At 62.2% G+C, this 113008-nt stretch carries 105 protein-coding genes, 2 tRNA genes, 2 pseudogenes and 1 riboswitch (1 of these 110 cut by a window edge); of the genes and pseudogenes, 49 read left to right on the plus strand and 60 right to left on the minus strand.

Annotation, left to right across the window (positions count from 1 at the left end; translation table 11 throughout):
• On the minus strand, positions 1-190 hold a 190-nt coding region (locus MESS4_RS20220), incomplete at its 3' end, for a hypothetical protein (RefSeq protein ID WP_198292783.1).
• A gap of 284 nt (positions 191-474) precedes the next feature.
• On the opposite strand from MESS4_RS20220, the gene rpmG reads away from it, so the two are divergent.
• Positions 475-642, plus strand: a complete 168-nt coding sequence (gene rpmG / locus MESS4_RS20225; protein ID WP_006201775.1) for a 50S ribosomal protein L33 — start codon at positions 475-477, stop codon at positions 640-642.
• A gap of 396 nt (positions 643-1038) precedes the next feature.
• Here the strand turns inward: rpmG and MESS4_RS20230 are convergent, their stop codons facing one another.
• Entirely contained in the window at positions 1039-2412 is a 1374-nt protein-coding gene (locus tag MESS4_RS20230; protein ID WP_006334975.1) for a PleD family two-component system response regulator, read from the minus strand.
• Positions 2413-2445: 33 nt separating this feature from the next.
• Positions 2446-2802 carry a response regulator gene (locus tag MESS4_RS20235; RefSeq protein ID WP_280110242.1) on the minus strand — a complete coding sequence of 119 codons (357 nt, stop codon included), beginning with the start codon at positions 2800-2802 and terminating at the stop codon, positions 2446-2448.
• A 243-nt stretch (positions 2803-3045) separates the two neighbouring features.
• Between MESS4_RS20235 and MESS4_RS20240 the strand changes: the two genes are divergently transcribed.
• Both MESS4_RS20240 and MESS4_RS20245 read left to right on the plus strand, forming a co-directional pair.
• Positions 3046-3345: a DUF3572 domain-containing protein gene (locus tag MESS4_RS20240; protein ID WP_006334977.1), complete on the plus strand. Its 300-nt coding sequence runs from the start codon at positions 3046-3048 to the stop codon at positions 3343-3345.
• Entirely contained in the window at positions 3342-3995 is a 654-nt protein-coding gene (locus MESS4_RS20245) for a hypothetical protein (RefSeq protein WP_006334978.1), read from the plus strand. The genes MESS4_RS20240 and MESS4_RS20245 overlap by 4 nt, the downstream gene beginning before the upstream one ends.
• 8 nt (positions 3996-4003) lie before the next feature.
• Here the strand turns inward: MESS4_RS20245 and MESS4_RS20250 are convergent, their stop codons facing one another.
• Both MESS4_RS20250 and MESS4_RS20255 read right to left on the minus strand, forming a co-directional pair.
• A complete protein-coding gene (locus MESS4_RS20250) occupies positions 4004-5521 on the minus strand; it encodes a hypothetical protein (protein WP_006334979.1) in 1518 nt (505 codons plus the stop codon).
• Between the two features lie 83 nt (positions 5522-5604).
• Positions 5605-6180, minus strand: coding sequence for a GNAT family N-acetyltransferase (locus tag MESS4_RS20255; protein ID WP_006334981.1), 576 nt, complete (start codon positions 6178-6180; stop codon positions 5605-5607).
• Positions 6181-6248: 68 nt separating this feature from the next.
• Here MESS4_RS20255 and MESS4_RS20260 point away from each other — a divergent pair, with 68 nt between their 5' ends.
• Positions 6249-7577, plus strand: a complete 1329-nt coding sequence (locus tag MESS4_RS20260) for a DNA polymerase IV (RefSeq protein ID WP_006334989.1) — start codon at positions 6249-6251, stop codon at positions 7575-7577.
• Between the two features lie 32 nt (positions 7578-7609).
• Here MESS4_RS20260 and MESS4_RS20265 read toward each other — a convergent pair whose 3' ends face one another.
• Positions 7610-8116 (minus strand): hypothetical protein, encoded by a 507-nt coding sequence (locus MESS4_RS20265; protein WP_006334990.1) that lies wholly within the window; start codon positions 8114-8116, stop codon positions 7610-7612.
• Between the two features lie 187 nt (positions 8117-8303).
• On the opposite strand from MESS4_RS20265, the gene MESS4_RS20270 reads away from it, so the two are divergent.
• Positions 8304-9185: an EamA family transporter gene (locus MESS4_RS20270; protein ID WP_006334991.1), complete on the plus strand. Its 882-nt coding sequence runs from the start codon at positions 8304-8306 to the stop codon at positions 9183-9185.
• 113 nt (positions 9186-9298) lie between these two features.
• On the opposite strand, the gene MESS4_RS20275 is transcribed toward MESS4_RS20270, so the two are convergent.
• The 3 genes from MESS4_RS20275 to dnaE all read right to left on the minus strand — a co-directional run bounded on the left by MESS4_RS20275 (position 9299) and on the right by dnaE (position 14751).
• Positions 9299-10102, minus strand: a complete 804-nt coding sequence (locus MESS4_RS20275; protein WP_006334992.1) for a potassium channel family protein — start codon at positions 10100-10102, stop codon at positions 9299-9301.
• A gap of 103 nt (positions 10103-10205) precedes the next feature.
• A complete protein-coding gene (locus MESS4_RS20280; RefSeq protein WP_006334993.1) occupies positions 10206-11216 on the minus strand; it encodes a methyltransferase in 1011 nt (336 codons plus the stop codon).
• Positions 11217-11256: 40 nt separating this feature from the next.
• The gene (gene dnaE, locus MESS4_RS20285) at positions 11257-14751 is read right to left on the minus strand and encodes a DNA polymerase III subunit alpha (RefSeq protein WP_198292784.1); all 3495 of its coding nucleotides are present in this window, start codon (positions 14749-14751) and stop codon (positions 11257-11259) included.
• 247 nt (positions 14752-14998) lie between these two features.
• On the opposite strand from dnaE, the gene MESS4_RS20290 reads away from it, so the two are divergent.
• Positions 14999-15226 carry a hypothetical protein gene (locus MESS4_RS20290; RefSeq protein ID WP_006334997.1) on the plus strand — a complete coding sequence of 76 codons (228 nt, stop codon included), beginning with the start codon at positions 14999-15001 and terminating at the stop codon, positions 15224-15226.
• A 4-nt stretch (positions 15227-15230) separates the two neighbouring features.
• Positions 15231-15683, plus strand: coding sequence for a hypothetical protein (locus MESS4_RS20295; protein WP_006334999.1), 453 nt, complete (start codon positions 15231-15233; stop codon positions 15681-15683).
• Between the two features lie 51 nt (positions 15684-15734).
• Here MESS4_RS20295 and MESS4_RS20300 read toward each other — a convergent pair whose 3' ends face one another.
• Positions 15735-17747 carry an acetyl/propionyl/methylcrotonyl-CoA carboxylase subunit alpha gene (locus tag MESS4_RS20300; protein ID WP_006335001.1) on the minus strand — a complete coding sequence of 671 codons (2013 nt, stop codon included), beginning with the start codon at positions 17745-17747 and terminating at the stop codon, positions 15735-15737.
• Between the two features lie 181 nt (positions 17748-17928).
• Between MESS4_RS20300 and MESS4_RS20305 the strand changes: the two genes are divergently transcribed.
• From MESS4_RS20305 to MESS4_RS20335, 7 genes and pseudogenes are all read left to right on the plus strand, one after another.
• Positions 17929-19056, plus strand: a complete 1128-nt coding sequence (locus MESS4_RS20305; RefSeq protein WP_006335003.1) for an S-(hydroxymethyl)glutathione dehydrogenase/class III alcohol dehydrogenase — start codon at positions 17929-17931, stop codon at positions 19054-19056.
• Between the two features lie 194 nt (positions 19057-19250).
• Entirely contained in the window at positions 19251-19814 is a 564-nt protein-coding gene (locus MESS4_RS31245) for a hypothetical protein (RefSeq protein WP_157385628.1), read from the plus strand.
• A gap of 53 nt (positions 19815-19867) precedes the next feature.
• Entirely contained in the window at positions 19868-20437 is a 570-nt protein-coding gene (gene gfa / locus MESS4_RS20315) for an S-(hydroxymethyl)glutathione synthase (protein ID WP_006335007.1), read from the plus strand.
• A gap of 65 nt (positions 20438-20502) precedes the next feature.
• Positions 20503-20968, plus strand: a pseudogene (locus MESS4_RS20320) (YaiI/YqxD family protein).
• A 25-nt stretch (positions 20969-20993) separates the two neighbouring features.
• Positions 20994-21671: a DUF1345 domain-containing protein gene (locus tag MESS4_RS20325; RefSeq protein WP_006335009.1), complete on the plus strand. Its 678-nt coding sequence runs from the start codon at positions 20994-20996 to the stop codon at positions 21669-21671.
• 112 nt (positions 21672-21783) lie between these two features.
• The gene (locus MESS4_RS20330) at positions 21784-22665 is read left to right on the plus strand and encodes a cytochrome b/b6 domain-containing protein (protein ID WP_006335014.1); all 882 of its coding nucleotides are present in this window, start codon (positions 21784-21786) and stop codon (positions 22663-22665) included.
• Between the two features lies 1 nt (position 22666).
• Complete coding sequence (locus MESS4_RS20335) at positions 22667-23494, plus strand: molybdopterin-binding protein (protein WP_006335015.1); 828 nt, start codon at positions 22667-22669, stop codon at positions 23492-23494.
• Between the two features lie 105 nt (positions 23495-23599).
• Here the strand turns inward: MESS4_RS20335 and MESS4_RS20340 are convergent, their stop codons facing one another.
• A complete protein-coding gene (locus MESS4_RS20340; protein WP_006335016.1) occupies positions 23600-24598 on the minus strand; it encodes a hypothetical protein in 999 nt (332 codons plus the stop codon).
• Between the two features lie 184 nt (positions 24599-24782).
• A riboswitch (glycine riboswitch) is annotated at positions 24783-24869 on the plus strand.
• 148 nt (positions 24870-25017) lie between these two features.
• Between MESS4_RS20340 and gcvT the strand changes: the two genes are divergently transcribed.
• Genes gcvT through gcvP form a run of 3 tightly spaced genes read left to right on the plus strand, consistent with a single transcriptional unit; the run spans position 25018 to position 29341 of the window.
• Entirely contained in the window at positions 25018-26136 is a 1119-nt protein-coding gene (gene gcvT / locus MESS4_RS20345; RefSeq protein WP_006335018.1) for a glycine cleavage system aminomethyltransferase GcvT, read from the plus strand.
• Positions 26137-26142: 6 nt separating this feature from the next.
• Positions 26143-26511, plus strand: a complete 369-nt coding sequence (gene gcvH / locus MESS4_RS20350; RefSeq protein WP_006335019.1) for a glycine cleavage system protein GcvH — start codon at positions 26143-26145, stop codon at positions 26509-26511.
• A gap of 16 nt (positions 26512-26527) precedes the next feature.
• Positions 26528-29341 (plus strand): aminomethyl-transferring glycine dehydrogenase, encoded by a 2814-nt coding sequence (gene gcvP, locus MESS4_RS20355; RefSeq protein ID WP_006335020.1) that lies wholly within the window; start codon positions 26528-26530, stop codon positions 29339-29341.
• A gap of 71 nt (positions 29342-29412) precedes the next feature.
• Here the strand turns inward: gcvP and MESS4_RS20360 are convergent, their stop codons facing one another.
• The gene (locus MESS4_RS20360; protein ID WP_006335021.1) at positions 29413-29985 is read right to left on the minus strand and encodes a GGDEF domain-containing protein; all 573 of its coding nucleotides are present in this window, start codon (positions 29983-29985) and stop codon (positions 29413-29415) included.
• Positions 29986-30148: 163 nt separating this feature from the next.
• Here MESS4_RS20360 and parE point away from each other — a divergent pair, with 163 nt between their 5' ends.
• Together parE and MESS4_RS20370 are read left to right on the plus strand one after the other, a co-directional pair.
• The gene (parE, locus tag MESS4_RS20365) at positions 30149-32200 is read left to right on the plus strand and encodes a DNA topoisomerase IV subunit B (RefSeq protein WP_006335022.1); all 2052 of its coding nucleotides are present in this window, start codon (positions 30149-30151) and stop codon (positions 32198-32200) included.
• A gap of 35 nt (positions 32201-32235) precedes the next feature.
• The gene (locus MESS4_RS20370; RefSeq protein ID WP_006335023.1) at positions 32236-34302 is read left to right on the plus strand and encodes an FUSC family protein; all 2067 of its coding nucleotides are present in this window, start codon (positions 32236-32238) and stop codon (positions 34300-34302) included.
• Here MESS4_RS20370 and MESS4_RS20375 read toward each other — a convergent pair.
• Entirely contained in the window at positions 34299-35420 is a 1122-nt protein-coding gene (locus MESS4_RS20375) for a DUF2336 domain-containing protein (RefSeq protein WP_006335024.1), read from the minus strand. The genes MESS4_RS20370 and MESS4_RS20375 overlap by 4 nt on opposite strands.
• Before the next feature lie 150 nt (positions 35421-35570).
• Here MESS4_RS20375 and MESS4_RS20380 point away from each other — a divergent pair, with 150 nt between their 5' ends.
• Positions 35571-36023 carry a MaoC family dehydratase gene (locus MESS4_RS20380; protein ID WP_006335025.1) on the plus strand — a complete coding sequence of 151 codons (453 nt, stop codon included), beginning with the start codon at positions 35571-35573 and terminating at the stop codon, positions 36021-36023.
• A 3-nt stretch (positions 36024-36026) separates the two neighbouring features.
• Positions 36027-36908: a CoA ester lyase gene (locus MESS4_RS20385; RefSeq protein WP_006335026.1), complete on the plus strand. Its 882-nt coding sequence runs from the start codon at positions 36027-36029 to the stop codon at positions 36906-36908.
• Positions 36909-36921: 13 nt separating this feature from the next.
• Here MESS4_RS20385 and MESS4_RS20390 read toward each other — a convergent pair whose 3' ends face one another.
• A complete protein-coding gene (locus MESS4_RS20390) occupies positions 36922-37530 on the minus strand; it encodes a flavin reductase family protein (protein ID WP_006335027.1) in 609 nt (202 codons plus the stop codon).
• A gap of 2 nt (positions 37531-37532) precedes the next feature.
• Positions 37533-38117 carry a nitroreductase gene (locus MESS4_RS20395; protein WP_006335029.1) on the minus strand — a complete coding sequence of 195 codons (585 nt, stop codon included), beginning with the start codon at positions 38115-38117 and terminating at the stop codon, positions 37533-37535.
• Positions 38118-38292: 175 nt separating this feature from the next.
• Between MESS4_RS20395 and MESS4_RS20400 the strand changes: the two genes are divergently transcribed.
• A complete protein-coding gene (locus MESS4_RS20400; protein WP_036241749.1) occupies positions 38293-39258 on the plus strand; it encodes a hypothetical protein in 966 nt (321 codons plus the stop codon).
• Between the two features lie 50 nt (positions 39259-39308).
• Here MESS4_RS20400 and MESS4_RS20405 read toward each other — a convergent pair whose 3' ends face one another.
• The 4 genes from MESS4_RS20405 to yidD all read right to left on the minus strand — a co-directional run bounded on the left by MESS4_RS20405 (position 39309) and on the right by yidD (position 43755).
• Positions 39309-40247, minus strand: coding sequence for a GNAT family N-acetyltransferase (locus tag MESS4_RS20405; protein ID WP_006335032.1), 939 nt, complete (start codon positions 40245-40247; stop codon positions 39309-39311).
• A gap of 86 nt (positions 40248-40333) precedes the next feature.
• Entirely contained in the window at positions 40334-42307 is a 1974-nt protein-coding gene (gene thrS, locus MESS4_RS20410) for a threonine--tRNA ligase (protein WP_006335048.1), read from the minus strand.
• Between the two features lie 109 nt (positions 42308-42416).
• A complete protein-coding gene (gene blaOXA, locus MESS4_RS20415) occupies positions 42417-43235 on the minus strand; it encodes a class D beta-lactamase (protein ID WP_006335056.1) in 819 nt (272 codons plus the stop codon).
• Positions 43236-43380: 145 nt separating this feature from the next.
• Positions 43381-43755, minus strand: coding sequence for a membrane protein insertion efficiency factor YidD (gene yidD, locus MESS4_RS20420; RefSeq protein WP_006335057.1), 375 nt, complete (start codon positions 43753-43755; stop codon positions 43381-43383).
• A 354-nt stretch (positions 43756-44109) separates the two neighbouring features.
• Between yidD and MESS4_RS20425 the strand changes: the two genes are divergently transcribed.
• The gene (locus tag MESS4_RS20425; protein ID WP_006335058.1) at positions 44110-45021 is read left to right on the plus strand and encodes a LysR substrate-binding domain-containing protein; all 912 of its coding nucleotides are present in this window, start codon (positions 44110-44112) and stop codon (positions 45019-45021) included.
• 2 nt (positions 45022-45023) lie between these two features.
• Here MESS4_RS20425 and MESS4_RS20430 read toward each other — a convergent pair whose 3' ends face one another.
• On the minus strand, positions 45024-45470 hold the full coding sequence (locus MESS4_RS20430; RefSeq protein ID WP_006335059.1) for an iron-sulfur cluster assembly scaffold protein: 447 nt from the start codon (positions 45468-45470) through the stop codon (positions 45024-45026).
• A gap of 241 nt (positions 45471-45711) precedes the next feature.
• On the opposite strand from MESS4_RS20430, the gene folE reads away from it, so the two are divergent.
• The 3 genes from folE (at position 45712) to MESS4_RS20445 (ending at position 47946) form a co-directional block, all read left to right on the plus strand.
• On the plus strand, positions 45712-46347 hold the full coding sequence (gene folE, locus MESS4_RS20435) for a GTP cyclohydrolase I FolE (RefSeq protein ID WP_006335060.1): 636 nt from the start codon (positions 45712-45714) through the stop codon (positions 46345-46347).
• A gap of 80 nt (positions 46348-46427) precedes the next feature.
• Positions 46428-46886 carry a phosphoribosyl-AMP cyclohydrolase gene (gene hisI, locus MESS4_RS20440; RefSeq protein WP_036241774.1) on the plus strand — a complete coding sequence of 153 codons (459 nt, stop codon included), beginning with the start codon at positions 46428-46430 and terminating at the stop codon, positions 46884-46886.
• A gap of 97 nt (positions 46887-46983) precedes the next feature.
• Complete coding sequence (locus MESS4_RS20445) at positions 46984-47946, plus strand: patatin family protein (RefSeq protein WP_006335064.1); 963 nt, start codon at positions 46984-46986, stop codon at positions 47944-47946.
• Between the two features lie 18 nt (positions 47947-47964).
• Here the strand turns inward: MESS4_RS20445 and recJ are convergent, their stop codons facing one another.
• The 7 genes from recJ to MESS4_RS20475 form a co-directional block, all read right to left on the minus strand.
• Complete coding sequence (gene recJ / locus MESS4_RS20450) at positions 47965-49749, minus strand: single-stranded-DNA-specific exonuclease RecJ (protein ID WP_036241776.1); 1785 nt, start codon at positions 49747-49749, stop codon at positions 47965-47967.
• Between the two features lie 60 nt (positions 49750-49809).
• On the minus strand, positions 49810-50793 hold the full coding sequence (glpX, locus tag MESS4_RS20455) for a class II fructose-bisphosphatase (RefSeq protein WP_006335066.1): 984 nt from the start codon (positions 50791-50793) through the stop codon (positions 49810-49812).
• 234 nt (positions 50794-51027) lie between these two features.
• Positions 51028-51195 carry a Thivi_2564 family membrane protein gene (locus MESS4_RS32480; RefSeq protein ID WP_006335067.1) on the minus strand — a complete coding sequence of 56 codons (168 nt, stop codon included), beginning with the start codon at positions 51193-51195 and terminating at the stop codon, positions 51028-51030.
• Between the two features lie 63 nt (positions 51196-51258).
• Positions 51259-51615, minus strand: a complete 357-nt coding sequence (locus tag MESS4_RS20460) for a hypothetical protein (protein WP_006335069.1) — start codon at positions 51613-51615, stop codon at positions 51259-51261.
• A gap of 90 nt (positions 51616-51705) precedes the next feature.
• Positions 51706-53019: a homoserine dehydrogenase gene (locus MESS4_RS20465; RefSeq protein WP_006335070.1), complete on the minus strand. Its 1314-nt coding sequence runs from the start codon at positions 53017-53019 to the stop codon at positions 51706-51708.
• A gap of 48 nt (positions 53020-53067) precedes the next feature.
• Complete coding sequence (locus MESS4_RS20470; RefSeq protein WP_006335071.1) at positions 53068-54285, minus strand: LL-diaminopimelate aminotransferase; 1218 nt, start codon at positions 54283-54285, stop codon at positions 53068-53070.
• A gap of 50 nt (positions 54286-54335) precedes the next feature.
• Positions 54336-54728: a hypothetical protein gene (locus MESS4_RS20475; RefSeq protein WP_006335072.1), complete on the minus strand. Its 393-nt coding sequence runs from the start codon at positions 54726-54728 to the stop codon at positions 54336-54338.
• A 97-nt stretch (positions 54729-54825) separates the two neighbouring features.
• Here MESS4_RS20475 and phaC point away from each other — a divergent pair, with 97 nt between their 5' ends.
• The 3 genes from phaC to MESS4_RS20490 all read left to right on the plus strand — a co-directional run bounded on the left by phaC (position 54826) and on the right by MESS4_RS20490 (position 58391).
• Complete coding sequence (gene phaC, locus MESS4_RS20480; protein ID WP_006335073.1) at positions 54826-56661, plus strand: class I poly(R)-hydroxyalkanoic acid synthase; 1836 nt, start codon at positions 54826-54828, stop codon at positions 56659-56661.
• Between the two features lie 338 nt (positions 56662-56999).
• A complete protein-coding gene (locus MESS4_RS20485; protein ID WP_244441175.1) occupies positions 57000-58136 on the plus strand; it encodes a YcbK family protein in 1137 nt (378 codons plus the stop codon).
• 180 nt (positions 58137-58316) lie between these two features.
• Positions 58317-58391: transfer RNA gene (locus tag MESS4_RS20490), tRNA-Glu, on the plus strand.
• A gap of 145 nt (positions 58392-58536) precedes the next feature.
• Here MESS4_RS20490 and MESS4_RS20495 read toward each other — a convergent pair.
• The 3 genes from MESS4_RS20495 to MESS4_RS20510 all read right to left on the minus strand — a co-directional run bounded on the left by MESS4_RS20495 (position 58537) and on the right by MESS4_RS20510 (position 60711).
• The gene (locus MESS4_RS20495) at positions 58537-58833 is read right to left on the minus strand and encodes a hypothetical protein (protein ID WP_006335080.1); all 297 of its coding nucleotides are present in this window, start codon (positions 58831-58833) and stop codon (positions 58537-58539) included.
• A gap of 762 nt (positions 58834-59595) precedes the next feature.
• The gene (locus MESS4_RS20505) at positions 59596-59913 is read right to left on the minus strand and encodes a hypothetical protein (protein ID WP_006335082.1); all 318 of its coding nucleotides are present in this window, start codon (positions 59911-59913) and stop codon (positions 59596-59598) included.
• A gap of 138 nt (positions 59914-60051) precedes the next feature.
• Positions 60052-60711, minus strand: coding sequence for a DUF2161 family putative PD-(D/E)XK-type phosphodiesterase (locus MESS4_RS20510; protein WP_006335083.1), 660 nt, complete (start codon positions 60709-60711; stop codon positions 60052-60054).
• Between the two features lie 176 nt (positions 60712-60887).
• On the opposite strand from MESS4_RS20510, the gene MESS4_RS20515 reads away from it, so the two are divergent.
• The gene (locus MESS4_RS20515) at positions 60888-61835 is read left to right on the plus strand and encodes a MurR/RpiR family transcriptional regulator (RefSeq protein WP_006335084.1); all 948 of its coding nucleotides are present in this window, start codon (positions 60888-60890) and stop codon (positions 61833-61835) included.
• Positions 61836-62405: 570 nt separating this feature from the next.
• On the plus strand, positions 62406-63257 hold the full coding sequence (locus MESS4_RS20520; RefSeq protein ID WP_280110243.1) for a M20/M25/M40 family metallo-hydrolase: 852 nt from the start codon (positions 62406-62408) through the stop codon (positions 63255-63257).
• A 12-nt stretch (positions 63258-63269) separates the two neighbouring features.
• Here MESS4_RS20520 and MESS4_RS20525 read toward each other — a convergent pair whose 3' ends face one another.
• The 5 genes from MESS4_RS20525 to MESS4_RS20545 are packed head-to-tail and all read right to left on the minus strand — an operon-like array spanning position 63270 to position 67858.
• Positions 63270-64277, minus strand: a complete 1008-nt coding sequence (locus MESS4_RS20525) for a branched-chain amino acid ABC transporter permease (protein ID WP_006335090.1) — start codon at positions 64275-64277, stop codon at positions 63270-63272.
• Positions 64274-65149 (minus strand): branched-chain amino acid ABC transporter permease, encoded by an 876-nt coding sequence (locus MESS4_RS20530; RefSeq protein WP_006335092.1) that lies wholly within the window; start codon positions 65147-65149, stop codon positions 64274-64276. Before MESS4_RS20530 ends, MESS4_RS20525 begins: the two co-directional genes overlap by 4 nt.
• Before the next feature lie 12 nt (positions 65150-65161).
• Entirely contained in the window at positions 65162-65881 is a 720-nt protein-coding gene (locus tag MESS4_RS20535; RefSeq protein ID WP_006335094.1) for an ABC transporter ATP-binding protein, read from the minus strand.
• Positions 65878-66615, minus strand: coding sequence for an ABC transporter ATP-binding protein (locus MESS4_RS20540; RefSeq protein WP_006335095.1), 738 nt, complete (start codon positions 66613-66615; stop codon positions 65878-65880). Before MESS4_RS20540 ends, MESS4_RS20535 begins: the two co-directional genes overlap by 4 nt.
• Positions 66616-66619: 4 nt before the next feature.
• Positions 66620-67858: an ABC transporter substrate-binding protein gene (locus MESS4_RS20545; protein WP_006335098.1), complete on the minus strand. Its 1239-nt coding sequence runs from the start codon at positions 67856-67858 to the stop codon at positions 66620-66622.
• A 213-nt stretch (positions 67859-68071) separates the two neighbouring features.
• Between MESS4_RS20545 and MESS4_RS20550 the strand changes: the two genes are divergently transcribed.
• Complete coding sequence (locus tag MESS4_RS20550) at positions 68072-68896, plus strand: alpha/beta hydrolase (RefSeq protein ID WP_006335100.1); 825 nt, start codon at positions 68072-68074, stop codon at positions 68894-68896.
• Here the strand turns inward: MESS4_RS20550 and MESS4_RS20555 are convergent.
• The 3 genes from MESS4_RS20555 to MESS4_RS20565 form a co-directional block, all read right to left on the minus strand.
• Positions 68893-69189 (minus strand): DUF982 domain-containing protein, encoded by a 297-nt coding sequence (locus MESS4_RS20555; protein ID WP_006335101.1) that lies wholly within the window; start codon positions 69187-69189, stop codon positions 68893-68895. The two genes, MESS4_RS20550 and MESS4_RS20555, sit on opposite strands and share 4 nt — an antisense overlap.
• A 132-nt stretch (positions 69190-69321) precedes the next feature.
• Complete coding sequence (locus MESS4_RS20560) at positions 69322-69558, minus strand: hypothetical protein (RefSeq protein ID WP_006335105.1); 237 nt, start codon at positions 69556-69558, stop codon at positions 69322-69324.
• A 120-nt stretch (positions 69559-69678) separates the two neighbouring features.
• Entirely contained in the window at positions 69679-70005 is a 327-nt protein-coding gene (locus MESS4_RS20565; RefSeq protein ID WP_006335108.1) for a hypothetical protein, read from the minus strand.
• Positions 70006-70312: 307 nt separating this feature from the next.
• Between MESS4_RS20565 and map the strand changes: the two genes are divergently transcribed.
• Positions 70313-71140 carry a type I methionyl aminopeptidase gene (map, locus tag MESS4_RS20570; protein WP_006335109.1) on the plus strand — a complete coding sequence of 276 codons (828 nt, stop codon included), beginning with the start codon at positions 70313-70315 and terminating at the stop codon, positions 71138-71140.
• A gap of 60 nt (positions 71141-71200) precedes the next feature.
• Positions 71201-71956, plus strand: a complete 756-nt coding sequence (gene radC, locus MESS4_RS20575; protein WP_006335111.1) for a DNA repair protein RadC — start codon at positions 71201-71203, stop codon at positions 71954-71956.
• Positions 71957-72157: 201 nt separating this feature from the next.
• Here radC and MESS4_RS20580 read toward each other — a convergent pair whose 3' ends face one another.
• Genes MESS4_RS20580 through MESS4_RS33645 form a run of 4 tightly spaced genes read right to left on the minus strand, consistent with a single transcriptional unit; the run spans position 72158 to position 76159 of the window.
• Positions 72158-74320, minus strand: a complete 2163-nt coding sequence (locus MESS4_RS20580) for a xanthine dehydrogenase family protein molybdopterin-binding subunit (RefSeq protein WP_006335116.1) — start codon at positions 74318-74320, stop codon at positions 72158-72160.
• Positions 74317-75321 (minus strand): xanthine dehydrogenase family protein subunit M, encoded by a 1005-nt coding sequence (locus MESS4_RS20585; RefSeq protein ID WP_006335117.1) that lies wholly within the window; start codon positions 75319-75321, stop codon positions 74317-74319. The genes MESS4_RS20580 and MESS4_RS20585 overlap by 4 nt, the downstream gene beginning before the upstream one ends.
• Entirely contained in the window at positions 75321-75980 is a 660-nt protein-coding gene (locus MESS4_RS20590; protein WP_036241778.1) for a (2Fe-2S)-binding protein, read from the minus strand. Before MESS4_RS20590 ends, MESS4_RS20585 begins: the two co-directional genes overlap by 1 nt.
• A gap of 14 nt (positions 75981-75994) precedes the next feature.
• A complete protein-coding gene (locus MESS4_RS33645; protein WP_006335119.1) occupies positions 75995-76159 on the minus strand; it encodes a hypothetical protein in 165 nt (54 codons plus the stop codon).
• 393 nt (positions 76160-76552) lie between these two features.
• Between MESS4_RS33645 and MESS4_RS20600 the strand changes: the two genes are divergently transcribed.
• Positions 76553-77512 (plus strand): AraC family transcriptional regulator, encoded by a 960-nt coding sequence (locus MESS4_RS20600; RefSeq protein ID WP_051070904.1) that lies wholly within the window; start codon positions 76553-76555, stop codon positions 77510-77512.
• A 34-nt stretch (positions 77513-77546) separates the two neighbouring features.
• Positions 77547-77720: pseudogene (locus tag MESS4_RS33650) on the plus strand (JAB domain-containing protein); the annotation flags it as partial.
• A gap of 45 nt (positions 77721-77765) precedes the next feature.
• On the opposite strand, the gene MESS4_RS20605 reads toward MESS4_RS33650, so the two are convergent.
• From MESS4_RS20605 to MESS4_RS20615, 3 genes are all read right to left on the minus strand, one after another.
• Entirely contained in the window at positions 77766-78905 is a 1140-nt protein-coding gene (locus tag MESS4_RS20605; protein ID WP_006335128.1) for a GNAT family N-acetyltransferase, read from the minus strand.
• Positions 78902-79897, minus strand: a complete 996-nt coding sequence (locus MESS4_RS20610) for a sterol desaturase family protein (RefSeq protein ID WP_006335130.1) — start codon at positions 79895-79897, stop codon at positions 78902-78904. The genes MESS4_RS20605 and MESS4_RS20610 overlap by 4 nt, the downstream gene beginning before the upstream one ends.
• 243 nt (positions 79898-80140) lie before the next feature.
• A complete protein-coding gene (locus tag MESS4_RS20615) occupies positions 80141-82051 on the minus strand; it encodes a heparinase II/III-family protein (RefSeq protein ID WP_006335132.1) in 1911 nt (636 codons plus the stop codon).
• Between the two features lie 155 nt (positions 82052-82206).
• Here MESS4_RS20615 and MESS4_RS20620 point away from each other — a divergent pair, with 155 nt between their 5' ends.
• Positions 82207-83409, plus strand: coding sequence for a cellulase family glycosylhydrolase (locus MESS4_RS20620; RefSeq protein WP_157385629.1), 1203 nt, complete (start codon positions 82207-82209; stop codon positions 83407-83409).
• A gap of 61 nt (positions 83410-83470) precedes the next feature.
• On the opposite strand, the gene MESS4_RS20625 is transcribed toward MESS4_RS20620, so the two are convergent.
• Positions 83471-84574, minus strand: coding sequence for a glycosyltransferase family 4 protein (locus MESS4_RS20625; protein WP_036241759.1), 1104 nt, complete (start codon positions 84572-84574; stop codon positions 83471-83473).
• A gap of 150 nt (positions 84575-84724) precedes the next feature.
• Here MESS4_RS20625 and MESS4_RS20630 point away from each other — a divergent pair, with 150 nt between their 5' ends.
• Positions 84725-86164 (plus strand): polysaccharide biosynthesis C-terminal domain-containing protein, encoded by a 1440-nt coding sequence (locus MESS4_RS20630; protein WP_006335137.1) that lies wholly within the window; start codon positions 84725-84727, stop codon positions 86162-86164.
• A 50-nt stretch (positions 86165-86214) separates the two neighbouring features.
• On the opposite strand, the gene MESS4_RS20635 is transcribed toward MESS4_RS20630, so the two are convergent.
• Genes MESS4_RS20635 through wecB form a run of 3 tightly spaced genes read right to left on the minus strand, consistent with a single transcriptional unit; the run spans position 86215 to position 89499 of the window.
• Positions 86215-87018, minus strand: a complete 804-nt coding sequence (locus MESS4_RS20635; RefSeq protein WP_006335142.1) for a WecB/TagA/CpsF family glycosyltransferase — start codon at positions 87016-87018, stop codon at positions 86215-86217.
• Positions 87015-88352 carry a UDP-N-acetyl-D-mannosamine dehydrogenase gene (wecC, locus tag MESS4_RS20640; RefSeq protein WP_006335143.1) on the minus strand — a complete coding sequence of 446 codons (1338 nt, stop codon included), beginning with the start codon at positions 88350-88352 and terminating at the stop codon, positions 87015-87017. Before wecC ends, MESS4_RS20635 begins: the two co-directional genes overlap by 4 nt.
• A complete protein-coding gene (gene wecB, locus MESS4_RS20645) occupies positions 88345-89499 on the minus strand; it encodes a UDP-N-acetylglucosamine 2-epimerase (non-hydrolyzing) (RefSeq protein WP_006335144.1) in 1155 nt (384 codons plus the stop codon). The genes wecC and wecB overlap by 8 nt, the downstream gene beginning before the upstream one ends.
• Positions 89500-90002: 503 nt before the next feature.
• Here wecB and MESS4_RS20650 point away from each other — a divergent pair.
• Complete coding sequence (locus MESS4_RS20650) at positions 90003-91115, plus strand: hypothetical protein (RefSeq protein ID WP_244441176.1); 1113 nt, start codon at positions 90003-90005, stop codon at positions 91113-91115.
• A gap of 123 nt (positions 91116-91238) precedes the next feature.
• Here the strand turns inward: MESS4_RS20650 and MESS4_RS20655 are convergent, their stop codons facing one another.
• Positions 91239-92552: a VpsF family polysaccharide biosynthesis protein gene (locus MESS4_RS20655; protein ID WP_006335146.1), complete on the minus strand. Its 1314-nt coding sequence runs from the start codon at positions 92550-92552 to the stop codon at positions 91239-91241.
• A 164-nt stretch (positions 92553-92716) separates the two neighbouring features.
• On the opposite strand from MESS4_RS20655, the gene MESS4_RS20660 reads away from it, so the two are divergent.
• The 3 genes from MESS4_RS20660 to MESS4_RS20670 all read left to right on the plus strand — a co-directional run bounded on the left by MESS4_RS20660 (position 92717) and on the right by MESS4_RS20670 (position 96852).
• Complete coding sequence (locus MESS4_RS20660; RefSeq protein WP_006335147.1) at positions 92717-94279, plus strand: GumC family protein; 1563 nt, start codon at positions 92717-92719, stop codon at positions 94277-94279.
• An 8-nt stretch (positions 94280-94287) separates the two neighbouring features.
• Positions 94288-95388: a glycosyltransferase gene (locus MESS4_RS20665; RefSeq protein WP_006335148.1), complete on the plus strand. Its 1101-nt coding sequence runs from the start codon at positions 94288-94290 to the stop codon at positions 95386-95388.
• 348 nt (positions 95389-95736) lie between these two features.
• Positions 95737-96852, plus strand: coding sequence for a hypothetical protein (locus tag MESS4_RS20670; protein ID WP_006335150.1), 1116 nt, complete (start codon positions 95737-95739; stop codon positions 96850-96852).
• Positions 96853-96887: 35 nt separating this feature from the next.
• On the opposite strand, the gene nadE is transcribed toward MESS4_RS20670, so the two are convergent.
• From nadE to MESS4_RS20700, 6 genes are all read right to left on the minus strand, one after another.
• The gene (gene nadE / locus MESS4_RS20675) at positions 96888-97895 is read right to left on the minus strand and encodes an NAD(+) synthase (protein WP_006335151.1); all 1008 of its coding nucleotides are present in this window, start codon (positions 97893-97895) and stop codon (positions 96888-96890) included.
• Positions 97892-99439, minus strand: a complete 1548-nt coding sequence (locus MESS4_RS20680; RefSeq protein ID WP_006335152.1) for an AMP-binding protein — start codon at positions 99437-99439, stop codon at positions 97892-97894. Before MESS4_RS20680 ends, nadE begins: the two co-directional genes overlap by 4 nt.
• A 23-nt stretch (positions 99440-99462) precedes the next feature.
• On the minus strand, positions 99463-99723 hold the full coding sequence (locus MESS4_RS20685; RefSeq protein ID WP_006335153.1) for an acyl carrier protein: 261 nt from the start codon (positions 99721-99723) through the stop codon (positions 99463-99465).
• 23 nt (positions 99724-99746) lie between these two features.
• Positions 99747-101684, minus strand: a complete 1938-nt coding sequence (gene asnB, locus MESS4_RS20690) for an asparagine synthase (glutamine-hydrolyzing) (protein ID WP_006335154.1) — start codon at positions 101682-101684, stop codon at positions 99747-99749.
• A gap of 194 nt (positions 101685-101878) precedes the next feature.
• A complete protein-coding gene (locus tag MESS4_RS20695; RefSeq protein WP_036241760.1) occupies positions 101879-102148 on the minus strand; it encodes a hypothetical protein in 270 nt (89 codons plus the stop codon).
• A complete protein-coding gene (locus MESS4_RS20700; protein ID WP_036241783.1) occupies positions 102132-102656 on the minus strand; it encodes a hypothetical protein in 525 nt (174 codons plus the stop codon). The genes MESS4_RS20695 and MESS4_RS20700 overlap by 17 nt, the downstream gene beginning before the upstream one ends.
• Before the next feature lie 349 nt (positions 102657-103005).
• Here MESS4_RS20700 and coxB point away from each other — a divergent pair, with 349 nt between their 5' ends.
• The 6 genes from coxB (at position 103006) to MESS4_RS20730 (ending at position 108187) form a co-directional block, all read left to right on the plus strand.
• Positions 103006-103890 carry a cytochrome c oxidase subunit II gene (gene coxB / locus MESS4_RS20705; RefSeq protein ID WP_006335156.1) on the plus strand — a complete coding sequence of 295 codons (885 nt, stop codon included), beginning with the start codon at positions 103006-103008 and terminating at the stop codon, positions 103888-103890.
• Positions 103891-103911: 21 nt separating this feature from the next.
• Entirely contained in the window at positions 103912-105681 is a 1770-nt protein-coding gene (gene ctaD, locus MESS4_RS20710; RefSeq protein ID WP_006335157.1) for a cytochrome c oxidase subunit I, read from the plus strand.
• Positions 105678-106382 (plus strand): cytochrome c oxidase subunit 3, encoded by a 705-nt coding sequence (locus tag MESS4_RS20715; protein ID WP_006335165.1) that lies wholly within the window; start codon positions 105678-105680, stop codon positions 106380-106382. The genes ctaD and MESS4_RS20715 overlap by 4 nt, the downstream gene beginning before the upstream one ends.
• Before the next feature lie 13 nt (positions 106383-106395).
• Positions 106396-107118: a heme-copper oxidase subunit III family protein gene (locus tag MESS4_RS20720; RefSeq protein WP_036241761.1), complete on the plus strand. Its 723-nt coding sequence runs from the start codon at positions 106396-106398 to the stop codon at positions 107116-107118.
• 9 nt (positions 107119-107127) lie between these two features.
• The gene (locus tag MESS4_RS20725) at positions 107128-107526 is read left to right on the plus strand and encodes a cytochrome C oxidase subunit IV family protein (RefSeq protein ID WP_006335172.1); all 399 of its coding nucleotides are present in this window, start codon (positions 107128-107130) and stop codon (positions 107524-107526) included.
• A gap of 187 nt (positions 107527-107713) precedes the next feature.
• Positions 107714-108187 (plus strand): aminoacyl-tRNA deacylase, encoded by a 474-nt coding sequence (locus MESS4_RS20730; RefSeq protein ID WP_006335174.1) that lies wholly within the window; start codon positions 107714-107716, stop codon positions 108185-108187.
• A 57-nt stretch (positions 108188-108244) separates the two neighbouring features.
• Here the strand turns inward: MESS4_RS20730 and MESS4_RS20735 are convergent, their stop codons facing one another.
• From MESS4_RS20735 to tig, 4 genes are all read right to left on the minus strand, one after another.
• On the minus strand, positions 108245-109057 hold the full coding sequence (locus tag MESS4_RS20735; RefSeq protein ID WP_006335176.1) for a DUF2189 domain-containing protein: 813 nt from the start codon (positions 109055-109057) through the stop codon (positions 108245-108247).
• Between the two features lie 314 nt (positions 109058-109371).
• On the minus strand, positions 109372-110307 hold the full coding sequence (locus MESS4_RS20740) for a heme o synthase (protein WP_006335177.1): 936 nt from the start codon (positions 110305-110307) through the stop codon (positions 109372-109374).
• Between the two features lie 59 nt (positions 110308-110366).
• On the minus strand, positions 110367-110747 hold the full coding sequence (locus MESS4_RS20745; protein ID WP_006335178.1) for a cytochrome c family protein: 381 nt from the start codon (positions 110745-110747) through the stop codon (positions 110367-110369).
• 265 nt (positions 110748-111012) lie between these two features.
• On the minus strand, positions 111013-112482 hold the full coding sequence (tig, locus tag MESS4_RS20750; protein ID WP_036241788.1) for a trigger factor: 1470 nt from the start codon (positions 112480-112482) through the stop codon (positions 111013-111015).
• A gap of 450 nt (positions 112483-112932) precedes the next feature.
• On the opposite strand from tig, the gene MESS4_RS20755 reads away from it, so the two are divergent.
• Positions 112933-113008: transfer RNA gene (locus MESS4_RS20755), tRNA-Leu, on the plus strand; it runs 9 nt beyond the window's last position.

A 113008-nucleotide genomic window follows, 5' to 3' on the forward strand; every position in this document is an offset into this window, starting at 1 on the left:
CCCACAAGGGGAGAAGGGAGAGGCAGCGCCGGTGAGCACCGCGCCGCTTGGCTCGTTCCACTAGCCCAGCCGCATGAAGCTGCGTCTTGATGAAGGTGTAGCGCCAGCTGAAGTCGTGATCGCGCAGCAGGTGCTCGTGGAAATGCTTCACGTTCCAGCCAAGGTAGCGGTGGCGATAAAGCTCCAGCATCACCTCAAGCGCCTCCGCGGGCACCCTTAAAAACGTCCCGAAACTTCTGCATTCTCCGGTCCTGTAGCCACGCTGTCCGTCTCATCCCCAGCCTCCGTTCGCTGGAAATCAAACCGGACAACTCGCGTGCTACCTAATCCGGACAACTCATCTGCTTACGACACGCAGCCTCACGGGCTTGACTTTCCGGGCGTGTTCTTTATGTGTCGCGCCAAGTTTCCCGCGTCCGGGCGTTTCCCCCGTGCTCCAGCGGCCAACCCCACGAACATTAACGGACTGATATCATGGCCAAAGCCGCAAACATCAAGATCAAGCTTCTGTCGACCGCCGACACCGGTTTCTTCTACGTGACCAGCAAGAACAGCCGCACCAAGACGGACAAGCTGTCGTTCCGCAAATACGATCCGGTCGCCAAGAAGCATGTCGAGTTCAAGGAAACCAAGATCAAGTAATCGGGTTTCCTCCGCAATACCGGAAACGCCGCCTCATGGGCGGCGTTTTCGTTTTAACCATTCGAAAAATCAAAACTCTTCTGGGGCTTGGCACAGAATCCTGATGTCATTTGGAAAAGGGGGCCGGTCGGCGTTTGGCAGCGGTACGAGGAGGCCACTATGTGCCAGCGCCGGCCGGCCGACCCCACGGACCCAGGAGATGCGGCGGACCTGAGAATCATGGGGTATTTTTCGGATCGACCCGGCGATCTACCCTCGCGCCGGTTCCGTTATTGGCCTGCACATTTGCGCAACACCTCAGGAAAATCAACCGTTTCTTAACCAAGTAACGCGAATCGCTTGGATTAAGGTAAATTCGTAACCCTGTCGCACTGACTGGATAATCGGGCGTCGGTGCTACGCCGCCTTGGCGACGACGCGGTTGCGGCCGCCGCTCTTGGCTTCGTAGAGCGCCAGATCGGCGCGCTTCATCAGTCCCGCCACCGTGTCCACCCCCTTCAGCACCGATGATACACCGACGCTGACGGTGACTTCGATCGTCTTGCCCTCGGAACCGACGGCAAACGGCATCTGGGCGATTTCGGCGCGAATGCGCTCCGCAACCTTCTCGGCGACCGCGCCCTCCGTGTCCGGCATCACCACGACGAACTCCTCGCCGCCAAAACGGCAGGCAAGGTCGATGCCGCGCACATTCTTGCGCAGCCGCCGCGCGAATTCGCGCAGCACGTCGTCACCGCCGTCATGGCCGTGCGCGTCGTTGATGGTCTTGAAACGGTCGAGATCGGTGATCATGACCGACAGCGGCCGTCGCCGCGCCACGGCGCGGTCGAACAGCGTCTGCAGATGGCTGTCGAGGTAACGGCGGTTGTGCAGCCCGGTCAGCCCATCGGTCACCGCCATCTCGATGGTCTGGGTGACGCTGGCGCGGAGCTGGTCGTTGTAACGCTTGCGGCGGATCTGCGTGCGCAGCCGCGCGGTCAGCTCCTGCTGGTCTATCGGCCGCATCAGATAGTCGTTGATGCCGAGTTCAAGGCCGCGCACGAGGCGTCCCTCCTCGCCCTGCTCCGCCAGAAGGATGATTGGCAGGAAACGGGTGCGATCGAGCGAGCGCAATTGCGAACAAAGCCTCAGCGGATCGAAATCGGCAAAGGCCGTCGAGATCATCACGCATTCATAGGGCGTCTCGGCGGCCTGGAAGAAGCCGGCATGTGGGTCGGTGGCAATGTCGAGATCGGCGCTGCCACGCAGCATTTTCTGGATGCGCTCGAAGGAGGATTTGCGCTCGTCGATCAAGAGAACTTTCGGCATCGTGTCTTCGGAGGCGAAATTTCGGCTCAGAAGCTCCTCGATGCCAATGTTGCGGGTGGTCGAGGCGCGCAGGCGCAGCTCGTCGGTCAGCGTCTTCAGCCTGACCAGGCTCTTGACGCGCGTCATCAGTTGCAGATCGTTGACCGGCTTGGTCAGAAAATCGTCGGCGCCGGCATCGAGCCCGCGCACCCGGTCCGAAACCTGATCGAGCGCGGTGATCATGACGACCGGGATATGCGATGTCGCCGGATCGCTCTTCAGCCGCCGGCAAACCTCGAACCCGTCCATGTCGGGCATCATCACGTCGAGCAGCACGACATCGACCTTGCCGTTTTCGCAGGTTTCAATCGCGTCCGGCCCATTGGTGGCGGTCAGCACCTCGAAATATTCTGCAAGCAGCCGGACCTCGAGCAGCCTCACATTGGCAGGGATGTCGTCGACGACGAGAATCCGCGCTGTCATCTCATAAGGCTCCGGCTCGGCTGAAAGGGCGCATCAGGCGTCGCCCAGATAGGATTTGATGGTTTCGATGAAACGCGGCACCGAGATCGGCTTGGAGATATAAGCCTCGCAGCCACCCTGGCGGATACGCTCCTCGTCGCCCTTCATCGCGAAGGCGGTGACGGCAATGACCGGGATGACATGGAGGTCGTCGTCCTCCTTCAGCCATTTGGTCACTTCCAGCCCCGATACTTCGGGCAGCTGGATATCCATCAGGATCAGGTCCGGCCGGTGCTGTCGCGCCAGGTCCAGTGCTTCCAGACCGTTGCGCGTACGCACCGTTTCGTAGCCGCTCGCTTCGATGAGGTCCCGAAAGAGCTTCATATTGAGCTCATTGTCCTCGACGATCATGACCTTCTTTGGCATCAATTTCCCGTTCCGGCTCGGCCTTCCGCTCGAAGGCTGCCGTCATGCGCCCCTGCCGGAACGCACCAAACCCTGCTTCACAATACGGCAATAAGATTGACGAAACGCAAACCGCCAGCCGCAAAAGCCGTTCGGATTCCACTTCGAACGCCACATCGAAGAGCTTGCCGCAGGCGACACTTGCGATTACTGCGAAAAGAGACTCATTCCACCCCGAAGAAGGTAGCGATGGCAAACGCAGCGTCAATGCGTGAGGAGGCCGAAACCATTGCCGTGAAGGCATTGGGCTTCGTCGCCGCGGACCCGGAGCTTCTGCCCCGCTTTCTGGCGATTACCGGTATCGAGGCGCATTCGATCCGCCGGGCGGCCGGTGAGCCGGGATTCCTGGCCGGCGTGCTGCAATTCATCCTCGCCCACGAGCCAACGCTGATGCGGTTTGCGGAGGAAACCGGCACGCCGCCAGCTTCCGTCGGCAAGGCGCTGCGGGCTTTGCCGCTGGGCGACGACAATCACGAGCATTCCATATGAGCGACGATCCTGAGACTGCGCGGCAGATCGAGGAACTTGCCGCGGACGACCGGCCGCTGCTGGTGCTCGATGTCGACGATGTCGTGCTCGAATTCATCCGGCCCTTTCCGCATTTTCTCAAATCGCGCGGCTTCGGCCTGACGCTCGCCTCCTTCCGCCTCACCGGCAACATCGCCGAAACGGCGAGCGGCCGCTTGGTCGAACAGCCCGAGGTGACAGCGCTTCTGGGTGAATTCTTTGACGCCCAGGCCGACTGGCAAAGTATCACCGACGGTGCCGCGGAAGCCCTTGCCGCGCTTGGTGATCGCGCCGAGATCGTCATGCTGACCGCCATGCCACACAAACACCGCGCGGTGCGCCGTGCGCATCTCGACGCGCTCGGGCTGCCCTACCCGCTTCTGACCACCGAGATGGCCAAGGGACCGGCGGTGGCCAAATTGCGCGGCAAAAAGGGCCGCCCGGTCGCCTTCGTCGACGACCAGCCGTCCAATCTGCTGTCGGTGCAGAACTCGGTTGCCGACGCGCACCTCTTCCATCTGATGGCCGACAATTCGCTGCGCGCCTTCCTGCCGCCGGCGCCGGACGACATCGTGGTCTTGCAGGACTGGCCTGAAGCCGCACCGAAGATCGCGGCGGCGCTTGGATTTTGATCAAACGCTTAAGGCTGGAGCTTCGCTCCGGCGCCGCCGTTGTCGCCCGCGGTAGCATCACTCGGGTCAGTGAGGGGATCGTCCTGGACGGGATCGGCCTGCTTCAGCATGGCGCCGTTGACCGTGACCGAACCGTCGGCCTTGGCGTTGATGACCCATTCCAGCCGACCATCCGGCAGTGCCTTGCCAAACCCTTTGACGGCGAGCGCGAAGGAAAAAGCTTGTGCCGCTTGCTGGTCGCTCTTGGCCGCCGTCTGCAGGGTCTGCACGATTTTGTCGTAGCCCGCGACATCGACGATCATGCGCGCTTCCGGTTTCTTGCCGGGGAACGTCATCTCGCCTTCCATCGCGACCTCGATGTTGCCGTTCTTCACCGTGCTGTGCCCGAGGACGACTTTCGGATTGTTGGCCATGAAATCGGCGATCAAGGTCTCGCCAAATTCATCTGACAGCGGAGGATCCCTATTGAGATCAAAGGCTTCAATCGCCTTTCTTAGCATGCTGTCCAAGTCGAGATTGGCGCCGCCAAAGCTCAATTCGATGTCGGTAGGCAACAGCGCGGCACTCCAGCTGGGCAGAAGACGCTGAGGGACGGTCAAGCCGGTCGCCTCGATCCGACAATCGATCTTCCCGTTGTCAGAGATTCCGTCGATACCGGTCGTCGCGCTCAAATCCGCAAGCCCGAAATTGCCCGCTGGACTTGCCACGCTCATGCCATCAAAGCGATAGGAATATTGCAATCGCTCCCACAAGGGCAATGCGCTTGTCAGTAATGATTTGAGTTCAGCCTGATTTGCCTTTAGTGAAGCTTCGTCCTGATTGGCGATGGCAAAACCGAGAAGATCGAGGAACGCCCTCGTATGCACGCCATTCCCGGTAATCTCGGCCGACACCCTCGGTGACTTCATCGTGACTGGCACTTTCAGCCCCGTCTCGCCTTCGTCGACAATGGCCGTTTCGACGAAATCAGCGATCGTCTGCGTCATGGCAAAATCGACGCCGCCGCCTGCGGATTTGCTAGCGTTCAAGCTCGACGTACCGGCGCCGACGCTGAGGTCCATCGGCTCCTTGGGATCTCTGGACGTCACTTGCATGCCGGCCATCGAGCCGGCTCCGCTGGTGAACACCGCCAGTCCCGGATCGTAGATGCCGCTGAATGCGGAGCCGGAGACGGAGAAACGCACCCCGTGTGGTCCCTCGACATCGACGAAGGCGTTGGGCGCTAAATCTGACGATACGCTCCAGCTTCCGTCACTGCGCGGTTTAACCAGCATCGCAAAGGGCGCGAGATTGAATGTCAGAGAGTCCTTGCTGGGATTTGCCCTAATGAGTGCGTTGAAGTCGAAGGCTATCCGATAGGCATCGCCGTCGGCCGAGATCTTCAGAATGCCGCTGTCGAGCGCCTTCTTGCCAATGTAACGTGACAGATCATCCGACAGTTGCTTCGCACCCTGACTGTCGACGGCCTGCCCCCAGGCTGGCGTACCGAATGCAAGCAGCAAAACAAATGGCAAAACAAGCTTCATGTTAACCCCCATTTTCGATCACTGAACTCAAAGCCGCTTCGAGCATTGATAGGAAGATACTGTCACAGCCACAACACGACCAGCTAAAGCACCAGCCGCATCAGCGGCCGGCCCGCTTTGCGTTCCACAAGCCGTTCGAAGCCGGCCTTCTCGAAGACCCGCGACGAGCCGACGAACAGGCCGATCGAGCGCGAGTCTTTCGACAGGTCCATCGGGCAGGCCTCGATCAGCCGCGCGCCATTCTGACGGGCGAACTCTATACCGCCCGTGACCAGCCGGTGCGACACGCCCCTGCCTCGCGCCTTGACCCGGATGAAGAAGCAGGAGATCGCCCAGACGTCTGGATCGAAAGCGTCGGCGGGATCGACCGGCGCGGAACCCCTGCCCTTATTGTTCCACTCCGGCACGTCGGCGCGCGGGCCGATCTGCATCCAGCCGACCGCCTTGCCGTCCTCGAATGCCAGCAGGCCAGGTGGCGGTCCGGCCTCGATCCGGGCCTTTATGTGGTCCTTGTTGCGTTCCTTGTCGCTCGCGCGGCGCGCTGCCGGCGCCAGCCGGAAATGCGTGCACCAGCAGCCGTAACAGGCGCCCTGCTTGCCGAAAAGATCCTCGAAATCCGCCCAAAGCTCGGGCGCCAAGGGCGCTATGGTCGTATTCATGAACTCTCTCCCGGCGAGCCGCCTTGTCGCGGCTTCCGTCCTGACGTACCATTGCATTTGTTCTCTTTATGTTCGCAGCGATGGCGGCTCCTGTCAACAATCCCCATCACGGTTTTTGCCGCGACTGCCTGACCTTCCAGCGCGGCGAGGCGCGACGCTGCGAACGCTGCGGCAGCCCGCGGCTTGCCCGCCATCCCGAACTCTACCGGCTGCATCTTGCCCATATCGACTGCGACGCGTTTTATGCGGCCATCGAAAAGCGCGACAACCCGGCGCTGAAGGACCGGCCGTTGATCATCGGCGGCGGCAAGCGCGGCGTCGTCTCCACCGCATGCTATATCGCCCGCATCCACGGCGTGCGCTCGGCCATGCCGATGTTCAAGGCGCTCGAAGCCTGTCCGGAAGCGGTGGTCATGCCGCCGGACATGGAGAAATATGCGCGCGTCGGCCGCGAGGTGCGAGCGCTGATGCAGGCGCTGACGCCGCTGGTCGAGCCGATCTCCATCGACGAAGCGTTTCTGGACCTTGCCGGCACCGAGCGTCTGCATGGCTTGCCGCCGGCGGTGGTGCTGGCGCGCTTCGCGCTCGGCGTGGAGAAGGAGATCGGCATCACCGTGTCATCGGGCCTTTCCTACTGCAAGTTCCTGGCCAAGGTAGCGTCGGATTTTCGCAAGCCGCGTGGCTTTTCGGTGATCGGCGAGGCCGAGGCGCCAAGCTTTCTGGCAGAGCAGCCGGTGACGCTGATCTGGGGCGTGGGAAAGGCCTTCGAAGCCACGCTCGAGCGGGACGGCATCCGCACCATCGGCCAGTTGCAGCGCATGGAGCGCGGCGACCTGATGCGGCGTTACGGCGTGATGGGCGACCGGCTCTACCGGCTTTCGCGCGGCGAGGACGACCGCCGCGTCCATCCCGACCAAGATGCGAAAAGCGTATCGGCGGAGACCACTTTCGACACCGATATCGCTTCCCTGGATGAATTGGTTTCGGTGCTGAGAGCGCTGTCGGAAAAGGTCTCGGCGAGGCTGAGGAAATCCAGAATTGCCGGGCGCACCGTCGTGCTGAAACTGAAAACCCAGGATTTCAAGACCCGCACGCGCAACCGCCAGCTCGGCGATCCGACCCGGCTGGCCGACCGTATTTTTTCGACCGGTCTCGACCTGTTGCGCCGGGAAGCGGACGGAAAGAAATACCGGCTGCTCGGCATCGGCGTCAGCGACCTCTCGGACGACGACAAGGCCGATCCGCCAGACCTCGTCGACGTCCGGTCGCGCAAGCGCGCCATGGCCGAAGGCGCCATCGACACGCTGCGCGACAAGTTCGGCAAGAAGGCCGTGGAAACAGGCTATACCTTCGGGAAGGGCCGCAATGCCCATCCGCCCGAGCCGATCGAGGACTGAGACCGACCGGCGATAATCGGTCCATCGCGCGATCAGGTGCGTGTGAGATCGATCCGGCTTGTGATCACGGTCTTGCCGGTTTTGGGATCGACATCGGTAACCGTCAGCCGCATGCCGTTGCTGTCGGTTTTCTCAACGGTGAGCCGCGCCCTGCGATCGCCGTTGACCTCCTTCGCCCAGCTTATGCCGAGATTGATGGCATTACCCGAGCGACTGCCGCTGAGTTGTGCCGGCCCGGTGCGGGACCCGACATAGACGCCGGTGTACTTGGCCCCGCTCGACTTCAGATCGGCGCTGATGGCGCGTGTCACCACGACAAGCCCGCGGCATTTGCCGTCCAGCGACAGCGAGGTCGACGTCGCGTCGGAATTAAAGGTGCAGGAAACGTTCACCGTCGGTGCCTCGGTAGTGACCTTGACAATACCTTTGCCGGCAAAATTCCCCTGGAACGAACGGAGGAAATCTGCGTCGTCGGCATGAGCTGCACCCGCCGCTGCCGTCAGGCAACCGGCAAGTAGAAATCGCGCGAATGAATTCATCAAAACTATCCCCCGTGCTGTCAGAGACAAAGAATTCCAAGGAAGTCGGGCAATACCGGGAATCAACGCTTGTCGCCGCCGCAGGTTCCACTTTCAACATGACTGTTTTGCAACGCGCGGCTGCTGGCCCAGTCGAATGCGTAGCCTAGCGATTGCGGTGAAAGGCCCGGCTTGCGACATAGCGCGCATGGCACCCACACCCTCGATCTCCAAGGCCGCGTTCTGGATGGCGCTGTCGGTCGCCTCGTTCCTGGCGATGTCGGTCGCCGGCCGCGCCACGACCGCCGAGCTCAACGTCTTCCAGGTGCTGGAGCTGCGCTCGGTGATCGGCTTCTTCATCCTTCTGCCCCTAGTGCTGATGAGTGGCGGTTTTGCGGCGATGCGCACCGAGCGGCCCATCGCCCATATCGCCCGCAATGTCGTCCACTATGCCGGCCAGGCTGCGTGGCTCTACGCGCTGACGCTGATCCCGCTGGCCGTGCTGATCTCGATCGAATTCACGACACCGATCTGGACGGCCATCCTGGCGGTCGGCTTCCTCGGCGAAAGGCTCTCCAGGCCGAGACTTGCGGCGATCGTGCTCGGGCTGATCGGCGTGGCGATCATCGTGCGTCCAGGCATCGGCGCCGTTAACCCTGGACATGTTGTCGTGCTGGGCGCCGCGGTCTGCTTCGGCATCTCCGTGGTCATGGTCAAATCGCTGACGCGGACGGACAGCGTCGTGCGCATCATCTTCTGGATGCTGGTCATCCAGTCGGTTATCGGTCTCGTGCCGGCGCTCTACGAATGGCGCAACCCGCCGCTCGAGCTATGGCCGTGGATCGTGCTGATCGCCTTCACCGGCATGTCGTCGCACTTCTGCATGGCCCGGGCGCTTGGCTATGCCGACGCCACGGTCATCTCGCCGATGGATTTCCTGCGCGTGCCGCTGTCGGCGCTGATCGGCTGGCTGCTCTATCACGAGCAGATCGACGCCTTCACCGCCGGAGGCGCCTTGCTGATCCTGATGGGCAATCTGCTCAATCTGCAACGAAGGGCGACGAAACCGGCGGAGATCGCGGTATCATAGTGCCTTTGGGGCTCAGAGCATGATCCCGAAAAGTGGACACCGGTTTTCGGAAAAGATCATGCTCAAACAAAGAGATAGAGCCCCATCCCGATTCAATCGGGATGGAACAGGCTCTAGTCGCCGTCGTCGGGTATCTTGAGAAGATGTCCGCAGGCCTTGCAGTGGACTGCGTCGGGCTCGTGTCGCTGCAGCCCGCATTGCGGGCAAGGAAAAAAGACCTTGGCGGGGCGGAAGAGCGCCTGCGCCAGCCTGACGAACAGCGATATGCCGATGATCATGGTGGCGATCGCGGTGAGCTTGCCTGCTATTCCCGGCAGGACGATGTCGCCGAAACCGGTCGTGGTCACCGTGGCGACGGTGAAATAGAGCGCGTCGATATAGCCTTCGAGACCAGCCTGGGTGCGGAAGAAGAAGGTGTAGACGAAGCCGGTGATGACAAACAGGAAGGTCAGGAGATTGATGACCGCGTGGCTCGCCTCGCGCCATCGCCTGAGGCCGCGCATCTCCAAATGCCGCCACAACCTACCGCTGCGCGACAGCGACCACAGTCTGAGGATGCGCAGGAAACCGAGATTAGCCAGTGCCGTAGGCATCAGCAGCGTCAGCAGGATGAAGATATCGATCCACGACGCCGGCTGTTTGATCAGGCGCAGCATGTCGTTGGAGGCCAGCAACCGGGCAACCATGTCGGCGGCGACAAGCACCGCCACCGAGTAATCGAGCCAGAGGAAAGAGGACGACTGCTGGATGACCGGTGTGGCGATGAAGAAGCCGATGATGGCCAGGTCGATGATGATGGCCACAAGCTGAAACCGGAAAGCCGCGGGCGTGCGCCCGTGATAGAGCTTGCGCAAAATGTCGCGCAGCCGTGCCAAGGCCGAACGATCCTGCAATTCGTCCTTCTCTGCCGCTTTCATGATGACCGCGTTAGCCTTCGCGGCGGCGGCCGTCCAGCGCGCGGGCCGACGGAAGCTGTAGCAAGGCGAGAACAACCGGTCCTATGGATACCAGTCGAAGCCATCACAGCGGCCTGCCCTCGATGATGCTGATGCGTGGTCCCGCCTCGATGATGTCGGTCACCTCGAAGCCACCCTTTGCCAGCAGCGACTTAAACTCTTCGGCCGTCCGCTCCTGGCCATCAGGCGCGACCAGCATGTTGAGGTCGGAGAATTTGGCATTCGCCCCTTGATTAGGCGGCTCAAGCACGGCCTCAAACACCAGCAGCTTGCCGCCATCATGGATCGCCCGGCGGCAGTTTTTCAGGATCGCGACGTTGGTCTCGTCGTCCCAGTCATGCAGTATCCATTTGAGCAGCACCGCGTCCGCCCCCGCTGGCAGATCCGCGAAGAAATCACCACCGACGATCTCGCAGCGATCGGCGACGTCTTTCGCCGCCATCACCGAGGCGGCCGGCGCCACCACATGCGGTTGGTCGAAAAGAATGCCGCGGCTGCCGGGGGTCGCGGCAAGAACTTCGGCAAGCAGCGATCCCTGCCCCCCGCCGACATCCATGACCACCGGAAACGGCGAAAAATCATATGCCGCCAGAATGGCCGCCGCCACGCCGCGCGAATTCGCAGCCATGGCACGATCGAATATGGCGGACTCCTCGGGATGCTCGGCCCGGTATTCCCAGACGCCTTTGCCGTGCGCGTGACGAAATGCGTTCTTGCCGGTCTGGATGCTGTAGAGCAGCTCGCTCCACGCTTGCCGGTAATAGGGCCTGCCGACAAAGGCCGCCCAGGGTGCGGCCGAATACTCCGCATCGGAGCGCAACGCGCCGCCAAGCGGGGTCAGCGCGAACTGCCCGTCCTCTGCCTCGTGAAATATGCCGACAGCCGCAAGCGCCCGCAGCAATCGGTAGAGCGCGCGCGGATGGGTGTCGGTCAGGCTTGCCAGATCTGCAGCCGAGCGCTTGCCATCCTTGAGGTGGTCTGCGATGCCAAGCATCGCCGCGACCGAGATCGCTTGCGACACCCGGTATTCATTGACCATTCGTATCAGTTCGAAAGCGGCTGTTCGCGGATCCATGGCGCCCCCCAATCCGCTAACAAATCACATGGTATCGCTTCTAAACAAGCTCCACTTCCACCACGCCCTGCACCGCGCGCATGGCGGATGCGATTTGTGGCGAGACGCGATACCCACCTGGCAAAGCGATCTCGACCTCGCCTTGCGCCTCTCCTTTGAGGACAATAATGCTGACCTGACTGTCGCCACGCTGTTTGAGCTGCGATTGAATGATCGACGCTGGCCCGTCGTCTCTGACAAAGATGCGCAGCGCCTTCTGGACGCGGCTGGCCTCGTCTTCCAGCGATTGCACCGAGTTGATGCGCAAATTGACGCCTTCGGGCCTGTCCTCGGCCGAAACCGTGATCACCACCGAGCGGCCGGGCTCCAGCAGGTCGCGATACTGCGCCAGCCCCTCGGAAAACAGCACCGCCTCATACTGGCCCGAATTGTCGGAGAACTGCACGACGCCCATTTTGTTGCCGGTGCGCGTCTTGCGTTCCTGCTTGGTGGTGACGGTGCCGGCAAGCCGGCCGGCGGCAGCACCCCGTTTGACCGCGGCTGAGAATTCGGCCCAGTTTTGCACCCGCATCCTTTGCAGCGCCGCTCTGTATTCGTCGAGCGGGTGCGCCGAGAGATAGAAGCCGACCACCTGGAATTCGCGGTGCAGGCGGTCGGCGGCGAGCCATGGTTCGGCCGCCGGCAGGTTGAGCGCCTGCGACTGCGCGCCGAGCGAAGCGCCAAAGATGTCAGCCTGGCCGGAGACGGCATTCTGCTGCGCCAGCGACGCCAGCCCCATCATCCGCTCGACGCCCGCCATCATAGCGGCGCGGTCATGACCGAAGCAGTCCAGCGCGCCGGCCATGATCAGGCTTTCGAAGACGCGCTTGCCGACGATCTTCGGGTCGACCCTCTCGCAGAAATCGGCGAGGCTCTTGAACGGCTTTTCGCCGCGCGTGGCAACGATGTGCTCGACGGCTGCATCACCGACGCCCTTGAGCGCTGCCAGCGAATAGAAGATCTTGTTCTCGCCGACCTCAAAGTCGCGGAAACTTGTCATCACCGACGGCGCCGCCACCTCGATGCCGAGGCGCAGCGCGTCCTGGCGGAAATCGGCAAGCTTGTCGGTGTTGCCCATGTCGAGCGTCATCGACGCGGCCAGGAACTCGACCGGATAATGCGCCTTGAGATAGGCCGTCTGGTAGGAGACCACCGCATAGGCGGCGGCATGCGATTTGTTGAATCCGTAGTCGGCGAACTTCGCCAAAAGGTCGAAGATGAAGTCGGCCTGCGGCTTGCCGACGCCGCGCTCGACGGCGCCCGAGACGAAACGCTCGCGCTGCTTGTCCATCTCGGCGCGGATCTTCTTGCCCATGGCGCGGCGCAACAGGTCGGCTTCGCCGAGCGAATAGCCTGAAAGCTCCTGCGCGATCTGCATCACCTGTTCCTGATAGACGATTACGCCTTGCGTCTCCTTCACCAGATGGTCGATCTTCGGATGGATCGACGCCATCTCCTCCTCGCCATGCTTTCTGGCGTTGTAGGTCGGGATGTTCTCCATCGGGCCGGGACGGTAGAGCGCGACCAGCGCGATGATGTCCTCGATGCAGTCGGGTCGCATGCCGATCAGCGCCTTGCGCATGCCCGCACTTTCCACCTGGAACACGCCGACCACCTCGCCGCGCGACAGCATGGCGTAGGTGTCGGGATCGTCGAGCGGAATACGGGCAAGGTCGATCTCGATGCCGTGGCGGCGGATCAGCTTGACCGCCGTCTCCAGCACCGTCAGCGTCTTCAGGCCGAGGAAGTCGAACTTCACCAGCCCGGCCTGCTCGACATATTTCATGTTGAACTGGGTGACCGGCATATCCGAGCGCGGATCGCGGTACATCGGCACCAATTCCGACAAAGGTCTATCACCGATGACGATGCCGGCGGCGTGGGTCGAAGCATGGCGATAGAGCCCTTCCAGCTTCTGCGCCATGTCGAGCAGCGTCTGGACGATCGGCTCCTTCTCGGCCTCCTCGGCAAAGCGCGGTTCGTTGGCTATGGCATCGGCGAGCTTGACCGGATTGGCCGGGTTCGACGGCACCATCTTGGAGAGTTTGTCGACCTGGCCGTAAGGCATCTGCAGCACGCGGCCGACGTCGCGCAGCACCGCACGCGCCTGCAGCGTACCGAAGGTGATGATCTGACCGACCTGGTCGCGGCCGTATTTCTGCTGGACGTAGCGGATGACCTCCTCGCGCCGGTCCTGGCAGAAATCGATGTCGAAGTCGGGCATCGACACGCGGTCGGGATTGAGGAAGCGCTCGAACAGCAAGGAGAAGCGCAGCGGGTCGATGTCGGTGATGGTCGTCGAATAGGCCACCAGCGAGCCTGCGCCCGAACCGCGGCCCGGCCCGACCGGAATGCCTTGCGCCTTGGCCCATTTGATGAAATCGGCAACAATCAGGAAATAGCCGGGATATTTCATCTTCTCGATGACGCCGAGCTCGAAATCGAGCCGTTCGCGGTATTGCTCGACTGTATAGCCTGGCGTGGGGCCATGCGCGGTAAGCCGCGCCTCCAGCCCCTCATGCGCCTGGCGGGCCAGTTCCTCGGCTTCCGCCTTCACCGCGGCGTCATTATCGGCGACATCGCCGCCGGTGAAGCGCGGCAGGATCGGATTGCGGGTCTTGGGATAATAGGAACAGCGTAGCGCGATCTCGACAGTATTGTCGATCGCTTCCGGCAAATCGACAAACAGCCGCGCCATATCGGCCTGGCTTCTCAGGAAATTATCTGATGACAGGCGACGGCGTTTGTCGACGGCGACGACCGAGCCCTCGGCGATGGCGATCAGCGCGTCGTGCGCCTCATAGTCTTCTCGCGAGGAAAAAAACGCCTCATTGGTAGCGACCAGCGGCAGGTCGTGGCTGTAGGCCAGATCTACCGTCGACTTCTCTATTGTACGGTCGTAGCCGGAAACCCGCTCTAGTTCGACATAGAGCCGATCGCCGAACAGCGCCTTGAGCGTAAGCAACCTCTGCTCGGCGAGGTCGCGGCGGTCTTCCTTCAAGGCAGTGCCGATCGGGCCGCGCGGCCCACCGCTGAGGCAGATCAGCCCATCGCAATGGCCATCCAGCATTTTGGTGGTCAGGTGAACCGCCTCGCCGGGCGGCATTTCCAAATAGACCCGGCTGACCAGCCTGACCAAATTGGAATAGCCGGCCTCGGTCGCCGCGATCAAAACCACCGGCCTCATGTCCGGGCCTTGCCGCCTGCGGTCGCGCTGGCTGTCGCTCGCTTCGCCGGAAAAGGCGAGAGCGGTCTGGCAGCCGATGATTGGCTGAATGCCCTCTTTGACCGCCTTCTGGGCAAATTCCAGCGCCCCGAACAAATTGTTGGTGTCGGTCACGGCGATGGCCGGGCATTCGTCCTTGACAGCATGGGCAACAACCGTGCCGAGCTGCAGGGCGCCTTCGAGCAACGAATAGGCCGAATGCACGCGCAGATGGATGAACGGCCGCGCCGCCACCTCCGGTCTTGCCGCCTTGGCAATCGCCTCGCGCAGCAAGGGATCGCGCGTCGTCTTTTCGTCTGCCACCAGTCTTTGCTTTCCGATCCGCAATTCTTGCCGCTCTAATCTAGGCTGCCGCGCTTCGACCTGCCAGCATTCTCGGCCTCTGCACTTGCCAATTCCCGGAAAACGTCGACGGCCTCGCGCCGCAACCCTGTGTGAAGTGCTTCATGGTCGATGGGACAGCGCCAGCCGCACACTGCCAGCGTGAATGAAATCGTCTTTCAACAAGGAGGTTTTCATGACTAGCCGTTTTGTCGTCGATCTCAGCGGTCTCAAGCTTGCCAAGGGCATGGAAGAAAAAATGGCGAAGACCATTCAGCACGCGGTGCTGACGTCGATCGCCGAAACCTACACGCAGCCGGAGATCGCCTTGCGCTTCCCCAAGGAGTGGCTCGGCCTGGTTGCGCATATCGACCAGCACCAACTTCCCGCCCTCGACAAGCAAATCGGCGGGATGATGCGCTAGAACCATGTCGTTCGCTCCGGCAGACGTTAACACGGTTCCGGTAGGCGCCAAGCTTGTCGAGGGCGGCGAAAAGTCCTGCCCGAGCGCTCGCGCCGAGCCGGGAGCGCTGCTGATCGGCGTGGTCGGGGCGGACGGCATCGTGCAGCCGATCCCGACACGACTCGAAATCGACGCCGAATTCGTCGAGCAGGCGAGCAAGGCCGGCGCCCCGGAAGCGCGCTTCCGCTTTGCCGGCCGCTGCGTCGAAGGCAAATGCAAGCAGTGGACCGGCAATTCCTGCGGCGTCATCGAAAAGGTGCTGACCGGCATGACCGAGCAGATGGTGGCGCCTGCCGAAAACCTGCCGCGCTGCGTCATCCGCGGCACTTGCCGCTGGTACAGCCAGCGTGGTGCTGACGCCTGCCGCGCCTGCGTGTACGTCGTCACCGACCAGAGCAAGGTGGCGGATCCGGCTTGATACTGAGATCGAGGGCCGGCGGTTTCCAGTCCTCGATCTCGCTTAAAAAGATCAGACGAATTCCATGATCACCGCGTCCACGGCAAGGCTGTCGCCCGGCCTGGCATTGAGTTTCGCCACGGTGAGGTCGCGCTCGGCGCGCAGCACGTTTTCCATCTTCATCGCCTCGACCACGGCCAGCGTCTCGCCGGCCTTGACCTCCTGACCCTCGGCAACGGCGATCGACACGACGAGGCCGGGCATCGGGCAGAGCAGCATCTTCGACGTGTCCGGCGGCACTTTTGCCGGCATCAGCCTTTCGAGTTCGGCCGTGCGCGGCAGCATGGCGCGCGCCGTCACCGACATGCCTTTCCAGGCGATGCGCAACCCGTTCGGTACCGGCCTGATCTGCGCCACGATCGTGCGGTCGCCGACCGTGCCGCGCCAAATGAGGTCGCCGGGCCGCCAGTCGGACGCCACGGTCAGCGCCTTGCCGCCGTCGATCGCCAGATCGAGCTCCGTCGGGATCGAGATCATGCCCTCTAGAATCGAGGCCGAAAGGTAATCCTCGCCGATCTTCACCACCCAGTCCCGCTTGAGAATGCCGGAATGCGGCGCCAGCCGTCCGCTCAGCCGGTCGAGCCGGTCGCGGCGCAGCAGTTCAACGGCGGTGGCGATCGACGCCAGCACCGCCTTTTCCTCGCCGTCGGGCACGATCGGCGCGAAGCCGTCGGGATATTCCTCGGCAATAAACCCGGTCGATATCAGTCCTTCCCGCCAGCGCGGATGCTGCATCAATGCGGCCAGGAACGGTATGTTATGCTCGATGCCATCGACGACAAAGCTGTCTAGCGCCTCCGACATGGCATCTATTGCCGCGATCCGCGTCGGCGCCCAGGTGCACAGCTTGGCCAACATCGGATCATAGAACATCGAGATCTCGGAGCCTTCGGTGACGCCGGTATCGTTGCGGATGACGATATCGCCGAACTTGCCCTCTTCCGGCGGCCGATATCTGGTCAGCCGGCCGATCGAGGGCAGGAAATTGCGATAGGGATCCTCGGCATAGAGGCGGCTTTCCACCGCCCAGCCGTTCGGCTTCACATCGCTCTGCTTGATCGCAAGCTTCTCGCCTGATGCCACGCGGATCATCTGCTCGACGAGATCGATGCCGGTGACGAGTTCCGTCACCGGGTGCTCGACCTGCAATCGCGTATTCATTTCAAGGAAATAGAAGTTCTTTTCGCTATCGACGATGAACTCCACGGTGCCGGCGCTCTGGTAGTCGACGGCCCTGGCCAGCGCCACCGACTGCTCGCCCATGGCTTTCCGGGTCTTGGCGTCGAGAAAAGGCGATGGCGCTTCCTCGGCCACCTTCTGGTTGCGGCGCTGGATCGAGCATTCGCGCTCGCCGAGATACAGTGCATTGCCATGCGCGTCGGCCAGCACCTGGATTTCGATGTGGCGTGGATCGACGACGAATTTTTCGATGAAGACGCGGTCGTCACCGAACGAGCTTTTGGCTTCCGACCGCGCCCGATCGAACCCGTCGCGCACCTCGGCCTTGCTCCAGGCGATGCGCATGCCCTTGCCGCCGCCGCCGGCCGAGGCCTTGATCATCACGGGATAACCGATCTCCCCGGCGATCTTTTCCGCATGGTCGGCATTCTCGATAACGCCGAGCCAACCGGGCACGGTGCTGACCTTGGCGGCGTTGGCGAATTTCTTCGATTCGATCTTGTCACCCATCGCCTTGATCGCCTTGGGCTTCGGGCCGATGAAAACGATGCCTTCCGCCTCCAGCGCCTCACAAAAGGCTGCGCGCTCCGAGAGAAAGCCATAACCGGGGTGCACGGCCTGCGCGCCCGTCGCCTTGCAGGCGGCGATGATCTTCTCCGGCACCAGATAGCTCTGCGCGGCGGGCGATGGTCCGATATGCACCGCTTCGTCGGCCATCTCGACATGCACGGCGTCGCGATCGGCGTCGGAATAGACCGAGACGGTGGCGATGCCCATCTTGCGCGCCGTCTTGATGACGCGGCAGGCGATCTCGCCACGGTTGGCGATCAGGATTTTCGTGAACATGCGGGCACTATTCCCCTCCGGTCGCCTGTTCCTTTTATGGTCTGTGCTTGTGCGGTCAAGACGGCCATGCAATTCACTGACCTTCAATCGATTTGCGAGTCCAATTTGCTTCCGTGGCCCAGTTGATCGCACCATTAAAACCTGAGAGCTTGGACGAAAATAGTTTGGGAGGATGTGCCTGATGAAAACCCGTGCTGCTGTCGCTGTCGCCGCCGGAAAGCCGCTCGAGATCATGGAGGTCGACCTCGACGGTCCGCGTGACGGCGAAGTACTGGTCGAAATCAAGGCGACCGGCATCTGCCACACCGACGAATTCACTTTGTCTGGCGCCGACCCAGAGGGCTTGTTTCCGGCGATCCTTGGCCATGAAGGCGCCGGTGTCGTCGTCGATGTCGGCAAGGGCGTCACTTCGGTCAAGAAGGGCGACCACGTCATCCCGCTCTATACGCCGGAATGCCGGCAGTGCCCGTCCTGCCTGTCGAGGAAGACCAATCTCTGCACCGCCATTCGTGCCACGCAGGGGCAAGGGTTGATGCCGGACGGCTCCTCGCGCTTCTCGATCGGCAAGGACAAGATCTTCCACTATATGGGCTGCTCGACCTTCTCGAACTTCACGGTGCTGCCCGAGATCGCGCTGGCCAAGGTCAATCCCGACGCGCCTTTCGACAAGATCTGCTACATCGGCTGCGGGGTGACCACCGGGATCGGTGCCGTCATCAACACCGCCAAGGTCGAGATCGGCGCAACCGCCGTCGTCTTCGGCCTCGGCGGCATCGGCCTCAACGTCATCCAGGGTCTGAAGCTTGCCGGCGCCGACATGATCATCGGCGTCGATCTGAACAACGACAAGAAGCCCTGGGGCGAAAAATTCGGCATGACGCATTTCGTCAATCCGAAGGAGATCGAGGGCGATGTCGTGCCCCACCTCGTCAACCTGACCAAGCGCGGCGCCGACCAGATCGGCGGCGCGGACTACACGTTCGACTGCACGGGCAACACCAAAGTCATGCGCCAAGCCCTTGAATCGTCGCATCGCGGCTGGGGCAAGTCGGTCGTCATCGGTGTCGCTGGCGCCGGCCAGGAGATCTCGACAAGGCCGTTCCAGCTCGTCACCGGACGGACCTGGATGGGCACCGCCTTTGGCGGCGCGCGCGGCCGCACCGACGTGCCGAAAATCGTCGACTGGTACATGGACGGCAAGATCCAGATCGATCCGATGATTACGCATACGCTGAAGCTCGACGACATCAACAAGGGCTTTGCCCTCATGCATGAGGGCAAGTCGATCAGGAGTGTCGTGGTGTATTGATGGCACTTACAGCACCTTACAAACGAACAATTCGGCCCTTTTTGAATGGAGGATACCAGCCGAGTAACGGATCAATGTCGTTCGTGCGGATGGACAACTATGCGCGGAAACCAAGAGCGTACGTTAGAGGATTCGAGATTCTTCAACGAGAAGTCCGAAATTTCTTCGAATATGTTGAACCGTCAGATAACAATATGAAAGTTTATTCAGAAATTATCGGAAAACTTTTAACTAGTGCTTGTTTCGAGGTAGAAAGTAATCTAAAGGCAATTTTAAAAGAAAATTTATATTCAAAAGTCGAAAAAGATATGAATATGAACGATTATTTTAAAGTAGAGGCATCTCATCATTTATCTAAATACGAAGTTTTACTGCCAGAGTGGACCGGAGATAAAAACGTTATCAGACCGTTTGAGGCATGGGCGAGCGCCGGGTCACTAAAGTGGTATCAAGACTACAACAAATATAAACACGACCGCGTCGCAAACGCTGAATCGGCGAATTTTGAAAACTTGCTAAACGCTTGGTCCGGCAATTTTGTTTTATTAAGCAGTCAATTTTTTGACACAGAATTCTCGGTGGATGCAGAGGTGATTGGTTTTGCTCCTGACTTTGACGAGAATGAATATAATCATGGTATCGGTGGATACTTAAAAATAAAATATCCAAATGATTGGTTGGATGACGAAAAATATGAGTTTGCTCTGAGCATATCGAACTGGAACGACAGTAATTTTTGTCAAGCGTACAGCTACTGAAGGATTCCATAAGAAATTATAGAGATTGACAGATGACAACAGGGAGGAAAGAAATGCCTGAAAAACTGCATCCGAAAATTGACAATGGACTACCCAAGGAAAGCGCCAGCTTTGCCGGCGGCACGCTGGTCTGCGCCTGCACCAGCAAGCCGGTGAAAGTGAAGGTCAAGGGCCAGATCGCCCACAATCATGCCTGCGGCTGCACCAAATGCTGGAAGCCAGATGGCGCGGTGTTCTCGGTCGTGGCCGTGGCGGGCACCGGCGACGTCACCGTCACCGAGAATGGCGACAAGCTGAAGGTCGTCGATCCGAGCGCGCTGATCCAGCGCCATGCCTGCACCGGCTGCGGCGTCCATATGCACGGGCCGGTCGAACGCGACCATCCGTTCAAGGGGCTCTCCTTCATTCATCCCGAGCGTTTCGAAGAGGATGGCTGGTCGCCGCCGGGCTTCACCGCCTTCGTCTCGTCGATCATCGAGTCCGGTGTCGATCCAGGCCGCATGGATGGCATCCGGGCGCAGTTGAAGAAGATCGGCCTCGAACCCTATGACTGCCTCAACCCCGGCCTGATGGACTATATCGCCACCTGGACGGCGAAGAAGTCCGGCGCACTGCCGGCATAGCGACAGCTCGACGACATCACTGGGGCCGGGCATCTCACCCGGCCCCATATTCTTTGGAACCAACGATGCCAGCACCCGCCATCTATGTCGATGCCGACGCCTGCCCGGTCAAAGCCGAGGTCGAAAAGGTCGCCGAGCGCCATGGCATCATCGTCACCTTCGTCTCCAATGGCGGCCTGCGCCCGTCGCGTGATCCGATGATCCGCAATGTCGTGGTGTCGAAAGGCTAACGCCGCCGACGACTGGATCGTCGACAACGCCCGGCCCAACGACGTCGTAGTGACAGCCGATATCCCGCTCGCCGCCCGCACGGTGGCGCTTGGCGCCCATGTGCTCGGCCCGACCGGGCGCCCGTTCACGCCGGAGACGATCGGCATGGCGGTGGCGATGCGCGACCTCAAGCAGCATCTGCGCGAGACCGGCGAAAGCAAGGGCTACAATGCGAGCTTCGCGCCGCAGGACCGTTCGCGCTTTCTCGGTGAACTCGATCGCATCTTGCGACGGGCGTTGAAATCCGCCACACCGGACTAGAAGAAAACCACCACCACGCTAGGCCATGGCCGTCGACACGCCCCTCAAGAAACCCCTGCACCGGCACATGCAGTTCGCAGTGTCGGCCTGCGTCGGTGCAGTGGCGCTGGCCATCGCGCTGTTGTTGCGCGCGCCCCTCGCCTATTCGGTCGGCGCCAATGCGTTCTTTGCCGTCTACATCATCCTTGTCGTCGCCCAGATGCCGCGGCTCACCGGCCACTATCTGAGCAAGAATGCGCGCGCCACCGACCAGCCGGTGCTGGTCATCTTCGCCGTCACGCTTGTTGTCGTCGGTGTCGCCACCATTTCCTTGTTCCAGCTCATCAACACGAAAGACAGCAAGCAGCTCCTCGGATTGCTGTTTGCGCTGGCTTCGATCCCGCTTGGCTGGTTCACCATCCATGCGATGGCGGCGCTTCATTACGCGCATGTCTACTGGATGGACGGCGATACGATCGACACCGAAACCAAGAAGAAAAACCCGGTCGGCGGCTTCGACTTCCCCGGCGGCAAGCGGCCGGAAGGCTGGGACTTCCTCTACTTCTCGTCGATCATCGGCATGACCGCGCAGACCGCCGACGTAAACATTACGACCTCGCATATGCGCCGCGTCGTGCTTGTCCATTCGATCCTGTCGTTCTTCTTCAACACGGTCATCGTCGCGGCGGCCGTCAACCTCGCCGTCAGTCTCGGCAGCCCGTAATATCGAGCAGCCGTAATAAATCCGTGATCGGATGAAACATCGCTTTGACTGGCAGCGTATTGGGAGGAGAACGACTGGAAAGGCCCGCTGAGCGGTCAAGAGGACGAGACAAATGGAATCGGTTGCCAGAAGTCAACCCACCGCCGGCACGGACACCGCCGCATCGAAAGATGCGACGCTGATCTACCGGCAGTCGCGCTGGACGCGGCTGACACATTGGCTCTGGGCGATCTCGCTGTTCTTCATGCTGCTTTCCGGCCTGCAGATCTTCAATGCCCGACCCCAGCTCTATATCGGCAAGGAGTCCGGCTTCGACTATAACAACACCGTCTTTGCCATCGGCGCCGAGAACACCGCTACCGGCCCGCGCGGCTACACCGAAATCTTCGGCAAGCGTTTCGACACGACCGGCGTGCTCGGCTGGTCGGGGCCGGCCGGGCAGGAAACCTCCCGCGCCTTTCCGTCCTGGGCGACAATCCCGTCCTATTACGACCTCGGCACCGCCCGCGTCGTGCATTTCTTCTTCGCCTGGATACTGTCGACGACGCTGATCGTGTGGCTGATCGCCAGCCTGGTCAACGGCCATCTGCGCCGCGATCTCGCCCCGCGCATCGATGATCTCAAGCGCCTGCCGCGGGACATTATCGACCACGCCAAGCTCAAATTTCATCACACCCGCGAATACAACACGCTGCAGAAGATGGCCTATGGCGGCGTGCTGTTTGTGCTTTTGCCATTGATGATCATCACCGGCCTCGCCATGTCGCCGAGCATGAATTCGGTGCTGCCGTTCCTCAACGATCTCCTTGGCGGCCGGCAGACGGCGCGCACCATCCATTTCATCGTGATGGTACTGCTCGTCGCCTTCTTCATCATCCACATGCTGATGATCTTGGCTGCCGGCCCGATCAACGAATTGCGCTCGATCATCACCGGCTGGTACCGAACCGATCCGCCGGCGCATGACAGCCAATCGCCCGAGAGGAGCGCCTGACATGCCAAAATTCCAGATCAGCCCCAAGCTACAGATAAGCCCCAAGTTACAGATAAATCGAAGAAAATTCCTGACCTCGGCCAGCCTCGGCGTATCAGGCATCATGCTGTCGGGTTGCGAAGCCTTCGACAGCCAGCTCGGCGTTGGTGACGGCCTGCGCAGCTTTCTCGAAGGCGCCAACGACCTGACGCATCGCGCGCAGCGATTGCTTGCCGGTCGCGACGCGCTGGCGCCGGAATTCAGCGAAGCCGATATCCGCCAGCGACAGCGCCCGAACGGCATAACCGCGCCGGACGACGATGTCTACAAGGGCCTGCTCGCCAATGATTTCGCCGACTGGCGGCTGGAAGTTTCCGGCCTCGTCGAGAAACCGCTGTCGCTCACCCGAGAGCAGCTCATGAACATGCCGAGCCGCACCCAGATCACGCGCCACGACTGTGTCGAAGGCTGGAGCTGCATCGCCAAATGGACCGGCACGCCGCTGTCCCTGGTTCTCGACCAGGCCGTGGTCAAGCCGCAGGCGCGCTACGTCATGTTCCACTGCCTCGACACGATCGACCGTAGCCTGTCCGGCGACATCAAATATTACGGCTCGGTCGACCTGATCGACGCCCGCCACCCGCAGACCATCCTGGCCTATGGCCTGAACGGCAAGCCGCTGCCGGTCGAGAACGGGGCGCCGCTGCGTGTCCGCGTCGAGCGCCAGCTCGGCTACAAGATGCCAAAATATCTCACCAAGATCGAGCTGGTCGACGGCTTCGCCACTATCGGCGGCGGCAGGGGCGGCTATTGGGAAGACAATGGCTACGACTGGTATGCCGGCATTTGACCGTTGGTGTGCGCCGTTACTAGTTCGACAGCTTCAAATGGATGTCGCGCTTCGACACCGGCAAGCCCGAGCCCGCCAAACAATAGAGCGCGATGTCAGCGCTGTTCAGGCGACCTTGTCGATCAGCGGCTTCAGCGCCGGATGGATTTCCGGCGAGGCGTGCTTGATCAGCGTCAGCAGCGCCCTCTCGTTCTCATGCAGCGGCCGGCCGCCGATATGTTCGACCAGCCACCTCGCCTCGCCGGCGTCGACCGTTTCGGCACGACGAGCCAAAGCCTCGGCCGCCTTGTTCTTCGATTCCCACTCGGCCTCGATATCGCCCGGCGCGCGGTAGGCTTCCAGGATACCGGCAAGCCCGCCTGACACCATGCGGCTGAAGAAACCGCCAATTTCCGGTTCGGCCTGCTCGAAAAAGGAGTCCTGGCGCAGCGCCACGCCCCGCATTGGCGCTTCGTAGCCGGCCGAGCACATCACGAAATTGGCGATCGCCTTGACGAACACGTCGTTCCAGGACGGATCATTGCTGGCCGCGGTGGTCCGCTCATTGATCCTGAACAGCACCTCCGCCTCGGCGCGGGTGACGGCAATGTTGCCGTCGCCGCCATAGGCGTAGAGGATGCGGCGCAGAAGCTCGACTTCCGCCTTGGCGATCCTGCCGGGAACCAGCTTGCCGCCGTGCATGAGCGGCCCCTTGCCGTCGACGACGGCATGGGCGACCTGCTTGAGCGCATAGGCGCAAAGCCGGTTCGGCGAGGACTTCGCCTTTTCCAGCACACGCACCAGCAGTTCAAGCTCGGTGCGGCTGTCGACCATGCCATCGCGCGAAATCGTCCGCACCAGCCAATCGGCATTGTCTTCCGAGACATAGCCTGCCGGCTTTTCCTGATGGACGATGTAATCGGTGACGGCCTCGACGAAGAAGTCGGGCCATTCCGCGCATTTGTCCTTGGCCGTCGCATCGAGTGCGAACAGCGCCTCGGCCTCGCCGCGGCTCACCACGCCATCGCCGAACACCTCACGGCGCAGCATCACCACATCTTCAGCCGTGATGCGATTTTTCGACGTCAGCCCGGCCACCGGCGCGCTCATGATCAGTTCGCCCATCTTTCGTTCCCGTCCATCGCCGGCAATGCCGGTCCCAAGCACCATGTCGATCCCTATATCAGCAGTGTCTTGAGAAACCGCCAAACGGCGTGGTTAGCGAAGACTTGTCGGGAAGATGTCGCGGGCAGGTGACAAGGTGTCGCTGACAAGCTATGGATGACGAGTCGAGGGCTTTTGCGAGCCCTACCTGTTTGCGGGAGAGAGCAGCGAGAGCTGCCGCCGAAGGGGAAATCGCCCGAAATCTCTCAGGCAAAAGAACCGTAGACGGGAAAGACACTCTGGAAAGTCGGGGTTTGCCCCCGCGCCGAAGGTGTAAGCGCTGCCGACAGAGTTACGGGGCGCGAGTCTCTCAGGCTTCAGACAGAGGGGCACGGACTGGTCGCCATCAGCGGCCGATTGCGTGCGACTCTGGAGATGACATGACGGGCGACGACACCAAACACCTTCCCCTCGAAGATTTGCATGCCGCCGCCGGCGCGCGCTTTGGCGCGTTCGCCGGCTGGTCGATGCCGCTGACCTATCCGGCCGGCGTAATGAAGGAGCACCTTCATACCCGCGAACAGGCCGGCCTGTTCGACATCTCGCACATGAAGCTGTTCGAGGTCAGCGGTCCGGGCGCCGCCGCACTCCTCAACCGAACTTGCCCGCTGGATGCCGGTGCGCTCGATATCTCCCAGTCCAAATACACCTTCTTCCTCAATGAGGCCGCCGGCATCATCGACGACCTTATCATCACCCGGCTTGGCGACCAGCGATTCATGGTCGTCGCCAATGCCGGCAACGCCGCCACCGACGAGAAGCACCTGCGCGCGCTGGCCGGCGATTTCGACGCAAAGGGCGATTTCGACGCAAAGGTCGACGCACTCGACCGCGTCTTCCTGGCGATCCAGGGCCCCGAAGCATGGGCGGCCCTTGCCCGCGCCGGCATCGAGACCGGATCGCTGCTGTTCATGCATGGCATCGAGGCCAGGCAAAACTGGTTCATGAGCCGCTCCGGCTATACCGGCGAAGACGGTTTCGAGATCGGCCTGCCGGAAGCGGATGCACGAAATCTCGTCACTAGGCTGCTCGAAGATGAGCGCGTGCTTTGGATTGGTCTCGCCGCCCGCGACAGCTTGCGGCTGGAAGCCGGGCTATGCCTGCACGGCCAGGACATCACGCCGGAGATCGATCCGGCCAGTGCCGGGCTGATGTGGGCGATCCCCAAGGACATCCGCGCCACCGGGCCGTTCATCGGTGCCGATGCCTTGCGCGCAATAGTTGAGCGCGGCCCGGCGCAAAAACGCGTCGGCCTGAAGCCGGAAGGCCGCCAGCCGGTGCGCGCCGGCGCCGCCCTGTTCGACGCTGACGGCAATCAGGCCGGCGATGTCACGTCAGGTGGTTTCGGACCATCGGCCGGCCACCCGGTTGCCATGGGCTATGTCCAGACTGCGCTGGCCAAGCCCGGCGCCCGGCTTTTCGCCGATGTGCGCGGGACGAAAATCCCGATCGATATCAATCCCCTGCCCTTCACACCTCATCGCTACCGCAAAGGATAAGTCCCGATGGCAAAGACCTATTTCACCGAAGACCACGAATGGCTCCGCGTCGAAAGCGGCGTCGCCACTGTCGGCATCACCGACTACGCGCAGGAGCAGCTCGGCGATCTCGTCTTCGTCGAATTGCCCGAGACCGGTCGCAAGCTCGCCAAGGGCGATACCGCGGTGGTGGTCGAATCCGTCAAGGCGGCGTCCGACGTCTATGCGCCGGTCGATGGCGAGATCACCGAAGCCAACAACGCGCTGTCGTCGGATCCGTCTCTGGTCAATTCGGCGGCGACCGGCGACGGCTGGCTGTGGAAGATGAAGCTCGCCAATGAAAGCCAGCTCGAGGGCCTCCTCGATGAGGCCGGCTACCAGGCTCACATCGGTTGATATCAGGATATTGAACATGACCGTAGCAGCACCCTATCCCTTCTCGGCCCGCCACATCGGCCCGGCCACCAACGACATCAGAGCCATGCTGGCCACGATCGGCGTTCCCTCGGTTGAGACGCTGATCAGCCAGGCCGTGCCGAGATCGATCCGCCTCGACCAGCCGCTCGCCTTGCCCGCCCCGGCGAGCGAAGCGGAAGCGCTGGCCGAGCTTTCGGCGACAATGGCTGACAACACGGTACTGAAGAGCTTTATCGGTGCCGGTTACCACGGCGTCCACGTGCCGCCGGTCATCCAGCGCAATCTGTTCGAGAACCCGGCCTGGTACACGGCCTACACGCCCTACCAGGCCGAGATCAGCCAGGGCCGGCTCGAAATGCTGTTCAACTTCCAGACCCTGGTTGCCGAGCTGACCGGACTGCCGGTGGCATCGGCCTCGCTGCTCGACGAGGCGACGGCAGTGGCCGAGGCCGTCGGCATTGCGCTGCGCCATCATCGCGACAAGCGCACCAAGGTAGCACTTGCCGGCACCCCGCATCCGCAGACCCTGGACGTCGTGCGCACCCGCGCCGAACCGCTCGGCACCGAAGTCGACGGCGAGACGATCGACGACAACACCGCCGCCCTGCTCGTCTCCTGGCCGGACACGTATGGCGTCTATGGCGACCACAAGGCAGCGATCGAAAAGGCTCGCGCCGCCGGCGCGCTCGTCGTCTTCATCGCCGATCCGCTCGGTCTGACGCTCACCGACGCGCCGGCAAAACTCGGCGCCGACATCGCCGTCGGCCCGATGCAGCGCTTCGGCGTACCGATGGGCTTTGGCGGCCCGCACGCCGCCTATTGCGCCGTCTCCGACAAGCTGACGCGGCTGATGCCTGGCCGCCTCGTCGGCCAGTCGACCGACAGCAAGGGCCGCCCCGGCTATCGCCTCGCCTTGCAGACGCGCGAACAGCATATCCGCCGCGACAAGGCGACCTCCAACATCTGCACCGCGCAGGCGCTGCTCGCCAATATGGCGACGGCCTATGCGATCTGGCACGGCCCTGCGGGCCTCCAGGCGATTGCGGGCCGCATCCACGAGTTGGCCAACCGCCTGGCAGCCGGCCTCAAGGCCTCAGGCGTTTCGGTGCTTGGCGCGAGCCGCTTCGACACGGTGACGGTGGAAGCGAAAGGCAAGGCCAAGGCGATCGCCACGGCTGCCGAAAAGACCGGCCGGCTGCTGCGCGTCATCGACGCCGACCATATCGGCATCAGCTTCGACGAGACCTCGACCGAGGCCGATCTGGACGCGATTGCAGCACTGTTCGGCGCCAAGGCCGGTGCCGCTGGCGCCAGCACCCTACCCGACAAGCCACGCGGCAAGGAGTTTCTCAGCCAGCCGGTTTTCCACGAAAACCACTCGGAAACCGAGATGATGCGCTTCTTGCGCCGGCTGGCCGACAAGGACCTGGCACTTGACCGCGCCATGATCCCTCTGGGCTCCTGCACCATGAAGCTCAACGCCGCGGCCGAAATGATGCCGGTGAGCTGGCCAAGCGTCGCCAATCTGCATCCCTTCGCGCCGGCCAGCCATTCGGCCGGCTACCGAGCCATGGTCGGCGAACTGGAAGGCTGGCTGTCGGAGATCACCGGTTTCGACGCGGTCAGCCTGCAGCCCAATGCCGGCAGCCAGGGCGAATATGCTGGGCTGCTCGCCATTCGCGCCTATCACCGCTCGCGCGGCGAAGGCCATCGCACCGTCTGCCTGATCCCGTCTTCCGCGCATGGCACCAATCCGGCGAGCGCGGCGATGGCCGGCATGAGCGTTGTCGTCGTGCGTTGCTTGGAGGACGGCAATATCGACATGGACGATATGAGGGCCAAGGCCAATGAGCATTCCAAGAATCTCGCGGCGCTGATGTTCACCTATCCCTCGACGCATGGCGTCTACGAGGAAGGCGCGCGCCACCTCTGCGCCCTCATCCATGAGCATGGCGCCCAGGTCTATTTCGACGGCGCCAACCTCAACGCCTTGGTCGGCCTCGCTCGCCCCGGCGACATCGGCGCCGATGTCTGCCACATGAACCTGCACAAGACCTTCTGCATCCCGCATGGCGGCGGCGGTCCAGGCGTCGGCCCGATCGGCGTAAGGGCCCACCTCAAGCCCTATCTGCCGGGTCATGTCACCGAAGGCTCGGCGCATGCCGTGTCGGCCGCACCCTTCGGCAGTGCCTCCATCCTGCCGATCACCTGGATGTACATCCGCATGATGGGCGCCTCCGGCCTGAAGCAGGCGACCGAGACGGCGATCGTTTCCGCCAACTACGTGGCGACGCGGCTCGCACCGCATTTCCCGCTCCTCTACAAGGGCAGGCACGATCGCATCGCCCATGAGTGCATCCTCGACACCCGCGTGCTCAAGGAGAGCTCCGGCATCAGCGTCGACGATATCGCCAAGCGGCTGATCGACTATGGCTTCCATGCGCCGACAATGTCGTTTCCGGTCGCCGGCACGCTGATGGTCGAGCCCACCGAATCCGAGCCCAAGCAGGAACTCGACCGTTTTTGCGAGGCTATGATTTCAATCGCAGGCGAGGCAGCCAAGGTGGCGAAAGGCGACTGGCCCTTGGCCGACAATCCGCTGGTCAATGCGCCCCACACCGCCGCAGAGGCGCTGGCCGGCCAGTGGAGCCATCCCTATTCGCGGCTGGAGGCGGCTTACCCGGCCGGCAATGCCGATACATCGGCAAAATACTGGCCGCCGGTGTCGCGCATCGACAATGTCGCAGGCGACCGCAACCTCGTCTGCTCCTGCCCGCCGCCGTCGGAATATCTGGGCGCGGCGGAGTAGACCATGATCCCGAAAAGTGGAATCCGGTTTTCGGACAAGATCATGGTCTAACAAGAAGATAGAAGCCTCAATCAGGCAGAACGCAGGGCCGGCCCGACCTGGTCGGCCCTGCTTGCCTTGTTCTGGCCAATGACGCGGTTTCGCCCGGCCCGCTTTGCCGCATAAAGCGCTGCGTCGGCTGCGGCCAGCACGTCGTCGAGACTGCTGCCGCCAGCCTTGCCAAAGCCGATGCCGCCGCTGACCGTGCTGCGCAATGGACCAAGCGGGGTGGTCACGATTTCGGTGCCGAAGGCGACGCTGATCTTGCTGGCAAGATCGTGGGCTCTCTCTTCCGTCATCCGGGACATGACCAGCGCGAACTCCTCGCCGCCCAGCCGGAAGGCGTCGACGCCGGTCCTGGCATATTTATTGATGACGGCGGCGAAACGGCACAGAACCTGATCGCCGACCGGGTGACCGAAGACATCGTTCGTCTTCTTGAAATGGTCGAGGTCGAACATGGCGACGGACATGAAGGAGCCGAAGGCACGCTCGCCATAGAGTGAAGTCAGCCCACGCCGGTTCATCAGCGCGGTCAATGGATCGGTCATGGTCTCGGCCTTCAATTCGATCTGCGCCTGCAAATGGTGGAGTGAGAGCGTCAAGGCGATGCTCCAACGCTTTCGGCCCATTTCGGCCGCTTGGTTGTCGGATGGTTTTGCGGTAAGAGGGCTCTATTCCTCGAACGTAACAGGAACCTCCGTCGCCTGCCCGCAAAAAGCGTGGCAGTATCGGGGGTGATTCGCAGCATCGCAATCCAGGACCAGCATGGACGACAACAACGATCTTTTCGGCAATATGGACAAGCAGCCGCAACCGGTTCGCGCCTCGACGCGCCCCGCGGATCCGCTGGTGCAGGCGGCGAAGCGCCCGGCATCGCGCGATGGCAGCGAGAGCTATAGCGCTGCCGACATCGAGGTTCTGGAAGGGCTGGAGCCGGTGCGGCGCCGCCCCGGCATGTATATTGGCGGCACCGACGACAAGGCGATGCACCATCTGTTCGCCGAAGTCATCGACAATTCGATGGACGAGGCGGTCGCCGGCCACGCGACCTTCATCGATGTAGAACTCTCCGCCGACGGCTACCTCTCGGTCACCGACAATGGCCGTGGCATCCCGGTCGATCCGCATCCGAAATTCAAGAAACCGGCGCTCGAAGTCATCATGACGACGCTGCATTCGGGCGGCAAGTTCGACTCGAAGGTCTATGAGACCTCGGGCGGCCTGCACGGTGTCGGCGTTTCCGTGGTCAACGCGCTGTCGGATCATCTCGAGGTCGAAGTCGCGCGGGGGCGGCAACTCTATCGGCAAAAATTCTCGCGCGGCATCCCGGTCACCGGCCTCGAGCAGCTCGGCGAGGTGCATAACCGCCGCGGCACCAGGATCCGCTTCCATCCGGACGAGCAGATCTTCGGCAAGGGCGCCGCCTTCGAGCCGGCGCGGCTCTACCGCATGACGCGCTCGAAGGCCTATCTGTTCGGCGGCGTCGAGATCCGCTGGACTTGCGATGCGTCGCTGATCAAGGAAAAGGATCAGACGCCGGCCAAGGCCGAGTTCCATTTTCCGGGCGGCCTCAAGGACTATCTCAAAGCCTCGCTCGGCGACGAGTTTCAGGTCACCCGCGAAATCTTCGCCGGCAAGGGCGACAGGCAAGGTGGCCATGGCTCGCTCGAATGGGCGGTGACCTGGTTCGGCGGTGACGGCTTCCTCAATTCTTATTGCAACACCATCCCGACCGGCGAAGGCGGCACGCATGAGGCGGGCTTCCGCAACGTCTTGACGCGGGGCTTGCGTTCCTATGCTGATCTCATCGGCAACAAGCGCGCCTCGATCGTCACGTCGGAGGACGTCATGATCTCGGCGGCAGGCATGCTGTCGGTGTTCATCCGCGAGCCGGAATTCGTCGGCCAGACCAAGGACAGGCTGGCGACGCTCGAAGCGATCCGTATCGTCGAGACCGCCATCCGCGACCCGTTCGACCATTGGCTGGCCGACAATCCGCAGGAAGCCTCCAAGCTCCTCGAATGGGTGATCGCGCGCGCCGACGAGCGGGTGCGGCGGCGCCAGGAAAAGGAAGTGTCGCGCAAGAGCGCGGTGCGCAAATTGCGGCTGCCCGGCAAGCTTGCCGACTGCACCCAGAATGCCGCTGCCGGCGCCGAGCTCTTCATCGTCGAGGGCGATTCGGCCGGCGGCTCGGCGAAGCAGGCGCGCGACCGCGCCAGCCAGGCCGTGCTGCCGCTGCGCGGCAAGATCCTCAACGTCGCCAGCGCCGGCAACGACAAGCTCGCCGGCAACCAGCAGATTTCCGATCTGATCCAGGCATTGGGCTGTGGGACGCGGTCGAAATACCGCGACGAGGATTTGCGCTACGACCGCGTCATCATCATGACCGACGCCGACGTCGACGGCGCCCACATCGCTTCTCTGCTGATCACCTTTTTCTACCAGGAGATGCCCAATTTGGTCCGCGGCGGCCATCTCTATCTGGCGGTGCCGCCGCTCTATTCGATCCGGCAAGGCGGCAAGGTCGCCTATGCCCGCGACGACGGGCACAAGGACGAACTTCTGCGCACCGAATTCACCGGGCGCGGCAAGGTCGAAATCGGCCGCTTCAAGGGGCTCGGCGAAATGATGGCCGCCCAGCTCAAGGAAACGACCATGGACAAGAGGAAGCGCACGCTGCTCAGGGTCGACGTGATCGACGCCGAGACCGCGACCAAGGACGCGGTCGACGCGCTGATGGGCACCAAGCCCGAAGCCCGCTTCCGCTTCATCCAGGAACGCGCGGAATTCGCCGAGACGGAAGTGCTGGATATCTGAATTAGCCCGCTTCCATCGAACGCGGAGATGAGCGTGTGATCTGGGACCGGCTGCGCAGCGATCTTGCCGCAAGGCTTGCCAGCCTCACGCGGCCGACGCGCTCGGACTGGATTTTCGCCCTGCGCACGGTTTCGGCCGGGCTGATCGCGCTTCTTTCCGCCTACGCGCTCGAGCTCGATCATCCGCAATGGGCAATGATGACGGTGTTCATCGTCGCCCAGCCGGTCGCCGGCATGGTGCTGGCAAAGGGCTTTTACCGGCTGCTCGGCACGCTTGCCGGTGGGTTGGCGGCGATAGGTATCACCTCCCTTTTTGGTGCCAATCCCTGGCTGCTGGTCACGGTGCTTGCCGTCTGGATCGGCCTTTGCACGCTCGTCTCGTCGCTGCTGCGCAACCCGGAAGCCTATGGCGCGGCCCTTGCGGGCTATACCGCGATGATCATCGGCCTGCCGGCTTTCGGGCAGCAGCATCTTGTCGTCGATCTCGCCGTGGCACGCTGCGCGGAAATCGTGCTTGGCATCGTCTGCGCCGCGCTGACCAGCCGGCTGATCCTGCCGAAACTGGCGGCCGACGCCATTATCTCTAGGTTGAAGCGCTGCATACTCGACCTCGCGGTCTATGCTGGCGGCGCCTTTTCCGCCGGCGATGCGACGATGCTCGCCGGCCTGCACCGAAAGCTGATCGCCGACGCCCAGACACTCGGCGAAATGCGCGCCTACGCAAGACTGGAAGCGCCAAGCTTTGCGAGCCGCGCCTATCCCGTCCGGCGCACCATCGGCCAGCTTCTGTCGGCCCTGTCGGCGGCGCGCGCGCTGCATGCCCATGCCGCGCCGAAAAACGCGGCCCTCATTCCCGTGCGCGCCGAACTGAAGGCTTTCGTCGGCGAATTGGCGGCACAACCGGCTGCGCTGGACGACACGGCGCCGTGGATAGCGCGGCTCGACGAGATCGTTGCCGAAGCGCGGCGGATGCCCGACATGGCGGCGGCAAAAGGCGATGACAGGGTCGGCGCGGTCACCCGCCTCACCATCGCGGCCGATTTCGCCGAAGCCTTGCAGCAGGTACTGCGCGGCCTGGACGCCTTACGCGCTCCGGCCTCCCGCGCCGCTCGTGAACGCCGGCAGCCGGCACTGATGATCCATCGCGACTATCATGCGGCCTGGCGCAACGCCGTACGCGCCGCGATCGCCACGCTTCTGGTCGCCGCCTTCTGGCTGACGACGAAATGGTCCGAAGCGGCGGGCACGGTCGTCCTCGTCGCCGTTGTCTCCAGCCTGTTCGCCGCCCGTCCCGATCCCGTGCAAGCGGCCTGGGGTTTCTTCAAGGGCACCTTGCTCGCCTTGCCCTTTGCCTTTCTCGTCGGCCAGATCGCGCTTCCCGCCCTGCCCGGGTTCGGCTGGTTCATGCTCTTCGTGGTGCCGATCCTGGTGCCGGCGGCACTGGGCATGGCCAACCCGCGCCATGTCGGCCTGGCGACAGCCTTTGCCATCAACTTCCTCGCCTTCCTCAACCCGCACCAGGCCATGATCTTCGATCCCGGGCCGTTCTTCGCCGGTTCGGCGTCGATCCTGGTCGGCATTCTTCTGGCGATCGGCGTCTTTGTCGTCGTGCTGCCGGCCGATCCCAGGGCCACCGTCAACCGCATCGTGCGGTCGATGCGGGAGGATCTTGCGCGTCTTTGCCTGCATGAACGCGTGCCGAAACGCGAAGCTTTCGAGAGCCTTGCCTACGACCGGGTCAACCAGTTGATGCCCCTCTTGCAAAGCACCGCCAAGAAGGATGACGCCGTTCTCGGCGGCAGCATTGTCGCCGTTACTGTCGGCATCGAAATCCTGCGGCTTCGCAATGCGCGGCAAAGTCTGGCGATCCCGCCCGAAACAGCGCTTTCGATCACCAATTTCCTGCGCGGGCTGGCGCGCGAACTGCTTTTCCGAAAACCCGGCGACCCGCAGACGGCGACGATCGCCGTCGCAAGGCAGTATGCGACAGCTATCGCCGAGCACAACGACACGTCCGAGATGTTGCAGGTCGCGGCCTCTCTTCGCATCATCGCCGCGGCGCTTGAGGACTTTCCGGATTTTTTCGCGAAGGATAAGGCCTAGGCCGCCGCTATCGCCAAGGCATGCCCGCGCGCGTTTTCGCGCAACGCATCGAGATGGATCGACTTGACCAACCCGGCAAGATCGCCTTGCGCCGACTGCCCCCCGAGTTCCTTCAGCATCAGCCAGCTTACTTCCTGCACGCCGGCAATGCGCTTGCCATTGGCAACCTCGCGCCAGATCTTCAGCGCGCGCAGGATGATCGCGTGGATCGCCGTTGCAAGGCCGGCGCTGCGGAACAACGCCTGCAGCGCCACATCGTGCCCGCCGGCCAGCAGCGCCCTCACCCGTTGTTCGGACTGCTGGCTGAGCGCAACCAGCGCCGAGCCGAAGAAGTCGACCTTGCCATGCGCGATGGTGCGAATGAGGAAGCTTGCCGTCAGGTCGCCACGCAGGCGCAGATGCTCGATCAGGGCTGCATGTTCTTCCTGGCGCGTGCCTTCGATCAGGGTCACCGAAGCCTTGACGCAGGCGTCGCGCATGACGCGTTCGGCTCTTGCCGGGCCCATCAGCGCCAGCACCAGTGGCGACCCCTTGAGGGTTTCCCCAAGCTTTATCAGCAGCATATGCCGGCAGTCGGCTGGCAGCCGCGCGTCCGATATCAGCGCTTCGCGCATTAGAGGCAGATGGCCATGCCGTTCGGCCATGCGGCGAAAGCTGAGCGAAGCGATGTCCGCGCCGCTGTTGGCGAGCAGCGTTGCGCAGGCTTCCGGTTCGCCGATCTCGGCGATCGCCGCCGCGACCGCCATCGAGACGACAGGCCGGTCGGCGATCAATTTCTGCGTCGCCTTCTGGCCGCTCGCGACCCGGTCGATCAGATCGGCATCGGTGAGCAGCGGCGAACGCGCCAGCACCACGCCGGCCACTTCCGGCTGGTCGGACGCCAGCGCGCTGATGATCTGCAGCGGCGCGTGATGGCTCATCGACAGCGCCTCGGCAATCGCCAGCCGCACCTTCGACGAGGCGTCGTCGAGCAGCAACGTCAACGCAGCCTCGGCGGCGCAGCGATCCTCGAAAGGCAGATCGGAGTTGATATAGGCGCGGGCCAGCGCACTGGCCGCCGCGGCACGCTCCGAGGCCCTTGCCGTGTCAATCCATTTCAGGAAATGCGAAACAATCATGCCGTCCGCTACGCCCCCGGCCCAAGTCCGTTCTAGCCCCTGACAAGACCCTAGGCAGAAATGGTTTACGAACGGTTCACCATGTTCATTAACCGGCTTGATGGAGCGGTGGGCAGCGCTTATCAAGCTACCGGAAACGGGAGATCGACCATGGCCGGGCTTTACCTGGAAGAGTTCGTCGTCGGCCAGCTATTCCGGCACACGCTGCGCAAGACCGTCACCGAAAGCGACAATATGCTGTTTTCGGTGATGACGCTCAACCCGCAACCGCTGCATATCGATTTCGACTTCGCCGCGAAAAGCGAATGGGGCAAGCCGCTGGTCAATTCGCTGTTCACGCTTGGCCTGATGATCGGCATTTCAGTGAACGACATCACCGTCGGCACGACCATTGCCAATCTCGGCATGAAGGAGACGGTGTTTCCGCATCCAGTCTTCCACGGCGACACCATCCGCGTCGAGACCACTGTGATCTCAGCCCGGGAGTCGAAATCGAAGCCGGACCGCGGCATCGTCGAGTTCGAGCACCGCGCCTACAACCAGAATGACGTGCTCGTCGCCAAATGCCTGAGGCAAGCGATGATGATGAAGAAGGCAGCGTGACGGATGCGCTCGCTGCTCTTTGTTCCCGGCGATTCGGAAAAGAAGCTGGAGAAGGGGTTTGGCGCGGGCGCCGATGTGGTCATTGTCGACCTTGAGGATTCCGTGGCGCTTGGAAACAAGCCGGAAGCGCGCGACATCGCGGCGCGCTTCATTGCCGCCCACCGGCATCGGACCGCAGCCGCGATCTATGTCCGGGTCAACGATCTGTCGAGCGGACTGACCGACGACGATCTCTCGGCACTTGTTCCGGCCAAACCCGACGGCATCATGCTGCCGAAGTCGAACAGCGGCCAGGATGTCCAGCAGCTTTCGGCAAAACTGAGGGTGCACGAAGCCGAAAGCGGCATGCCGGACGGCGTGATAAGAATTCTGCCGATCATCACCGAGACGGCGGCAGGCGTGCTGGCGGCCGCGACCTACGCCAAGGCCAGCGCGCGGCTTGTCGGCATCACCTGGGGGGCGGAGGATCTGTCGGCGGCGATCGGTGCCCGCACAGCGCGCGACGGGAATGGCCGCTACACCGATGTCTTTCGCTTTGCCCGAACCATGACCATCCTTGCCGCGAGTGCGGCGGAGGTCGCCGCGATCGACACGGTCTTCCCCGGTTTTCGCGACATGGCCGCTTTCGAGGCCGAATGCGCCGAGGCCGAGCTCGACGGCTTCACCGGCAAGATGGCGATCCATCCGGCGCAGGTGCCGATCATCAATGCCGCCTTCACACCGTCGACCGAGGCGGTTCAGCATTCCGCTGCCGTGGTTGCCGCATTCGAGGCGGCGGGAAACCCCGGCGTAGTCGGCATCGATGGCAAGATGTACGACCGGCCGCATCTCAGGCTCGCCGAACGGATTCTGGCGCGAGCCAGGGCGGCTGGCGTTTTGGCCTGATCCTTCCCCAGCCCTATTCTTTTTCCCAACGGGGGCGGCGCATCGAGAAGATCTCATCGACACTGGCGTAGTCCATATAGCCAAGGCGGCCGACATTGCCCGCCTTGACGATATCGAACCTGCCGTCGTTCAGGAACGCATCGTCGATATGGACACCGACGACTTCACCGGCAACGACGACCGCGCTCGTCGGTGTCCCGTCCAGCGCTTTCGGGCGAAAGATCTCCGTCACCCGGCATTCGAGCGCCGCGGGCGCTGCCGCCACGCGGGGCGGCGCGACAAGCCGCGACGGCGCCATGGCCAGATCGGCATAGCCGAACTCGCTGATGCCGCGCGGCGCGTCCACCGCCGTCCGGTTCATCTTCTCCGCCAGTTCGCGACTGACCAGATTGGCGACGAACTCGCCCGTTTCCTCGGCAAAGGTGGCGCTGTCCTTCTCGCCTTCGGACGAGAACCAGACAATGAAGGGTCGGGTCGAAAAGGCATTGAAGAAGGAATACGGCGCGAGATTGATCCTGCCTTCCCTGTCCACAGTCGAGATCCAGCCGATCGGGCGCGGCGCCACGATCGCCTTTGACGGATCGTGCGGCAGCCCATGCCCTTTCGACGGCTCGTAGAACATCTCTATCCCACCCAGGGTCCTTGATAGTCGGCATAGAATTTCGCCGCGTCGGGGCGCGGTCGCTCCGGCGCCGGCCCTTGATAAGAGCCGATATGGACAAAGCCGACAACGCGCTCATGCGGCGCCAGCCCCAGCATCGCCCTGCCCTCGGCCACGTCTGAATACCAGTTGCTGATCATATTGGTGCCGTAACCCAGCGCATTGGCTGATATCATCAGGTTCATCGCCGCCATGCCGCCGGACAGGAACATTTCCCATTGCGGGATTTTCGGATTCTCCTTCGGGCTCGACACCACGCCGATCACCAGCGGCGCGCGCGAAAAGCGCGCCAGTTCCTGGTTGCGGCGGCCTTCGGGCAGCGGCCCTTCGCGCTGTTCGGCAAGGGCCGCCAGTTTCTTGCCGATCTCGACGCGGGCCTCGCCCCGGTAGAGGATGAAGCGCCAGGGTTCGAGCCGGCCATGGTCCGGCACCCGTGAGGCAGCGGCAATCATGATCGCGATGTCGGCGTCGCTGGGCGCCGGCTCCTTCAGCTCCGGGATTGGCGCGGAGTTCCGGGTCAGCAGGAAGTCGATGATGGGGGACGCCATGGGCGCAAGTCTCCTGGAATTTGAGCTGAAGCACGCCATCGCGACATCGGGCGGCTTGGGCAGTGGCGCGGACGCGCCGGCGGCAAGAGTCCTTTAGACCGAAACATGGCCCAGCAGAAGCGGATCGGACTCTTAAGCCTTGAAATTGCCACCGCCTTGGGCTTCAACGCAAGGCATGTTTGAGGGGATGCTGCGTCTTTTCCTGATCTGGCTCGCCGCCGCGTTGCTGGCGGTGCCGGCTTCATCCGCCGGCGCGCAGGATGCGGACGGCATCGGCGATCTGAAACTTCCCGGGATTTCCAGCTACGCGACGCCGAAAAGCGAAACACCATTGGCGTTGGGAAGCAGCGGCGCGATCACCCTGTCCGCCCAACTGACGGACAAGGGCGCCGACATCACCCGCGGCATCGTCTGGCGCGTCTTCAAGCCCGAAGCGGCCAGCGACGGCAAGCTGCCGATGGTCGCTTCCGCCCATGGCGGCACCGCCGTGTTCCAACTCGAGCCCGGCAGCTATCTTGTCCACGCCTCCTATGGGCGGGCCGGCGCCACCAAGCGCATCACCGTCGCCAAGGACGCCAAGCGCGAAAGCCTCGTGCTCGATGCCGGCGGCCTCAAGCTCGACGCCGTGCTGTCGGGCGGTGTGCGCATCCCGCCAAAGAAGCTGCGCTTTTCAATCTATGAGGGCCAGACCGAAACCAATGCCGACCGCGCGCTGATCATACCCGACGTCGAGCCGAACAGCGTCGTGCGGCTGAACGCCGGCATCTACCATGTCGTGTCGACCTATGGCGCAGTGAATGCGGTCATTCGCTCCGATATCCGCGTCGAGGCCGGCAAGTTGACCGAAGCGACCGTCGAGCATCGCGCGGCCGAGATGACCATGAAGCTGGTGCGCGAGGCCGGCGGCGAGGCGATCGCCGACACCTCCTGGTCGTTGCTCAACGAATCCGGAGATCCCATCAAGGAAACCGTCGGCGCCTTTGCCTCGATGGTGCTGGCCGAGGGCGACTACACCATCATCGCCAAAAACCGCGACCGTATCTACCAGAAGGATTTTACGGTCGTGGCCGGACAGAACAAGGAGATCGACGTTCTGGCCTCGGAAGCCTCGGCCATCGATCCCGAGGAAGGGGCTGACTAAACGGTCCGGACATCACCCTAAGGATTTGGTTCCGGCGCATGGCCTGCCCCTCAGGCCGCCTTGCGCATGCGCCGCTGGAGTAACTGCACGCGACGCCGCGGTGCGGCCGGCGCCAGATCGAACACGCCGCGATAGAGGCGGTCGAGCAGCACCTTGCGGTCACGCAAAGGCTCCAGCTCTTCCCAGCTCAGCGCGTCGCCGACACGCACCTCTATCGACTTGCCGGAGAGCCGCGCGAATTCACGGATAAGCAGGGATGTGCGCAGCGTCAGCGAGGCCTTGCCGACGAATTTCGCCACGCGTCCGTCACGTTCGGCCATGTTCATGGGACCGCTGACCAGATGGAACAGCCGGCCGTTCTGACCGGAAAAATGCATGGGAATGACCGAGGCCCTGGCGTCTTGCACGAGACGGGCCGGAAACATCTTCCACGGCAGGTCGCGCGCCCGGCCGAACCCCTTTGGCGCGGTGGCAACGCCGCCGGCTGGAAAGACGACGATGGTGACTCCCTCTTTCAACAGCCGCACCGCCTCGTGCCGCACCGCCATGTTGTTCCTGAGCGCGTCCTTGGTTTCGGAAAAGTCGATCGGCAGCGAATAGGGCTCCATCTCGCGGATCTTGAGCAGATCCTTGTGGATCATGACGCGAAACGGGCGCTGAAGCTGCTCGGCCAGCGAGAGCACGGCTATGCCGTCGCCGATGCCGAACGGATGGTTGGCGACGATCACCAATGGCGTATCGGGCAGTCTTGCCGGCGGCCATTGATCGGCGGTCCGCACCCGGACGTCGATCAGCTCCAGCATGCGGCTGAACACACGCTCGCCGGTCGGCACCACGTGACGGCGCCAGAAATCGTAGAGCGCGGCATAGCGGTCGCGCCCGGACAGGCCTTCGATCGAATGGATGAACCAGCGCGTCAAGGCCGGCTGATGCGGACTGGCATAGGAAAGTTCGGGAAACGGTCTTTCGCGCAGTTTCAGCTTCAGCATCGCGATTTGTTAAACTCACGCCATGACAGGGATGTGAAAATGGCGGTGGATCGCTCCACCGCCATTTCGTTGAGACTCTGAGTAAATCAGGCCACGCGGCGCCTGCGGTCAGGCGTCACCGCCTCATCGGAAAGCAGCTTCACGGCCTCCGTGAGACCGAGCGATTCCTGATCGCGCGAACCCAGGCGGCGGATGTTGACCGTCGCTTCCTCCGCCTCGCGCTTGCCGCAGACAAGGATGACCGGAACCTTGGCCAGCGAATGCTCGCGGACCTTGTAGTTGATCTTCTCGTTGCGCAGATCGGCTTGCGCCAACAGCCCGGCCGCCTTCAACCGCTGAACGACCTTTTGGGCATAGTCGTCGGCATCGGAGGTGATCGTCGCCACCACAACTTGCAGCGGTGCGAACCACAGCGGGAAATGGCCGGAATAGTTCTCGATCAGGATGCCGAGGAAGCGCTCCATCGAGCCGCAGATGGCGCGGTGCACCATCACCGGTTGCTTCTTCTCCGAATCCGAGCCGATGTAGAAGGCGCCAAAGCGTTCCGGCAGGTTGAAGTCGACCTGCGTGGTGCCGCACTGCCATTCGCGGCCGATGGCGTCCTTCAGCACATATTCGAACTTCGGCCCGTAGAAGGCGCCCTCGCCCGGATTGATCGAGGTCGTGATGCGATTGCCCGATTTAGCCCTGATCGTCTCCAGCACACTGCCCATGATCGCCTCGGCATGGTCCCACGCCTCGTCGGTGCCGACGCGCTTGTCCGGCCGCGTCGACAGTTTCACGCTGATCTCATCGAAACCGAAATCGGCATAGGTCGACAGGATCAAATCGTTGATGCGTAGGCACTCCGACGCGAGCTGTTCCTCGGTGCAGAAGATATGCGCGTCGTCCTGCGTGAAGCCGCGCACGCGCATCAGCCCATGCAGCGCACCCGACGGTTCGTAGCGATGCACATTGCCGAATTCCGCAAGCTTTACCGGCAGATCGCGGTAGGATTTCAGCCCGTGCTTGAATATCTGGACGTGGCCCGGACAGTTCATCGGCTTCAGCGCGAAAACCCGGTCGTCGTCGGTATCGTCGCCGGCGACCGTCACCTTGAACATGGCGTCGCGATACCAGCCCCAGTGGCCCGACGTCTCCCACAGGCTCTTGTCGAGCACCTGCGGCGCGTTGACCTCCTGATAGCCTTGCTCGTCGAGGCGGCGGCGCATGTAGTTGACCAGGTTCTGGAACATCTTCCAGCCCTTGGCGTGCCAGAAGACGACGCCCGGCCCCTCTTCCTGGAAATGGAACAGGTCCATCTCGCGGCCGAGCTTCCGGTGGTCGCGCTTCTCGGCTTCCTCCAGCATCGTGTAATAGGCGTCGAGCTGCGCCTGGTCGGCCCAGGCCGTGCCGTAGATGCGGGTCAGCATCGGATTGTTGCTGTCGCCGCGCCAATAGGCACCGGCCACCCTCATCAGCTTGAAGGCGCTGCCGATCTGGCCGGTCGAGGCCATGTGCGGGCCGCGGCAGAGGTCGAACCAGTCGCCCTGCGCATAGATCTTGAGCTCCTGATCTTCGGGAATGGCGTCGATCAGTTCAAGCTTGTAGCGCTCGCCCTTGTCGGCAAAGACTTTTTTCGCCTTTTCGCGCGACCAGACTTGCTTGGTGAATGGCTTGTTGCGCTGAATGATTTCGCGCATCTTCTTCTCGATCACCGGGAAATCGTCGGGCGTGAACGGCTCGTTGCGGGCAAAATCGTAATAGAACCCGTTCTCGATCACCGGGCCGATGGTCACCTGCGTTCCCGGCCAAAGTTCCTGCACGGCTTCAGCCAGCACATGTGCCGCATCGTGGCGGATGAGTTCGAGCGCGCGCGGATCCTCGCGGGTGATGATCTCGACCTTGCCGGACTTGCCGAGCGGATCACCGAGATCGCGCACCACGCCATCGATCGAGTAGGCGACCGCCTTCTTGGCCAGCGACTTCGAGATCGATTCGGCGAGACCCGCGCCAGTCATCGCCGCGTCATAGTCGCGGACGGAGCCATCGGGAAATGTCAGGCAAACGGAATTCAGCATGTTCTTCTCCTATCCAGTCCCGCAAACGAGCGCGGGTGGTGAAATGCCGGATGCGTCCGGCGGCAGTCTTTTATGGGCAGATTCCGGTGCCGTAAAGCGCTCATACCGCTTATTTGATCAAGCCAGGCAGGTCCTTCAGGAATGCCGCCCGCGTCGCCAGGCCCTTCGGCATGTCGGTCCGCCTGGTATCGACAACGAGCCGCGCAAACACGATCTGACGTCCGTCCTTCTCGGCCCAGCCGACGAACCAGCCAAGCGAGCGTTTGTCCTTACCACCCTCGCCGAGCCTGGTGCTCCCGGTCGTGCCCTGCACGGTCCAACCGCCAGCCTGAAAGCTCGGTATGATCGCTTTGACCATCTGATGCGCCCTGGCCGAAACCGGCATGTTGCCGGCAAGCAGCCGGCGCAGGAAAGCAGCCTGCTCGACCGGCGATATATCGAGCGAGGAATTCACCCAGGAATTTGTGAGGCCGTCATTCTTGCCGGCATTGCCGGAGACATCCATGTTGCCATAGCCGAACTTCGTCACATATCCGGCAAAGCGCTTGGCTCCGAGCCGGCGCGTGATTTCACGGGAATACCAGAGGATGGAATCGCGTTCCCAGATCGTGGGGTCGACGGTTTTCCGATCCCGCTTCACCGCCTTGAACTCGGGCTTGTAGTCCCAGCTCGGCGTGTGCTCGTCGCTCAGAATGCCGGAGTCGTACGCAATCAGGGCCAAAGGCACCTTGAAGGTCGACGCCGGGCTGAAGCGCTGGTCGCAAACACCATCCCGATAGAGTGTCTCACCGCTCACCGCATCCTGGATCAGCGTGCATTCGACGTCGCCGAGCGGCGCCGACTGCGCCCGCATCGGAAAGCCAAGCAACCAGGCCAGAAGAAAAAGAACGATCGCGAAAACGAATGGACGGCGGTCTATCTGGCGCATGCAAAGCTCTTTCCTGAAGGTGTCAGGAGCGGCTTAGCGAGGCGTCTTGTCTCGATTTTGTCTCAAATGCGCAGTCTTTGTGCAGGCTGATGTTAACCCTACGAGTTCGTAAAGACCGGCCGGCGCTGATATCAGGTGGATCCAGTCAGATCTCGGATTCGCCGCGCTTCCTGCCGACCTGCCAATACCGCCATGGCGCGAACCAGACATAGCGGTCTTCCAGCGCCTCCGGCACGCGGTCGATACCATGCGTGCCGAACGGCCCGCAGCGCAGCACCCGGAAAAGTCCCATCCAGCCACCGGCCCACAGGCCATGGCGGGCGATCGCTTCATGCGCGTATTCGGAACAGGTTGGCAGGTGCCGGCAGGAATTGCCGACAAAACCGGACAGCGTCAGTTGATAGAAGCGGACGAGCGACGTGCCGAGGAGACGGCCCGGCGTCTTGCGCCACGGGCCGGGCCAGTTGCGCCCGCGCTGTGCGGCCAGCGCAGCATGTACATGTCGGTGCTGGTCGCCCATCGCAAACCCAGGTCATCTCCTATCGCCGATAGATGTGGACATTGGACAGGGAAAGCAATGTCTTCTCGATTTCACAGCCGTTTTGCGACAGGCATTTCAACGATCGCGCGGGGTCGCGCGGCCCGTTGGGTGGGCCCGCGGAGGCGAACCTGGTTCGGGTCTCCAACTTCCACCGGCTTCACTGCGCGGCGATCTTGGCAGTCGGTATTGAAATGTCGCGATCCGCATCACGTCGCCGAAAATATTCAGAAATTCATTCATGGCTGTATCTCCTTTCAATGCCCATTAGACCGCTGCTGGCCTTCGTCCTCAAACGAGTATAATTTCCGCCTCGGATAACTCTGGGTTATGCGAATGAAACGCGGACGGCTTCCACTGACGGCCTTGAGAAGTTTCGAGGCAGCCGGCCGGCACCTGAGCTTCAGCCGCGCCGCCGAAGAACTTTTCGTTTCGCAGGCGGCGATCAGCCGCCAGATCCGCGAACTCGAAACCTTCCTGCGCCAGCCTTTGTTCTTCCGCCATCATCGCCGCGTCGAACTGACCGACACCGGCCGGCGGCTGCTCGATCAACTGGTTAGAAGTTTCGACGACATCGACAGGCTACTGTCAGAATTGGCCTCGGTCCCGGCGCAGTCTGTGGTTCGTGTCAGCGTCGAGCCGTCGCTTGCCTCCGTATGGTTGGTGCCGCGGCTCAATCGATTTCGCGAGCTGCGACCCGATATCGACATTTCCCTCGAGGTTGACCCGAGGTTGATCGAATTCCGCAGCGACCAGCCCGAACTTGCCTTGCGCTTCAGCGCGCACGCCACCTCGTGGCCACGCAGCGAGGCCGAACGGCTTGCCTCGATGGTCGATTCACCGGTTCTGTCGCCGGTGCTTCTTGCTTCCGGGCCTCCGCTGAAAAACCCGGTCGACCTTGGTCACTATACCTTGCTGCACGAAGAAAACCGTCAGGGCTGGGCGCGCTGGTTCGAAGCGGCTGGCGTGCCCGCCGACACTGTGCCCGCGCGCGGCCCAATGCTGGCGGATGCTTCGCTTTCGAAACAGGCAGCCTTGCTCGGACACGGCGTGGCGCTGGGTGATCTTTTGCAGATCGGCGAGGAAATAGCGTCCGGCGCGCTGATCAAGCCGTTCGACATCGATGTCGCATCCGGCGCCTACTGGCTCGTCGCCAGAAACCTGGATGACCTTTCCGAGCCAGCCAAGGCTTTTGCCGACTGGATCCGGGCCGAATTTGCCGAAAGCCGGCGCGCCCTGGATGGATAGATTCAAGCGGCCTGTTCCGCCCGCTTCTTCTCGATCTGGCCAATGGCGTCGACGACGGCATCGAAGGTCAGCATGGTCGAGGCGTGGCGCGCCTTGTAGTCGCGCACGGGTTCCAGATATCTGAGGTCGGCGAAACGGCCTTGCGGCGGCGCGCCGTTTTCCTTCAGCATCTTCAGCATTGTCTCGCGAACGCTGCGCAATTCGTCCGCGCTGGCGCCGACGACATGCTCGGCCATGATCGAGGACGACGCCTGGCCGAGCGCACAGGCTTTCACGTCATGCGCGAAATCGGTGACCATGCCGTCATCCATCTTCAGATCGACGGTCACCGTCGAGCCGCACAGTTTGGAATGCGCTCGCGCCGTCGCATCGGGATGTTCGAGCCGGCCGATCCGCGCGATGTTTCCGGCAAAACCCAGAATTTTCGCATTGTAGACGTCGTCGATCATTTTTTTCCAATCCGTCGCCGCCAAGCGAACAGCGATTGCCGCTGATGTGTCTTTCATTCGCTCGGCACGACCATATATAATGCTGGCAGTCGGGCATCGACAAGGCAACCAATGGCCATGTCTTTGCTCAAATCAGTTCACGCCGCTTGCGGGCTGGAAACCGGGCGATTTTCCAAGCACGAAAGGTCGTGGTCCGTTCAACTCGTTCCTCCTGAGAGAGGAACTACGGGAGACGCCTTTAATGGATGCCGTCATCAAGAAGCTCATGCCCCAGTCCGCCTATATGGAAAAGCCGGTTACCGACCGGCCGAGCGAAGCCGAGGTCGAGGCTGCGGTGCACACGCTTTTGCGCTGGACCGGCGACAACCCGGACCGCGAGGGCCTGATCGACACACCGAAGCGTGTCACCAAGGCGTTCCGCGAAATGTTCAATGGCTATGACATGTGCCCGGCCGAGGAACTCGGCCGCACCTTCGAGGAAGTCGCCGGCTATGACGACCTCGTCATCGTCAAGGACATCACCTTCCACTCGCATTGCGAACACCACATGGTGCCGATCATCGGCAAGGCGCATGTCGGCTATCTGCCGGACGGCAAGGTTGTCGGCCTGTCCAAGATCGCGCGCGTCGTCGACATCTTCGCGCACCGCCTGCAGACGCAGGAGGCGATGACCGCGCAGATCGCCGGCGTCATCCAGGACGTGCTCAATCCGCGCGGCGTTGCCGTCATGCTCGAGGCCGAGCACATGTGCATGGCCATGCGCGGCATCCGCAAGCAGGGTTCCACCACGCTGACCTCGACCTTCACCGGCATCTTCAAGGACACGCCCGAAGAGCAGGTCCGTTTCGTCACCATGGTGCGCGGCGGCGGAGCCTGACCGGGCTTCGCCAGACCATGATCCCGAAAAGTGGAAACCGGTTTTCGGAAAAGATCATGGTCAAACAAGAAAGACCGGCGATGTCGGCACTGGAATTCCCGAAAGCTCCATCGGACAAGCAGGCACTGGAGGAAGGCGCGGTCTTTTCGCCGCGCTTCGACGCCAATGGCCTCGTCACCGTCGTCGTCACCGATGCCGAAGACGGCATGCTGCTGATGGTCGCGCACATGAACGCCGAGGCGCTGGCGCTGACGCTTGAAACCGGCATCGCCCATTACTGGTCGCGCTCGCGCAAGGCGCTGTGGAAGAAGGGCGAAACCTCCGGCAATGTGCAGAATGTCGTCGAGATCCGCACCGACTGCGACCAGGACGCATTGTGGCTGCGCGTGAAAGTGTTGGGCCACGACGCAACCTGTCACACCGGCCGGCGTTCCTGCTTTTACCGGACGGTGGGGCTGATCGACGGCAAGGGGACGCTTGCCGGCGACGGCAGCAAGTCGCTGTTCGATGCGCAAAAAACGTATCGAAAGCCCAAATGAACCATCCATATGAACCATTCGCCGACTTGCCGTCACGTATATTCATGATTTCGATACGGCCCGCCTCTATCTTAGCTGTGGGACAAGGGAGATTGTGATGCTCGAATGGGCGTCATTGCGCAACAGACCGGATGTCAGGGAGGCCAACGGCCCCTCCTCGTCCGGCGGCGCATCCGAAACGCAGCCTGCCAAGAGAACCGGCATCTCACTGGCATTGGGCGGTGGCTGCGCCCGCGGCTGGGCCCATATCGGCGTGCTGCGCGCGCTCGATGAGGCCAGCATCGAAGTGTCGATGATCGCCGGCACGTCGATCGGCGCGCTGGTCGGCGGCTGTTATCTTGCCGGCAAGCTGGACGAGTTGGAAGAATTCGCCAGAAGCCTGACCAGGCGGCGCATCTTTGGTCTTCTCGACCTCAATCTGCGCGGCAGCGGGCTGTTCGGTGGCATGAAGCTCGACGCAAGGCTGCGTGAGCACATTGCCGGGGTTCGTTTCGAGGATCTGCCAAAGCCGTTCGTCTGCGTCACCTCGGAGATCCGCACCGGCCATGAAATCTGGCTGTCGAGCGGTTCGCTGACCACTGCAATGCGCGCCTCTTACGCCTTGCCCGGCGTGTTCGAACCGGTCAATTGCAACGGTCGCGTTCTGGTCGATGGCGCACTGGTCAATCCGGTGCCGGTTTCGGTATGCCGTGCCTATGAGCAGCCGCTGGTGGTCGCGGTCAACCTTCACTACGATCTGTTCGGCCGCGCCGCCGTCATCAAGCACAGCGCCGGCGAACTGGTCATCGAGAAGGATGCGCCGAGAGCCGGCCAGGTCGACACCGGGTACCAGTCACGGCTCGGCATCACCGGCGTCATGGTCGAAGCCTTCAACATCATCCAGGACCGCATTTCGCGCGCGCGGCTTGCCGGGGATCCGCCTGACATGTCGCTGCAGCCGAAGCTCAGCCATATCGGCCTGACCGAATTCCACCGCGCCGACGAGGCGATCCGCATCGGCTATCAGGCGACGATGGCCCAGATCGGCGAATTGACCAGGCTGCAGACCGTCCTCGCCTGACCTGAACTCGATACATCCTCAGGCACGCGCTGCATCCATGATGCGGAACTGCACCGTGCGATTGCCGTTCCAATGATTGCCCGACAGCGAGCCGGCGACATGCACCGTCTTGCCCCTGTTCTTGAACAGGAATTCGCCGAGTGCGGTATCGACGGCGCGAAAGGCGATCGCCTGGATGCGGCCGCCGCTTTCCGACTGCAGTTCGGCGCGGATGTGATTGGTGCCGACCGCCCGTGCATCGACCAGCCGATGGCGCGGCAGCGCGAAGACCGGCGCGACATGCCCCGCCCCGAATGGACCCGCCTTCTCCAGCGCGTCGAGCAGGTCGAGCGTCGCGCCCTCGGCCGATAGCGCACCGTCGATGGCCAGGCTTTCCTCGCCCTGCAGCCGGAACACGTCCGCCGCCGCGCGTTCCTCGAAGAACGCCCTGAGCACGCCGAGTTTCGCCCGCTCAACGGTGATGCCGGCGGCCATGCCATGACCGCCGCCCTTGACGATCAGCCCGGCATCGGCCGCCTCGCGCACCAGCCGTCCCAGGTCGAAGCCGGACACGGAGCGGCCCGAACCCGTACCGACGCCATTGGCGTTGAAGGCAATGGCGAAGGCTGGCCGGCGCGCATGGTCCTTGAGCCGCGAGGCGAGCAGGCCGACGATGCCCGGATGCCAATTGGAACTGGCGGTGACGACGATGGCCGGACCATTGCCGCCGGCAAGCTCGGCATCTGCCTCAACGCGTGCCGCCGCCAGCATCTCCTGCTCCATCAACTGCCGCTCCTGGTTGAGCCGGTCGAGCGTCTCGGCGATGGCGCCGGCCTCGACCGGATCGTCTGTCGCCAGCAGACGGCTGCCAAGCGCTGCATCGCCGATGCGCCCGCCGGCGTTGATGCGCGGACCGATCAGATAGGCCAGATGGAAGGTGCTGACCGGCTCGCCGATGCGCGAGACCCGCGCGAGTGCGGCCAGCCCCTCGTTGCGCTGCTGGCGCGCCATCCGCAGCCCCTTGACCACGAAAGCGCGGTTGACCCCGGTGAGCGGCACCACATCGCAAACAGTGGCCAGCGCCACGAGATCGAGCAGGGCAAGCAGGTCCGGCGGCGCGGCGTCCGGCAACAGGCCGCGCAGGATCCTCGCCGTCTGCACCAGGCAGAGGAAAACGACACCGGCGGCGCAAAGGTGACCTTGCCCCGAAAGGTCGTCCTCGCGATTGGGATTGACGACCGCATTTGCCGCCGGCAACGGTCCACCGACCTGATGGTGGTCGAGCACCACGACATCGGCGCCGGCTTGCCTCGCCGCATCGATGGAAACGGCGCTGTTGGTGCCGCAATCGACGGTGACGATCAGCGTTGCGCCGCGCGACACGAGTTCGCGCATGGCTTCCGGATTGGGACCGTAACCTTCGAAGATACGGTCCGGTATGTAGATCTCCGACGGCACCGAAAAATGCGCGAGGAACCGCTTGAGCAGCGCCGACGAGGCCGCGCCGTCGACATCGTAGTCGCCGAAGATCGCCACCTTTTCCCTGGCCATGACGGCGCCGGCGATGCGGGCGGCGGCCTTGTCCATGTCGGTCAGCGAGGCCGGGTCCGGCAAAAGGTCGCGGATGGTCGGATCGAGGAACCGTTCGGTCTGCTCGGCACTCACGCCGCGCCCGGCAAGGACCCGCGCGACAATGTCCGGCACGCCATGGCCTTGCGCGATGGCGAGCGCGGTCATGTCCTGCCGTTCGGTCAACCGGTGCTCCCAGGAGACACCGGTGGCCGACTGCCTGACATCGAGGAAAATACGTCTTTCGCCCGTCACGCGACGCGCCGTCTGCAAATTGTCATTTCTCACAATATGCGACGGCTAAATCTGGCGAAATCAAAACTTTTCCAGATCCTGGTGGCGCGCCTTGATCTCGCGCACGGTGCGTGATGACGAGCGCAGCACGATCGTATGCGTGGTGATGGAATTGCGGCCAAACTTGACGCCGGCCAGCATGTTGCCATCGGTCACGCCGGTCGCCGCAAACAGCACGTCGCCGCGCGCCATGTCCTGCGTGCGATAGACGCGCTTGGGATCGGAGATGCCCATCTTTGCCGCGCGCGCCACTTTTTCCGGTGTGTCGAGGATCAGCCTTCCCTGCATCTGGCCACCGGTGCAACGCAACGCCGCCGCCGCCAGCACACCTTCTGGCGCCCCGCCGGTACCGAGATAGATATCGATGCCGGTCTCGTCCGGGTCGGTGGTGTGGATGACGCCGGCGACGTCGCCGTCGCCGATCAGCCGGATCGCGGCGCCCGTGGCGCGCACCGCCTCGATCAACTTGCCATGGCGCGGCCGGTCGAGGATGCAAGCGGTGATCTCCGATACCGGCACACCCTTGGCCTTGGCCAGGCTGGCGATGTTTTCGGCCGGCGAGGCGTCGATATCGACGACGCCGTCAGCGAAGCCCGGGCCGATGGCGATCTTGTCCATGTAGACATCGGGCGCGAACAGCAGGCTACCCTTTTCGGCGATCGCGATGACGGCCAGCGCATTGGGCAGGTTCTTGGCGCAGATCGTCGTGCCTTCCAGCGGATCAAGCGCGATATCGACCGCCGGACCTTTGCCGGTGCCGACCTCCTCGCCGATATAGAGCATCGGCGCCTCGTCGCGCTCGCCCTCGCCGATCACCACCGTGCCCTTGATGGCGAGACGGTTGAGTTCCTGGCGCATCGCATCGACCGCGACCTGGTCGGCGGCCTTTTCGTCGCCTCGCCCACGCAATCTGGCGGCCGCGACCGCGGCGCGTTCGGTGACGCGTACCAGTTCCATGGTGAGTATCCGGTCAAGGCCGGCGACAATGTTCTGGGCCACATTCATCGGTGGAAAATCCTCGTTGACACGCCTCCCGCCAGAGGCGCATCCGTTTTGTCAAACGAGCATGACAAGGACAAGACCTGTTCGAGGATTTCTCGAAAAGGCAAGGATATCAATCGATTGAAGGCATGACGATACACACCCGGCTGCGCCGAGCCGGACGTGTTTCAGTGGATGAAATAGAGTTGCCGCTGCGCGGAGCCTCGAGCCCCGCGTCGGCCGCCCCGCCGTCGCGCCTTAGAACACCGCGAGGTATTTCAGCAGCGAAATAATGCCGATGATGATGACGATGATCTGGGCGATCTGTCGCATCCTGGCGTCAAGCGGAAGACGCTGAACCAGATAGAGAACAAGGATGATCACCAGGAACGTGATCAGAATGCTTATCAGCATGGATAAAGCCATGACGCCCTCCTGAAAAAGACATGCGGAACGAAACCGGCGAAGCCGGCCTTTCCCAAAATTGGATCAATACCATCGCCTCGGCGTGTCGTTCATGGCTTGCCCGACAGCCATTCCCGCCAGAAAGCCAAGCAAGCCGATCACCCCGACCACTGCCGTCGTCGTGCCGGGGTTCTCCCGCGCCACTTCCGATACCGCCTGGGCTTGGGTGCGCAATTGCTGCGCGGTGCGCGTCGCGCGGGCCGCGGCGCTGTCATACATTCCGAACGCCTGTTCCTCGGCATCGGCGACCAATTCGGCGCCGCGTTCCGAGATGCTCTTGTTGATCTTGGCGACCTCCTTGCGCAGGTCGGCGATCTGTTTTTCGAGCGACTTTTGGATGTCGTCGATGCTGGAGCTGTCGGGCTTCGATGCTTCGGCCATTGTGCATTTCCTCAGGGTTGGAGACCTGAGGAGAACGGCGCGAGCTGAAATTCGTTCCGACCGCGACCGCAGCCGCAACGTCCGGATGGATTAACCCGCCCGCTCGATACGGATCACTTGCGGCTTGTCGGTGAGATGGCCGTCCTTGGTGATGCCGTCGACGGCCTTGCGCACCGCCGCCTCGGTCGTCTCGTGGGTGACGAGGATGACCGTCTTCTCGACGGCGGTTTCCGGCCCGGCGGCGTGCTGCACGATCGATTCCAGCGAAATCTCGTTGTCGGCCATGCGCTTGGCGATTGCGGCGAAGACGCCGATCCGGTCATGCACTGTCAGCCGGATGAAATAGCCGCCGGCATGGCTGCGCATCTGCGCCTTCTTGTAGGGCTTGAGCTCCTTCGTCGGCCGGCCGAAAACCGGACCGTGCTGGAAACCGGGCCGGCTCTTGGCGATGTCGGCAATGTCGCCGATGACAGCCGAAGCGGTGGCGTTGCCGCCGGCGCCCGGACCGGAGAGCAGCAGTTCACCCAGAATATCGGTTTCGATGGCCACCGCATTGGTGACGCCATGCACCTGCGCGATGACCGAGGCCGTCGGCACCATGGTCGGATGCACGCGCTGTTCGATGCCGCTTTCCGTGCGCTGGGCGACGCCGAGCAGTTTTATCCGGTAGCCGAGATCGCTGGCGGCGCGGATGTCGGCCTGGCTGATGTTGGAGATGCCTTCCATGTAGATGTCGTTGGCGGCGATCCTCGTGCCGAAGGCAAGGCTGGTCAGGATCGACAGTTTGTGCGCGGTGTCTTGGCCTTCGATGTCGAAGGTGGGATCGGCCTCGGCATAACCCAACCGTTGCGCATCCTTCAGGCAAGCGTCGAAGGACAGCCCCTCGGCCTCCATGCGGGTCAGGATATAGTTGCAGGTGCCGTTGAGGATGCCGAAGACGCGCGTGATCGAATTGCCGGCCATCGCCTCGCGCATCGTCTTGATGACCGGAATGCCGCCGGCCACCGCCGCCTCGTAGTTGAGCAGCACGCCCTTCTTCTCGGCGATCTCGGCAAGCTGCACGCCGTGCCTGGCGAGCAGCGCCTTGTTGGCGGTCACCACATGGCGGCCGGCCTCGAGCGCCGCTTTAACCGACGATCGCGCGGCGCCTTCGTCGCCGCCGATCAGCTCGACGAAGACGTCGATGTCGGCGGTCTGCGCCATCTTTACAGCGTCGTCGAACCATTTGGCCGCGCCGAGATCGACGCCGCGGTCGCGCTTTGGATCGCGAGCCGAAACAGCCGACACGACGATGTCGCGTCCGCATTGCCGCGTCAGTTCCGCCGCCTTGTCGTGCAGCACGCGCGCCACCGAGGCGCCGACGGTGCCAAGACCGGCAATTCCAACACGCAACGCTTCAGCCATGTCCGGCGACGCCCCTCAAGAACTTGATCGATGTGATATCAGGCAAACTCAGCGATGCGCGGCGAGCGGCACCACATTGTTGGGCTGCTTGGCGCTGGACGCCAGGAAGCGCTTGATGTTGCGCGCCGCCTGCCGGATCCGGTGCTCGTTCTCGACCAGCGCGATGCGCACATGATCGTCGCCATGCTCGCCGAAGCCGACGCCCGGCGCCACCGCCACATCGGCGTGTTCGATCAGAAGCTTGGAGAATTCGAGCGAGCCGAGGTGGCGGAACGGTTCGGGTATCGGCGCCCAGGCGAACATCGACGCCGCTGGTGCCGGAATGATCCAGCCGGCGCGGCTGAAGGCGTCGACCATGACGTCGCGGCGCTTGTGGTAGATGTCGCGCACCTCGGCGATGTCGGCGCCGTCGCCGTTCAGCGCGTGTGCGGCCGCCACCTGGATCGGCGTGAACGCGCCGTAGTCGAGATAGGATTTTACACGCGTCAGCGCCGAGATCAGCCGCTCGTTGCCGACCGCGAATCCCATACGCCAGCCGGGCATGGAGAAGGTCTTCGACATCGAGGTGAACTCGACCGCTACGTCGATCGCGCCCGGCACCTGCAGCACCGAGGGCGGCGGATTGCCGTCGAAGTAGATTTCCGAATAGGCAAGGTCCGACAGGATGATGATGTCGTTCTTCCTGGCGAAGGCCACCACATCCCTGTAGAAATCGAGCGAGGCGACCAGCGCCGTCGGGTTCGACGGATAGTTGAGGATCAGCGCCAGCGGCTTCGGGATCGAGTGGCGGATGCCGCGCTCGAGCGCCGGAATGAAGCCGTCATCCGGCTCGACCTGCAGCGAGCGGATGACGCCGCCCGACATGATGAAGCCGAAAGCATGGATCGGATAGGTCGGATTGGGGCACAGGATCACGTCGCCTGGAGCGGTGATCGCCTGCGCCATGTTGGCGAAGCCTTCCTTCGAGCCCAGCGTCGCCACCACTTGCGTGTCCGCGTCGAGCTTCACGCCGAAACGGCGGGCATAGTAATTGGCCTGGGCGCGGCGCAGGCCAGGAATGCCGCGCGACGACGAATAGCGATGCGTGCGCGGATCGCGCACGACCTCGCACAATTTGTCGACGATCGCCTTGGGCGTCGGCAGGTCCGGATTGCCCATGCCCAGGTCGATGATGTCGGCGCCGCGCGAGCGGGCACTGGCCTTCAGCCGGTTGACCTGCTCGAAAACATAAGGCGGAAGCCGGCGGACCTTGTGAAATTCTTCCATGGCGGTTCCAGACAATTGGCAAAGATGGTTTTCGGTCGCGCGATATAGGCTTATTTGCAGTCAGGGTCGAGAGCGGGGTCGCATTTGGCTCCGATCTGCTTCAGCGTATCGGGCCCGTGCTGCTTTGCCAGCGCGTTCAGCGTCGCCGGGTTGGTCACCTTGACCGCGCCACCCTTCGAGCCCTGCCCCTGCTCGTCAGCCTTCAACTGGGCGAGCTTGGCATTCTTTTCCGCGTCGGTGAATTGCTCCGCCGCCACCTGCGGTGGAACGTTGAGGTTCGGATAGGTGCCGGTGTCCTTCGGCCCATCGGCGGTAGCAACGGGCGTGGCACCCTCGATGTTGGTGCTCGAACAGCCGGCGATCGCCAGCAAGACGACCGCCGCGCCGATGCGGCAAAAACGACCAGTGCCGGAAAAAACAGTTTTGCCAATATTAATTGTCATATTGTTTCCTTGGCATCCGGGGTAGAGCGCGTTGGACCCTGTCGGATGTCCCATGATAATATGTCAAGAAAACGCTTCGGGAGGAACCCCGCGCACCATGTCCAAAACACCCGATTCGGGCAAAGCGGAAGATGATCAGCCTTCGACCGTTGAGCAATATCTGGTGAAGGACCCGGAACGCTTCGCCTTGAACATGGCGCGCATGATCGAGCAGGCCGGCAAGGCGGCCTCCGCCTGGGCTGAGCCGCGCGAAAAAGGCGATGTGCGCGATCATGTCGCCGAGCCGGTCGTCGACATGGTGAAAACCTTCTCCAAGCTCAGCGAATACTGGCTTTCCGACCCGCAGCGGGCGCTCGAAGCGCAGACGCGGCTGTTTTCCGGCTACATGACCGTCTGGGCCAATGCCATCCAGCGCATCAGCGCCGACGGCCAGGATGCCGACGACGCGGTCAAGCCCGAGCGTGGCGACAAGCGTTTCCAGGACCCCGAATGGGGCCGCAACGCTTTCTTCGATTTTTTGAAGCAGGCCTATCTCGTCACCTCGCGCTGGGCGGCCGAACTGGTCGATCACGCCGATGGCCTGGACCAGCACACCCGCCACAAGGCCAGCTTCTATGTCAAGCAGGTATCCAACGCCATCTCGCCGTCGAATTTCATCCTGACCAACCCGGAACTGTTTCGCGAGACCATCGCCTCGAATGGTGAAAACCTGGTGCGCGGCATGAAGATGCTGGCCGAGGACATCGCCGCCGGCAAGGGCGACCTGAAACTGAGGCAGGCCGACTACTCGCCCTTCGAGATCGGCAAGAACCTCGCCACGACGCCTGGCAAGGTGGTGGGCCGCAGCGATGTCGCCGAGATCCTGCAATACGACCCGGTGACCGAGACCGTGCTCAAGCGGCCGCTTTTGATCTGCCCGCCATGGATCAACAAGTTCTACATCCTCGATCTCAACCCGCAAAAATCCTTCATCCGCTGGGCGGTGGAGCAGGGCCATACCGTTTTCGTTATCTCCTGGATCAACCCGGATGAGCGGCACGGCACCAAGAGCTGGGAGGCCTATATCCGGGAGGGCCTGCAATACGGCCTCGACACGGTCGAGAAGGCTACCGGCGAGAAGCAAGTCAACGCCATCGGCTATTGCGTCGGCGGCACGCTTTTGGCGGCGGCGCTCGCATTGATGGCGCAGGAAGGCGACGACCGCATCAAATCGGTCACCTTCTTCACCACGCAGGTCGACTTCACCCATGCCGGCGACCTGAAAGTGTTCGTCGACGAGGAGCAGGTCGCGGCCGTCGAGAAGTCGATGAGCGAAAAGGGCTATCTCGACGGCACCAAGATGGCGACTGCCTTCAACATGCTGCGCTCGGGCGACCTGATCTGGCCCTATGTCGTCAACAACTATATGCGCGGCAAGGATCCCCTGCCCTTCGACCTGCTCTACTGGAACGCCGATTCGACCCGCATGGGCGCCGCCAACCATTCCTTCTACCTGCGCAACTGCTATCTCGAGAACAATCTGTCGCAAGGCATGATGGAGCTGGCCGGCCGCATGATTTCGCTCGGTGACATCACCATCCCGGTCTACAACCTCGCCTCGAAGGAAGACCATATCGCGCCGGCGCTTTCGGTGTTCCTCGGCTCGAAATATTTCGGCGGCGAGGTCGAGTATGTCATGGCCGGCTCCGGCCACATCGCCGGCGTCGTCAACCCGCCGGCGGCGCAGAAGTATCACTACTGGACGGGCGGCACACCGATGGGTGACTTCGACCAGTGGGTCGCCAAGGCCACCGACCATCCCGGCTCTTGGTGGCCGCACTGGCAACGCTGGATCGAGGCCAGGGACAACACCAGAGTTCCCGCCCGCAAACCCGGCAAACATATGAAAACCTTGGGCGATGCTCCCGGCACCTATGTCAGGGTGCGCGTGTAACCTTCTGTAACGTGTGGTGAGTTGACGCGCCGCCAAAAGAGGGCGAAATGGTGTCGTCAACCCTCAAGCGGCCTCGATTCAGCTCTAGCCGTCGAATTACTTTGAGGCTTGCGGATTTGACACAGGTCTCGTTTCCGGTTCGGGGACAATGATTATTTCGGCGCGACTTCCAGACGCCGCGCCAATGACGTACCGGTCGGACATCGAGGGGGAATTTTGTTTTGGAATCAGTAGGATCGCGCCTCGCGAAGGGAGAAAGCCGCGCTATTGTGGCAGCGCTTTTTTCCGTGCTTCTGGCGTCCTGCACCTCCGCGGGTGACCCCACTTTGGCCGTTGGCATGCCGGGCTACAACGCCACATCAGCCGATATCAGCACCGCCTCTGGCGCCAACCCGGTCGCCGCTGTCGATTCGTCGTCGCAGGTGGCGACTTCACAAATAACGATGACGGCCGAGGGCGACGCGACCCTTCCCGAACAAGTCGCCTATGTGCCGGTAGCCAGGCCGGGGACCAAGCCCGACGCCGGTTTCCCGGTTGCCGTTCCCACAGGCGCCGAGACGATTGCAGGCCACACGCCGCAACCACTGGAGCAATCCGGGCAGACGGCTGAACAGGCTGACGCCGCGGCGCAGAAGACACAAACGGCCGATGCGGCCGCCGCCGCGCCGAAGCCGGAAGGTGCCGCTTCGGTCATGAACAATCCGGTCTATGTGACCGCCGGCGAGCCGCAGCCGCAAGCGCCGAAGAAAAGCTTCCTTGCCTCATTCTTCAGCGCCACGCCCGCCTCTGCCGCACCGGCTCCGCAGATCAGCGCCAGGTCAGGCGAGCAACCCGCTGTCGCGCAGGCCGCCACCGCGCAGCCCAAGGCCGCCACGCCGACGCCGGCAAAGGCGGCCGTGACGCTGGCCTCGGCCACTCCGGCCGAAAAGCCGGTGCAACTGGCTTCGACCGATACCAGCAATTACACCAGCGACGCATTGCCTGGCGTGCGTCAGACGGCGTTGTTCGAGATCAAGCGCAAATCCGGCCTCGACGACGAGAGCGACGTCGATCTCAACGAGGACGAAGGTTCGGGCGGCTCCTATCAGGTGGCGTCCGCCGCCGGTCTTGCCCGGCTGGCGCCCAACGGCCTCCTCAAGCAGAACGAGAGCGTCGACGTCGCTTGCCTGAAGCCGTCGCTGGTCCGCGTGATGAAGACGATCGAGGGTCACTACGGCAAGAAGATGATCGTCACCTCAGGTTATCGCGACCCGGCCCGCAACCGCCGCGCCAACGGCGCCAAGAATTCGCTGCACATGTACTGCGCCGCAACCGACATCCAGGTTCCGGGCGTCTCGAAGTGGGAACTGGCGAGCTATATCCGCACCATGCCCGGCCGCGGCGGCATCGGCACCTACTGCCATACTGAATCCGTTCACGTCGACGTCGGCCCGGAGCGCGACTGGAACTGGCGCTGCCGCCGGCGCGCCAACTAGTTCTCCTACGCAAGGGAAATCCGCCGGACGCGCTGGCTGGCAGCGTCGCGCGTTTGCGCCGAACGGGACCAATGCGCCGGAAAGACGCGGTTTGCGGCCGCCCGAAAAAAGTTGTCGCAGGCGGCGGCAGACGGGTTGCCGGTTTCAAACAACGCAACTATAAACCGCTCTCATCTGAGCGCGCCCATCGTCTAGCGGTCAGGACACCGCCCTTTCACGGCGGTAACAGGGGTTCGATTCCCCTTGGGCGTACCAGATAGCTAGCCGAAACCACTGCATCTTTGGCAACTTTACGACGGCGGCGAACTTTCGTTGTCGTAATCGTGCCTCCGATTCCCAAAGACACAGCGCTCGCCTTAGACGCACATAATTCTCTCTGACCTCAGCGTGAGCCTCGGGATCAGTCGGCGATCCCGCCTTCGCGATTCACTACAAGGCGCACCAACTGGGGCAGATTTGCCAAATGTGCCCTCGTCGCCATCCGCCGCTCTTCGGCCGACCTGGCAAAGCCGCTTGATCGCGGCCTTCCTTTCGACATCGCCAAGCCCTTGTCCAGGACATCCTGAAGATCTGTCGTGTAGTAGGCGGTGTCCTCCAGACCGCTGAAGAAGTTTATGCGGTGGACCTCCCCTTTCTTGCTCATGACAATGCCTGCTTTTCGGAGCACGTCCTGAACCGCTTTATACGTCAAGTTCATGGTTACCTCCTTATTAAGACAAAGCAGCATCACCCTTCCTTGTAACCGTTTCGTGGCGGTGATTGACGAAAGTGCAACAGGATAATGTGGCCAACCCAAAACTCGGACCATTTTGGAGCAGCGAAGCGCGCGAAATTGCGATCCATCACATTGGTGGGCCCAGAGCGAGAAACGCGCCGTGCTGAAGAATTCAGGTGCTGTCATAATTCATTCGCATGTTTCGCTCCAACCGGCTTGAGCGCATGTATTCAGCAGCCGGCGCGAGCCTCCCCCATGGCCGCTGGTCAGGCCCAGCGGCCTACCGCTGCCAGTACTCTACCAAGCCGCTGGGCCGTCCATCTCCCAAGAATACCTTCAAGACCAATCACCGTGCGTGAGAGCGCTCTTAAGTTTTCCACTGCTAATATTAGCTCATTCGATTTTTCTCTACCCGTCGTTTGCGAGACTCAATTAGCTTCCGCTCATGGAACGCCGGCACGCCATCCGAAGGGTCAAGGACGGGCTTTGGGAAGTCTACGACATAGACGACGAAAAGGTCGTCTTCGTGGACGAAGTACCCCTGACCAATTTGCAGGATGAGGAGGCACTCGACGCCTTGGAGTTGCTAAAGGATGGTTTCCTGCTCCCGAAAAAACGCAGGTCGTCATCACGCCGAACTTGACCGCGCGCTTACGAGCAGAAAAGTTTTACAATGGGTGGATCCTCGGATCTTGGATTATGCGCCTGTTAACTGCCTTGGCCAAACGCCGCGCGTCGGCGGAATCAACATTTCCTGCTTCTGGCTGCTGCAATCGCAGCCTGCTGCCGCCGCAGCCGCTCGATCTTCGCGCTTTCGCGAGCAGCGATGGTGGAAGCGACGCGCTGGCCGCCCCATAGCCAGGTCGGGATATTTGCATGAGCGACCTTGCCCCGGGCGATCGCCGTCTGTGATATCTCGCTGGCGACGGTGCCCATTGCCACGTTGAGTTCGACGCAACTCATCGTGTCGTATTTCGCGGCATCGACGGAGGCGCGCAAAGGCGATGCGCAGCCAGTCATGAGGCTGCAGAGCAGGAGCGCGGTGGCGGAGATCGCCTTCATTTTCGCCGGGATTCCATAGCGGTCACCACTTGATCGGTTGTCCGGCCGCTGTCGTCGGAGCGGTCTTCTCATCTGGAAGAGGCTGTCACGTTTCGCTTCCTCCAACAATCCTTCGACGGCAAGTGGCAAACCGCCTCGTCATGGCGCCGGCTGCGGCCAGCGCTGCAAGGCCGCATAGCCAATTTCGGTAAGCGCATAGACGCCGCGCTCGGCCCTGGTGAACCATCCATAGACATTGTGAAGCAGGATGTTGGCGGCGCGAGGCGAAATGGCTTTCAGGTCGCGCGGGCGCTTGGGACCGTCCACCATCGCCGCGGCGCAGGCCAGCGCATCCTGCCGGTAGGCCGTCATGATCGGTGTGCGGGAGCCGCCGCCGACCACAGGGTCGCCACGCCGGCGCCGGTGCTCATCCATCAGGCGCGATCTTCGCCTGGGATCTCGCCGCGGCGGCGGAGCGGCCGGACTGAGCAGCAGTTCGACATTGCCGGAGGAGCCGACCGCCAGAAGGCCGAAACCGAGCCGGCGGCAGAGTGCGCGGAACCGGCGATCGTGCTCGCGGCCCTTGCCCCGACTTGACATGCGCGCGGCGAGCCAGACCTCATCGCACGCCGCGGCGCGATCGATGCCTTGAAGCACGAGCTCGAGGTTGAATTGCAGTTTCAGTTCGCAAATGACAAGCACGGGCGGCTCGCCGTCGCGCAATCCAACGACATCGCAGCCGCCGACTTCGCCTTTGACAGTGAATTCCAGGCTCTCGAGAAACCGCTTCACCGGGCTGTAAAGAGACGTCTCCTGCATGCCGGAGCCATAGCCGATTCGGGCTGCGCTCGCACAGGGTGGCCTCGACACACCACCTGGGCGGGACAGAGGGAGTCCGGGCTCTCGATCTTTGTAGAAACCCTTCCAAAAATTGACATCAGGAACAGAATTTGTAATTTCTCTATCATCGACTGAAGCGGAAAGGGAGAGGTCCGGTGTCGATCCGCGAAGAGTTGGCGCATACCACCCTGGTCCTCACATCCGCCGAAGCCAAGATCGTGCAGGTTCTTCTTGCCGACTATCCGATGTCCGGCCTCGGAACCGCCACGCGCCTGGCAAAAGCAGCGGGCGTCAGCGATCCGACGGTCATGCGCCTCATGGTCAAGCTTGGCTATGGCGGCTTCGGCGCCTTCCAGAGCAAGCTTCTGGCCGAAATCGAATCCCGGCTGCACTCCCCGTTGCTGATGATGGAGGCCAAGCGCCCCGCCAATTCGAGCGAAGGCATGGTCAACGACTATTTTCATTCGGTTTCAGACAGCCTTGAGCGGACGCGCACGGCGGTGGCTTCCCAAAGCTATGGCCGCGCCGCCAGGATGGTGCTCGACTGCAAGGGCCAGGTCGTGCTGCTCGGCGGACGCTTCAGCCGCCACATCGCCTCGATGCTCGCCGGCTATCTCGTGCAGTTCCGTCCCGGTGTGCACGACATCGGCTCGCTGGCGCCGACGGATTTCGACCTCTTGATCGATCTCGGCAAGCGCGACCTGCTCGTCGTGTTCGACTATCGCCGCTACCAGTCGGACGTGGTCAACTTCGCCCGCCAGGCACGCGAGCGCGGCATGGGCATCCTGCTCTTCACCGATCCGTGGCTCTCGCCCATTTCCGAACAGGCCGACCTGACGTTGATCGCCGCAATAGAAGCCAATTCGCCCTTCGACACACTGGCGACGGCTGTCGTCCAGATGGAAACCGTGTTCGCCCATGCGCTGGAGAGTGAAGGCCTGACGGTGCGCAAACGCATCGAGGACATCGAAAAAATCCGCCGCGCCAATGGCGTGACGCTCGACGCTTCGGATTTCATCGGCGCCGGCCCCAAGAGCGCCGCCGCTGGCGATCCGGCAAAGTGGGCGGCACCATTCGTGAGGGGCAAACCCAAATCGACATAGCCGGGGCCGACATGATCGGCGCAGCATGAGCGGCTGATTTGCCGGGCCACCCGCAACACCAAGAGACAATCACAAACGCCGCCGAGGCACGAAAGGACACCGAAATGCAGGACAGGGATGCGGCCGTCGCCGCCGCGCAAGCCGAGATCGACAAGGATCGCGACTGGGTGATCGGGCTGACCAGCGACATGGTGCGGATTCCCTCCGTAAACCCCAAATTCGAAACCCGGCAGGGTCTGAACCGCGAGGCCGATGTGCAGGCGCTGCTGGAGCCGATCCTGAAGGCGGACGGCTTTTCGACCGAACAATGGGACGCCTTGCCGGGGCGGCCCAATCTCGCCGGCGAATGGGCGGGCGATGAGGAGCGCAGCCTGATCCTGTGCGGCCATGTCGACGTCGTGCCGGTCGGTGAAATGAAGAACTGGTCGGCCGATCCGTTCGGCGCCAATATCACCAACGGGCGTCTTTACGGCCGCGGCGCGGTCGACATGAAGGGCGGCGTCGCCGCCCTGCATCGCGGCCGCGCATGCCATCCGCAAGGCCGGCATCACGCTCCAGGGCCGGCTGGCGATCCATACGGTGGTCGACGAGGAAGCCGGCGGCTTCGGCGCCATGGACGCGGTCGCCAGGGGCAAGCTCGCCAAGGCGGTGCTGGTCGCCGAACCGACCTGGGGCGACGTCCTGCCGGTCGAGGGCGGGCTCGAATGGGCGCGGGTGACGATCCGCGGCCGCAACGCGCATTCGGCGCTGCGCTACAATGAAATCTATCCGCAGCGCCATGGCAAGGACCGGCTGGAGCCCGGCGTCAATGCTATCGAGCTGGCCGCTCGTTTCATAACGGCCGTGCGCCAGTACGAGCTCGACCGCACGCGGGCCAGATCGCATCCGCTGCTGCCGATCGGCATGAACACGATCAACATCGGGGTGATGCATGGCGGCACCGGACTTGGCGAGAACGGCCTGCCGACGGTGATGACCAATCCGGCGATCATCCCGGACGTGGCGGTTCTCGATCTGGACATGAAATTCCTGCCTGACGAGAACTCAGCCGATTATCGCCGTGATTTCGAGACTTTCGTGCATCATTTCGCCGCCGCCGACGCCTGGCTGCGCGACAATCCGCCGACCATCCAGTGGGAGCTCGGCGGTCTTTACTTTCCGCCGATGAACACCTCGCCGGACCATCCGCTGGTCCAGTCGCTCGTCGCCAACAAGGCTCGTATCGGCAAGACACCGCAAGTAAAGGGCTTCGTCGCCGTCTGCGATGCCGCGCACTATGCCGGCGCCGGCGTCGACGGCGTCATCTTCGGCCCGTCCGGCGACGGCTTCCACGGCGCCGACGAATATGTCGAGGTCGACTCGGTGGTGGAGACCGCCAAGGTCATCGCCGCTTCCGTCATCGACTGGTGCGGCGTCCGCTGATTTCGGCTGTCATCAGGCCGGGCGCTTGATCCGCTCGGTCACCAATGCCCAGGCGGCGCGGATCATGCCGACCAGGCCGCTCGGATAGACCAGCATGATGACGATGATGAGCAGCGCCGTGATCATCGGCCGCCACGCGCCGAAATCGGCCATCGCCTCGGAAAAGACGGTCAGCACGAAGGATGCGATGATGGCGCCGTAGATCGTGCTCGTCCCACCCAGCAGCACCATCGACAGGATGATGGTCGCCAGGCTCATGCCGAACACGTCGATCGAAGCGTTGCGCTGGTAGGCGGCATAGAAAGCGCCGGCAATCCCGGTGAAGAAGGCGCTTGCCGCCAGCGTCACCATACGCTGCCTGACCAGCGAGACACCGCGGCTGATGGCATATTCCTCATTGTCGCGGAGCGCCACGATGCTGGCCCCGGCGCGCGAACGCACGAACAGGCGCAGGAACAGCGTACTCGCCACCAGCAGCGCCAGCGCGATGTAGAAATAGGCGAGCTTGCCGTCGCGGATCATGTTGTGGTCGAAGAGATAGAGACCGGGCACCCGCACGAGACCTTGCGTGCCGCCCGTCAGGTCCGATTGGCTGATGATGACCTGCATGACAAGCTGCGCGAAGCCGAAGGTGACCAGGATGATATAGATGCCCTTCAGCCGCAGGATCGGAATGGTCACCAGCACGGCCGCCAGCGTCGATGTCACGCCGCTGGCCAGAAGTGCGATCCACGGATCGATCCCTGCCACCTTGGCCAAGAGGCTGTAGACATAGACGCCGATGCCGAACAGCGCGAGGTGGCCGAAATTGAAGACACCGCCATAGCCGAGGCTGAGATCCCAGTTCGAGGCGACGATGGCGTAGATGAAGATCATGATCAGCACATGCCGGCTGTAGCTGTCGCCTAAAACGAGTGGCAGCAGGGCAAGCAACAGGAAGCCCGCGACGAAGCCGATCGCCTCGCGGTTCCAGGTGACACGGCCGGGAGCGGACGGGATGGCAATGTCGAGGAGCGTCATGCGAGCCCCCTCGAACGGCTGGCGAAAATACCCTCCGGGCGCACCATGAGCGTTGCAATGAGCACGAGGAAAAGCAGCGCCGGTGTCCAGTAGAGGCCGAAATAGTAGTTGCTCGCCGCCTCGAAGAACCCGATCAGGTAGGCAGCGAAGATCGGCCCTGAAATGCTTGAAATGCCGCCGAAAACCACCACGATCAGCGCCTTGAGCAGCGGATCGGCGCCCATCGACGGGTTCATGAAGCGGTAGCCGCCCATGAAGATCCCGGCGAGCCCCGCCAGCGACGCGGCAATGGCGAAGGCAAGGCCGTAGAGCGCCGTGACATTGAGGCCGACAAGTTGGCTCGCATCCTCGTTCTGCGCCACCGCCCTCAGCGCCAGGCCGAGCCGCGTGCGGTTGAGGAACGACCATAGGGCCGCCAGTACGAGCGGCGTGATGACGATGATGGCGATCTGGTGCAGCGACACGCCGACACCGGCGATGGTGGTGTTGCCCTCGATCAGGCTGGGCAGCTGCTTGGAGCGCGGGCCCCAGACCGTCAGTGCGCCGTTTTCGATCAGCGAGCCCGCCGCCAGCGTTGTGATGACGACGACCAGCACGATGTTCGGACGACCGATCAGCGGCCGCACCACCGAGGCCTGCAGGATCCAGCCCGCGCCCGCCATGACGATGACGGCGAGCGGGAAGGCGATCACCACCGGCAGGCCGAAGGCGACGAGCTGCCATGCGAAATAGGCGCCCAGCATCATGAACACGCCATGGCTGAAATTGAACACACCGATCGTCGTCCAGACCAGCGCCAGCCCCACCGCCATCATGGCATAGAGCGAGCCCTGGAAGAGACCGCCGAAGAAGATGTCCGAAAACACACTCATCCCTGTCCGTCCTCAATGTCCGAAATACATGGCCATGATTTCGCTGTGCTCGATGCTCTCGCCTGGCCGGATCTCGGTCTTGACCACCCCGTGATCGACAAGGAAGAGCTGCCGGCTGAGTTCGAGCAGGAACTCGATGTCCTGCTCGACGACGACGAGCGGCACGCCGCCCCTGGAGATGTCCATGACGGCGGCGCAGAGTTCGTCCTTGATCTTCGGCGCCAGCCCAAGGGTCGGCTCGTCGAGGATCAGCAGGCGCGGATGGCTCATCAGCGCCGTGCCGATCGACACCATCTGGCGCTCGCCGCCGGAAAGCGTGCGCACCCTTTGCCGCCAGCGCTCGGCGAGCTTGGGGAACAGCTTCACCACCTTTTCGCGGTTCTCGCTCTCATGCGGCCGCGCCCGCGGTGAATAGGCGCCAAGCGCCATGCAGTCGCCGATCGTCAGATCCGGAAACAGCTTGTTGCCTTGCGGCACATGAATGAGGCCGGTGGCGACGATGGCGCGCGCACTCAAACCGGTAATGTCCTTGCCGTCGAAGACGACGTGACCGGATTTCGGCGCGACCAGGCCGGAAATGGTCCTGAGCAGCGTCGTCTTGCCGTGGCCGTTCGGGCCGAACAGTCCGACATTGCCGAACCGGCCGGCTTCCAGCGTTATGTCGTGCAGGACGGTCACGCGGCCATAGCCGGCAGTGACCGCCTCGACGCTCAGGATCGGGCTTTCGCTCACGCCGCCGATCTCCTGGTGCCGAGATAGGCTTCCACAACGCGTTGGTCGGCGATCACGCTTTTTGGCTCGCCAGCGGCCAGCACGCGGCCCTGGTTCAGCACCAGAAGATGCTGCGACAGGCTCATCAGGAAGGTCAGCACATGTTCGATCAGCACCACGGTGATGCCGCGTTCGGCCGTTCGTCTGATCAATCCGATCGAGGTTTCGATCTCCGGCTTGGTCAGGCTCGATGCCGGCTCGTCGAGCAGCAGCATGCGCGGTTCCGTGGCGATGGCCGTTGCGAGCATCAGGCACTTGCGGTCGAACACCGACAATTCACCGGCGAGGCGCCCGAAGGCCGGGCTCGAAAGACCGACGAACTCCAGCACTTCGGCGGCGCGGCTCCGTGCCTCGGCCGCCCCTCGCCCGGGCTTGCCGTAGCTTGCGCCGATCAGCGCGTTTTCGAACACGGTCAGCCCGTCGAAACTGGTCTCGCGCTGGAAGGTCCGCGCAAGGCCGAGCCGTGCAATGGCATTGCCGGACCTCGCCTGGATCTCCGCCCCATCGAACCGTATCCGGCCCTTGTCGGGGCCGAACGGTATTCCGGTGATGACATTGAACAACGTGCTCTTGCCGCTGCCGTTCGGCCCCGCGATGCCGAAGATCTCCCCGGCCTCGACGGCGAACGAAACGTCGTCGACCGCCTTGAGGGAACCGAACGCCTTCGATACGCCCTCGACTTCAAGCAGCGGCATGCCGCTATTTCATCCAGGGCTGCGGCTGGAACTCGCCGGTCGCGTATTTGGCGGGCGAGATCAGGGTGCGCTTGCCGTCCCAGATCTGGAAGAAGGTGATCGGGATGTAGTCGTCGCCCTGCAGGGCAAGATGCGTCGCCGGATCGAATTTCAGCCGGCCCTCGGCGACCTGCTTGTCGGTCTCGGACAGCGCCTTCATGATCGCGGCATGGTCCTTCGGATCGCCGGCCTTCTTCACGGCGTCGAAGTAGACATTGACCATCTCGTAGAGGGCGACGCCGTAAGTGCCGCTCTCGACGCCGTATTTGGCCTGGAACTTGCCGGCCACTTCGTCGGCGCGCGGGTTCTTCGGCGTGGTCAGCGCGCCGCCGAGCAAGTCATAGATGACGCCGTTCGACTTTTCCTTCGTCAGTTCGACGAATTCGGGCACGCTCGGCGCATACTGCAGGAACACCAGGCTCTTGGTCGGCTGCTCCAGGAACTGGTTGAGGAACGAGGCCGAATTGCCGGGCAGATAGTCGGTGTTGATGACCACGTCCGGCACGTCCTCGCGCACCTTGGCCAGGATCGAACGCCAGTCGGTCACTTCGCCGAAGGGCACGAGTTCGTCGACGGTGATGGTCCAGCCCTTCTCCTTGAAGGTCTTCTTCATGCCTTCCGAGATGGTCTTCGAATAGGCATTGTCGGACGAGATGATCGCGACCTTCTTGGTCGGCAGCGCGATCTTGCCTTCAGCCGCCAGCTTCTCGACAAAACTGGTGACATCGGTGTTGTAGGCATCGAAGGACGGGGTCAGCGACCAGCAGCAGGCGTATTTTTCCGGATCGGGCGCGATGATGTCCTTGGTCTGCTGCGACGTGGCGGCGAGCATATAGGGCATCTCCGCCTCGGCCATATTGTCAATCTCGAAATTGGTCAGACTGGCATAGCCGGTCAGCATGAAATGCACGTCCTGGTCGCCGAGCAGGCGCTCGACCGCGCTGGTGACGTTCGCCGCCGACTGGTCCTTCACGTCGCCCACGACCAGCTCGAACGTATCCCCGTCGATGCCGCCCGCGCTGTTTGCTTCGTCGATGGCCATCTGCGCGCCGCGCTGGAATTCCTGGCCGTCGGCTGCCGCGGGGCCGGTCAGCGGCGCCAGCAGGCCGATCTTCACCACATCGGCCAGCGCTGGCGCGGCGCTCAGCATCACGCCAAGCGCGGTTCCGAGCAGGATGTGCCTGAAATGGCTTCTCATCGACATTGTTTTCATTGTCCCTGTTCCCCTGTTTTGTCCTGGCGATGGTTGGATGATTGACAAATAATGCACAGGCGGGCCAATTTGAAAAGATATTTTCATGAGCAGGCAAGCAGATTTGCCTGCTCGTTAACCGCGCGAAACCGTGCGATGCATTTCTAGGCAGTTCGCTGGGATGCAGCGGACAAGCGAAGGCAGACAGTGCGAATGGAGACAGGGATGGCGGCTACGGTCAGGACGATCGAAACCAGTCATGGTACAATCGCCGTGCGCGAGAGTGGCGGCACCGGCATGCCGGTGCTGATGATCCACGGCAATTCGTCGTCAGGCGCCGTCTTCCGCAATCAGTTCGACGGCAGGATCGGCGCGACCTACCATCTGATCGCAGCCGATCTTCCCGGCCATGGCCAGTCCTGCAACGCGGTCGATCCGGAACGTAGCTATTCCATGCCTGGTTATGCCGACGCAATGACCGAGGTGATGAACAGGCTCGGCATCGAAAAAGCAGCAGTCTTCGGCTGGTCGCTGGGCGGTCACATCGGACTGGAGATGATCGACCGCTATCTCGGCATGCTCGGTCTGATGATCACCGGAACGCCGCCGATCGCCGCCGCCGATCTTGGCAAGGGCTTCAAGACCAGCCCGCATATGAACCTTGCAGGCCAGGAGATCTTCACCGAGGCGGATATCGACGCTTATGCGCACTCCACCTGCGGCGAGCCCTATGACCAGTTGCTCCGCAATGCCGTTGCGCGCACCGATGGTCGTGCTCGCGCGCTGATGCTCGGCAAATTCGCCGCCGGCTTTGGCGGGGACCAGAGCCAGATAATCCTCGGCAGGACACCGCCGATCGCGGTGCTCAACGGTGCGGACGAACCATTCGTCGACACCGATTTCCTCGACACGATCCCCTTCTCGAACCTGTGGGAAGGCAAGAAGCACCTGATCAGCAATTCCGGCCATGCGCCGTTCTGGGATTCACCGGACCGGTTCGACCCGATCTTCGAACGTTTCCTGAAAAGCCTGGAGCCCGGCTGGCGCTAAGCCCTCAACCCTCTCGCCTCGCTACCCCGTTTGCCCCGAACCATCATATCCCGGGCCAGGAGGCGGCTGACGCGGCAGAACGCCATGAACGCCCGGCAAGCATCCTCGGTCTTGACCAGGTCGACCGTCGCGCCGAAGCAGGCGTTGAACGCAGCCTGATAGACCGGGCCTTGCCGACGGACCGGCCAGCCCTGCAGGAAATCCAGCGCCTGTTCGACGCTGTAGATTTCCTCGACCGGCAGGCTGGGCGCAGTCGTGATGCGCACAGGCACCTCGAATTGCAATCTGTCCATTCGCTTCTCTCCCGAACGGCGTTGCTGCACCAGCGCCGTTCGTCGCGGAAAAAGTTGCTTTGACCGACTTTTTCGCTCAGAAATGTGTCGCCAGTGCGGTCGCCGAGCATCGATGAAGCTCGCAAAGAAGGTCTATTGGTTCGCCGGGTCGGTTTCCGCCTCATAAGCCATGCGGACGGCTATGATCACGACGTATAAGGACGGCACGGCAAAAATGGCTCCGAGCACCAGCGCCGCGGTTCCCGCCATGCCGAGCGTCTCGGCGATCGCCCAATAGACGGTCCCGATGCAGATGAGCGCCTGCACCGAGAGGAACGAGGCGGCCGAGGCCGCGCGCGTGAGCGTTTTGACTGTTTTGATGCGTTGCATTGAAAATATTCCGGAAATGAAGCGCCACGCGGCTAGTGGACGGCCGACAGCCGCCGCGCAGGTCGCGACGCGAAAAAAGACGTGAATGGGCTGGATAAGCGCGGTCCGAGACCGCTCAGGTCAGATGGATGGCGGTGCGCGGGGCTGGTTTGCACTCGCCTGCGGCGCAGTCACGAATGCATACACGCCCGACGCCCGGACCGGCGAAACCCGATTGAGCAGGAAGAAGGCGGATTCCGGCGGAAGCGCACCGGGATTGCCGCTCACGAATTTGATCGGGAGCAGCCGGCCGGAGCGAATTTCGAGAGGCTGCGCCTTGCCACGCGGCAGCGCGACCGCGTCGCCCTGCCGCGCCGTGGTGATGCCAGCGCCACCCGAAGCGGCGGTCGCGGAAGCAGTCGCCTCCGACTGGACCAGGCACAACAGCGACAGCAGCAGCAGAGCCATCAGGCCCGAACAGGCTGCTTTTATCGGCGAAGTGAATGGCCTGGCGCGCTTCGATGCCATCAAGAGGCGAGGTCTCCGAACTCTGTCACCGCCCTACCGTGTCCAGCCGAAAAAGGAAAGCATCGCGACCAAACGGCTGTCGCGGGCGCAAGCACAAGATGAGCCACAACGCATGAATATCGCGGGCGTTCGCCCTTAGCCGGCAGTTCGTCCTTGAACCTTGCGCCGTCCGGTGCCAAATCTGGTGGGATTTTTTTCGCGCGGGCTTATATCGGGAGCCCACTCACACACCCGGCAAACGGACAAAATGGTCACCTATCTCGACGCCGCCACGGCACCGCTCAGAAACACCGGCCAGATCCGCCTCTACGGCGAGGAAGGTTTTGCCGGCATGCGCAACGCCTGCGACCTCACCGCGCGCTGCCTCGATGAACTGGTGCCGATGGTCGCGCCCGGCGTCACCACCGAAGCCATCGACCGTTTCGTCTTCGAGTTCGGCATGGACAACGGCGCGTTGCCTGCGACGCTCAATTATCGCGGCTACACCAAGTCATCCTGCACCTCGATCAATCATGTCGTCTGCCACGGCATTCCTGACAACAAGCCGTTGAAGGAGGGCGATATCGTCAACATCGACGTCACCTACATCCTCGACAGCTGGCATGGCGATTCCTCGCGCATGTATCCGGTGGGCACCATCAAGCGCGCCGCCGAACGCCTGCTGGAGGTCACCCATGAATGCCTGATGCGCGGCATCGCGGCCATCAAGCCCGGCGCCCGCACCGGAGCCATCGGCGCCGCCATCCAGACCTATGCGGAGGGTGAGCGCTGTTCGGTGGTGCGCGATTTCTGCGGCCACGGCGTCGGCCAGCTTTTCCACGATGCGCCGAATATCCTGCACTATGGCAGCGCCAGCGAGGGCGTCGAGATGCGGCCAGGCATGATCTTCACCGTCGAGCCGATGATCAATCTCGGCCGGCCGCATGTTAAAGTGCTGTCGGATGGCTGGACGGCGGTGACGCGCGACCGCTCGCTGTCGGCGCAGTACGAACACACGATCGGCGTCACCGAAACCGGATGCGAGATTTTCACGCTGTCGCCCAAAAACCTCGACCGCCCCGGCCTGCCGGCATAGTCTTTCTGCGCCGGATCTTTTCGGCCAAGGGAATGCGGGCCAGGGGAATGCGGGCGGCTTATGGCGAAAACCAGCGACGACGACGAACGGATCTTCTTTCCCGAACGACCGACACAATCGATCGCTAAAGCCAAATCGGCGGAAAAACCGCATTACCACGGCCATCGCGACCGTTTGCGCGAGCGCTTTGCCGCCGCGGGGCCCGACGCCCTCCCCGACTACGAATTGCTCGAGCTCCTGCTCTTTCGGCTGATCCCGCGTGCCGACACCAAGCCCGTCGCCAAGGCACTGCTGGCGCGCTTCGGCACGCTGGCCGAAGTGCTTGGTGCGCCTGCCGCGCGGCTTGAGGAGGTCAAGGGCATCGGCCCGGCGGTGGCGCTTGACCTAAAGGTCGTTGCCGCGACGGCCCAGCGCATGGCGCGCGGCGAGATCATCGACCGCGAACTGATGTCGACCTGGACACAGCTTCTCGAATATTGCCGGTCGGCCATGGCCTTCGAGGAACGCGAACAGTTCCGCATCCTGTTTCTCGACAAGAAGAACGCGCTGATCGCAGACGAGGTGCAGCAAGTCGGCACCGTCGACCACACGCCGGTCTATCCGCGCGAGGTGGTCAAGCGCGCGCTCGAACTCTCCGCCACGGCGATCATTCTGGTGCACAACCATCCTTCGGGCGACCCGACGCCGTCGCGCGCCGACATCGAGATGACCAAACTGATCATCGAGACGGCCAAACCGCTCGGCATCGCCATCCACGATCACATCATCATCGGCAAGAAGGGCCATGCCTCGATGAAGGGCCTGCTGCTGATTTGAGCAAAGAATTCCCGAGCCGAAGGTTCGCGACCGCGAAAAAATGGAAGTCGGTTTTTGCTGCCTTTTTCAGCGATGATCTCTTCAAGCTGCTCCGGTCGAGCGTGAGAAATCCGATGCCCCCGGGCGAGCTTGCCCCAACGAAGTACATCGCGGCGGCACGGTGCCTTTTGCGTTCGGACCGCCCCCGCTCGGGGCGTAACGTCAAAGCAGATGCTCGATTCGGATTGGCAATTCGCGCATCCGCTTGCCCGTCGCGTGGAAGATGGCGTTGGCGATCGCCGGCGATGCACCGACCATCGCGACTTCGCCCAAACCCTTGAGGCCCATGGAATTGGCGAGTGGGTCGGGTTGGTCGACGAAGCCGACCTCGATCTCACCGATATCGGCGTTGACCGCGACGACATAGTCGGCAAGGTCATTGTTGAGATATCCGCCATAGCGGCGGTCAATCTCGGTCGCCTCGCGCAATGCGGCGCTGAACGCCCAGACAACACCGCCACGTACCTGACTGGCGGCGGTGCGCGGGCTGATGACACGTCCGCAATCGGCGATGCTCACGACCCGCGGCATGCGGATGCGCCGGGTGTGGAGTTCGATATGGACCTCAACGAAATGGGCGATGTAGCTCATGGTCGTAAATTCCGGATATTCGGGGCCGGCGACCACGAACCCGCCCTCGCGCAACTGTGCGAGCGCATCGTCGTTCTGCCCGGCACCCACCTGCGACACCTCGATCTCGATGTACGGGCGGCGAACGGTAGCGAGCTGCCGGTGGAGATTGCCCGCGACCGTACGGCCCGCCAGCAACTCCGAAACCGCCGCGCGCATCCGCTCCACCGCCTTGGCCGCCACGGGAACGGCGCCGGCCGTACCCCATGATCCGGCTGTCATATGCTGGGGCGCTGCCGTGGTGTCGCCGATGACGATATCGAGTTTGTCGGCGTTGATGTCCAGCCCCTCGAGCAAGACGGCCGCAATCGCGGTCCGGATGCCCTGGCCCATCTCGTGGCCTGAGGTTGCGAAGCGCGTGCTGCCGTTGGCGCCGATCCGCAGCGTTGCGATTGCAGGTGGCATCATCGACGGATAGCAACCCGCCGCCACGCCCCAGCCGATCTGCGTCCCGTCGGACGCCGTCATCGATCCAGGCGCAGCGCTGCGGCGCGACCAGCCGAACCGGCGGGCCCCTTCCGTCAGGCATTCGTTCAGCAAGCGAGAAGAGAGGGGGTGGCCGGTCTTCGGGTCGACCTTCGTGTCGTTCTCGATCCGGAAGGCGACCGGATCGCGGTCGAGCTTGTACGCCAGTTCATCGACCGCGCTCTCGAACGCGAAGCACGACGCCTGCGGATGTGGCGCGCGCATGTAGCCGGGCGCTTGCCGGTCGATGCGGATGTTGGCGGCGGTGCCGAGGTAGTTCTCGATCCCATACATGCGGATCGGCGATTCGTGATACTCGGCAGGGGAAAAGAATCCCGTCCGCGACTGCTCATGCTCGGCGTGATAACGCGCCGCGACCATCTTGCCAGTGGCATCCGCACCGAGCTGGATCCGGTGCCGGCTGTTCGGGCGGTAGGTCGCGACATGAAAAATCTGTCCGCGGGGCAAGACCAGCTTCACCGGGCGACCGGTTAGCATCGCAGCGTGGGCGACCAGCGCGGTCTGGCGCTGCGCCAACCCCTTCTGTCCAAAGCCGCCGCCGATATAAGCGCTTTTCACATCTATGAGCGCCGGATCGAGATGCAGGGCGCCCGCCACGGAACCCTTGGTCACGTTCACGCCCTGCGAGCACTCGTGGATCGTCAACCTCCCATCCGCCCAGACCGCGGTGGTCGCGAGCAACTCGATCGGATTGTGATGCTGCGTTGGCGACTCGTAGGTGGCTTCGATCGCTGTAGCGGCGCCGGCCATCGCCTCCGCGGCATCGCCCGCCGTCCAATCCTCGGTCGATTCGCTTTCGGCGCCCGCGCTGTCGATCCGGCAAGAGAACTGCTCGTCGGCGAAGTTGGGACGGACCGCCTCGGCCCCTGCGATCGCCGCTTCCAGCGTTTCCGCAACGACAACGGCGACCGGCTGGCCGCGATAGGCGATCCTCTTCTCCAGTGTCGGTGGCGGAGGTGGCGGACCATCTTCACCGCCGGTTGGCGGCGGTGGCGGGAAATCGTCCGGCGTAAGCACGCGCACGACGCCCGGCACGCGCATTGCTGCGTCCGTCGAAAGCTCGGTCATCGTGCCCTTGGCGATGCGCGCGGTCACCGTCATTGCGTGGAGCAACCCAGGGAACTGGATGTCCGCGGCATATTCGGTCGCACCACGCACCTTGTCGAAGGCATCGATACGGGCACGGTCGGGGAACGGCGCAGTGCTCATGATCGGCTCCTTTCAGCGGCGATGAGAAGCGCATCGGCGACGGTTCGCGCGCCGAGCTCGACCTTGAATCCATTGTATTTACCGGGGCTCGCGCCACTGAAGGCGGCGCGGCCTGCGTCAAGCGCGACCTCCGGTGTCAGTCTCTGGCCCGCCAGCTTCAGCTCGGCTTCGGGAGCCCGCCACGGCTTCGTCGCGACCCCGCCTAGCGCGATATGCGCACGGCTGACTTGGTCGCCGTCCATTTCCAGCGCCACCGCAGCCGATGCGAGCGCGAAGGCGTAGGATTCGCGATCCCGGATCTTGTGGTAGGTCGAACCCCGGCCGGCCGCCGTCTTCGGCACGACGATCGCGGTGATCATCTCGCCGGGCGCGAGCGTGAACTCGAGATGCGGCGTGTCCGCGGGCAACCGATACAGATCGCCAATAGGCAGCGTGCGGGATCCGGCAGGCCCAAGGATTTCGAGCTGCGCGTCCATCGCCACCAGCGCGACCGGAAAGTCGCCGGGCGAGACGGCGGTGCAGGCGTCACTTGTGCCGAACACGGCTTGGCCGCGGTCAAGCCCGCGAAGGGCGGCGCAGCCGCTGCCCGGCTCGCGCTTGTTGCATGGGTAGACGCCGTCAGCCCCATTCCGGAAATACATGCAGCGGGTGCGCTGGAGCAGATTGCCGCCGACCCTCGCCATGTTGCGCAGTTGCTGCGACGCAGCCTTCGATAATGCTTCGGCCAGGACGGGATAGTCGCGGATGATGACATCGTTGGTGGCGACCGCGCTCATCGGCGCGAGCGCTTCGAAGCGAAGCCGGTCGCCGTCAGTCTCAATCTTGTCGAGGCCCGCAATCGCAGTGATGTCGATCAGGTGGCGGGGTTGCTCGATATTCAATTTCATCAGGTCGTAGAGCGTTGTTCCTCCGGCAATATAGCGGGCGTCGGCGCCCGCACTCGCGAAGGCGCTCACCGCGTCGGGAGCCGTCGTGGGCCGCATATAGGTAAACGGTTGCATCAACCTCTCTCCATCTTGGAGGCAGCATCCTCGATGGCGGCGACGATGCCGACATAGGCTCCGCACCGGCAGATATTGCCGCTCATATATTCGCGGATACGCTCCTTCGACGTTGCATTGCCCTCCGCCACGCAGGCGACCGCAGCCATGATCTGGCCGGGCGTGCAGTAACCGCACTGAAGCGCATCGTGGTCGATGAATGCCTGCTGCATCGGATGCAGCGCGGCGCCGTCCGACAGACCCTCGATCGTCAGCACCTCTCGGCCTTCGATCTTGGCGGCCAGCGTCAGGCAGGAAGCGACGCGCCGACCGTCGACATGCACGGTGCACGCCCCGCACTGGCCGTGATCGCAACCCTTCTTCGCACCGGTCAGCGCGAGGCGCTCCCGCAGAAGGTCCAGAAGGGAGGTGCGCGCGTCGATCTCGGCCGCAACGGGCTGGCCGTTGATCGTCGCGCTGATCGTCAGGGCTTGATCAGACGCGACAGGCAGCGGCGCCGATTGCGCGGCGGTCGCCGTTTTCGCGGGACTGGAGGCATCCGCGAAAATGGCGGCGGCGGCGATAGCGGCGCCCCCTTCCAGCGCGCTTCGGCGGGATAGGGTGAAGAACCCTGAACGGGCCGTCCTGTTGTCCGTATCGGCTTTGCCGTCTTCGGGCATGTCATCGCTCCCGGTCATGCCATGGCCTCCGCAGCGCGATCGCCGAAACGGGGCGCCTCCGTCTGCTCGATGAAGATCTCGTGCATGACCCGCAATGTGTGGAGAAGCTGCATTGCGAGCCCGCGCCCTATGCCTGGCGTGCCGCCGGCTGGCAGGATCGTATTTCTCGTCGTCTTCACTGTTCTCTGCTCCATCTGTTCCGGCTGCCGGGGATCGAAGGATGGGCCGCTCGGGAACACGGCGGCGCGAACGTGGCCGCGGCTACCGTTCCAACGAGGACGATCGGCGCAGAAGCGTCATATCTGCCCGTGACCCCATGATGCGCGAGCACGACCCCGCTGAGCGCCAGCAAGGCGCAGACACCACCAAGAAAAATACGTCCAAATCCCGCGAACATGCAGTGCCCTATCCTTGCTGTGATCCTGAAAACCAATCATGCAGTTGACGATATGGCGTTGTTGCAGCACGATCCATGCGCTAGCATCCGTAATATCTTCGCGATCGTCCGGAAGCTTATGGCCACGATCCATCTGCAACGGTCCGCAAATATCCCATCAATCATCCGAAGGCTCATGGACCCGCTGTCTGAAATTCTGTCGCTGTTAAAACCGCAAAGTCATATCTCCTCCGGCTTCGATGCTGGAGGAGACTGGTCGCTACACTTCGCCATCCACGATGACGTGATGAAATGCTATGCCGTGATCTCGGGCGGATGCTGGCTCATGGTCGATGAAACTGACGTGCCGGTCCGGCTGGAGGCCGGGGATTGCTTTGTTCTGCCAAGCGGCCGCCCTTTCCGGCTGACTAGCGATCTCACCTTGCAGTCGATGGATTCAAAATCCGCCTTCCCTCCGGCGGTGCCGGGCGGAGTCGTCACCATCAACGGTGGTGGAGGGCTACTCCTTGTCGGCAGCCGCTTCGCCATCAGCGGCAGGAATGCGGGCATGTTGCTCAGGATGCTGCCGCCGGTGGTCCATCTTCACTGCAAGATGGACCAAGCCGCGTTGCGCTGGTCGGTGGAGCGCATGCGCGAGGAAATGCGGAATGCGCAACCTGGCGGACATCTGATCGCACAGCATCTTGCCCATATGATGCTGGTTCAAGCGTTGAGACTACATCTGGCCGAGCAGAAAAGCACGGACGTTGGATGGTTCGCTGCCCTGGCTGACAGGCAGATTGGCGCCGCAATTGCCGCGATCCATGCCGAACCCGCAAGGCGTTGGAATCTGCTGGACCTGGCCGGGCAGGTCGGCATGTCGAGGTCGGTCTTTGCCCACAGATTCAAGGAGAAGCTCGGAGAGACACCGATGGACTACGTTACTCGCTGGCGGATGCTGCTCGCGGCCCAGCGGCTGGAAAACTCCGACGACCCCATTTCCTCTATCGCGCCGGATCTTGGCTACGAATCCGAAAGCGCCTTCAGCACGGCGTTCAAGCGCGTCATGGGGCAGCCGCCGCGCGTGTTTCGTAGTGGCCTGAATGCACCGCTCGAGCAGGTGAGACCAGAGTTTCAGAGACCGGCAGCCGAATAATGCCGACAGGCATGGGAGCAGGCAATGTCTTCTTTCCATCCCGCTGGTGCACAACCATCCGTGAGACGACCCGACGCAGTGGCGCGCCGACATCGAGATGACCAAGTTGATCATCGAGACGGCCAAACCGCTCGGCATCTCGGTGCACGACCACCTTATCATCGGCAAGAAAGGCCATTCCAGCATGAAGGGTCTGCTGCTGATCTAAAGCCTATGCATATTGGCTGAGGTCTCTGGGGCGCTGTGGCGCCGATCAAGCCGCGTCCTGTGATGGAACCAGTTTACGCTGGCGTGCATGCCTGATCCTCTGACGGATACGATCAGCAACCGAAGCGAGCGTGCCTTGCGCCGTGCGCGTCCCAAGGACGGATTGCAGGGTAACGGCCTGCGTTGCGAACTTGTTCTTGAAAGACTCTCCACCACAGAGGAAATCGACCAGGCTCAGGCCGTGATCGATCGACCACTGTACGTAGTCCATGATCAGGATTATGCCCGGCGACGCCCGGCTGAAATCCGGATCGTAGGTGGTCACGAAGGCCATCATGACCTGGCGCTGGACGAAGTTGATGGAGACCGCGATCATCGCGCCATTGCATTCCAGTACGAAAATGCGCAGCACGCCGGCGCGCGCCAGCACGTCGACGAGTGCGGCGAGTACTGGCGTTCCCTCCTCGAAAAGTTGGGATTCACGCGAGCGCTCCGTCAGCCATCCGCGCTTCAGGGCCGAGAGCCGGTCCAGTACCGGCTGCAGCGGCTCGTCGGGCGCAAGCAGGCGAAATTTCACTTCCCCGGCTTCTTCCAATGTCTTGATGCCGCGCCGATAGTTCTGGCGTGTCTTTTTGGACTGGTCCTCAAACCATGCCGCTCCGCTCTTCCACGATCCGGCGACGCGATAACTGACTTCCTCCCTGTGATTGGGACGAAGCCTGATGCCGCTGGAAGCGCCCGGAGCAAAGATCTTGCGGGCCGCCGCATCCGGCAAGAGACGATTGAGAAAGGCAAGGTCGAAACCACCGGCATCACAGAGCTGCGCCCATAGATCCCGCAGGGCCGATAGTGAGCATTCCGGAGCAACGACAATATCCCCATAATCGGTATAGCTGCTGGCCGCCCATTCAAGAAAACGCAAGCCCTTGCGCTTGCCTATCGCCAGGGGAACAACGGCAACGAGCCTGTCACCGTTCCAGACCAGGCCGATGCGCAACGCGCGCTGGTCACGGTCCGCGACGGTGCTCCACCAGGCCGAAACCCAGGCATGGCTCTGAAAGATCAGCCCGTCGGTGCGATGCCAAAGATGCATCCACTCGGCTTCGACCGCCGCCAGGCGATCCGCCGAACGGATAATTTCCAGGCGCTCCGTGCCCACGGCGTCGATCGAAACAAAGGTGTTCATGACGGTGAACTGTCCTGTGGCTGTGCGACGACATTAGGCCGCCTGTGGAACAGCCGGATGACGTGCCTCCCCATCTTCTTGAGCGGCAGGATGTAGAGCCCAAAGAGCGATTGATAATCGCGCACATCGCGATCTATCAGGCCAAATCTCATATCTTCATCCGGATCCGGGACAAACTGCGTTCCAAAGAGACGATCCCAGAACGAAAAAAGCAGGCCAAAATTCTTGTCGTAATGGCGAGGATCGATGCTGTGATGCACCTGGTGCCAATGCGGACACAAGATGACGTTGTTCAGCGGGCCGAAGGAAATCTTGAGATGCGTATGGCGAACGAAGTCCATCATCAGGATGTTGCGGATGACGTAGACATTGATGCCGAAGATGGCGATCTCCACCGGATCGAGCGCGATCAGGCTCCAGATGCCGAAGCAGACCCCCGGGATGACACCGTCCCACATACGGTTCATCAGATCGTCCAGCGGATGAACCCGATCCTTGGTGATCCCCACCATCACCTCGGCCGAATGATGCACCTTGTGCAATTCCCACAGGAATGGGAAGCGGTGCTGGGCGACATGGTAGAGATAGTACGAAATATCATAGGCTATCAGCATGGTTGCGGTGAAGATGACGATCGTCACCGGTCCGGCCGGGCCGCCGATGAGCGGCGCCTGGATGCCAAGGAGCCAGCCGATTGCCTCATGTGTCGCATAGCCTACCGCGGTAACGAAGGTAACGCCGGCAGGAATGAGCAGGAAAGGCATAATCGCCCGTTTCGTGACCCAAAATAGAACATCCGCTCGCGCCGACGGGTGCAGGATGACTTCCGCCGGGAAAGCGAAATCGAAAAAGTCCCTGAAGGATTTATGTTCGACGGTTCGCCAGTAAGCGATCACCGCGCTCCCCAGCGCCGTGAAAAAAAGCAGGCCGAGCGTCAACAGATTGAGGCTGGAGAGCTTTTCGACAATCACTCTGGCGAATTCAGAAAACATCGGTGCGGTGGTCCCTGGGTCCGTGAGATGGCGATCCGGCGAAACTGCGAAGCAAGAAAGGTGCCAAACTCACTGCATGTTGCCTGCAACCAGGTGGCTTCCGCGGATGCAACGGGCAAAGCATGCCGGATTATTTGCGCCAGACTACCAGATCAACCCTAACAAAACCGCTAAATGTCCCAACGTAATTAATATCGAATGCGGCCGGACATCCGACAACCAACCCTGCGTCGGACGCCGGTCCTACCGCTGCGACGGGGTGATCGCGGCGAGGTGTATCTTGATGCCGTCTTCTCCCACTTCGCCATGCCAGGCGAGGCGTTCGGCTGGCTGCCTGGTGCCGAAGCGTGGTGAAACCCAGCCGCCCTGCCCCGGCCCGTCGCCGCCGGCGCGGATGTCGACCGCCGCGTCCGGAAAGCGGATCGCCAACAGCGGCTCATCGCCGCGCAACACCATGACCGTGGGTCCGTCCCGGTCGGCGCGGAGGCCAGCGGCGAGTTGGAAGACGATTTCGGCCACGCGCCTGCCGCCAAGCAGTTGGTCGGTGACCAGGAAGCCGTCCGCTTGCCGCGCAACGGTGCGCTGATGCACGACACCGAAGCGGCTCTTGTATCCGTCATGCCGGGCACGCAGCTTCCAGTGCGGTCCCCGCTCGCTCTCCGCCAATGCCGCGATCGCCTTGTGCGACCAGTTGAACGCCCCGGTCATGATGCTTTGGCTTTTGCCCTCGATATTCAGCGTGTTGTGCGCCGGCGTGGAACGGAACCAATCGCGCCAGCCCCCACCCGAACCGTAGAGCCAGGTGCCGGGATCGACCAGCACCGGGTCGCCATCGATGCACAGGGTGAGCGACAGCGCATCGGCATGGCCGTGAGCCGCTATCGAGAGATAGCCAAGCGGGCCGTGGTCAAATGTCAGCTCGACGCTGCGGCCATTCATCTCTCCGCGCCAAACGGAAAGCCCGCCTTGCGCGAATGTCTGCAACCCGTGCGTCGCCGGCGCCGGAGCCGGCGGCGCCCCAAAGAAAAGCGAACGGAAATCGTCAGGCTCAGGCACATTGCCGGGCATCCTTAGCAAGCCATGGATGGCGGCTGCGACGGATCGGACATAGCCCGGCCCGTCTCCCAACGTCAGGACACGGCCTTCATCGTCGTCGCCAAAGCCGATGGCTTTCCGTGGCAGCCAACCCACGAAATTGGCGAATGCCGCCAGACGAGCTTCGGCTGCCGGCGGAAACGGCGTCCCTGCCTGTCGCGCCGCGGCAGTGCACAGCAAGATGAGTTCAGCCGTGAAGGCTGCGTAAGTCGGGGTCTGCTCGGCACCGGCGCCATCGGCAAGAATTTGCCTGTGCACCTCGGCCAGAAGGGCATTGCGGGCAGCATCGGATTCGGTCCCGAACGCCAGACTGATCAGATACTGGCCAGCCAGTTCCGCGACGAGGTGGTTGTTGGCGGAGGAAAACCGGGAGGGAAACCGCGGCAGCCAATAGGCGCTTGCCGCCAGTATTTCACCAACGCGCTGCCGTGTCGCCGCGCCAAGCCGGTCGCCGACGAGGTCCAGGGTGACGATCAGGCTGATGGCGCGCAACGCTACTTCGATGCCGGAGGCCCAGCCAATCCCCCGGAACGGCGGATTGGCGGAATGCCAACTGTCGATCGCCGCCTCGATGGCCGCCCTGGCCTGATCGTCGCCGGCGAGAAGCAGGTGGGCGGCGAGTGGCGGCAATTGCTGCAGCCGGTTGATCTCCCAGACGTATTTTACGTCGCCGCGGTCACCGCGATGGCGAAAATCGACATCGAAAGTATGGCTCTCGGGGCCTGGCCAAAGCTTGCCGGTCACCGGATCGAGACGCCAAAGCTCGGGAGCAAACAAATGATCGTGGTTGCGCCGTGGCCATGTCTGCCCAAGTGCGGAAAACTGGCCGCGAAGCGTATTTTGCGCCGCCGCCGCTATGGCTTGCCGTTGCGCCGGTGTTGCGGCCAGCGCAGCATCGCGCAATCCGCGCAGTACCTGACGCAACTGGGGCGAAGGATAGCGCTCCCAGCCGTCGTCACGGCGTCGCGAAACGATCCTTCCGCGCTGTTCGTCCAGCCGGTGCAACATCTCGGCCGGCCCCATGCTGCGCAATCGGTTGATGTACCAGCCGATCTTCATACGCGTTCCGCCAAGGTTTTGATCCTTGTATACCATGCTGTCGAAAAGCCGCGCCGCGGCAATCCTCTTTTCCGCACCCGCGGTTAATATCTTGACCCATGATGGGGAGAGTGGCGATGAGAAGAGTGGTAAGCGTTTTAGCCTGGGTGCTCGCCATGGCGATAGCGGCCGAGGCTGCGCCGATTCACCTCGAGCGCGGCGTTGGCGTGCATGAATGGCTCAACTGGTCGCCGGTAGGGAAAGATGGATCCTACAACTGGCCGCCGTACCGTAGCGAGCAGGAATGGCTTGCGGGACACAGGCCGCTCACCGATTGGCCGGACGGGGACGAGTTTACGCGCATTCGATCTATGGGTTTCGACTTCGTCCGGCTGAGCGTCGACCCCGGTCCTCTGCTTGCCAGCGAGGGTGCCAAACGACAGCAGGCGCTGGACATACTTGCCGCCGCGGTCGAGCGGGTAACGTCGGCCGGCCTCAAGGTGGTTTTCGACCTGCATGGCGTCACTCAGGTTCCGGCCTACGGCATGGAGATGATCTATGGCGGTGCCGACAGCGAGGGCGTTGCCCGCTATCGCGAAATGGTCGTGGCGGTCGCCACCATGCTGGTCAAGATCGGCACCGACAAGGTAGCCCTCGAACCTTACAACGAGCCGGCATACTACCCTTGCGATTCGAGCGGAAGCGATGACTGGCAGCGGATCATGGCCGGCACGGTTCACGACATTCGCGCGGTCAGCAGCGAACTCACCATCGTTGCAACCGGAGCCTGTGGCGGCAGCATTGCCGGATTGGTCAACCTCACTCCCAGCTTTGACGATCCGAACCTCTATTACAGCTTCCATATGTACGAGCCGCACAGTTTCACGCACCAGCGGCCCGACGAGGCAAACACCTTTGCCTCGGGCCTTCCCTGGCCGGCCGACAGCAGTACGCCTGAAGTGGTGACAGAAATGCTTAAAGCGCGCATGGAGGCGGCCGGCCTGAGCACGGTCGAGCAGGTGATGAACATGGCCACGGCCCGAGAAGCAATCACCCGATATTTCGAGCAGAATTGGGGCCAGAGCCAGCTCGAGGCGAGCTTCCGTCAGGCGGTCGACTGGGCCCGGGGGCATGGCATTCCGAGCCGGCGGCTCTTCATGGGCGAATTCGGCGTCATCCTGATGTCCGCGGACGGTCGCATGGGCGCGTTCGATGCCGACCGTCTGCGCTATCTCTCAGCGGTGCGCCAGCAGGCGGAACGCTTCGCCATCCCGTGGTCCGTCTGGGAATTCTCCAATCCCTATGGAATGACGCTCATCCAGCCCGATGGGCCCGCGGTCCCGGACTCCGAGATGTTGCAAGCACTGGGCCTGCCATAGCAGGCGTCACCTCGCTTCGCGGGCAAGCTCGGTTTCAATCCGGCGGTTAGCGCTTGACCGATCAGGCCTTTGACGCGGCCGACCTCCAGACATCGCAGATCGCGCCGACAAATGGTGCGAGATCAAGCCGTTCCCGATGCACCGCCATGGCGGCAGCGCCCAGGCGCTCGCGCAACGTCGTATCCTCGACCAGCCGTGTCAGCGCCTCGGTCAACGCCGCAACATCGCCGGGCGGCACCAGCAACCCGGATTGCTCGTTGGTGATGATATCCTCAACGGCGCCGACAGGCGTCGTCACTACCGCAAGACCCGCGGCCATGCCTTCGATGACCGAGACGGGCAGGTTTTCGGCAAAGGAGGGCAGCACCAGAATATCAGCCGAAGCGATCAGCGATGCGACCTCGTCGGGCCCGACCCAGCCTGGAAGGGTAACGCGCTCGGCAAGGCCCAGTTGGGCCGTTCTTATCCGTGCCGCCTCGACTTCGCCATCGCCGGCGATCGTGGCGCGCCAATTCTTGATCGGCTCCATGCGGTGCAGCGCATCCATCAATTGCGGTACGCCCTTGCGGTCGCCGATGCGGCCAAGGAACAGGATATGAACATCGTCGCCGCCGCCGACATGCGCCAAGGTGGGAACCGCGGTGGCGTTGGGAACGATGACAATATTGCCGGCCGCCCCCGGTGCTCGGCTGGCGACGAAGTCGCGCCAAAGCCTACCCAAGACGATGACCCGACCGGCACGCTCGAACAGAGCTTCGATGCGGCGGCTCATGAAACTACGATCGACTTTCCAGAATGTCTCATACTGCGCCCCGTGCAAATGCAGGACATAAGGTATCGACAGCAACCGTGCGCAGGCGGCGATCACCATCTTGCGATAGGTGCTGCCGGAGACTGATATATTGATGTGGATGACATCGGCACGCTTCGCCAAACGCGCCGCGAGCATCCGCAAACAGAAGTCAAACATGTAGAAGATCGAAAGCCCGACATGCCCCGGGCCGCGGCTGGCAAGGAAGCGTACATCGATGTCGGCGATCTCCTGCCGCTCGAACTCCTGCTTCAGCGCCCCCATGATGCGGTCGATGCCTCCTTGCCCCGAAACGCCCGAGGGCGTCGCGACAAGGACATGCACTTTTCGATTGTGAACCAGACGCTGCAACATGACCCCATTTCGGAACTACAAGCAAAGGTTTCAAATGAGGTTACGACGAATCCGTTAGTTCAAACTGAATCTGTTCACCCTTTGCCGTCATCGCACTGGATTTTCCGCCGGTCGACGGTTAGTCGAAGGTGAATTTCCGGGGACAACCCTTTGCTGCTCCGCTCCACGCTCATCTATGCCCCGGCGATCCTGCTGACGCGAATCTCCGCGCTGCTCTTGCTGGTCATCGTGACGCGTCTGATCGACCAGACCGAATACGGCCTGCTGACCCTGGTGGTGACCGTTGGCGAAATGACCGACATTGCCGTCACCAACTGGCTGCGCATTGCCTTGCTCAGGCTTGGCGGCAAGGGCGATGTCAGCCGCGGCAGCCTGATGCTGGCCGGACGGGTGCTGCTTGCCTCCACGACGCTGGCGCTAATTGTATCCGTGGTCGCCTCGGCATTGATCGTGCCGGAGCGCTGGGTCGAGTTCTCGATCGCCGTCGGCAGCTACCTGATCGCCGGCGCCGTCGGCCGCTTCGCGTTGACAGTGCTGCAGATGCAGCAGCGTCATTCTGTCTATTCGATGCTCGAATTCCTGCGCGCCGTGCTGCAACTCGCGCTGCCGATCGGCGCCATCGTCCTGTTTCAGGATTCCTTTCTGACGGTTTCGCTTGGCTCGAGCCTCGGCGTTTTGATCGCCGGTATCGTGGCGGGCATCTTGGCGTCCCGACGCGTAGTTGCCGGTCCGCCACGCTTCACCCAGAAGGAGTTCTTTGCCCTCGGCGTGCCCCTGGTCATCATGGCGCTGGTAGGCTTCGGCCTCAACAGCGCGGAGCGCTTGTTCCTCAAGATCTATTACGATGCCGGCGCCGTGGCGGTCTTCGCCGCAGCCTACGCGCTGGCCCGCCAGCCGATCGATATGGTCGCCAACTCCATCAACATGGGCGCCTTTCCCGAGGTGGTCAGCCGATTCGACGAGGACGGACCTGCGGCTTCGGGCCGGCTGCTGTCGCAATTGATGGCCTTGATGATCCGCCTTTGCCTGCCGGTTGCAGCGATGCTGGTCGCACTCAGCAGTGATATCACGCAGCTCCTGCTGCCCTCGCAATATCACGGCCGTTTCGGCCTGCTCTTTCCGATCATCGCCTTCAGCGTGCTGTGTGCCAACCTCGCGAGCTTCGTCTATGGCACCGTGGTGCACGCGCACAAGCGGCCGTGGCTGCTGATCATCGCCAATTCCTTCGGCTCGGTGGCGACAATCGCACTGTCCGTGCTGTTGATCCCACCGATGGCGGAGGTCGGCGCTGCTTTGGCGCTGGCGGGCGGATCGCTGGTAGGCCTTGTAGCCTGCATCATCATCAGCGAGCGGCTCACGCCGGTGCCGGTGCCATGGCGCGACATCGGGGTTTCGATCGTCATCTCGGGCAGCACGGGGCTGGCCGCCAGCCTTGCCAGCGCTGTCCTCGGCGATGTGCCGGCCATTTTCTCGCTCGTCGCGGGCGGGACCGCTGGCGCGGTGGCTTTCTTCGGGCTGACCTGGCTGTTCTACCCTGTCGCCACGATGCAATTCGCAGTCAAATTGCGGGCGCGGCTACGGATCGCATAGATGGCCATGGCGCGTGCAATTGTGCGAGCGCGGCAGTCCAGGGCCGGCACTTACAAATCGACGTTTCGGCGCCCCCGACGGTCCCAGAGCTCCCGAAACAGCAGCCCTGCATAAGCAGTGTTGGTGTCGTAGTAGCGGCGCCACAGGCGTCGCGGCTCCTGTGCAACGCGAAACAACCACTCCAGACCGGCCGCCTGGATCAGTTTCGGCGCCCGGGCAACCTTACCGCCATAGACATCGAAACTACCGCCCACGCCCATGACGAAACTCGGAGCGAGTTCGTCGCGATAGCGCTTGAGAAAGCGCTCCTTGCGCGGCGTCGGCATCGCCACCAGCAGGCAATCGGCCTCCGAAGCATTGATCGCCTCGACAATTGCGGCCTCGTCTTCCGGATTGAAATAGCCATTGCGCATACCTGCGACAACGAGCCCCGGATGATCCCTGGCAAGTCGCATCCTGACCGCCTCGAGGACGGATTGTTCGGCGCCCAGGAGGAAGATCCTATAGCCACGCTTCGCGCAGAGGCCCAGCAGATTGATCATGATGTCAACGCCGGCTACCCGCTCCGGAAACTCGACGCCGCAAAGACGCGCGCCCCAAAGCACGCCGATGCCGTCTACGTTGATCACATCCGCCGTCGCAACATCCTCTTGCAATTCGGCATTCTTGCGCATGTTCACAAGCTTGGCGACATTCACGACAACATGATGCAGCGGCCGCCGCAGGGCCATCGCTTCATCGGCGATTGCCAGCGTCTCAGCCATGGTCAAGGCATGAAGCGGCGCGCCAAGGAACTCCCGGCGCCGTGAGGCCAACAAGGAATGCTGTGCCCATGCGGAGTCGTGCGCGTTCATGCTGCCTCCTCTCGGTTTGCAGAAAGTGCCAGGCGCTCGACCTGTGATTTCTTCCCCTCGATGCGGGCGTCGGGCTTGCGTGCCTTGCGCCAGGTCCACAGTCCCCTGGTGTCGACGAGCTTCTTGTCCTTGAGCGCTTCGGGATCGACCAGATTGAACTGCCGATGATCGACCAGAAGAACGACGATGTCGCATTTGTCGATGGCGGAAAGTGCGTCGGTAAAGACGATGCCCTTGCCCTCCAGCTCATGCGGCAGCGCATGGGCATTGGGTTCAGCCGCGATGATCTTCAGGTTGGGGATATCGGACAGAAGCTTCACCACTTCGACAGCCGGGCTCTCGCGCATATCGTCGATATTGGGTTTGAAGCTCAGGCCAAGGCAAGCGATCGTCTGCTTGCGGGAAGGGTCGAGCAAGGCTTGGATGTCCCTGACCACCGACAAGGGACGCTCGGAATTGATCCGGCGTGCTGAAGCTATCAGCCGCGTGCTGTTGGGCGCGGCGTCGATGATAAAATACGGATCGACCGCAATACAGTGACCGCCAACGCCAGGGCTCGGCTGGAGGATGTTGACACGGGGATGCCGGTTGGCAAGATCGATCACCTCCCAGACGTTGAGCGACAAATCCTGGCACACTGCCGCAAGCTCATTGGCGAAGGCGATATTGACGTCGCGGAATGCGTTCTCGGTCAGCTTCACCAGTTCCGCGCTTTCGGCCTGGGTCATAAACAGGTCACCGGCAACGAAGGTTGAATAAAGTGCCGCGGTCCGTTCGGATGATTTGCGGGACAGTCCGCCGATCGAACGATCGTTGTTGATCAGCTCGGTCAGTACCTTTCCCGGCAACACGCGCTCGGGTGAATAGGCGACCAGGACATTGGCCTCCTCGCCATGCGCGAGAGGAAACTTGAGATCGGGCCGCAACTCGGCAAGCAACCCCGTCATGATGCGCGTCGTGCCGACTGGCGATGTCGATTCCAGCACCACAAGGTCGCCCCGCTTCAGCACCGGGGCGATGCTTCGTGCCGCCGCAAGCACGTAGCTCACGTCCGGCTTGTGGTCTTCGGTCATCGGCGTTGGCACGGCGATGATATAGGCATCCGCCGGCCGCGGCGTGTTGAATGCCCTGAGCTTGCCGTTCGCGACGACCTTCTGGATCAAACCGTCGAGGTCCGGCTCGACGATATGGATTTCGCCGCGGTTGACCTTCTCGACCACCGCCTCGTTGACGTCGACGCCGATCACGTCGAGCCCGCGACTGGCAAAAATGGCGCAGGTCGGCAGGCCGATATAGCCCATGCCGATAACGGAAACGGTCTTGATGTCAGCCATGATGCAGCAGTTCCTCAACGATCCGGTTACCGGCCCGGCCATCGCCATATGGGTTGTGTCGTTCCGACATGCCGCGATAGGCCGCCTGGTCATCAAGCAGACTATTGGCATTGGACAGGATCTTTTCGATGTCGGTGCCGACGAGACGCGCGGTGCCCGCCACAATCCCCTCGGGTCGCTCGGTGTTCTCGCGCATCACCAGCACCGGCTTGCCGAGCGAAGGCGCTTCTTCCTGCACGCCGCCGCTATCGGTCAGCACCAGATAGCTTTGCTTCTGCAGATACAGGAACGGCAGATAGTCCTGCGGGTCGACGAGATGGATGTTCGGCACGCCTTCCAATTCCTTGTTGACCACCGAACGCACATTGGGGTTGGGATGAACCGGGTAGACGATCTGCACGTCCCCGCGCACCGCCAATCCCTTCAGCGCCGTACAGATGCGGTGGATGCCGCCGTCGAAATTTTCGCGGCGATGACCGGTGACGAGGATCATTCTCTTGGCGGGATCAAGGAAGGGAAACCGGGCGGCGAGCTTCGCGCTCATCAGCCCGTCGGCGTCGATCGCACCGGAAAAATGCAACAGCGTGTCGATCACCGTATTGCCGGTCACGAAGATGGTGTTTTCAGCCTTTCCTTCGGCGATGAGATTGTCGCGCGCCTGAACGGTCGGCGCGAAATGCCAGGTGGCGATATTGCCGGCGATCTTGCGGTTCAGTTCCTCCGGAAAGGGAGAGTTGATGTCATGGCTGCGCAATCCCGCCTCGACATGGGCAACCGGAATGCGCTTGTAGAAGGCAGCCAAAGCGGCGGTCATCGCCGTGGTCGTGTCGCCCTGTACGAGGACGATATCGGGCTTTGACTTCTCCAGCACTTCGGCCATGCCCAGGAGCACGCGCGAGGTCACGTCGAACAGCGTCTGGCCGGGTTGCATGATGTTGAGGTCGTGATGCACCGGCAGGCCGGTCAGCTCGATAACCTGGTCGACCATCTCGCGGTGCTGAGCGGTGATGCATGTTTCGGTGACAAAACCTGGATGGGCAAGCGCGGCACGCACCACCGGAAAGCATTTGAGCGCCTCTGGCCTCGTGCCGAACACGATCAGCAGTTTTTGCCTGGACGGCAATTTTGGATGTGAAAGGACGTTCATTGCTGATCCTGGTCGGCCGCAAGACCCATAGTAGCGGTAGAAAGCAGCCTCGTGGTGCCAAATCTTAATATATGATTAACAGCCAAGACCCCGTATTCTCTGCTGGTAAGCCTTGCGAAAGTCTAGGCTGATAGGTAGTCTACGAGGGTAGTCTTGAAAAAGAACATATTCGATTGAGTAATATTTTAATCATCGGCCACGCCGACGGATCTCGGCGCTGGGAAAATGAACTTCTGATGCGATTGAACGCGGCTGGTCACGTGGTTTCGAGTGGCCACGCGCAGGCGCCCGCACCAACCGCGCGCGGGCTGGACAATGTGCTTGATATCGAGGGCCGACGCTTCGGTCCCTCACTGGCAAGCCGCTCCGGGCCGTTGCCGTCTGGCGATCCAGGTCCCGTCGACCTTATAGTCGATCTTACCGCCACTGCCGCGGGACGAGGCGCGCCGGTCCTGACGCTCGAATTTTGCGGCCACAGCAGCTTTTCCACCGGTATCACCGAGATGCTGGCGAGCAGCCGATTGCCCGAACTTGCCGTTCGCCTCGATGGCGTTACCGTCGCCCGGGGACGGCCCATGCTCAGCGATCGGCTCTGGTTGTCTCGCATCTGCAACGATCTGCTCGCCGGGGCCATCTCGCTGGTTGTTCAAAGCGTCGCCCGCTTTTCCGCGGGCGAACTTGTGCCAATTGCCGACAGCCCGGCTCCGATCCTGAAGAGCGGTGGTTTTTTCCGAAACTATCTGTCCTTTTTCTGCAGAGGGCTGGTCGACCGCGCCATGCAAAAAATCAGACTTGGACGGCGTCCCTTTTATTGGCAGGTCGCCTATCGGCTGATCGACGGGCCAGGCGTAGCCGAAACCGGACAACTCGACGGTACGCCGTTCACTGTGCTTGCGGACGACGGCCAGCGATTCTACGCCGACCCGTTCGTCTTCGAGCGCGACGGCCGCCACCACCTGTTTGTCGAGGAATTTCCCTATGCCACGGGTCGCGGCGTGATTTCTGTCGCTGAACTTGGTGCCGACGGTACTTTCGGTGTGCCGAGGGTGGTGCTGGAAGCAGCGCACCATCTGTCGTATCCGCAGGTGTTCGCGCACGCTGGCGAAATTTTCATGATCCCCGAAAGCGGCGCGGCGCGCGAACTCGTGCTCTATCGTGCCGCGCAATTTCCAGATCGCTGGGTACGCGACACGGTGCTGATGACGGACAGGGATTTCAATGACGCCACGCTGCTCGAATCCGAGGGGCGCTTCTGGCTGCTGGGGACGGAGCGGTTCGGCTACGGCAGCGCGTCGGATACGATGGCCGCTTATTCCGCGCCCTCGCTGCGCGGGCCATGGGCAGCCCATGTGCTCAATCCCATCGCCATCGATCACTCGGCCACTCGACCCGGCGGCGCCTTTATCCGCCACGGCGACGCTCTGGTATTGCCAGTGCAAAACGGGTCGAGAGCCTATGGCGGCGGCCTGGGGCTGATGCGGCTGGATCGGCTTGACGATTTCGATGTCCGTTTTGCGCCACCCCGCCCGATCGGGCCGGGGCCGGCATGGGCTCGCACGGGCATCCACACGCTCAATCGCGCCGGCAATGTCGAAGTTGTGGACAGCGCCGGCTGACTGCGTCTAATGCATGTCGCGCAAAAGTGCGCGGCGGTTTTGCGATAACGACATGCATAAAAACAAGAATCTAAAGCGCGTCACATGAATCCGCTCAAACGCGACGCGCTTTAGAGGCTGCGCCTACCGGACCCGATCCAGTTTTGGCTTGGCTGCGACAGCGACCGTAGACCTGCTCTCCGGCTGGCCTGTGTAGGGCTGGTTCCTATAGGCAAGCAGCAGCACCACGATGATCGCCATCTCCGGCGTTTTTGACGAAAGCGCGTTGTTCGACAGCGCGGCAAGCAAGAACGTTATGGTGCCGATCCACGCCGGCAGCGGCGCCCCCCGCAGCAGCCGAAAAACAAACCAGAATATCAGCGCGGTAAAGAACAGGGCTATGGGCAAGCCAAAGAGCAGGGTGATGACCACCGGCGCACTTTCGATATAGGGCAGATGGAGCTTCGCTCTGACGATCGCCAGGAGGTCGTCAACGTTCATGCCAAACAGGATGTCTTTCCAGCTGACAAGTCCGAACACCTGGTAGATCGTCACCCGCGCCATGAAGTTTTCGTCAAAGATCGTATTGCTGAAGCGGTTCAGCAGCCCGCCCGAAACCAGCACGGTCACCAGCACCGCGCCAACCGCCAGAGCGAATAGCAGGACGACGGACTTGGCCTGCCGCTGGTGCTTGGGCGTCAGGCGCGGCCACGGCACGAACAGCAGCAGAATGAGGGTTTCCATGGCAGCGAGGATCAGGGCGGCACGAGCGCCTGACGCAGCACAACCGACGAGCAATACCAGGATCGCCATCACCCGCACCCATATGCGCCAATGCGTCAGCGGCACGAATCCGATTGCCGTGGCGCAGAGCGCGCCCAGTGCCAGTGGGTGCGCCGACAGGCCGGTTGGCCTGAACTGCAGTTCATTCAGGCCGTAAGGCAGAAGCCGATGTTGCGTCAGCGCTTCGATCGTGCCGATCACTGCGCTCAGGATCGCCATGCCAAGCACCACGTCGCCCAACGCCCGCCGCACATCCGCATTCAATGCCAGCATCAACAGGCCTGCGGCGCCCGCCACCAGATAGGTATCGATGATGAACCCGGAGGAGCCCGCACGGCCGGTAACGAACAGATAAGGCACCAGCGCGAAAATCAGCACCGAATAGCGCATCAACGCTTTGAATAATCCAATTTCGTCCCCCTGCAGCAGAAACGGCCGGCTGAAGAGGACGACGGGAAGCAGCAGAAAGATCGCGTAGGTGCCGAAATGCAGTTTCTCGTAGAACGAGCCGCCCTGGGCCGTATAGTCGACGACCATGTTCATTATCTGCGGCGACACCGTGAAGCGAAGCAGGAACGCGAACGCCGCGCACAGGAAAAACAGAAGCGACAGCGCGTTCTGACGGCGAGCCTGGCTGGACAACAATCGTTCCGATCCGGCGGCGGTAGAGCTCATGGCCATCCCAGCGGGTATTCAAAAGGCATTCTGGCCAACGACGTTCATTCAAGATTCAATGAACGTACCTGGCGCGTGAAATGGTAAATAAGCCAACTTGGAAAATGAGATGTTAACGATGTTTCTGTAAGCAGGGCACGCGTAACGAATAATAGGGTTGCACCATGCCTGCCGCCTCCGGCCCATCCTCCCCGTCCGCGGCGGATTCCGATATCAGCGCGCTCGAACGAATCGCCAATGCGCGGCGCAGGGCGATGCTGCAACAAGGCGCCCCAGCCACAGCACGCGCCGCCGCGCCCGTCGTGACACCGCATGCATCCGAGCCAGTCGCGACGGTGACGCTGGACAAGATCGGCGATTTCCTCGAGCTCGATTTTCGACGCCTGTTCGTCTGGCTGCGGGCCGGGCTCGCTGTGGCATGCATGCTGGCAGTTATCGGCGGCATTGTCGGCGGCGCCTACGCCCTGCTGAGCAAACAGCGCTATACCGTCACCACCGACGTCCTCATCAATCCTGCCAATTTGCAGGTTGTGGAAAACGATCTCTATTCGCAACCGGGCCAGGTCGACAGCCAAATACTCAACGCGCGCAGCAAGCAGCGCATCTTGACCTCGGGCAATGTGCTTTCCCGTGTCGTGGACGAACTCGATCTGACCAACGATCCGGAGTTTTTCGACCCGGACCGGAGCGCATCCACATCTGGCGGTGTGGCGGATGGCAGCAAGTCCGACCCGAAGCTTGTCGCCTTGAAGAACCTGGCGGAGCGGGTCGATGTCACCGCGGACCCGACGTCGTTTGTCACGACCTTGTCGGTATCGGCCGAAACCGCCGGCAAGGCGATCCTGATCTCGCAAGCCATAGTCAAGACCTTCCAGGAAGAGCTGGCCAAGGCGGAATCTGCCGGCGCCGGCCGTGCTGCGGCTGCTCTTGACAGCCGGCTCGGCGAGCTCAAAAGCGGTGTGCAAACGGCAGAGGAAAAGGTCGAGGCCTACAGGCGCAGCAATAACCTGTCCACCAGCAATGGTCAGCTTGTCAGTTCGCAAACGATGACGCAGCTCAACAGCGAAATTGTGGACGCGCAATCGCGCGTCATCGCTGCGCAATCAAGTTACGACGCCCTGATCGCCTCCGGTGTCAACGGGGCCAATCCGGACCCCACGGTTTCGGAAGCGCTCGCGGCGCTACGCGAAAAGGCAAACAGCCTGCGGCAGCAAATCGATTCACAGTCCATGACTTTCGGTCCTCGTCACCCGACGATTGTCAGGCTCAGGACGGAATTCGAAACCGTCAGTTCTCAACTCGGGGCGGAGTTCGCCCGCACCGTCGGCACGGCAAAAGCCAACCTGGACAAGGCCAAGGCTTCATTGGCTTCTCTCAGCGCTGGGATGAACGATCTGAGGGGCAACGTTTTCACCGACAGCGAGTCCGAAGTAGCCTTGCGTGAGCTTGAACGCGACGCCGCTTCGAAGAGAGCGGTCTATGAGAGCTTCCTGTCACGTGCGCGCCAAATCGCCGAGCGCGAGCAGATCGACACCACGAATGTACAGGTGATTTCGACCGCAGTACCGCCACAACGGCGCTCGTGGCCGCCGCGCACTCCCCTGGTAGCAGGCGCGGGCGCTTTCGCAGGCTTTGGCCTGGGCATGCTGCTGGCCATTGGCATGGGCATCATTCGCGACATGCGCCGGCAGCCGAACCGATCAGGCATTGCCTCCAGCCAAGCCTGAACCGAGGCATGGCGAAGCGCATCGTTTTCCATATCGCCAGCCTGAGGGGCGGCGGCGCCGAACGTGTCTTCGTCCTCATGGCAAATGAACTGGCGTCCCGCGGGCACGATGTCACACTTTTTACCTGGAACGCGGAAGGGCCTAACGCCGTGCTGCGCTCCCCTGCCGTGCATCTGGTCGATTTCGGCCTTCCCATCCGGGGTGAGGGTTACGGCAAGTTGGCAACGCTGAAAGGCCTCGTGCGAAGCGCGTGTCTGTTCAAATCGCTCGATCCCCATGCGGTCTATAGCGCTCCCGAATTCGCCAATCTGGTCGTGGCGCTGGCGCTTTCATTGGCGCGAAGCCGGGCGAGGTTCTTTCCGAGCTTCCACGCAGCCGCCTCGCTGCCTTCCGGCAGCCTCGGCGCAAGAATGGCGATCTGGCTTTCCGCGCTGGTTGCAGCGCGCGCGACCAAAGCCATCACCGTTTCGGCGGGTGTTGGCCGCGATATCATGGCCCGCGGCTTCCCCAAATCCAAGGTTGTCGTCATCAACAACCCGCTGCCGCCGGCCGCGGCGCCACAGGCATATCCCTGGCAGGCGGAATTGGCGACGATGGGCGATGGTCCGGTCATCGCCACCGCCGGACGCCTGGTGCCGGTCAAGGATCATCTGACTTTACTGCGGGCCTTCGCTCTCCTGCGCGCCAGCCGCCGCGCCCGACTTGTCATCTTCGGCGACGGTCCGCTGGCCGCCGAGTTGCGCGCCCAAGCTGAACAATCCGGTGTCCGTGCCGACGTGCTCTTTGCCGGCTATGTCAACGATCCCGCGGCCTGTTATGCCGCGGCCGATCTGTTCGTCCTTTCATCCACGAGCGAGGGCTTTGGCAATGTGTTGGTCGAAGCGATGGCTGCCGGTGTCCCCGTAGTCTCCACGGATGCGCCACACGGCCCGCGCGAAATCCTTGCCGACGGCCGTTTCGGCGCCTTGGTGCCGGTTGGCGATGCCGCTGCCTTGGCAAAGGCGATGACCGAGATGCTGGACCATCCGACCCCCGTTGCCATCCTGAAGAGCAGAGCGGCGGATTTCGAAATTGAAAAGATCGGGGATCAATACGAAGCGTTCCTCTAGCCAGGACGTGAAGCCCCTTGTCGGAATATCGGGAACTTCGCCGTTGGCAGGGCAGCAATAGCGAGGATGTGATCCGAGCCGACAAAACTCAATTCGCTACAAGAACTTTAATTTCGGTTTACCCGAAGTTGATAACAGCAAGGACCCTGGTTTCCACCCGTCAAGCAAAGGGCCTGCCTTGCTGCAGCATCACAACTCACTCGTCGGCCGCAGGAGCGAATGCAATTCGTTGATATTGCAGCGCTTTTCCTGCGAACGCCTGACGTCCGACGCGATAGCCAGTGGGGAACCCTGGGTTGCCATGGTCCGAAAGTGCGGTGGACGGGTCTCCGGCGCCGGGAGCTGGGCTTGAGTATCATTCGTGCCCTGGAAGGTGGCGACCTTCAGGCCGTCGCGGGCATGTTTCAACGCGTGCTGCGCAAGGACCGGACCGAAGCCCCGGCCTCCCTCGTCGAGTATATGAAACGGTTCTATCTGGACGCGCCCGGTGGCGGCGGCGACCTCCGGTCGCATGTCCACGTCAACGACGCCGGTCGCGTTTCCGGATTTGTCGGCGTTCATACATTGCCGATGACGTTCAACGGCCGACAACTACGCGCCGCGGCCTGCAGCTCGCTGATGGTCGAGGATCATGAGCGCGACCCCATGGCCGGTGCCCGCCTGCTGAAGGCATTCCTGGATGGTCCGCAGGACATCTCCTTCAGCGAGACGGCCAATGACATTTCCGCGAAATTGTGGACCCGGCTGCGCGGCGTGGTCCTGCCGCAATACAGCCTTGACTGGGTACGCGTAATGCGGCCGTCGACCTTCATGGTCAGCCTTCTCGCCAATCGCACCGGGCTTGCCCGGATACTCAATCCGTTTGCACATGCCTTCGACCGGTTTTACTGCAAGAGAATGCAGCACAACGAGCGGCGCTGGTCTGGCGTGGCTGCGGACGGAGCAGGCCATGGAGCATTTCGAACGGCCGACATCGACAGCGACGTATTTGCCAAACTCATCGAGCCGTTTACCGCTCACTTCGCTCTGCGCCCTGATTGGACGGAAAGCCAACTCGATCATATCTTGACCGACGCAGCGCAAAAGCCGGATCTGGGCGATCTTGTCTATGTTTCCGTGGCATCTCCGGCCGGCGCCAATGTCGGCGCTTTTGCCTATTACGCACGACCGGATAGAATCGGTCGCGTGCTGCAGATCCTCGCCCTCCCCGGCCAGGTGGGCTCAGTGATCGATTGCCTGATCGATCATGCGGCCGCGCGCCGCGTCTGCGGCCTGCGCGGCCGCATCCAACCCGCACTTCTGGAAGCAATGCTCGGAAGGCGCATAGCTTTCGTACCCGTTGCCTCGACCGTCGTGCATTCACGCGATCCCGCGCTTATGGATGCCATGAAGAACTCGCAAGTCTTCCTGAATGGGCTTGCGGGCGAGCAGTGGAGCCAGCTGATCGGTGGCCGCTTCACCTGACGAGCTGTTCAGCACGTGGCCCGGTTCGAAGCAGGTCAGGTTCCGACTTCCTTAACTTCGTCAACGAGTTGCGGGCGCAGATGGAGATAGCGCGTGGCTTTTCGCTTGGCGGTGATGTCGGCCCAGACACGCTCCACTTGCGAGGCGTCCAGTCCCGCCGCCTGTCCCACCACTTCGGCCGCCATGCCCTTGTTGAGGCCGCAAAGGCAAATATCCATGCGGTCATAGGGAAGCGAGAAGTAGAACTCCTCCTGTGTCTGCGCCAGCGAGTAGGTATCGGTGGTCGGCGGCCGGTTCAGGATTTCCTGGGGAATACCGAGATAGGCCGCCAGCGCATAGACCTGCGTTTTATAGAGATGTGCGATCGGCTTGACGTCGGCCGCGCCGTCACCGTTCTTGACGAAGAACCCCTGATCGTATTCCAGCCGGTTCGGCGTTCCAAGAACGGCGAAGTTCAGGCGATCGGCATGATAATATTCGATCTGCTTGCGGGTGCGCTGTTTCATATTGGTGGCGGCGACGATCCCGAGATAGACCGGCAGCGGCATTCTTACTTTCGTCTGCTTGCCTTCCGGATCCTGGACCACCAGCGACGAAATATTGTAGCCTTCGCTCTCAAGCGCGTTCGCGATCACGATCTTCGAGGCCCAGCCTTCGCCGTATTCCGGGACCAATTCGCGGATGAAGGCGTCGCGACGCTCATAGCAGCCCATGGCGCGCAGGGCCGGCCCGATATCCTCCACAATAGCCTCGACACCGAAAGTGTCGGCGACAAGGCGGCCAAGCCGCAGACTTTCCGGATCGGAATCGTTTTCCGGCATGAACAGGCACAATACATTCCGAGGGCCGGCGGCGCGCGCTGCCAGCGCGACCGAAACACTTGAATCGATCCCGCCCGAAAGACCGAGCGTCAGGCCCCGCTTGCGAACACCGCGCAACTGCTGGCGCAAGGCGGTCACGATCCTGTCCGTTTCGGCGGCGGGGTCGATCGCCAGAGCCTGCGCCAGAATGGTCTGCGCGTCCTCGCTCGGGCGAACACTCATTGCGCGGCCTCCATCATTTCCGCCGCAAGCCGGCGGCTGACCTTGCCCGTATCCGTCTTTGGCAATTCCGAGCGGAACTCGATGACCTTGGGAACCATGAAATCCTCGAGATGACGCGCGCAGTGGCGCATGACATCCTTTTCGCTGAGCTTTGGGTCCGAGCGTATGACGAGTGCGCCGATCGCATGCCCAAGCACCGGATCCGCCACGCCGACGACAACGGCCTCCGCGATGCCCGGATGGGCGTGAAGCACGGCTTCCACTTCCTTCGGGGCCACCTTCTCTCCGCGTGTCTTTATGATGTCGTCCTTGCGTCCGACGAAATAGAGAAAGCCGTCCTCATCGGTTCTGAACAGATCGCCGGTGTAGAGAACCTTCTCCCAGGGGTTTGGGCCCGGCCGCAGGGTGCGTTCGGTTGCAGCTTCGTTTCGCCAGTAACCCTGCATGACATGCGGCCCGCGAATGACCAACTCACCTGCTACGCCCAGCGGCACGCGTTGCCCGTGGTCGTCGACCACGAAGGCTTCGGTGTTCGGAATGGCTATTCCGACCGATCCCGGCCGGCGATCGAGCTCCTCGGGCGGTAGATAGGTGCAGCGCTTGCATTCCGTCAGGCCATACATCGAATAGAGCCTGACACTGGGAAAAAGGAAGCGCAGGCGTTCTATGTGAGCCTGCGGCAAGGCCGCCGCCGTGTTGGAAATATAGCGAAGGCTGGGCAGGAAGCCCGGCGTCAGGTCACGCATCCGCAGGATCATCGCTGCCATCGTGGGCACGAGCGGAAGACCGGTGACGCCCTCCTCGCGGATGCGTTCAAAGACCGCTTGAGGAAAAGCGAAGGACTTTTCGAGCACGAGCGTGGCGCCGAGCCTGACGGCCATCAGCAACTGGTAGAGGCCATAGTCGAAGGCAAGGGGAAGAACATTCAAAATAATGTCGTCCGGCGAGTTGCGCAGATAGGTGGTGATGGACTCCGCGGCCGCGTCGCAATTGCGGTGCGTCATCATCACGCCCTTGGGTCGGCCCGTTGAGCCCGAGGTGTAGATCAGCATGGCAAGATCGACGTCGATGCCGCGGTGATCTATCTCCCTGGCTTCGAGCGTCAGGCAGTCGGCCAGCGATGTCGCCCCTGCCGGGCATTGGTCATCGGCACCAACGGTGGAAGCCACGAAGATGCCGGTCCTGCCGCTCGATCCGCAGGCCTCGGCGACCACGGGCATCAGTTTTGCCTGCGTGAGGATCGCCGCAGCGTCGCAGTCGCCGATTATGTAGGCGAGCTTTTCGGCCTTGGTGGATGCGTTGATCGGACTGAACGTCGCCCCTGCCTTGAGGACCGCGAAAATCGAAACCGCGGCCTCCCAGCAATTGTCCATGAAGATCAGGACCCGGTCGTTGCGCCTGACGCTATTCGTAAAAAGGGCGGCGGCCAGGCGGCTGGAGAGATCGTCCAGTTCTTCGTAGCACAGCCTTTTGTCCTTGGTGATCAATGCCGTTTTGGCGGGATGGGCAGCGGCCTTGGCAGCCAGAAAATATTCGATCCGCATGAACCACTCCTCGCCGACCGCACCTACGCTGCCAGCGCCTTTGCTCGCGCATTGATGAAGGTTGAGAGGCGTTCAATCGAATCCAGATTGGCCGGCACGACGTCGGAATCGACCATCGCTATGCCGAAATCGTCCTCTATGAAAGCCACGAGTTCCAGCACGGCGGTCGAGTCGATGATGTCGTTCTCGATCAGCGAATCTGTATCCGCAAGCTGGTATGATTTGTCGCCGAACAGGAAGTTGTCGACGATAAAGGTTCTGACCTTGTCCTTGATTGTAGCCATTCTTCTTTCCTTCCCTGGGTTTCTCAGGCTGCTCGTGCTGCACCGACCTGTTGGCCGGTGAAATTCTTCTGCCACAGTTGCGTCGACAAGATGCCGACGAAGGCCGCGTTGTCGCGGAACCCGGACGCCGGCTGCGTGCGGCATTTCTCATGAAGACTTGCCACCGCCTTGGCGTTGAATAGTCCGCCGGCGGCGATGCTCGCTTCGCTCAAGGAGTCGCGGACGTAATCCAGTTCTCCGGCTCCCACGAAGGAGCGGGCGTCCGGGGCTCGGTAAGGTTGTTTGGTGCGCTCCCCGATCGCCATCGGAAGCAGGTGCCTGGTTGCCTTGCGCAGTATGTGCTTTTCGACCAATCCCTTCAGCTTCATTTCCGGCGAAAGCCTTGCCGCGAACTCCACCAAACGATGGTCGAGGAAAGGGAAACGTCCTTCGATACCATGCGCCATGGCCATGCGATCGCCTTGGCTGGAGAGGATGTACCCCGGCAGAAGGAAACGGGTCTCGAGATATTGCGCCTGATGCAGCGGGTGCCAGAGCGAAAATGCCTCGGGCAACCGGTCGGCCAACTCCTCGACCGCGTTGTAACCCTTCAACGTCGCACGCAGGTCACCTGAAAAGAAGATCTTTGCCGCCGCCGTGGTCTTGAAGCGTGGCCGATGCGAGAACAGCGGGTCATCGAGGGAAGCGCTGTCGACGCCAAAGAATGCGGACAGATACTCGACGGATTGCTGTTGCAGACCCGGCAGATAGGGATAGAGCTTGCGGAACAGCTTTGGCCTCATGCGCGATGCCGGCTGACGCGCGCAGAACCGGCGAACACGTGCCTCCTTGAAGATGTCATACCCTGCGAACACCTCGTCGGCGCCCTCGCCGGTCAGCACAACCTTCAGGCCGGCCTGGCGAACCAGGCCGGACAATTGATAGAGGGGCGCCGGCGCTGTGCGGATGATCGGCCGCTCGGTAAAGTGGATGACTTCGGGGAAGACACGGGCGATATCGCCGGCACGGCTGACTATGGCTCGATGATCAGCGCCGATTGCTAACGCCATCTCGGTCTGGAAGGCGCTTTCGTCGTGCTCGGCGCTGTCGAACGCTACAGAAAATGTCTGTAGTCTCCGAGGAGTCATGCCAGCGGCGAGCGCCGAAACAACCGATGAATCGAGCCCGCCCGAAAGATAAGAGCCGACCGGCACGTCCGCCCGCATGCGAAGCCTCACAGCATCGGTCAAAACCGCCTGCAGTTCCTCAGCCGCCTGGTCCTCGTTCGTGATCTCCGACTGCGCATCCAGATGCGGATAGTCCAGCTGCCAATAGGGTTTGACCGTGACCTGCCCCTGCGCCGCTATCATGACGCTCGCCGGCTCCAACTCGCTAATATTGCGGAAAGCCGTACGCGGGGCGATCGGCGCCCAGAGCGTAAAGATCTGGTCGAGTGCGATCGGATCGATCTCGGCCGGGATGCCGGGCACCTCGAGCAGGGCTTTGATCTCCGAGGCGAAATAAAGCACCCCGTCCTTGCTGGTGTAAAACAGCGGCCGGACACCCATCCGGTCTCGTGCAAGCACCATGCGCCGGCGCCGATTGTCCCACAGCGCGAAGGCGAAATCGCCGTTCAGCATGGACAGGCAGTCTTCGCCCATCTCGTCATAAAGCTGCAGGATGACTTCCGTGTCGCTCGACGTGCGGAAGCGCCGGCCCTTGGCCAGCAACCCTTCGCGCAGTTCCACGTAGTTGAAAATCTCGCCGTTGAACGCAATCGTCAGATCGCCGGTCACGTCCGACATCGGCTGCTGGCCATCACCAATTCCGATCACGGACAGCCGCGCATGCCCGAGCCCGGCGTCGGGCGCCACGAATTTCCCCTGCTCATCCGGTCCACGATGGGCGATCGCCGCTATCATGCGCGAGAGCAAAGCTTCCGCATCACGGATCGAACCGAAATAGCCCCCGAATCCGCACATTCCCAAGACTCATGTGAACCGCAACCACTGATATATAGCCGCGAAAATAGGCATCCGCGGTTAATCGGATATTTTCACCGAGCATGCGGTTAACAGGAAGTTAAAGACATCAATCATGGCCGTCGGGTCGTCGCCCGGCCTACCACTATCAATCGCTGCGATTGCGCCCGTGACGGCTTTGTTGCCGTCAGATTTCACTCCTCCCTGAAAGCCCGCTCGATCTGATCGGCCATGGGCTTTACGTGGTAGGACAACATCGTGCGGTTGCCGGTCGAAAAGAACACCTCGACAGGCATACCGGACGCTAAGGTCAGGCCCTTGAGCCTGGCAAGTTCTATGCGCGGCAAAACAACGTGCACGGTGTAAAAGCCGGCGCCGCTTCGCTCATCACCTTCAGCATACGGACGACTGTCGTTCCTCACGCGGCCCTGCCCGCTGCCGACCTCATCAAGGCAATTCCGCATTGCAGGTGCCGGCGATCTGGCCGACGGCCTCGTTGACGCCGGCAAGGTCGAAATCGGCCTCGCCTCGTCCCGACAACAGCCCGAACCGCCAGGACAGCAGCAACCGGTTCGCCGACACCAGTCGCTTGACGCCGTCGGCACCATCGCGAACCAGCATCCTGCCGCGCGTGCCGACCGACCAGCTTTCGCTGACCTTCTTGCCCTGGTCGGCGGTCACCGACATGGTGATCGTGCCTCTGGCGGAGACGGCATCGTTCAAATGCAGCCATTCGCTCCAGCGCGGTTCGCCGTCCTTGCGGCAAGCGATGGTCAGCACCGGGCTGTAGCTCAGGGCGCCGCCGCCGGTGATCAGCTTGTTGGTGGCATAGAGCGAGGCGGTGACCAGACCATCGCTGCCCTCGTCGAAGCGCCAATTGTCGAGCGCGGCTCCGGCCTGGGCGATGCCGCAGACCGAGGCAAGCAGCAATGCCGTGGCGATCGCGCCTCCGATACCAACCAGTAGCCTCAACGACGCCTCCAGCAATCCTGCGCTTTGCAACACAGCGCAGATAATGATCAAGGCTTCGTATCGCCAGTCGCCAGCCCTCACTTGCCCGGATGCCTGTTGCCGCGACGCCACAACGAAAAGAGGCGGCCTCAAGGGCGGCCTTTCGCGTTCGTCACAACGCCGCGTTTGTTCGGCGTCCTTGGCAACCTGTTCTTCGATGTAGCCTTTCTGGGTTCTCCCACATCATTGCTATTGCTTTTTCGGTCGACCGGAAGACCGCACTAGAATTTCGACGGCAAATCAAGCTATGATGCAATCGGCATCTACCGGGACGGCTTCGCGCCCCTTGGAATGCCGGGAGGAACGGGACATGGCCATAGCGCTTGTACTCGTTTTGATCGTTGTGGGCTCGGTGTTGTTCCACTTCCTGAGCCCATGGTGGTGGACGCCGATTGCCTCGAACTGGGACTATATCGACAACACCATCATCATTACCTTCTGGATCACCGGCGTCGTCTTCGCCGCCGTCGTCTTGTTCATGGCCTATTGCGTCTTTCGCTTCCGTCATCGGGAAGGGAACCGAGCGGCATACGAACCGGAGAGCAAACGGCTCGAATGGTGGCTGACGGTCGTCACCGCGGCCGGCGTCACCGCCTTGCTGGTTCCCGGCCTGTTCGTCTGGAGCCGCTTCGTCAATGTTCCGAGCGACGCGACCGAGGTCGAAGTCGTCGGCCAGCAATGGCAGTGGAGTTTCCGCCTGCCCGGCAAGGACGGCAAGCTCGGCACATCCGACACCCGTGACGTCACGCCTGAAAATCCGCTGGGCGTAATCGCCAGCGATCCCAATGGCCAGGACGATGTCATCGTCGAGGCGGCCGATCTGCATCTGCCGGTCGGCAAGCCGGTCAAGATGCTGCTCCGCTCGATCGATGTGCTGCATGATTTCTATGTGCCGGAATTCCGCGCCAAGATGGACATGATCCCCGGCTCGGTCACCTATTTCTGGTTCACCCCGACCAAGACCGGAACCTTCCAGGTTCTGTGCGCCGAACTTTGCGGCCAGGGACATTCCTTGATGCGTGGAGTGGTCATGGTCGACACCGAGCAGGATTATCTGGCCTGGCTCGGTGAGCAGCAGACTTTCGCGCAATTGTCGGCGCCCCAGCAAACGGGTTCGGCGGACCAGACACCGGAGAAGACGATCGCGTCAGGTCTGGAAATTGCAGCAAAGCTCGAAACGGTCGGGTCTCGCTGAAAAGGGCACGGAGGTGTTCCTATGGTCGATGTCACGCCTGCAGATGCCATCCCGCCGGCCGAAGTCGCGGAAATGGAACTCTACCATCCTCACAGTTGGTGGACGAAATACGTCTTCTCGCAGGATGCCAAGGTCATCGCCATTCAATATTCGGCGACGGCGACGGCGATCGGCATGGTCGCGCTGGTGCTGTCCTGGCTGATGCGGCTGCAGCTCGGCTTCCCCGGCACGTTCGACTTCATCACCCCGGAAGCCTACTACCAGTTCATCACCATGCACGGCATGATCATGGTGATCTACCTGCTTACCGCCCTCTTCCTGGGCGGCTTCGGCAACTATCTGATCCCGCTGATGGTCGGCGCTCGCGACATGGTTTTCCCCTATGTCAACATGCTGAGCTACTGGATCTATCTGCTCGCCGTGCTGGTTCTGGTGTCGAGCTTCTTTGCGCCCGGCGGGCCGACCGGCGCCGGCTGGACGCTTTACCCGCCGCAGGCCATCATGACCGGCACGCCGGGTGGCCAGGACTGGGGCATCATCCTGATGCTCGTCTCGCTGATCCTGTTCATCATCGGCTTCACGATGGGCGGCCTGAACTACGTCGTGACGGTGCTGCAGGGCCGCACGCGCGGCATGACGCTGATGCGCCTGCCGCTGACTGTCTGGGGCATCTTCACCGCGACCGTCATGGCGCTGCTTGCCTTCCCGGCGCTGTTCGTCGCCTGCGTGATGATGCTGTTCGACCGTGTGCTCGGCACCTCCTTCTTCATGCCGGCGATCGTCGAGATGGGCGAACAATTGCAGCACGGCGGCGGCAGCCCGATCCTGTTTCAGCACCTGTTCTGGTTCTTCGGCCATCCCGAGGTCTACATCGTCGCGCTGCCGGCCTTCGGCATCGTATCCGACCTGATCAGCACCCATGCGCGCAAGAACATCTTCGGCTACCGGATGATGGTCTGGGCCATCATCGGCATCGGCGCGCTGAGCTTCGTGGTCTGGGCGCACCACATGTATGTCAGCGGCATGAATCCTTACTTCGGTTTCTTCTTCGCCACCACGACGCTGATCATCGCCATTCCGACCGCCATCAAGGTCTACAATTGGGTGCTGACGCTGTGGCGCGGCGATATCCACCTCACCATTCCGATGCTTTTTGCCATGGCCTTCATCGTCACCTTCGTCAATGGCGGGTTGACCGGATTGTTCCTCGGCAACGTCGTCGTCGACGTTCCGCTCTCGGACACGATGTTCGTCGTCGCCCATTTCCACATGGTCATGGGCGTCGCCCCGATCCTCGTGATTTTCGGCGCGATCTACCATTGGTACCCGAAGGTCACCGGCCGGATGCTGAACGAGACGCTCGGCCGGTTCCATTTCTGGGTCACCTTCCTCGGCGCCTATCTGATTTTCTTCCCCATGCACTATCTCGGCCTGATGGGCGTGCCGCGGCGCTACAACGAACTGACCGACATGACCGTCATGACGGAGTCGGCGAATCATCTGAATTCGTTCATCTCCATCATGGCGTTCCTCGTCGGCTTTGCGCAGATCGTATTCCTGTTCAATCTGATCTGGAGCATTCGCCATGGCCGGGAGGCCGGCGGCAATCCGTGGCGCGCGACGACGCTCGAATGGCAGACGCCGCAGACGCCACCGGCCCATGGCAATTTCGGCAAGGAACTGCCGATCGTCTATCGCTGGGCCTACGATTACAGCGTGCCGGGCGCCAAGGAGGACTTCATCCCGCAAAACGTGCCGGGGTCCTTCGGTCTTTCCAAGGAACCGACATGAGCGTCATTCTGGTTTTCCTGCTCGTGATCGCCGGCTTTGCCGGATGGTGGCTCTCCCATCAGCGGCTGATGACGAAGCCTTGGCTGGAGCAAGGTGTGATCGGGGACGCTGTCGGCATGGAAGGCTCGGCGCTGCCGACCGCCAAGATCGGCCTCGGCGTCTTCCTCGCCGTCGTCGGCTGCCTGTTCGCGCTGTTCGCCAGCGCCTACTTCATGCGCATGGCGCTGTCGGACTGGCAGCCGCTACCCGTCCCGCGCCTGCTCTGGTTCAACACCGGGGTGCTGGTGCTGAGCAGCATTGCGCTGCAATGCGCCTCTGTCGCTGCGCGCAAGGGCCAGATCGCCACGGTCAGGCTCGGCCTTGCCACGGCTGGGCTCACGGCCCTCGCCTTCCTGATCGGGCAGCTCATCGCATGGCGCGACCTGACTGCCGACGGCTACCTGCTGGCCTCAAATCCGGCCAACAGCTTCTTCTACCTGATCACCGGAATGCATGGCCTGCACATACTGGGAGGGTTGGTGGGCCTGGGCAGGACAATCGCCGGCGCCTGGAACGGCGCACGGCCGGAGCGGCTTTGCCTTAGCGTCGAGTTGTGCGCCATGTACTGGCATTTCCTGCTTTTCGTCTGGCTCGGCATCTTCGCTCTTCTGAACGGCTGGGCCGCGGCGTTCATCGACATTTGCCGGCAGTTGCTGACCTAGGAGGATGAGGCCGATGGCAGAGACAGCACTGACGCATACCGGCCAAACGGACCCGCGGCCCGCCGGCTGGCAAGGCATCGCCGCCGACTGGTCGTCGGATCAGCGCGCGTTCAAGAACGTGTCCTGGGGCAAGGCCATGATGTGGATCTTCCTGCTCAGCGACACCTTCGTCTTCGGCTGCTTCCTGCTCTCCTACATGACCGCGCGCATGTCTACACAAGTGCCCTGGCCCAATCCGAGCGAGGTCTTTGCCCTTCAGATCGGCGGCTCGGACGTCCCGCTGATCCTTATCGCCATCATGACCTTCGTGCTGATCTCGAGCAGCGGAACGATGGCCATGGCGGTCAATTTCGGCTATCGCCGCGATCGCCGCAAGACGGCAATCCTGATGCTTCTGACCGCGGCACTCGGCGCGACATTCGTCGGCATGCAAGCCTTCGAATGGACCAAGCTGATCACCGAAGGGGTGCGGCCGTGGGGCAATCCCTGGGGCGCCGCGCAGTTCGGCTCGTCCTTCTTCATGATCACCGGCTTCCACGGCACGCATGTGACGTTCGGCGTGATCTTCCTGATCATCGTGGCGCGAAAGGTCTGGCGCGGGGATTACGAAACCGGGCGGCCCGGCTTCTTCACCAGCCGCAAGGGCAACTACGAGAACGTCGAGATCATGGGGCTCTACTGGCACTTCGTCGATCTGGTCTGGGTGTTCATTTTCGCATTCTTCTATCTCTGGTGAGAGGCAGATATGGCTGAAGCAACCGCAAACGGCCTGGGGCAACATGCACTTCACGCTGCGCATGAAGCACCAGCGACCGGAGTCGCCGATGCGGACGTCCATCAGGAGCATCCGATCAAGCTCTATCTGGTGGTCTGGGCATGGCTGTTCATCCTCAGCGCCTGCTCCTACATGGTCGATTATTTCGGCGTCCACGGTTATCTCAGATGGTCGCTGATCCTGATCTTCATGATGCTCAAGGCAGGGCTGATCGTCGCCGTTTTCATGCACATGGCCTGGGAGCGGCTGGCGCTGACATATGCGATCATCCTGCCGCCGGTGCTGGTGCTGGTGTTCGTGGCAATGATGGTCTTCGAAGCGGATTACACGCTTCTCACGCGGATGTCGTTCTTCGGCCCCGGCCCCTGACGCGCTACCCGGTTCCGGCCTGTGTCGGCGCTCCAGTCAGGCGCCGAAAAGTATCGTTTGCTGCCCGACTGCCCTCGCCTTGAAACAATCGGCGGCTGATCCATTTTGTTCGTATCGGAAACGGCGGCAGGAGAATGATCGCCTCGTTTCCGCAATGCGTCGCTAACTCCAGCAAGGGACGCCAAAGATGACCATCGCAACCAGACTGAAGGACTTTATCGACGAAAAGGGCATTTCCTACGACACCGTCGAACACCACCGCACGTCCACGAGCAGACAGTCCGCCATTGCCGCGCATGTGCCGGGCAGCATAATGGCCAAATCTGTGGTCGTTCACCATGAACTCGGCTATGCGCTGGCCGTGGTTCCCAGCACCCACAGGATCGAACTCGGTGCGTTGCAGAGCATCATGGACAAGCGTCTTGGCCTCGCCTCCGAAGACGAGGTGGTTTTGCTCTTCCAGGATTGCGACACCGGCGCCATTCCGCCGATCGGCGCGGCCTACGACGTGCCGGTGATCCTCGACGAAAGCCTCGGCGATGCCGCCGACATCTATTTCGAAGGTGGCGACCACAGGACGCTGGTGCATGTCAGCGGCAAGGATTTCCGCAACCTGACCATGGATGCACGCCAGGCCCGCTTCAGCCACCCGGCCTACTGAACGCTCTGACCAACCTGCCGCACCGGCGCTCTCGCCGATGCGGCAAGGCAGGACTTTTCAGCTCGCCGGTCTGGCGGGGGGCTCCACGACCTTGCGGTAGACGTGCCAGGTGGCGTGACCGAGGATCGGCAGCACCACCGCCAGCCCTGCGAAAACCGGCACCGAGCCGATGATCAGGGCGACGGCGACGATCAGTCCCCAGAAGGCCATGGTGATCGGGTTCGCGAGCACTGCCCGCACCGAGGTGTGGATGGCTTCGTAGGCGCCGACGTCGCGGTCGAGCAACAATGGGAAGGCGACGACCGTTGTGCACAACACCACCACGGCGAAGACGAAGCCGATGGCGTGCCCGAGGATAATCAGCGTCCAGCCGCGTCCGGTGGCGAATATCCCATTGATGAAGCCCGATATCGATTCCGGCGGCGCCGGGCCAAAGAGATATTGATAGAACATCTGCGCCGTCAAAAGCCAGGTGATGAAGATCGCAAACAGCATGATTCCAACCGCGGCAATCGCCGGCAACGCCGGAGAGTGCCTGACCTCGAAAGCGTGCCGCCAGGACGTATCGAGCCCGGCCTCCCGCCTGCGGCTTATCTCATAGAGGCCGATCGCCGCGAACGGACCGATCAGCGCAAAGCCGGACACCAGCGGAAACAGCAGCGGCAATGCGTTGGCGCCCGATGTCCAGGCGGCAAGCACAACGCCAACGAGCGGATAGATCAGGCAGAGAAAGACGATGTGCGATGGTTTGACCATGAAATCGTCGACGCCACGCCTGAGCGCGTCGAAAAGGTCGGAAACACCGATTTTTCGAATTTTTGTATGCTCCAGCGTCTCGCTGGCGCCTGCTATCACGTGAAAGCTTGCCATGACCATTTCTCCAGACCAGGTCCGGTAGGATCGCGGTTTCACGGTGCTGCCGTTCAGCGTGACTGGCCACGCAAAACCGCGACCGCACCATGATCAACATACTCTCTTGCCGGAGATTTGTCGCCCTTTGTCAGAGAGGGTTGATGCCTTCAGGCTAGCTCTGGAGGCCTTTCTTCGATATTCTTCACGGGTCGAAGGTAGAATTCATGGACGGAAAGACTGTTCTCATAATGGGCCTCGGCATCGTTATTCTGCTGCTGCTGGGATTCTGTGCGCTGCCAATATGACGTATTCCGAGACCGCTGGTCGTGCGGTCAATTTCCGGCAGACATGACCGCGCGCATCGCAATGGTGTCGGCAAGCAGCAAGGCGAAGATCGCGAAAAGATAGAAAATCGAATAGGCAAACAGCGCCTTGGCGAGTTTCATCTCCTGGTCGGGAATGACCAGAAGCTTCCAGGCGTGCCAGATGAAACCCGCGCCCAAAGCAGCCGAAACGATCCCGTAGAATCCGCTCGCGAATCCGAGCGCCCAGGGGAGCACGGCGACTGGCGCCAGAAGCAGCGAATAGGCAAGGATTTGTTTTCTGGTCGAAGCCTCTCCGGCGACGTTCGGCATCATGGGGATACCGGCGGTGGCGTAATCACCGACCTTGAACAGCGCGAGCGCCCAGAAATGCGGCGGCGTCCACAGGAAAATGATCAGAAACAGAATGCAGCTTTCAATCCCGATGCCGCCGGTGGCCGCGGCCCACCCGATGACCGGAGGAAGGGCGCCCGCGGCGCCGCCAATGACGATATTCTGCGGCGTCGAGCGCTTCAGCCACATCGTATAGATGACGACATAGAAGAAGATGGTGAAGGCCAGCAGCGATGCGGCAAGCCAGTCCACCAGCACGCCGAGCGTCATGATCGAAAGTGCGGAAAGCACCAGGCCGAAGCCGAGAGCTTCGCCTGGCGTGACGCGGCCTGACGGGATCGGCCGCTTTGACGTGCGCGACATCAACGCGTCGATATCGGCGTCGTACCACATGTTGAGCGCGCCGGCCGCTCCTGCTCCAACGGCAATTGCGCCGATTGCAACCAAGGCTATGACCGGATTCATCGCATCCGGCGCCACCATCAGCCCGACGAAAGCGGTAAAGACAGCAAGGGCCATGACCCGTGGTTTCAGAAGCGCGAAAAAATCCGCGGCCGTCGCTTCCGAGAGGCGGATGCCGGTATCGTTGAGGCGGCTTTCCCTAGTCGACATTTCAGGCGACCACCGATGGAGACAGGCAACCTGGCGGGTTGAACGACGAAAGAGCCAAGTTACTTTGAGAATTGCTTGAGATAGGCGATGACATTAGCGACGTCTTCGTCCTTCTTGAGGCCGGGAAACGCCATCTTCGAACCTTTGACCATGGCCTTGGGATCTTTAAGATAGGTCGTCAGCGTGGGCTCGTCCCATACAATGCCCGATTTGCCGGCCGCCACCATGGCTTCAGAATATTTGAAATCCGGATGCGTGCCGGCCGTCCGGCCAATGACGCCGTTCAGTGATGGACCGACCTTGTTCTTGTCCTCGTCTGCGATGTGGCAGACCTTGCATTTGGTGAAGACCTTCTCACCCGCCGCGGCATCCTGTGCCTGACATTGGCCCGTGATGAAGGTCGCAACGGACACGACGGCGAAAAACGCAATTGCGCGCATGGCATCTCCTCACTGATCGCCAATATGCCTAGGACGATCCGCGCGTACCGATGCTTGAGCCGGCATGCGCCTTGCTCGACGAAGCGGAATATCCGCTTCTCCTCCCTGTAATTGCGGCACCTATATACCACAGAATCTGGCCGTCAGATAGCAGAAGTCAATCATGCCGTGTGATTTCAGTGATTTACCGAAGGCGCCACAGCATCGACGACAACAAAAAAGCCGCCTCAAGGGCGGCCTTTCGCGTTCGTCGCAATGCTGCGTTTTATTCGTCGTCCTTGGCGGCCTTCTTCTTCGGCGCGGCCTTCTTCTTGGGCTCTTCCGCGTCGTCGGTCTTGGCCTCAGCCTTCTTGGCAGCCGCTTTCTTCGCCGGCTTCGCCTTGGCGGTGTCGTCATCCTCGTCGTCGGCCATCAGCTCTTCCTTGCTGACCTTGACGTCGGCGACCGAGATCTGGCCGAGCAGATGGTCGACGACCTTCTCCTCGAACATCGGCGCGCGCAGCGTGTTCAGCGCCTCGGGGTTGCCGCGGTAGAATTCGAAGGCTTCCTGCTGCTGGTTGGCCGGATAGCGGCGCACCTGCTCGAACAGGCCGCGCTGCAATTCCTCGTCCGACACGGTGACGCCGGCCTTCTCGCCGATTTCGGCCAGAACCAGGCCGAGCCGCACGCGGCGTTCGGCAAGGCGCATATATTCGGCGCGCGCCTCGTCTTCCGTCGTCTCCTCGTCGGCGAAGCTGCGGCCGGCGGCTTCGAGATCGCGGGTGACCTGGTTCCAGATGTTGGAGAACTCGGCCTCGACGAGCTTCGACGGCGCCTCGAACGAATAGGCCGCGTCGAGCTGGTCGAGCAGCTGGCGCTTGACCTTCTGGCGCGTCATCGAACCGAACTGGTTCTCGATCTGGGTGCGCACCACTTCACGCAGGCGCTCGAGCGACTCCAGGCCGAGATTCTTGGCCGTTTCGTCGTTGATCTCCAGCGCGCCGGGCTCGGAGACTTCCTTGACGGTGACGTCGAAGGTGGCTTCCTTGCCGGCAAGATGCGCCGCCTGGTAGTTTTCCGGGAAGGTGACGGTGACCTGCTTCTCGTCGCCGGCCTTGGCGCCGATGAGCTGATCCTCGAAGCCCGGGATGAATTCCTTGGAGCCAAGCACCAGCGGCTGGTCGGTGCCGGCGCCGCCATTGAAGGCCTCGCCGTCGATCTTGCCGACATAGTCGATCGTCACGCGGTCGCCCTCGGCCGCCTTGCCGGTCTTCGGCTCGTAGCTGCGCGCCGATTCGGCGACGCGCTGGACCTGCTCGTCGATTTCTGAATCCGGCACGTCGAAAACCTGGCGCGTCACCTTGATGTCGGAGAAATCCTTGATCTCGATCGCCGGGATGATCTCGTAGTTCAGGCGGAACTCGAAGTCGGCGCCGCCGGCCAGGATCTTCTCGGCTTCCTTCTCGTCCTCGGTCATGATCACTTCGGGCTGCATGGCGGCCTTTTCGCCGCGCCCGGTGATGATCGAACGGGTCGAATCATTGAGGATCTCGTTGACCACTTCGGCCATGAACGACTTGCCGTAGACCTTGCGCAGGTGCTGCACCGGCACCTTGCCGGGACGGAAGCCGTTGATGCGGACCTTGTTCCTGGCGTCGGAAAGCCGCGCCATCAGCTTGGCTTCCATGTCACCGGCCGGCACGGTGATCTTGATCTCGCGCTTGAGACCGGAGTTGAGCGTTTCGGTGACCTGCATCATAAAACCTTTGTTTCCACCAATGAGACCGCCAAACGGCTCCTGCCGTTTACTGCCTGCCGGTATGATCTTGCCGGGAATGGCTTTTGGTGCGGAACTTCAGGGTTTGCCCGCCCAACGCGGCTCAAATCCTCCAGAAATACGCTCCAAAATGTGAATAAGTCTTTGTTTTTCCTACTTCTTATCACATTCAGCAGAAGCGGATCGTCGCGTCCCGTCACATTCGACACGCCTTTTGTCACAGGCGCGGCCGATTTTCAACCATCTTCGCATCCACAGCGCCGCGCGTCCTCTTGGACGCGCAAAGGACGCCGTAGCACCCTGATTTTGGCGCATGACCCTTCCCGAAAATCGATTTTTCGATTTTCGGGATCATGCGCCGGCCAATGACCCCCCGATGTGGCCTGCGACATTGACAGAATGATGGCTACATGGGATTGGCCGGGCAATGCGGATGTGGCGGAATTGGTAGACGCCCTGGATTTAGGTTCCAGTGCCGAAAGGCGTGGGGGTTCGAGTCCCTTCA

Source organism: Mesorhizobium sp. STM 4661 (genome assembly GCF_000359125.1).
In the GTDB taxonomy this organism is placed as follows: domain Bacteria; phylum Pseudomonadota; class Alphaproteobacteria; order Rhizobiales; family Rhizobiaceae; genus Mesorhizobium.

What these genes read in the sequence shown, in the direction of transcription:
- rpmG (WP_006201775.1), top strand. Translation starts at nt 475, where the DNA reads ATGGCCAAAGCCGCAAACATCAAGATCAAGCTTCTGTCGACCGCCGAC.
- MESS4_RS20230 (WP_006334975.1), bottom strand. Translation starts at nt 2,412, where the DNA reads ATGACAGCGCGGATTCTCGTCGTCGACGACATCCCTGCCAATGTGAGG.
- MESS4_RS20235 (WP_280110242.1), bottom strand. Translation starts at nt 2,802, where the DNA reads ATGATCGTCGAGGACAATGAGCTCAATATGAAGCTCTTTCGGGACCTC.
- MESS4_RS20240 (WP_006334977.1), top strand. Translation starts at nt 3,046, where the DNA reads ATGGCAAACGCAGCGTCAATGCGTGAGGAGGCCGAAACCATTGCCGTG.
- MESS4_RS20245 (WP_006334978.1), top strand. Translation starts at nt 3,342, where the DNA reads ATGAGCGACGATCCTGAGACTGCGCGGCAGATCGAGGAACTTGCCGCG.
- MESS4_RS20250 (WP_006334979.1), bottom strand. Translation starts at nt 5,521, where the DNA reads ATGAAGCTTGTTTTGCCATTTGTTTTGCTGCTTGCATTCGGTACGCCA.
- MESS4_RS20255 (WP_006334981.1), bottom strand. Translation starts at nt 6,180, where the DNA reads ATGAATACGACCATAGCGCCCTTGGCGCCCGAGCTTTGGGCGGATTTC.
- MESS4_RS20260 (WP_006334989.1), top strand. Translation starts at nt 6,249, where the DNA reads ATGTTCGCAGCGATGGCGGCTCCTGTCAACAATCCCCATCACGGTTTT.
- MESS4_RS20265 (WP_006334990.1), bottom strand. Translation starts at nt 8,116, where the DNA reads ATGAATTCATTCGCGCGATTTCTACTTGCCGGTTGCCTGACGGCAGCG.
- MESS4_RS20270 (WP_006334991.1), top strand. Translation starts at nt 8,304, where the DNA reads ATGGCACCCACACCCTCGATCTCCAAGGCCGCGTTCTGGATGGCGCTG.
- MESS4_RS20275 (WP_006334992.1), bottom strand. Translation starts at nt 10,102, where the DNA reads ATGAAAGCGGCAGAGAAGGACGAATTGCAGGATCGTTCGGCCTTGGCA.
- MESS4_RS20280 (WP_006334993.1), bottom strand. Translation starts at nt 11,216, where the DNA reads ATGGATCCGCGAACAGCCGCTTTCGAACTGATACGAATGGTCAATGAA.
- MESS4_RS20290 (WP_006334997.1), top strand. Translation starts at nt 14,999, where the DNA reads ATGACTAGCCGTTTTGTCGTCGATCTCAGCGGTCTCAAGCTTGCCAAG.
- MESS4_RS20295 (WP_006334999.1), top strand. Translation starts at nt 15,231, where the DNA reads ATGTCGTTCGCTCCGGCAGACGTTAACACGGTTCCGGTAGGCGCCAAG.
- MESS4_RS20300 (WP_006335001.1), bottom strand. Translation starts at nt 17,747, where the DNA reads ATGTTCACGAAAATCCTGATCGCCAACCGTGGCGAGATCGCCTGCCGC.
- MESS4_RS20305 (WP_006335003.1), top strand. Translation starts at nt 17,929, where the DNA reads ATGAAAACCCGTGCTGCTGTCGCTGTCGCCGCCGGAAAGCCGCTCGAG.
- MESS4_RS31245 (WP_157385628.1), top strand. Translation starts at nt 19,251, where the DNA reads ATGAAAGTTTATTCAGAAATTATCGGAAAACTTTTAACTAGTGCTTGT.
- gfa (WP_006335007.1), top strand. Translation starts at nt 19,868, where the DNA reads ATGCCTGAAAAACTGCATCCGAAAATTGACAATGGACTACCCAAGGAA.
- MESS4_RS20325 (WP_006335009.1), top strand. Translation starts at nt 20,994, where the DNA reads ATGGCCGTCGACACGCCCCTCAAGAAACCCCTGCACCGGCACATGCAG.
- MESS4_RS20330 (WP_006335014.1), top strand. Translation starts at nt 21,784, where the DNA reads ATGGAATCGGTTGCCAGAAGTCAACCCACCGCCGGCACGGACACCGCC.
- MESS4_RS20335 (WP_006335015.1), top strand. Translation starts at nt 22,667, where the DNA reads ATGCCAAAATTCCAGATCAGCCCCAAGCTACAGATAAGCCCCAAGTTA.
- MESS4_RS20340 (WP_006335016.1), bottom strand. Translation starts at nt 24,598, where the DNA reads ATGGGCGAACTGATCATGAGCGCGCCGGTGGCCGGGCTGACGTCGAAA.
- gcvT (WP_006335018.1), top strand. Translation starts at nt 25,018, where the DNA reads ATGACGGGCGACGACACCAAACACCTTCCCCTCGAAGATTTGCATGCC.
- gcvH (WP_006335019.1), top strand. Translation starts at nt 26,143, where the DNA reads ATGGCAAAGACCTATTTCACCGAAGACCACGAATGGCTCCGCGTCGAA.
- gcvP (WP_006335020.1), top strand. Translation starts at nt 26,528, where the DNA reads ATGACCGTAGCAGCACCCTATCCCTTCTCGGCCCGCCACATCGGCCCG.
- parE (WP_006335022.1), top strand. Translation starts at nt 30,149, where the DNA reads ATGGACGACAACAACGATCTTTTCGGCAATATGGACAAGCAGCCGCAA.
- MESS4_RS20375 (WP_006335024.1), bottom strand. Translation starts at nt 35,420, where the DNA reads ATGATTGTTTCGCATTTCCTGAAATGGATTGACACGGCAAGGGCCTCG.
- MESS4_RS20380 (WP_006335025.1), top strand. Translation starts at nt 35,571, where the DNA reads ATGGCCGGGCTTTACCTGGAAGAGTTCGTCGTCGGCCAGCTATTCCGG.
- MESS4_RS20385 (WP_006335026.1), top strand. Translation starts at nt 36,027, where the DNA reads ATGCGCTCGCTGCTCTTTGTTCCCGGCGATTCGGAAAAGAAGCTGGAG.
- MESS4_RS20390 (WP_006335027.1), bottom strand. Translation starts at nt 37,530, where the DNA reads ATGTTCTACGAGCCGTCGAAAGGGCATGGGCTGCCGCACGATCCGTCA.
- MESS4_RS20395 (WP_006335029.1), bottom strand. Translation starts at nt 38,117, where the DNA reads ATGGCGTCCCCCATCATCGACTTCCTGCTGACCCGGAACTCCGCGCCA.
- MESS4_RS20400 (WP_036241749.1), top strand. Translation starts at nt 38,293, where the DNA reads ATGTTTGAGGGGATGCTGCGTCTTTTCCTGATCTGGCTCGCCGCCGCG.
- MESS4_RS20405 (WP_006335032.1), bottom strand. Translation starts at nt 40,247, where the DNA reads ATGCTGAAGCTGAAACTGCGCGAAAGACCGTTTCCCGAACTTTCCTAT.
- thrS (WP_006335048.1), bottom strand. Translation starts at nt 42,307, where the DNA reads ATGCTGAATTCCGTTTGCCTGACATTTCCCGATGGCTCCGTCCGCGAC.
- blaOXA (WP_006335056.1), bottom strand. Translation starts at nt 43,235, where the DNA reads ATGCGCCAGATAGACCGCCGTCCATTCGTTTTCGCGATCGTTCTTTTT.
- yidD (WP_006335057.1), bottom strand. Translation starts at nt 43,755, where the DNA reads ATGGGCGACCAGCACCGACATGTACATGCTGCGCTGGCCGCACAGCGC.
- MESS4_RS20425 (WP_006335058.1), top strand. Translation starts at nt 44,110, where the DNA reads ATGAAACGCGGACGGCTTCCACTGACGGCCTTGAGAAGTTTCGAGGCA.
- MESS4_RS20430 (WP_006335059.1), bottom strand. Translation starts at nt 45,470, where the DNA reads ATGATCGACGACGTCTACAATGCGAAAATTCTGGGTTTTGCCGGAAAC.
- folE (WP_006335060.1), top strand. Translation starts at nt 45,712, where the DNA reads ATGGATGCCGTCATCAAGAAGCTCATGCCCCAGTCCGCCTATATGGAA.
- hisI (WP_036241774.1), top strand. Translation starts at nt 46,428, where the DNA reads ATGTCGGCACTGGAATTCCCGAAAGCTCCATCGGACAAGCAGGCACTG.
- MESS4_RS20445 (WP_006335064.1), top strand. Translation starts at nt 46,984, where the DNA reads ATGCTCGAATGGGCGTCATTGCGCAACAGACCGGATGTCAGGGAGGCC.
- glpX (WP_006335066.1), bottom strand. Translation starts at nt 50,793, where the DNA reads ATGAATGTGGCCCAGAACATTGTCGCCGGCCTTGACCGGATACTCACC.
- MESS4_RS32480 (WP_006335067.1), bottom strand. Translation starts at nt 51,195, where the DNA reads ATGGCTTTATCCATGCTGATAAGCATTCTGATCACGTTCCTGGTGATC.
- MESS4_RS20460 (WP_006335069.1), bottom strand. Translation starts at nt 51,615, where the DNA reads ATGGCCGAAGCATCGAAGCCCGACAGCTCCAGCATCGACGACATCCAA.
- MESS4_RS20465 (WP_006335070.1), bottom strand. Translation starts at nt 53,019, where the DNA reads ATGGCTGAAGCGTTGCGTGTTGGAATTGCCGGTCTTGGCACCGTCGGC.
- MESS4_RS20470 (WP_006335071.1), bottom strand. Translation starts at nt 54,285, where the DNA reads ATGGAAGAATTTCACAAGGTCCGCCGGCTTCCGCCTTATGTTTTCGAG.
- MESS4_RS20475 (WP_006335072.1), bottom strand. Translation starts at nt 54,728, where the DNA reads ATGACAATTAATATTGGCAAAACTGTTTTTTCCGGCACTGGTCGTTTT.
- phaC (WP_006335073.1), top strand. Translation starts at nt 54,826, where the DNA reads ATGTCCAAAACACCCGATTCGGGCAAAGCGGAAGATGATCAGCCTTCG.
- MESS4_RS20485 (WP_244441175.1), top strand. Translation starts at nt 57,000, where the DNA reads ATGCCGGGCTACAACGCCACATCAGCCGATATCAGCACCGCCTCTGGC.
- MESS4_RS20495 (WP_006335080.1), bottom strand. Translation starts at nt 58,833, where the DNA reads ATGAACTTGACGTATAAAGCGGTTCAGGACGTGCTCCGAAAAGCAGGC.
- MESS4_RS20505 (WP_006335082.1), bottom strand. Translation starts at nt 59,913, where the DNA reads ATGAAGGCGATCTCCGCCACCGCGCTCCTGCTCTGCAGCCTCATGACT.
- MESS4_RS20510 (WP_006335083.1), bottom strand. Translation starts at nt 60,711, where the DNA reads ATGCAGGAGACGTCTCTTTACAGCCCGGTGAAGCGGTTTCTCGAGAGC.
- MESS4_RS20525 (WP_006335090.1), bottom strand. Translation starts at nt 64,277, where the DNA reads ATGACGCTCCTCGACATTGCCATCCCGTCCGCTCCCGGCCGTGTCACC.
- MESS4_RS20530 (WP_006335092.1), bottom strand. Translation starts at nt 65,149, where the DNA reads ATGAGTGTGTTTTCGGACATCTTCTTCGGCGGTCTCTTCCAGGGCTCG.
- MESS4_RS20540 (WP_006335095.1), bottom strand. Translation starts at nt 66,615, where the DNA reads ATGCCGCTGCTTGAAGTCGAGGGCGTATCGAAGGCGTTCGGTTCCCTC.
- MESS4_RS20545 (WP_006335098.1), bottom strand. Translation starts at nt 67,858, where the DNA reads ATGTCGATGAGAAGCCATTTCAGGCACATCCTGCTCGGAACCGCGCTT.
- MESS4_RS20550 (WP_006335100.1), top strand. Translation starts at nt 68,072, where the DNA reads ATGGCGGCTACGGTCAGGACGATCGAAACCAGTCATGGTACAATCGCC.
- MESS4_RS20555 (WP_006335101.1), bottom strand. Translation starts at nt 69,189, where the DNA reads ATGGACAGATTGCAATTCGAGGTGCCTGTGCGCATCACGACTGCGCCC.
- MESS4_RS20560 (WP_006335105.1), bottom strand. Translation starts at nt 69,558, where the DNA reads ATGCAACGCATCAAAACAGTCAAAACGCTCACGCGCGCGGCCTCGGCC.
- MESS4_RS20565 (WP_006335108.1), bottom strand. Translation starts at nt 70,005, where the DNA reads ATGGCTCTGCTGCTGCTGTCGCTGTTGTGCCTGGTCCAGTCGGAGGCG.
- map (WP_006335109.1), top strand. Translation starts at nt 70,313, where the DNA reads ATGGTCACCTATCTCGACGCCGCCACGGCACCGCTCAGAAACACCGGC.
- radC (WP_006335111.1), top strand. Translation starts at nt 71,201, where the DNA reads ATGGCGAAAACCAGCGACGACGACGAACGGATCTTCTTTCCCGAACGA.
- MESS4_RS20580 (WP_006335116.1), bottom strand. Translation starts at nt 74,320, where the DNA reads ATGAGCACTGCGCCGTTCCCCGACCGTGCCCGTATCGATGCCTTCGAC.
- MESS4_RS20585 (WP_006335117.1), bottom strand. Translation starts at nt 75,321, where the DNA reads ATGCAACCGTTTACCTATATGCGGCCCACGACGGCTCCCGACGCGGTG.
- MESS4_RS20590 (WP_036241778.1), bottom strand. Translation starts at nt 75,980, where the DNA reads ATGCCCGAAGACGGCAAAGCCGATACGGACAACAGGACGGCCCGTTCA.
- MESS4_RS20600 (WP_051070904.1), top strand. Translation starts at nt 76,553, where the DNA reads ATGGACCCGCTGTCTGAAATTCTGTCGCTGTTAAAACCGCAAAGTCAT.
- MESS4_RS20605 (WP_006335128.1), bottom strand. Translation starts at nt 78,905, where the DNA reads ATGAACACCTTTGTTTCGATCGACGCCGTGGGCACGGAGCGCCTGGAA.
- MESS4_RS20610 (WP_006335130.1), bottom strand. Translation starts at nt 79,897, where the DNA reads ATGTTTTCTGAATTCGCCAGAGTGATTGTCGAAAAGCTCTCCAGCCTC.
- MESS4_RS20615 (WP_006335132.1), bottom strand. Translation starts at nt 82,051, where the DNA reads ATGAAGATCGGCTGGTACATCAACCGATTGCGCAGCATGGGGCCGGCC.
- MESS4_RS20620 (WP_157385629.1), top strand. Translation starts at nt 82,207, where the DNA reads ATGGCGATAGCGGCCGAGGCTGCGCCGATTCACCTCGAGCGCGGCGTT.
- MESS4_RS20625 (WP_036241759.1), bottom strand. Translation starts at nt 84,574, where the DNA reads ATGTTGCAGCGTCTGGTTCACAATCGAAAAGTGCATGTCCTTGTCGCG.
- MESS4_RS20635 (WP_006335142.1), bottom strand. Translation starts at nt 87,018, where the DNA reads ATGAACGCGCACGACTCCGCATGGGCACAGCATTCCTTGTTGGCCTCA.
- wecC (WP_006335143.1), bottom strand. Translation starts at nt 88,352, where the DNA reads ATGGCTGACATCAAGACCGTTTCCGTTATCGGCATGGGCTATATCGGC.
- wecB (WP_006335144.1), bottom strand. Translation starts at nt 89,499, where the DNA reads ATGAACGTCCTTTCACATCCAAAATTGCCGTCCAGGCAAAAACTGCTG.
- MESS4_RS20650 (WP_244441176.1), top strand. Translation starts at nt 90,003, where the DNA reads ATGCTGGCGAGCAGCCGATTGCCCGAACTTGCCGTTCGCCTCGATGGC.
- MESS4_RS20655 (WP_006335146.1), bottom strand. Translation starts at nt 92,552, where the DNA reads ATGAGCTCTACCGCCGCCGGATCGGAACGATTGTTGTCCAGCCAGGCT.
- MESS4_RS20660 (WP_006335147.1), top strand. Translation starts at nt 92,717, where the DNA reads ATGCCTGCCGCCTCCGGCCCATCCTCCCCGTCCGCGGCGGATTCCGAT.
- MESS4_RS20665 (WP_006335148.1), top strand. Translation starts at nt 94,288, where the DNA reads ATGGCGAAGCGCATCGTTTTCCATATCGCCAGCCTGAGGGGCGGCGGC.
- nadE (WP_006335151.1), bottom strand. Translation starts at nt 97,895, where the DNA reads ATGAGTGTTCGCCCGAGCGAGGACGCGCAGACCATTCTGGCGCAGGCT.
- MESS4_RS20680 (WP_006335152.1), bottom strand. Translation starts at nt 99,439, where the DNA reads ATGCGGATCGAATATTTTCTGGCTGCCAAGGCCGCTGCCCATCCCGCC.
- MESS4_RS20685 (WP_006335153.1), bottom strand. Translation starts at nt 99,723, where the DNA reads ATGGCTACAATCAAGGACAAGGTCAGAACCTTTATCGTCGACAACTTC.
- asnB (WP_006335154.1), bottom strand. Translation starts at nt 101,684, where the DNA reads ATGTGCGGATTCGGGGGCTATTTCGGTTCGATCCGTGATGCGGAAGCT.
- MESS4_RS20695 (WP_036241760.1), bottom strand. Translation starts at nt 102,148, where the DNA reads ATGCGGAATTGCCTTGATGAGGTCGGCAGCGGGCAGGGCCGCGTGAGG.
- coxB (WP_006335156.1), top strand. Translation starts at nt 103,006, where the DNA reads ATGGCCATAGCGCTTGTACTCGTTTTGATCGTTGTGGGCTCGGTGTTG.
- ctaD (WP_006335157.1), top strand. Translation starts at nt 103,912, where the DNA reads ATGGTCGATGTCACGCCTGCAGATGCCATCCCGCCGGCCGAAGTCGCG.
- MESS4_RS20715 (WP_006335165.1), top strand. Translation starts at nt 105,678, where the DNA reads ATGAGCGTCATTCTGGTTTTCCTGCTCGTGATCGCCGGCTTTGCCGGA.
- MESS4_RS20720 (WP_036241761.1), top strand. Translation starts at nt 106,396, where the DNA reads ATGGCAGAGACAGCACTGACGCATACCGGCCAAACGGACCCGCGGCCC.
- MESS4_RS20725 (WP_006335172.1), top strand. Translation starts at nt 107,128, where the DNA reads ATGGCTGAAGCAACCGCAAACGGCCTGGGGCAACATGCACTTCACGCT.
- MESS4_RS20730 (WP_006335174.1), top strand. Translation starts at nt 107,714, where the DNA reads ATGACCATCGCAACCAGACTGAAGGACTTTATCGACGAAAAGGGCATT.
- MESS4_RS20735 (WP_006335176.1), bottom strand. Translation starts at nt 109,057, where the DNA reads ATGGCAAGCTTTCACGTGATAGCAGGCGCCAGCGAGACGCTGGAGCAT.
- MESS4_RS20740 (WP_006335177.1), bottom strand. Translation starts at nt 110,307, where the DNA reads ATGTCGACTAGGGAAAGCCGCCTCAACGATACCGGCATCCGCCTCTCG.
- MESS4_RS20745 (WP_006335178.1), bottom strand. Translation starts at nt 110,747, where the DNA reads ATGCGCGCAATTGCGTTTTTCGCCGTCGTGTCCGTTGCGACCTTCATC.
- tig (WP_036241788.1), bottom strand. Translation starts at nt 112,482, where the DNA reads ATGCAGGTCACCGAAACGCTCAACTCCGGTCTCAAGCGCGAGATCAAG.